Source organism: Ferranicluibacter rubi (genome assembly GCF_011603255.1).
Taxonomy (GTDB): Bacteria; Pseudomonadota; Alphaproteobacteria; order Rhizobiales; family Rhizobiaceae; genus Ferranicluibacter; species Ferranicluibacter rubi.
Window position 1 is genome coordinate 115,344 of sequence record NZ_JAANCM010000009.1, and the last position, 112,371, is coordinate 227,714.

At 60.8% G+C, this 112,371-nt stretch carries 110 protein-coding genes, 3 tRNA genes, 3 pseudogenes and 2 riboswitches (2 of these 118 running past the window's edge); of the genes and pseudogenes, 76 read left to right on the forward strand and 40 right to left on the reverse strand.

Annotation, left to right across the window (positions count from 1 at the left end):
- The 3 genes in view from G8E10_RS17270 to G8E10_RS17280 are tightly spaced (at most 5 nt apart) and all read right to left on the reverse strand, a layout consistent with a single transcriptional unit that may run on beyond the window.
- Positions 1–170, reverse strand: partial view of a hypothetical protein gene (locus G8E10_RS17270; RefSeq protein ID WP_132441875.1) — the 5' portion only. The gene continues 40 nt to the left of window position 1, outside the view; the window shows 170 of its 210 coding nt (coding positions 1–170); the start codon lies at positions 168–170; its stop codon lies beyond the left edge, outside the window.
- Positions 167–592, reverse strand: coding sequence for a putative toxin-antitoxin system toxin component, PIN family (locus tag G8E10_RS17275; RefSeq protein ID WP_167130062.1), 426 nt, complete (start codon positions 590–592; stop codon positions 167–169). Before G8E10_RS17275 ends, G8E10_RS17270 begins: the two co-directional genes overlap by 4 nt.
- Positions 593–597: 5 nt before the next feature.
- On the reverse strand, positions 598–1,275 hold the full coding sequence (locus G8E10_RS17280) for an alpha/beta hydrolase (protein WP_167130063.1): 678 nt from the start codon (positions 1,273–1,275) through the stop codon (positions 598–600).
- Between the two features lie 266 nt (positions 1,276–1,541).
- On the opposite strand from G8E10_RS17280, the gene G8E10_RS17285 reads away from it, so the two are divergent.
- The 8 genes from G8E10_RS17285 (at position 1,542) to G8E10_RS17320 (ending at position 10,764) form a co-directional block, all read left to right on the forward strand.
- Complete coding sequence (locus G8E10_RS17285) at positions 1,542–2,708, forward strand: cysteine desulfurase family protein (protein WP_167130064.1); 1,167 nt, start codon at positions 1,542–1,544, stop codon at positions 2,706–2,708.
- Positions 2,709–2,845: 137 nt separating this feature from the next.
- Positions 2,846–4,315, forward strand: coding sequence for a Fe-S cluster assembly protein SufB (sufB, locus tag G8E10_RS17290; protein ID WP_110727906.1), 1,470 nt, complete (start codon positions 2,846–2,848; stop codon positions 4,313–4,315).
- 255 nt (positions 4,316–4,570) lie between these two features.
- Complete coding sequence (sufC, locus tag G8E10_RS17295; protein WP_062593062.1) at positions 4,571–5,326, forward strand: Fe-S cluster assembly ATPase SufC; 756 nt, start codon at positions 4,571–4,573, stop codon at positions 5,324–5,326.
- Positions 5,327–5,340: 14 nt separating this feature from the next.
- A complete protein-coding gene (gene sufD / locus G8E10_RS17300; RefSeq protein WP_167130065.1) occupies positions 5,341–6,615 on the forward strand; it encodes a Fe-S cluster assembly protein SufD in 1,275 nt (424 codons plus the stop codon).
- 45 nt (positions 6,616–6,660) lie between these two features.
- A complete protein-coding gene (locus G8E10_RS17305) occupies positions 6,661–7,902 on the forward strand; it encodes a cysteine desulfurase (protein WP_167130066.1) in 1,242 nt (413 codons plus the stop codon).
- 10 nt (positions 7,903–7,912) lie between these two features.
- Positions 7,913–8,305 carry an SUF system Fe-S cluster assembly protein gene (locus G8E10_RS17310; protein ID WP_110798940.1) on the forward strand — a complete coding sequence of 131 codons (393 nt, stop codon included), beginning with the start codon at positions 7,913–7,915 and terminating at the stop codon, positions 8,303–8,305.
- A 75-nt stretch (positions 8,306–8,380) separates the two neighbouring features.
- Positions 8,381–8,773, forward strand: a complete 393-nt coding sequence (sufA, locus tag G8E10_RS17315) for a Fe-S cluster assembly scaffold SufA (protein ID WP_092933832.1) — start codon at positions 8,381–8,383, stop codon at positions 8,771–8,773.
- Positions 8,774–8,955: 182 nt separating this feature from the next.
- Entirely contained in the window at positions 8,956–10,764 is a 1,809-nt protein-coding gene (locus G8E10_RS17320) for a sensor histidine kinase (RefSeq protein WP_167130067.1), read from the forward strand.
- Between the two features lie 54 nt (positions 10,765–10,818).
- On the opposite strand, the gene gcvP is transcribed toward G8E10_RS17320, so the two are convergent.
- Genes gcvP through gcvT form a run of 3 tightly spaced genes read right to left on the reverse strand, consistent with a single transcriptional unit; the run spans position 10,819 to position 15,215 of the window.
- Positions 10,819–13,689, reverse strand: coding sequence for an aminomethyl-transferring glycine dehydrogenase (gene gcvP, locus G8E10_RS17325; protein ID WP_167130161.1), 2,871 nt, complete (start codon positions 13,687–13,689; stop codon positions 10,819–10,821).
- 11 nt (positions 13,690–13,700) lie between these two features.
- Positions 13,701–14,063, reverse strand: a complete 363-nt coding sequence (gcvH, locus tag G8E10_RS17330; RefSeq protein WP_110727898.1) for a glycine cleavage system protein GcvH — start codon at positions 14,061–14,063, stop codon at positions 13,701–13,703.
- Between the two features lie 15 nt (positions 14,064–14,078).
- Complete coding sequence (gcvT, locus tag G8E10_RS17335) at positions 14,079–15,215, reverse strand: glycine cleavage system aminomethyltransferase GcvT (RefSeq protein WP_343289820.1); 1,137 nt, start codon at positions 15,213–15,215, stop codon at positions 14,079–14,081.
- An 83-nt stretch (positions 15,216–15,298) separates the two neighbouring features.
- Positions 15,299–15,373, reverse strand: a riboswitch (glycine riboswitch).
- A 3-nt stretch (positions 15,374–15,376) separates the two neighbouring features.
- Positions 15,377–15,461: riboswitch (glycine riboswitch) on the reverse strand.
- Positions 15,462–15,781: 320 nt separating this feature from the next.
- Between gcvT and G8E10_RS17340 the strand changes: the two are divergent.
- A pseudogene (locus tag G8E10_RS17340) lies at positions 15,782–16,147 on the forward strand (copper chaperone PCu(A)C); the annotation flags it as partial.
- A gap of 9 nt (positions 16,148–16,156) precedes the next feature.
- On the opposite strand, the gene G8E10_RS17345 reads toward G8E10_RS17340, so the two are convergent.
- On the reverse strand, positions 16,157–17,275 hold the full coding sequence (locus tag G8E10_RS17345) for a mechanosensitive ion channel family protein (RefSeq protein ID WP_167130070.1): 1,119 nt from the start codon (positions 17,273–17,275) through the stop codon (positions 16,157–16,159).
- A 177-nt stretch (positions 17,276–17,452) separates the two neighbouring features.
- Here G8E10_RS17345 and G8E10_RS17350 point away from each other — a divergent pair, with 177 nt between their 5' ends.
- Together G8E10_RS17350 and G8E10_RS17355 are read left to right on the forward strand one after the other, a co-directional pair.
- Positions 17,453–18,481 (forward strand): L,D-transpeptidase family protein, encoded by a 1,029-nt coding sequence (locus G8E10_RS17350; RefSeq protein WP_110798934.1) that lies wholly within the window; start codon positions 17,453–17,455, stop codon positions 18,479–18,481.
- 250 nt (positions 18,482–18,731) lie between these two features.
- The gene (locus tag G8E10_RS17355) at positions 18,732–19,091 is read left to right on the forward strand and encodes a DUF4189 domain-containing protein (protein WP_110798933.1); all 360 of its coding nucleotides are present in this window, start codon (positions 18,732–18,734) and stop codon (positions 19,089–19,091) included.
- A 31-nt stretch (positions 19,092–19,122) separates the two neighbouring features.
- Here the strand turns inward: G8E10_RS17355 and G8E10_RS17360 are convergent, their stop codons facing one another.
- From G8E10_RS17360 to G8E10_RS17370, 3 genes are all read right to left on the reverse strand, one after another.
- Positions 19,123–19,260: a hypothetical protein gene (locus G8E10_RS17360; RefSeq protein WP_165910564.1), complete on the reverse strand. Its 138-nt coding sequence runs from the start codon at positions 19,258–19,260 to the stop codon at positions 19,123–19,125.
- Positions 19,261–19,917: 657 nt separating this feature from the next.
- On the reverse strand, positions 19,918–20,145 hold the full coding sequence (locus tag G8E10_RS17365; protein WP_167130071.1) for a hypothetical protein: 228 nt from the start codon (positions 20,143–20,145) through the stop codon (positions 19,918–19,920).
- 111 nt (positions 20,146–20,256) lie between these two features.
- Positions 20,257–20,332: transfer RNA gene (locus tag G8E10_RS17370), tRNA-Lys, on the reverse strand.
- Between the two features lie 319 nt (positions 20,333–20,651).
- Here G8E10_RS17370 and G8E10_RS17375 point away from each other — a divergent pair.
- On the forward strand, positions 20,652–21,398 hold the full coding sequence (locus G8E10_RS17375) for a cytochrome c biogenesis CcdA family protein (RefSeq protein ID WP_167130072.1): 747 nt from the start codon (positions 20,652–20,654) through the stop codon (positions 21,396–21,398).
- A gap of 29 nt (positions 21,399–21,427) precedes the next feature.
- Positions 21,428–22,417: an AEC family transporter gene (locus G8E10_RS17380; RefSeq protein ID WP_167130073.1), complete on the forward strand. Its 990-nt coding sequence runs from the start codon at positions 21,428–21,430 to the stop codon at positions 22,415–22,417.
- Here G8E10_RS17380 and G8E10_RS17385 read toward each other — a convergent pair.
- Positions 22,385–23,587, reverse strand: coding sequence for a UbiH/UbiF family hydroxylase (locus G8E10_RS17385; RefSeq protein WP_167130074.1), 1,203 nt, complete (start codon positions 23,585–23,587; stop codon positions 22,385–22,387). The two genes, G8E10_RS17380 and G8E10_RS17385, sit on opposite strands and share 33 nt — an antisense overlap.
- Positions 23,588–23,874: 287 nt before the next feature.
- On the opposite strand from G8E10_RS17385, the gene pcsA reads away from it, so the two are divergent.
- The 8 genes from pcsA (at position 23,875) to G8E10_RS17425 (ending at position 32,827) form a co-directional block, all read left to right on the forward strand.
- Positions 23,875–24,600: a phosphatidylcholine synthase gene (gene pcsA / locus G8E10_RS17390; protein WP_110727888.1), complete on the forward strand. Its 726-nt coding sequence runs from the start codon at positions 23,875–23,877 to the stop codon at positions 24,598–24,600.
- Between the two features lie 11 nt (positions 24,601–24,611).
- Complete coding sequence (locus G8E10_RS17395) at positions 24,612–25,586, forward strand: quinone oxidoreductase family protein (protein ID WP_132447304.1); 975 nt, start codon at positions 24,612–24,614, stop codon at positions 25,584–25,586.
- Between the two features lie 49 nt (positions 25,587–25,635).
- The gene (locus tag G8E10_RS17400; RefSeq protein WP_167130075.1) at positions 25,636–27,234 is read left to right on the forward strand and encodes an ATP-binding cassette domain-containing protein; all 1,599 of its coding nucleotides are present in this window, start codon (positions 25,636–25,638) and stop codon (positions 27,232–27,234) included.
- The gene (locus tag G8E10_RS17405) at positions 27,224–28,330 is read left to right on the forward strand and encodes an ABC transporter permease (RefSeq protein ID WP_167130076.1); all 1,107 of its coding nucleotides are present in this window, start codon (positions 27,224–27,226) and stop codon (positions 28,328–28,330) included. The genes G8E10_RS17400 and G8E10_RS17405 overlap by 11 nt, the downstream gene beginning before the upstream one ends.
- 1 nt (position 28,331) lies before the next feature.
- Positions 28,332–29,252: an ABC transporter permease gene (locus G8E10_RS17410; RefSeq protein WP_110734515.1), complete on the forward strand. Its 921-nt coding sequence runs from the start codon at positions 28,332–28,334 to the stop codon at positions 29,250–29,252.
- Between the two features lie 45 nt (positions 29,253–29,297).
- Entirely contained in the window at positions 29,298–30,368 is a 1,071-nt protein-coding gene (locus tag G8E10_RS17415) for a BMP family ABC transporter substrate-binding protein (protein ID WP_167130077.1), read from the forward strand.
- A 260-nt stretch (positions 30,369–30,628) separates the two neighbouring features.
- On the forward strand, positions 30,629–31,387 hold the full coding sequence (locus G8E10_RS17420; RefSeq protein ID WP_167130078.1) for a FadR/GntR family transcriptional regulator: 759 nt from the start codon (positions 30,629–30,631) through the stop codon (positions 31,385–31,387).
- 144 nt (positions 31,388–31,531) lie between these two features.
- On the forward strand, positions 31,532–32,827 hold the full coding sequence (locus G8E10_RS17425; RefSeq protein ID WP_092933794.1) for a hemolysin family protein: 1,296 nt from the start codon (positions 31,532–31,534) through the stop codon (positions 32,825–32,827).
- A 184-nt stretch (positions 32,828–33,011) separates the two neighbouring features.
- Here G8E10_RS17425 and G8E10_RS17430 read toward each other — a convergent pair whose 3' ends face one another.
- The 7 genes from G8E10_RS17430 to G8E10_RS17460 all read right to left on the reverse strand — a co-directional run bounded on the left by G8E10_RS17430 (position 33,012) and on the right by G8E10_RS17460 (position 40,588).
- The gene (locus tag G8E10_RS17430) at positions 33,012–33,158 is read right to left on the reverse strand and encodes a hypothetical protein (RefSeq protein ID WP_092933792.1); all 147 of its coding nucleotides are present in this window, start codon (positions 33,156–33,158) and stop codon (positions 33,012–33,014) included.
- 83 nt (positions 33,159–33,241) lie between these two features.
- Entirely contained in the window at positions 33,242–34,459 is a 1,218-nt protein-coding gene (locus tag G8E10_RS17435; RefSeq protein WP_167130079.1) for a molybdopterin molybdotransferase MoeA, read from the reverse strand.
- Positions 34,456–34,965, reverse strand: a complete 510-nt coding sequence (gene moaC / locus G8E10_RS17440; protein ID WP_167130080.1) for a cyclic pyranopterin monophosphate synthase MoaC — start codon at positions 34,963–34,965, stop codon at positions 34,456–34,458. Before moaC ends, G8E10_RS17435 begins: the two co-directional genes overlap by 4 nt.
- On the reverse strand, positions 34,965–35,780 hold the full coding sequence (gene trpC, locus G8E10_RS17445; protein WP_167130081.1) for an indole-3-glycerol phosphate synthase TrpC: 816 nt from the start codon (positions 35,778–35,780) through the stop codon (positions 34,965–34,967). Before trpC ends, moaC begins: the two co-directional genes overlap by 1 nt.
- Before the next feature lies 1 nt (position 35,781).
- A complete protein-coding gene (gene trpD / locus G8E10_RS17450; protein WP_167130082.1) occupies positions 35,782–36,801 on the reverse strand; it encodes an anthranilate phosphoribosyltransferase in 1,020 nt (339 codons plus the stop codon).
- 14 nt (positions 36,802–36,815) lie between these two features.
- Entirely contained in the window at positions 36,816–38,705 is a 1,890-nt protein-coding gene (locus tag G8E10_RS17455) for a peptidylprolyl isomerase (protein WP_167130083.1), read from the reverse strand.
- Between the two features lie 116 nt (positions 38,706–38,821).
- The gene (locus tag G8E10_RS17460) at positions 38,822–40,588 is read right to left on the reverse strand and encodes a hypothetical protein (RefSeq protein WP_281517634.1); all 1,767 of its coding nucleotides are present in this window, start codon (positions 40,586–40,588) and stop codon (positions 38,822–38,824) included.
- Between the two features lie 222 nt (positions 40,589–40,810).
- On the opposite strand from G8E10_RS17460, the gene glmU reads away from it, so the two are divergent.
- The 3 genes from glmU (at position 40,811) to G8E10_RS17475 (ending at position 44,974) form a co-directional block, all read left to right on the forward strand.
- On the forward strand, positions 40,811–42,190 hold the full coding sequence (glmU, locus tag G8E10_RS17465; protein ID WP_167130084.1) for a bifunctional UDP-N-acetylglucosamine diphosphorylase/glucosamine-1-phosphate N-acetyltransferase GlmU: 1,380 nt from the start codon (positions 40,811–40,813) through the stop codon (positions 42,188–42,190).
- 128 nt (positions 42,191–42,318) lie between these two features.
- Complete coding sequence (glmS, locus tag G8E10_RS17470) at positions 42,319–44,145, forward strand: glutamine--fructose-6-phosphate transaminase (isomerizing) (protein WP_167130085.1); 1,827 nt, start codon at positions 42,319–42,321, stop codon at positions 44,143–44,145.
- A gap of 118 nt (positions 44,146–44,263) precedes the next feature.
- On the forward strand, positions 44,264–44,974 hold the full coding sequence (locus G8E10_RS17475) for a DUF502 domain-containing protein (RefSeq protein WP_167130086.1): 711 nt from the start codon (positions 44,264–44,266) through the stop codon (positions 44,972–44,974).
- Between the two features lie 3 nt (positions 44,975–44,977).
- Here the strand turns inward: G8E10_RS17475 and recG are convergent, their stop codons facing one another.
- Positions 44,978–47,083, reverse strand: coding sequence for an ATP-dependent DNA helicase RecG (gene recG, locus G8E10_RS17480; protein ID WP_167130087.1), 2,106 nt, complete (start codon positions 47,081–47,083; stop codon positions 44,978–44,980).
- Positions 47,084–47,238: 155 nt separating this feature from the next.
- On the opposite strand from recG, the gene G8E10_RS17485 reads away from it, so the two are divergent.
- From G8E10_RS17485 to G8E10_RS17495, 3 genes are all read left to right on the forward strand, one after another.
- The gene (locus G8E10_RS17485; RefSeq protein ID WP_167130088.1) at positions 47,239–47,559 is read left to right on the forward strand and encodes an FAD assembly factor SdhE; all 321 of its coding nucleotides are present in this window, start codon (positions 47,239–47,241) and stop codon (positions 47,557–47,559) included.
- Positions 47,556–51,062: a transcription-repair coupling factor gene (gene mfd / locus G8E10_RS17490; protein WP_167130089.1), complete on the forward strand. Its 3,507-nt coding sequence runs from the start codon at positions 47,556–47,558 to the stop codon at positions 51,060–51,062. Before G8E10_RS17485 ends, mfd begins: the two co-directional genes overlap by 4 nt.
- Before the next feature lie 185 nt (positions 51,063–51,247).
- Positions 51,248–51,787: a hypothetical protein gene (locus G8E10_RS17495; protein WP_167130090.1), complete on the forward strand. Its 540-nt coding sequence runs from the start codon at positions 51,248–51,250 to the stop codon at positions 51,785–51,787.
- Positions 51,788–51,802: 15 nt separating this feature from the next.
- Here the strand turns inward: G8E10_RS17495 and G8E10_RS17500 are convergent, their stop codons facing one another.
- Positions 51,803–52,468 carry a DsbA family oxidoreductase gene (locus G8E10_RS17500; protein WP_167130091.1) on the reverse strand — a complete coding sequence of 222 codons (666 nt, stop codon included), beginning with the start codon at positions 52,466–52,468 and terminating at the stop codon, positions 51,803–51,805.
- A 74-nt stretch (positions 52,469–52,542) separates the two neighbouring features.
- Positions 52,543–54,342 (reverse strand): annotated as a pseudogene (locus G8E10_RS17505) (extracellular solute-binding protein); the annotation flags it as partial.
- 448 nt (positions 54,343–54,790) lie between these two features.
- Between G8E10_RS17505 and G8E10_RS17510 the strand changes: the two are divergent.
- Positions 54,791–55,420, forward strand: a complete 630-nt coding sequence (locus G8E10_RS17510; protein WP_092933764.1) for an invasion associated locus B family protein — start codon at positions 54,791–54,793, stop codon at positions 55,418–55,420.
- 87 nt (positions 55,421–55,507) lie between these two features.
- On the opposite strand, the gene hspQ is transcribed toward G8E10_RS17510, so the two are convergent.
- The 3 genes from hspQ to G8E10_RS17525 form a co-directional block, all read right to left on the reverse strand.
- A complete protein-coding gene (gene hspQ, locus G8E10_RS17515) occupies positions 55,508–55,837 on the reverse strand; it encodes a heat shock protein HspQ (RefSeq protein WP_062474500.1) in 330 nt (109 codons plus the stop codon).
- Between the two features lie 196 nt (positions 55,838–56,033).
- Positions 56,034–57,443 carry a type I glutamate--ammonia ligase gene (gene glnA, locus G8E10_RS17520; RefSeq protein WP_092983739.1) on the reverse strand — a complete coding sequence of 470 codons (1,410 nt, stop codon included), beginning with the start codon at positions 57,441–57,443 and terminating at the stop codon, positions 56,034–56,036.
- A gap of 58 nt (positions 57,444–57,501) precedes the next feature.
- Positions 57,502–57,840, reverse strand: coding sequence for a P-II family nitrogen regulator (locus G8E10_RS17525; RefSeq protein WP_092933760.1), 339 nt, complete (start codon positions 57,838–57,840; stop codon positions 57,502–57,504).
- 367 nt (positions 57,841–58,207) lie between these two features.
- On the opposite strand from G8E10_RS17525, the gene G8E10_RS17530 reads away from it, so the two are divergent.
- Complete coding sequence (locus G8E10_RS17530) at positions 58,208–59,713, forward strand: NAD(P)H-hydrate dehydratase (protein WP_281517635.1); 1,506 nt, start codon at positions 58,208–58,210, stop codon at positions 59,711–59,713.
- Positions 59,714–59,876: 163 nt separating this feature from the next.
- Here the strand turns inward: G8E10_RS17530 and G8E10_RS17535 are convergent, their stop codons facing one another.
- A complete protein-coding gene (locus tag G8E10_RS17535) occupies positions 59,877–60,674 on the reverse strand; it encodes a DUF72 domain-containing protein (RefSeq protein ID WP_167130092.1) in 798 nt (265 codons plus the stop codon).
- Between the two features lie 38 nt (positions 60,675–60,712).
- Positions 60,713–63,634 carry an excinuclease ABC subunit UvrA gene (uvrA, locus tag G8E10_RS17540; protein WP_167130093.1) on the reverse strand — a complete coding sequence of 974 codons (2,922 nt, stop codon included), beginning with the start codon at positions 63,632–63,634 and terminating at the stop codon, positions 60,713–60,715.
- Positions 63,635–63,917: 283 nt separating this feature from the next.
- Here uvrA and G8E10_RS17545 point away from each other — a divergent pair, with 283 nt between their 5' ends.
- Together G8E10_RS17545 and lexA are read left to right on the forward strand one after the other, a co-directional pair.
- Positions 63,918–64,457: a single-stranded DNA-binding protein gene (locus G8E10_RS17545; protein WP_110734541.1), complete on the forward strand. Its 540-nt coding sequence runs from the start codon at positions 63,918–63,920 to the stop codon at positions 64,455–64,457.
- Between the two features lie 274 nt (positions 64,458–64,731).
- Positions 64,732–65,448: a transcriptional repressor LexA gene (gene lexA, locus G8E10_RS17550; RefSeq protein WP_167130094.1), complete on the forward strand. Its 717-nt coding sequence runs from the start codon at positions 64,732–64,734 to the stop codon at positions 65,446–65,448.
- Between the two features lie 1,031 nt (positions 65,449–66,479).
- On the opposite strand, the gene G8E10_RS17555 is transcribed toward lexA, so the two are convergent.
- Positions 66,480–66,812: a hypothetical protein gene (locus G8E10_RS17555; RefSeq protein ID WP_110798905.1), complete on the reverse strand. Its 333-nt coding sequence runs from the start codon at positions 66,810–66,812 to the stop codon at positions 66,480–66,482.
- Between the two features lie 531 nt (positions 66,813–67,343).
- Here G8E10_RS17555 and G8E10_RS17560 point away from each other — a divergent pair.
- From G8E10_RS17560 to G8E10_RS17605, 10 genes and pseudogenes are all read left to right on the forward strand, one after another.
- A pseudogene (locus G8E10_RS17560) lies at positions 67,344–68,443 on the forward strand (IS3 family transposase).
- 445 nt (positions 68,444–68,888) lie between these two features.
- Positions 68,889–70,166, forward strand: a complete 1,278-nt coding sequence (locus G8E10_RS17565; protein WP_167130095.1) for a tyrosine-type recombinase/integrase — start codon at positions 68,889–68,891, stop codon at positions 70,164–70,166.
- Positions 70,159–70,878, forward strand: coding sequence for a hypothetical protein (locus tag G8E10_RS17570; RefSeq protein WP_167130096.1), 720 nt, complete (start codon positions 70,159–70,161; stop codon positions 70,876–70,878). The genes G8E10_RS17565 and G8E10_RS17570 overlap by 8 nt, the downstream gene beginning before the upstream one ends.
- A gap of 100 nt (positions 70,879–70,978) precedes the next feature.
- Positions 70,979–71,167: a helix-turn-helix domain-containing protein gene (locus tag G8E10_RS17575; RefSeq protein WP_132442966.1), complete on the forward strand. Its 189-nt coding sequence runs from the start codon at positions 70,979–70,981 to the stop codon at positions 71,165–71,167.
- Positions 71,168–71,203: 36 nt separating this feature from the next.
- Positions 71,204–71,983 (forward strand): phage antirepressor KilAC domain-containing protein, encoded by a 780-nt coding sequence (locus G8E10_RS17580; RefSeq protein ID WP_167130097.1) that lies wholly within the window; start codon positions 71,204–71,206, stop codon positions 71,981–71,983.
- Positions 71,980–72,816, forward strand: coding sequence for a helix-turn-helix domain-containing protein (locus G8E10_RS17585; RefSeq protein WP_167130098.1), 837 nt, complete (start codon positions 71,980–71,982; stop codon positions 72,814–72,816). The genes G8E10_RS17580 and G8E10_RS17585 overlap by 4 nt, the downstream gene beginning before the upstream one ends.
- 175 nt (positions 72,817–72,991) lie before the next feature.
- Positions 72,992–73,789, forward strand: a complete 798-nt coding sequence (locus tag G8E10_RS17590; RefSeq protein WP_167130099.1) for a hypothetical protein — start codon at positions 72,992–72,994, stop codon at positions 73,787–73,789.
- Positions 73,786–73,929: a hypothetical protein gene (locus G8E10_RS17595; protein WP_167130100.1), complete on the forward strand. Its 144-nt coding sequence runs from the start codon at positions 73,786–73,788 to the stop codon at positions 73,927–73,929. Before G8E10_RS17590 ends, G8E10_RS17595 begins: the two co-directional genes overlap by 4 nt.
- A gap of 23 nt (positions 73,930–73,952) precedes the next feature.
- Positions 73,953–74,312, forward strand: a complete 360-nt coding sequence (locus G8E10_RS17600) for a hypothetical protein (RefSeq protein ID WP_167130101.1) — start codon at positions 73,953–73,955, stop codon at positions 74,310–74,312.
- Between the two features lie 565 nt (positions 74,313–74,877).
- A complete protein-coding gene (locus G8E10_RS17605) occupies positions 74,878–75,495 on the forward strand; it encodes a hypothetical protein (protein WP_167130102.1) in 618 nt (205 codons plus the stop codon).
- 215 nt (positions 75,496–75,710) lie between these two features.
- On the opposite strand, the gene G8E10_RS17610 is transcribed toward G8E10_RS17605, so the two are convergent.
- Positions 75,711–76,421 carry a hypothetical protein gene (locus G8E10_RS17610; RefSeq protein WP_167130103.1) on the reverse strand — a complete coding sequence of 237 codons (711 nt, stop codon included), beginning with the start codon at positions 76,419–76,421 and terminating at the stop codon, positions 75,711–75,713.
- Between the two features lie 190 nt (positions 76,422–76,611).
- Between G8E10_RS17610 and G8E10_RS17615 the strand changes: the two genes are divergently transcribed.
- Entirely contained in the window at positions 76,612–76,797 is a 186-nt protein-coding gene (locus G8E10_RS17615) for a hypothetical protein (protein ID WP_167130104.1), read from the forward strand.
- Between the two features lie 47 nt (positions 76,798–76,844).
- The gene (locus G8E10_RS17620; protein WP_281517636.1) at positions 76,845–77,180 is read left to right on the forward strand and encodes an HNH endonuclease; all 336 of its coding nucleotides are present in this window, start codon (positions 76,845–76,847) and stop codon (positions 77,178–77,180) included.
- A gap of 104 nt (positions 77,181–77,284) precedes the next feature.
- Here the strand turns inward: G8E10_RS17620 and G8E10_RS17625 are convergent, their stop codons facing one another.
- Complete coding sequence (locus G8E10_RS17625; RefSeq protein ID WP_132442978.1) at positions 77,285–77,476, reverse strand: DUF2158 domain-containing protein; 192 nt, start codon at positions 77,474–77,476, stop codon at positions 77,285–77,287.
- A gap of 70 nt (positions 77,477–77,546) precedes the next feature.
- Between G8E10_RS17625 and G8E10_RS17630 the strand changes: the two genes are divergently transcribed.
- The 25 genes from G8E10_RS17630 to G8E10_RS17745 all read left to right on the forward strand — a co-directional run bounded on the left by G8E10_RS17630 (position 77,547) and on the right by G8E10_RS17745 (position 98,467).
- Positions 77,547–77,912, forward strand: coding sequence for an HNH endonuclease (locus G8E10_RS17630; protein WP_167130106.1), 366 nt, complete (start codon positions 77,547–77,549; stop codon positions 77,910–77,912).
- Positions 77,899–78,027: a hypothetical protein gene (locus G8E10_RS26040; RefSeq protein WP_281517637.1), complete on the forward strand. Its 129-nt coding sequence runs from the start codon at positions 77,899–77,901 to the stop codon at positions 78,025–78,027. Before G8E10_RS17630 ends, G8E10_RS26040 begins: the two co-directional genes overlap by 14 nt.
- A 39-nt stretch (positions 78,028–78,066) precedes the next feature.
- Positions 78,067–78,303, forward strand: a complete 237-nt coding sequence (locus tag G8E10_RS17635; RefSeq protein WP_167130107.1) for a hypothetical protein — start codon at positions 78,067–78,069, stop codon at positions 78,301–78,303.
- A 276-nt stretch (positions 78,304–78,579) separates the two neighbouring features.
- Complete coding sequence (locus tag G8E10_RS26045; protein WP_281517638.1) at positions 78,580–78,921, forward strand: helix-turn-helix domain-containing protein; 342 nt, start codon at positions 78,580–78,582, stop codon at positions 78,919–78,921.
- Positions 78,921–80,639 carry a terminase large subunit gene (locus G8E10_RS17645; protein WP_167130108.1) on the forward strand — a complete coding sequence of 573 codons (1,719 nt, stop codon included), beginning with the start codon at positions 78,921–78,923 and terminating at the stop codon, positions 80,637–80,639. The genes G8E10_RS26045 and G8E10_RS17645 overlap by 1 nt, the downstream gene beginning before the upstream one ends.
- Positions 80,639–81,958, forward strand: a complete 1,320-nt coding sequence (locus tag G8E10_RS17650) for a phage portal protein (protein WP_281517639.1) — start codon at positions 80,639–80,641, stop codon at positions 81,956–81,958. Before G8E10_RS17645 ends, G8E10_RS17650 begins: the two co-directional genes overlap by 1 nt.
- Positions 81,955–82,800, forward strand: coding sequence for a head maturation protease, ClpP-related (locus G8E10_RS17655; RefSeq protein WP_167130109.1), 846 nt, complete (start codon positions 81,955–81,957; stop codon positions 82,798–82,800). Before G8E10_RS17650 ends, G8E10_RS17655 begins: the two co-directional genes overlap by 4 nt.
- Positions 82,801–82,815: 15 nt before the next feature.
- A complete protein-coding gene (locus tag G8E10_RS17660) occupies positions 82,816–84,126 on the forward strand; it encodes a phage major capsid protein (RefSeq protein WP_167130110.1) in 1,311 nt (436 codons plus the stop codon).
- Positions 84,127–84,177: 51 nt separating this feature from the next.
- The gene (locus G8E10_RS17665; RefSeq protein WP_132442984.1) at positions 84,178–84,390 is read left to right on the forward strand and encodes a hypothetical protein; all 213 of its coding nucleotides are present in this window, start codon (positions 84,178–84,180) and stop codon (positions 84,388–84,390) included.
- A gap of 11 nt (positions 84,391–84,401) precedes the next feature.
- Positions 84,402–84,773 carry a hypothetical protein gene (locus G8E10_RS17670; RefSeq protein WP_167130111.1) on the forward strand — a complete coding sequence of 124 codons (372 nt, stop codon included), beginning with the start codon at positions 84,402–84,404 and terminating at the stop codon, positions 84,771–84,773.
- Positions 84,774–84,775: 2 nt separating this feature from the next.
- Positions 84,776–85,306 (forward strand): head-tail connector protein, encoded by a 531-nt coding sequence (locus G8E10_RS17675; RefSeq protein ID WP_167130112.1) that lies wholly within the window; start codon positions 84,776–84,778, stop codon positions 85,304–85,306.
- Positions 85,303–85,656: a head-tail adaptor protein gene (locus G8E10_RS17680; protein WP_167130113.1), complete on the forward strand. Its 354-nt coding sequence runs from the start codon at positions 85,303–85,305 to the stop codon at positions 85,654–85,656. The genes G8E10_RS17675 and G8E10_RS17680 overlap by 4 nt, the downstream gene beginning before the upstream one ends.
- Complete coding sequence (locus tag G8E10_RS17685) at positions 85,649–86,101, forward strand: HK97 gp10 family phage protein (RefSeq protein WP_167130114.1); 453 nt, start codon at positions 85,649–85,651, stop codon at positions 86,099–86,101. The genes G8E10_RS17680 and G8E10_RS17685 overlap by 8 nt, the downstream gene beginning before the upstream one ends.
- Positions 86,101–86,490, forward strand: coding sequence for a tail completion protein gp17 (gene gp17, locus G8E10_RS17690; RefSeq protein WP_281517646.1), 390 nt, complete (start codon positions 86,101–86,103; stop codon positions 86,488–86,490). Before G8E10_RS17685 ends, gp17 begins: the two co-directional genes overlap by 1 nt.
- Complete coding sequence (locus G8E10_RS17695) at positions 86,487–86,915, forward strand: phage tail tube protein (RefSeq protein ID WP_167130116.1); 429 nt, start codon at positions 86,487–86,489, stop codon at positions 86,913–86,915. Before gp17 ends, G8E10_RS17695 begins: the two co-directional genes overlap by 4 nt.
- Positions 86,915–87,262 (forward strand): hypothetical protein, encoded by a 348-nt coding sequence (locus tag G8E10_RS17700; protein ID WP_167130117.1) that lies wholly within the window; start codon positions 86,915–86,917, stop codon positions 87,260–87,262. The genes G8E10_RS17695 and G8E10_RS17700 overlap by 1 nt, the downstream gene beginning before the upstream one ends.
- A gap of 113 nt (positions 87,263–87,375) precedes the next feature.
- Positions 87,376–87,567, forward strand: coding sequence for a hypothetical protein (locus tag G8E10_RS17705; protein WP_245506988.1), 192 nt, complete (start codon positions 87,376–87,378; stop codon positions 87,565–87,567).
- A gap of 15 nt (positions 87,568–87,582) precedes the next feature.
- Positions 87,583–90,126, forward strand: coding sequence for a phage tail tape measure protein (locus G8E10_RS17710; protein WP_167130118.1), 2,544 nt, complete (start codon positions 87,583–87,585; stop codon positions 90,124–90,126).
- Complete coding sequence (locus tag G8E10_RS17715) at positions 90,123–90,812, forward strand: hypothetical protein (protein WP_167130119.1); 690 nt, start codon at positions 90,123–90,125, stop codon at positions 90,810–90,812. Before G8E10_RS17710 ends, G8E10_RS17715 begins: the two co-directional genes overlap by 4 nt.
- Positions 90,802–91,374, forward strand: a complete 573-nt coding sequence (locus G8E10_RS17720; protein ID WP_167130120.1) for a hypothetical protein — start codon at positions 90,802–90,804, stop codon at positions 91,372–91,374. The genes G8E10_RS17715 and G8E10_RS17720 overlap by 11 nt, the downstream gene beginning before the upstream one ends.
- Entirely contained in the window at positions 91,374–91,754 is a 381-nt protein-coding gene (locus G8E10_RS17725; protein WP_167130121.1) for a DUF6950 family protein, read from the forward strand. Before G8E10_RS17720 ends, G8E10_RS17725 begins: the two co-directional genes overlap by 1 nt.
- Positions 91,754–93,799 carry a phage tail protein gene (locus G8E10_RS17730; protein ID WP_167130122.1) on the forward strand — a complete coding sequence of 682 codons (2,046 nt, stop codon included), beginning with the start codon at positions 91,754–91,756 and terminating at the stop codon, positions 93,797–93,799. Before G8E10_RS17725 ends, G8E10_RS17730 begins: the two co-directional genes overlap by 1 nt.
- Positions 93,799–94,251, forward strand: coding sequence for a hypothetical protein (locus G8E10_RS17735; protein WP_167130123.1), 453 nt, complete (start codon positions 93,799–93,801; stop codon positions 94,249–94,251). Before G8E10_RS17730 ends, G8E10_RS17735 begins: the two co-directional genes overlap by 1 nt.
- A 68-nt stretch (positions 94,252–94,319) precedes the next feature.
- A complete protein-coding gene (locus G8E10_RS17740) occupies positions 94,320–96,560 on the forward strand; it encodes an SGNH/GDSL hydrolase family protein (RefSeq protein ID WP_167130124.1) in 2,241 nt (746 codons plus the stop codon).
- A gap of 35 nt (positions 96,561–96,595) precedes the next feature.
- Entirely contained in the window at positions 96,596–98,467 is a 1,872-nt protein-coding gene (locus G8E10_RS17745) for a hypothetical protein (protein WP_167130125.1), read from the forward strand.
- Between the two features lie 20 nt (positions 98,468–98,487).
- Here the strand turns inward: G8E10_RS17745 and G8E10_RS17750 are convergent, their stop codons facing one another.
- Entirely contained in the window at positions 98,488–99,483 is a 996-nt protein-coding gene (locus tag G8E10_RS17750; protein ID WP_167130126.1) for a methyltransferase domain-containing protein, read from the reverse strand.
- Between the two features lie 58 nt (positions 99,484–99,541).
- On the reverse strand, positions 99,542–100,579 hold the full coding sequence (locus G8E10_RS17755; protein WP_167130127.1) for a class I SAM-dependent methyltransferase: 1,038 nt from the start codon (positions 100,577–100,579) through the stop codon (positions 99,542–99,544).
- Between the two features lie 119 nt (positions 100,580–100,698).
- On the opposite strand from G8E10_RS17755, the gene G8E10_RS17760 reads away from it, so the two are divergent.
- The 3 genes from G8E10_RS17760 to G8E10_RS17770 all read left to right on the forward strand — a co-directional run bounded on the left by G8E10_RS17760 (position 100,699) and on the right by G8E10_RS17770 (position 102,176).
- Positions 100,699–101,349: a glycoside hydrolase family protein gene (locus G8E10_RS17760; protein ID WP_167130128.1), complete on the forward strand. Its 651-nt coding sequence runs from the start codon at positions 100,699–100,701 to the stop codon at positions 101,347–101,349.
- 81 nt (positions 101,350–101,430) lie between these two features.
- A complete protein-coding gene (locus tag G8E10_RS17765; protein WP_167130129.1) occupies positions 101,431–101,724 on the forward strand; it encodes a hypothetical protein in 294 nt (97 codons plus the stop codon).
- Positions 101,724–102,176 (forward strand): hypothetical protein, encoded by a 453-nt coding sequence (locus G8E10_RS17770; RefSeq protein WP_167130130.1) that lies wholly within the window; start codon positions 101,724–101,726, stop codon positions 102,174–102,176. Before G8E10_RS17765 ends, G8E10_RS17770 begins: the two co-directional genes overlap by 1 nt.
- Positions 102,177–102,284: 108 nt before the next feature.
- Here the strand turns inward: G8E10_RS17770 and istB are convergent, their stop codons facing one another.
- Together istB and istA are read right to left on the reverse strand one after the other, a co-directional pair.
- A complete protein-coding gene (gene istB, locus G8E10_RS17775; protein ID WP_132449888.1) occupies positions 102,285–103,166 on the reverse strand; it encodes an IS21-like element ISRel3 family helper ATPase IstB in 882 nt (293 codons plus the stop codon).
- The gene (istA, locus tag G8E10_RS17780) at positions 103,163–104,422 is read right to left on the reverse strand and encodes an IS21 family transposase (protein ID WP_167130166.1); all 1,260 of its coding nucleotides are present in this window, start codon (positions 104,420–104,422) and stop codon (positions 103,163–103,165) included. Before istA ends, istB begins: the two co-directional genes overlap by 4 nt.
- 117 nt (positions 104,423–104,539) lie before the next feature.
- Here istA and G8E10_RS17785 point away from each other — a divergent pair, with 117 nt between their 5' ends.
- Together G8E10_RS17785 and G8E10_RS17790 are read left to right on the forward strand one after the other, a co-directional pair.
- Entirely contained in the window at positions 104,540–104,824 is a 285-nt protein-coding gene (locus tag G8E10_RS17785; RefSeq protein WP_167130131.1) for a hypothetical protein, read from the forward strand.
- Between the two features lie 392 nt (positions 104,825–105,216).
- The gene (locus tag G8E10_RS17790) at positions 105,217–106,245 is read left to right on the forward strand and encodes a hypothetical protein (RefSeq protein ID WP_167130132.1); all 1,029 of its coding nucleotides are present in this window, start codon (positions 105,217–105,219) and stop codon (positions 106,243–106,245) included.
- Between the two features lie 64 nt (positions 106,246–106,309).
- On the opposite strand, the gene G8E10_RS17795 is transcribed toward G8E10_RS17790, so the two are convergent.
- The 5 genes from G8E10_RS17795 to G8E10_RS17815 form a co-directional block, all read right to left on the reverse strand.
- Positions 106,310–107,680 carry a M10 family metallopeptidase C-terminal domain-containing protein gene (locus tag G8E10_RS17795; RefSeq protein ID WP_167130133.1) on the reverse strand — a complete coding sequence of 457 codons (1,371 nt, stop codon included), beginning with the start codon at positions 107,678–107,680 and terminating at the stop codon, positions 106,310–106,312.
- Positions 107,681–108,198: 518 nt separating this feature from the next.
- The gene (locus G8E10_RS17800; RefSeq protein ID WP_167130134.1) at positions 108,199–108,825 is read right to left on the reverse strand and encodes a hypothetical protein; all 627 of its coding nucleotides are present in this window, start codon (positions 108,823–108,825) and stop codon (positions 108,199–108,201) included.
- A 120-nt stretch (positions 108,826–108,945) separates the two neighbouring features.
- Positions 108,946–109,254, reverse strand: coding sequence for a thermonuclease family protein (locus tag G8E10_RS17805; RefSeq protein ID WP_343289817.1), 309 nt, complete (start codon positions 109,252–109,254; stop codon positions 108,946–108,948).
- A gap of 122 nt (positions 109,255–109,376) precedes the next feature.
- Entirely contained in the window at positions 109,377–109,556 is a 180-nt protein-coding gene (locus G8E10_RS17810; RefSeq protein WP_167130135.1) for a hypothetical protein, read from the reverse strand.
- Positions 109,557–109,572: 16 nt separating this feature from the next.
- Positions 109,573–109,851, reverse strand: coding sequence for a hypothetical protein (locus G8E10_RS17815; protein ID WP_167130136.1), 279 nt, complete (start codon positions 109,849–109,851; stop codon positions 109,573–109,575).
- Positions 109,852–110,158: 307 nt separating this feature from the next.
- Between G8E10_RS17815 and G8E10_RS17820 the strand changes: the two genes are divergently transcribed.
- A complete protein-coding gene (locus G8E10_RS17820; RefSeq protein WP_167130137.1) occupies positions 110,159–110,344 on the forward strand; it encodes a hypothetical protein in 186 nt (61 codons plus the stop codon).
- Between the two features lie 349 nt (positions 110,345–110,693).
- On the opposite strand, the gene G8E10_RS17825 is transcribed toward G8E10_RS17820, so the two are convergent.
- Together G8E10_RS17825 and G8E10_RS17830 are read right to left on the reverse strand one after the other, a co-directional pair.
- Positions 110,694–110,767: transfer RNA gene (locus G8E10_RS17825), tRNA-Cys, on the reverse strand.
- 126 nt (positions 110,768–110,893) lie between these two features.
- Positions 110,894–110,983: transfer RNA gene (locus tag G8E10_RS17830), tRNA-Ser, on the reverse strand.
- Positions 110,984–111,186: 203 nt separating this feature from the next.
- Between G8E10_RS17830 and G8E10_RS17835 the strand changes: the two genes are divergently transcribed.
- Positions 111,187–111,456, forward strand: a complete 270-nt coding sequence (locus G8E10_RS17835) for a hypothetical protein (RefSeq protein ID WP_167130138.1) — start codon at positions 111,187–111,189, stop codon at positions 111,454–111,456.
- Between the two features lie 199 nt (positions 111,457–111,655).
- Positions 111,656–112,371, forward strand: partial view of a septal ring lytic transglycosylase RlpA family protein gene (locus G8E10_RS17840; RefSeq protein WP_132447283.1) — the 5' portion only. The gene runs 382 nt beyond the window's last position; 716 of the gene's 1,098 nt are visible here — the first part of the coding sequence; its start codon is at positions 111,656–111,658; the stop codon falls past the right edge of the window.

Genomic DNA, 112,371 nt, shown 5'->3' on the forward strand with positions numbered 1-112,371 from the left:
TGGCGTCCACGTTCGGCCTCTTGGAGGTAGAGCTTGTGGGTTTCGAATTGTTCGACCATATGCACAGCGACGTCCGACATCAATGTCTCGACGCTCACGCCGCGTTCGCCGGCAATGCGCGCAACCTTCTCTGCCGTGTCTTGGGACACCGGAATGACGATCGCGTTCATGGCATCATCCTTTGCAACAGCGACTGGGGCGTCTCGATGACGATCTCCGGGAACTTGAGATCCATGGACCGAAAGTCCCGGATATTGTTCGTCACGATCGTAGCGCCGTTTGCGGCGACAGCCAATTCGAAAACGTGATTGTCGGCTTCATCGACGAGATTCGGCCGCCAGCTGAAATAGATGTCGTGCCATCGGCATGTCGATACAAAGGCGCGCAGCAGCAGGCTGCGTTCCAGACTGTCGAGACGCGCCCTGCCAAAAATCGCCTCACGGGACAGGACGTCTCTGTACTCCAGGAAAAGCGACGCCGACAGAACCGGCGTCAATGTCTTCAAAAGGCAAAGCTCGATGATCTTCGAAGAGGCGCCGCGACCGATATAGGCACTTGTCAGCACATTCGTATCGATAACGACGTTTGCCATTGGCTTTAGCGGATGCGCTTCGCCGCAGGCTCCGGCGTCAGTTCGCCGTTCAGGCGGCGATCGAGGTAGTCTTCGCACTCGCCCATCAGCGTATCCACCTGCCCGTTGAAGAAGTGGTTGGCGCCGGGGATGATGCGGTGCGTGATCAGGATGCCCTTCTGGGTCTTCAGCTTCTCGACCAGCGTGTTGACGTCCTTTTCCGGCGCAACCTTGTCGACATCGCCGTTGATGATCAGGCCGGAGGAGGGGCAGGGTGCCAGGAACGAGAAGTCATAGGTGTTGGGCTGCGGGGCGACCGAGATGAAGCCTTCGATTTCGGGGCGGCGCATCAGAAGCTGCATGCCGATCCACGAGCCGAAAGAATAGCCTGCGACCCAGCAGCTCTTGCTGTCGGGATGCATGCTCTGCACCCAGTCGAGCGCCGAGGCGGCATCGGACAGTTCACCGGCGCCGTGATCGAACTCGCCCTGGCTGCGGCCGATGGAGCGGAAGTTGAACCGCAGTGTGGTAAAGCCGCGCTTCTGGAACATATAGAAGAGCTGGTAGACGATCTGATTGTTCATCGTCCCGCCGAACTGGGGGTGGGGGTGCAGAATGATCGCAATCGGGGCATTCTTCTGCTTGGAAGGCTGATAGCGGCCTTCCAGTCGGCCAGCGGGTCCGTTGAAAATGACTTCGGGCATTGGGTCTCCGGCGTGAGCATGGTTCCGATAAGCGGATAAGACGGCCGAGCAGTCTTGACGAAAGCACTCAGCTTTTCTAAAACCAGTTTAGAACCATTCAAAACTTGGCACGGCGTGCGTGCAGGTGTCGTCTCTTACGGCAAGCGAAGCGAAAACTTCAAGGAAAATGCGGTGCCTGCTCCGGTTTAGATGGGCCGGCAGGCGCTTTTGGCAAGAACAGATCACCTGACGCATCATGCGTGAGGGAGAGGATACGGACGGTCGATATGGCCATGGCACGGATCTACATGGACTGGAACGCAACGGCGCCGATCTCGGCCGTCGCGCGCGACGCGTTCCTGTCCGCGTTCGACCTGACGGGCAACGGTTCCTCCGTTCATGCGGAAGGCCGGCGGCTCAAGACGGTGATCGAGGCTGCGCGCCGGGACGTGGCTGGGCTCTGCGAGGCCGAGCCTGCCTGCGTCACCTTTACCAGCGGCGCGACGGAAGCGGCCAATATGGTGTTGACCCCGGATTTCCGTATGGGCCGGACACCGCTCGGCATCGGGCGGCTTTATGTTTCGGCCATCGAGCATCCCGCCGTGCGCGAGGGTGGACGCTTTCCGAAAGATCGTGTCCAGGAGTTGCCGGTGACACAGGCGGGAACGACCGATCTCGATACGCTTGATCGGGCTCTGGCAGTCCATCCGCGGGAAGAGGGCATTCCGATGGTGGCCGTCATGCTCGTCAACAACGAGACCGGTGTCATCCAGCCGATCACGCAGGTTTCCGAGCGTGTGAAGGCAGCAGGCGGTTTGCTGGTCGTGGATGCGGTTCAGGCCATCGGCCGCGTGCCGGTGTCGATCTCGGATCTGGGTGCGGATTTTCTCATTCTTGCCTCGCACAAGATCGGCGGTCCGAAAGGTGCTGGTGCGCTTGTCGCACGCGGCGAGGTGCTGATGCCCCGTCCGCTGATCCATGGCGGCGGTCAGGAAAAGGGGCATCGCTCCGGCACCGAGAATCCGGCGGCGCTTGCTGGCTTCGGAGCAGCAGCGCGTGCGGCGAAGGATGCACTTGGCGTTTACCCTTCGCAGGTAACGACTTTGCGCGACAGGCTGGAAGCCGGTATGCGGACGTCCGCGCCGGACGTCCTGATCCATGGCGCGGATACCGTGCGCGTCGGGAATACGACATTCTTCAGCCTTCCCGGGTTGAAAGCCGAGACGGGGCAGATCGCTTTCGATCTGGAAGGGGTTGCCCTGTCTGCCGGATCGGCCTGCTCTTCCGGCAAGGTGGGTCAGAGCCACGTGCTGATGGCGATGGGGCAAGATCCGTCGCTTGGGGCGCTGCGTATCTCGATCGGGCCCACGACAACGGTCGAGGAGATCGACCGCGTTATCGACATCTTTGCCCGGATCGCCGGGCGCCGCCGGTCGAATGTCGCGGCGGCCTAAAGAAAGCGTGTGAAAGCTGAGTTTCCGTGGCCGAAAAAGGGTGAAACTGCCCGCTCGGCCCATTACATAGACGGCACGACACAATCGTGCCTCACAGAGGGCCGGATCCTTGACATCCGGCAAGACGGGAGAATGACATGGCTGCCGTGCAGGAAACAATCGATCAGGTGAAGCTGATCGACGTTGACCAGTACAAGTATGGTTTCGAATCGATGATCGAGATGGACAAGGCCCCGAACGGCCTGTCCGAAGAGATCATCCGGTTCATTTCCGCCAAGAAGGATGAGCCCGACTGGATGCTCGAATGGCGTCTGGAGGCCTATCGCCGCTGGCTGACGCTGACCGAGCCGGACTGGGCGCGCGTCAACTATCCGAAGATCGATTTCAACGCGATCTCCTATTATGCCGCGCCGAAGAGCACGCCCGGCCCGACCTCCATCGACGATGTCGATCCGGAGATCCTGAAGATCTATGAGAAGCTCGGCATTCCCCTGCGCGAGCAGGAATTGCTGGCCGGCGTAAAGACCTCGAAGATCGCGGTAGATGCGGTGTTCGACTCGGTGTCGGTCGTCACGACCTTCAAGGAGGAGCTGAAGAAGGCCGGCGTGATCTTCATGTCGATCTCGGAAGCCGTCCGCGAGCATCCGGATCTGGTGAAGAAGTATCTCGGCACCGTGGTTCCGACCACGGACAACTACTATGCGACGCTGAATTCGGCGGTCTTCACCGATGGCTCGTTCGTCTTTGTCCCCAAGGGCGTTCGCTGCCCGATGGAGCTGTCCACATATTTCCGCATCAATGAAAAGGGCACCGGTCAGTTCGAACGGACGCTGATCATCGCGGAAGAGGGCGCTTACGTCTCCTATCTCGAAGGCTGCACGGCACCGCAGCGCGACGAGAACCAGCTGCATGCGGCCGTGGTCGAGCTCGTTGCGCTCGACGATGCCGAGATCAAGTATTCGACGGTCCAGAACTGGTATCCGGGCGATAAGGACGGCAAGGGCGGCATCTACAACTTCGTCACCAAGCGCGGCGATTGCCGCGGCAACCGGTCGAAGATCTCGTGGACGCAGGTCGAAACCGGCTCCGCGATCACCTGGAAGTACCCGTCCTGCATCCTGCGCGGCGACGACAGCCGCGGCGAGTTCTACTCGATCGCGGTCTCGAACGGCCACCAGCAGATCGACAGTGGCACGAAGATGATCCATCTCGGCAAGAACACGTCGAGCCGTATCATCTCCAAGGGCATCGCTGCCGGCGTGTCGCAGAATACCTATCGCGGCCAGGTCTCGGCTCACCGCAAGGCGACGAACGCGCGCAACTTCACCCAGTGCGATTCGCTCCTGATCGGCGATCGCTGCGGGGCGCATACGGTGCCCTACATCGAGGCGAAGAACTCGACGGCGCAGTTCGAGCACGAGGCGACGACCTCCAAGATCTCCGAGGACCAGCTGTTCTACTGCCTGCAGCGCGGCATCCCGGAAGAAGCGGCGATCGCGCTGATCGTCAACGGTTTCGTCAAGGAAGTCATCCAGGAACTGCCGATGGAATTTGCGGTTGAAGCGCAGAAGCTGATCGGGATTTCGCTTGAGGGGTCTGTGGGCTGATGCAGCTCTAGGACCGCTTTGCTCTCTTCGTCATCCGTGGACCGATCTGTTTGAACGTAGCGATGAAATCGACAACCTTTATCGTGCGCACGCGAACATGATGATGTGGGGCAATCATAATTGAGACGACTGCAGATCCTCGGGACAAGCCCGAGGATGACGTTCGCGAAGAGATACCGCGAGGCTGCCATCGTCTTTCAGAATCAAAAGAAGCCATTGGTCGTGATCGCCACTGGCCGCCGGAAGGAATGACCAATGCTTGAAATCAGAAACCTCCATGCCCGGATCGCCGAGGATGGCACCGAGATCATTCGCGGATTGAACCTGACCGTGAAGGCCGGGGAAGTTGCGGCCATCATGGGGCCGAATGGTTCGGGAAAATCGACGCTGTCGTACATTCTTTCGGGCCGCAAAGACTATGAGGTTACCGAAGGCGACATTCTGTACAACGGCGAGAGCATTCTTGAGCTCGACGCGTCGGAGCGTGCCGCGAAGGGCATCTTCCTCGCCTTCCAGTACCCGGTCGAAATCCCGGGCGTTGCCACCATGCAGTTCCTCAAGGTGGCAATGAACGAGCAGCGGAAGTATCGCGGCGAGGAAGAGCTGAAGACCCCGGATTTCATCCGCCGGGTCAAGGAAGCGGCCGCCGAGCTGAAGATCAACCCGGATATGCTGAAGCGGCCGCTCAATGTCGGCTTCTCCGGCGGTGAGAAGAAGCGCGCCGAGATCCTGCAGATGGCGCTGCTCGCGCCGAGCCTCTGCATTCTCGACGAAACCGATTCGGGCCTCGATATCGACGCACTGAAGATCGTGTCCGATGGCGTGAACGCTCTGCGGTCGCCGGATCGCGCCGTGATCGTCATCACGCACTACCAGCGCCTGCTGGAATATATCGTGCCGGATACGGTCCACGTCCTCTACAAGGGCCAGGTCATTAAGACCGGCGACAAGTCGCTGGCGCTGGATCTAGAAGCCAACGGCTATGCCGACATCATCGGCGCGGCGGCTTGAAGGGGCGTTTGCTCATGAACATTCAAAACACGATCACGCGAACGGCTGCCGAAACGGCGATGCTGGAAGCGTATAATCATCAGCTGAGCGACCTGCCGGGCGACGGCGCCGTTCTCTCGGCGCGCGACCTGCTGCTGTCCGACCTGAAGGATGCCGGGCTGCCGACGCGGCGGCTGGAGGCGTGGCACTATACCGATCTGCGCGCATTGCTGCGCAACGTTCCCGCCTTTGACGGGTCTGCCTTCGCGGAAGCGGTCGCACCTTTGGCTGTCGGGTCGTCCGTGCTAACGGTCCTCAATGGCCGGGCCGACATTGGCGATGCGCCGCAGGGCGTCGTCGTCAAGCGATATGGCGAGAGCCTGCTCGATGGTACGGCAGCCGGCGATCTGGTCGAACGGAATGCGGAAGACGCCATCGGCCGCATCAACGGCACCTTCGTTCGCGATGGTTTCGAGATCGAGATCCTGGAAAATACCGTTCTGGTCCAGCCGCTGGAGCTTCAGATCGTCCAGAGTGCCGGACAGAGCCACAGCCGCTTTCCCGTGACCTTCGGGGCCGGTTCCAAGGCGACCGTGATCGAGCGGCATCTGTCGGTCGATGGCAAACCAAGCCTCGTTTCGTCGGTCTCCGATCTCATCATCGAGGCGGGTGCCGAGGTGACGTGGATCTTGCTGCAGCAGCAGGGCGACGACGATACGCATCTCGGTCAGCTCAATTTCGAGCTGGGCGAAAACGCGTCCTTCAAGCTGTTCGTCATCAATGCCGGTGGCAAGCTGGTGCGTCAGGAAGTACATGGCTTGGTGACGGGCGAAGGCTCGGACTTCAAGCTGCGCGGCATCAACCTGATGGGCGGTGACACGCTGACGGATGTAACGTTTACGCTCGGCCATGACGTTGCGAACACGACCTCGACCGAGATCATCCGCAACGTGCTCTTCGACCGGGCGCGTGGCGTGTTCCAGGGACAGATCCGTGTGGCGCAGGATGCGCAGAAGACGGATGCGAAGATGGCGTGCAACACGCTGCTTCTGTCGGACGATGCGGATTTCTCCGCAAAGCCCGAACTCGAAATCTTTGCCGACGACGTGCAGTGCGGCCATGGCGCAACCGTGATCGACCTGAACCCGACGCATCTCTATTATCTCCAGGCTCGCGGCATTCCGGAAAGCCGGGCGCGTGCCATGCTGGTCAACGCCTTCGTGGACGAGATCGTCGAGGAGCTGGAGAGTGAAACGCTGATCGAGCCGCTGGAGCTCATTATCTCCGAATGGCTGGCGCGCCACGCCTGATCGTATCAGGCACGCGCTCGGACAAAGGCAGAAAGCAGAGGCACCATGGACCAGACGGTTTCCCTAGAGGCATATGACGTCGAGCGGATACGGCAGGATTTCCCGATCCTGTCGCGGACCGTTTACGGCAAGCCGCTCGTCTATCTCGACAATGGCGCCTCGGCCCAGAAGCCGCAGGCCGTCATCGACGCGATCAGCCACGCCTATGCCAATGAATATGCCAATGTCCATCGCGGCCTGCATTTCCTGTCGAATGCCGCGACGGATGCCTATGAGCTGTCGCGCGAGAAGGTGCGGCGGTTCCTGAACGCGCCGTCCGTCGACGATATCGTGTTCACCAAGTCCTCCACCGAGGCGATCAACACGGTCGCCTATGGCTGGGGCATGCCGAAGCTCGGTTCGGATGACGAGATCCTGATCTCGATCATGGAGCATCACTCCAACATCGTGCCCTGGCACTTCATCCGCGAGCGGCAGGGCGCCAAGCTCGTCTGGGCGCCGGTGGACGATCAAGGCGTGTTCCACATCGACGACTTCGTCAAATGCCTGACGCCGAAGACGAAGCTGGTGGCGATCACGCATATGTCGAATGCGCTCGGCACGATCGTTGATGTCAAGGAGATCTGCCGTATCGCGCATGAGCGCGGCATTCCAGTTCTGGTCGACGGCAGCCAGGCGGCCGTGCACATGCCGGTGGACGTTCAGGACATCGATTGCGACTGGTACGTCATGACCGGCCACAAGCTCTATGGCCCCTCGGGTATCGGCGTGCTTTACGGCAAGAAGGAGCGGCTGGCCGAGATGCGGCCCTTCATGGGCGGCGGTGAAATGATCATCGACGTCAGCGAGGACGCGATCAGCTACAACGAGCCGCCACACCGTTTCGAGGCGGGCACGCCGCCGATCGTACAGGCGATTGGGCTCGGTGTTGCGCTCGACTATATGGACGGGATCGGCCGTGACAGGATCGCGCGGCATGAGGCGGATCTCGCTGCCTATGCGGCCGAGCGGCTTCAGTCGGTCAATGCGCTCCGCGTTATAGGACAAGCACCGGGCAAGGGTGGTATCTTCTCCTTCGAGATCGAAGGGGTGCACGCCCATGACGTTTCTACGGTTATCGACCGTGCCGGCGTCGCGGTGCGGGCCGGTACGCATTGCGCCATGCCGCTTCTCAAACGGTTCGGCGTGACGTCCACCTGCCGGGCCTCGTTCGGGCTTTATAACACGCGCGCCGAAGTCGACGTGCTGGTCGTTGCGCTGGAACAGGCGCGGAAATTCTTTGCGTGAGGATACGAGCATGACCCTAGAGACCCCGGCCGACACCACAGGCGAAACGCCGGATGCCCGTGACGGCATTGTCCAGTCGGCCATCCCGCCGGAAGAACTGGCGCGGCTGTCGGACGACGTGATCTCCGCGCTGAAGACCGTGTACGACCCGGAAATCCCGGCCGACATCTACGAACTCGGGCTGATCTACAAGATCGACATCGAGGACGATCGCATGGTGAAGATCGCCATGACGCTGACGGCGCCCGGCTGCCCGGTGGCCGGCGAAATGCCGGGCTGGGTAGAGAATGCGGTCGGCACTGTCGAAGGCGTTTCGGGTGTCGAGGTGTCTATGACCTTCGACCCGCCATGGACGCCGGACCGGATGTCCGAGGAAGCGCAAGTCGCCGTCGGCTGGTATTGATCGCAGGCCAATAGGGTCTTACATTCGAATGCGAAGCACCGGGCCTTGAACCCGGTTGTTGCAAGGAGAATTTCCATGGGTTTTGCGGTCATGAGCCTGTCCGACGCTGCGGCACAGCGCGTCAACGCCATCGTCGATAACGCGGGTGGCGACACGAAGGGCATCCGGCTCTCCATCAAGAAGGGCGGATGCGCAGGCATGGAATATGCCGTCGATCTCGTGAGCGAACCCAATGCCAAGGACGACCTGATCGAGCATGCGGGCGCCCGTGTGTGGGTCGCGCCCGAGGCGGTGCTCTATCTGCTCGGCACGCGCATGGATTTCGAGGTGACCAAGATGCGGTCGGGCTTCACCTTCAACAATCCCAACCAGACATCGGCATGCGGTTGTGGCGAATCGGTCGAACTGAAGCCTGCGGATCTTGCAGCGCTCGCCGCCAAGGGTGATGCGGTGGTGCGGGTCGGCTGACGGGCAACTGCGACGATACGGCCTGGCAAACGTCGGGTTTCATCCTCATTCGTTGGCGTCGATAGCTCACCGGAGACTTTCCGTGCTGTCTGCGACTTTACTTTTGATCTCGCAGCAACCGGCCCGACATTATTCGTCCATATGATATCATCGATACGCACCGAAGTGGCAGAGGCACTGACTTGCCCAGTCTTGACCGGACGACTCTTGAGGCTCTGTATAACGACCATCCCGACGCCGTTATCGTGACGGCGCCGGGAGGCGCGATCCTTTCGGCAAATGCGGCCGCGGCCAGCCTGTTCGGGTTCGATGCGCGCCTGATGGTCGGCCGACCGTTCTCTCCGCTGCTCGACGAAGCCTTTCCGGATAGCGCGGGCAGCGCGCATGACATCTCCGTTCTTTACAAACGCGCAGACGGCACGCGCTTTACCGGGATGACACGCACAATCGCAGTTCACGACGCTGGCGATGTGCCGAGAACATCTATCCGGATCATTCGTGCCGAACATCTGCGCGACGCCACGGACGACATACCGTCGATCCGCACTGTGGATACGGCCCTCGACGTGATCGCAGAGGGCATTGCGATCTACGACGAGGACGAACGGCTGATCCTCTGCAACAAGGCCTATCGCCAGCTCTTCGGCCCTGTCGGAGAGCGGCTGCAGATCGGCATGTCGGTGGCCGATTTCGCGCTGCAACTGCTGTCGGAAGAGGGGATGGAGCTGGGATCGGCCGAGGCCGAAGCCTGGATTCGGCGTCAGGTTGATTTGTTCCGCAGAGCGGACGGCATGCCGGAGATCTTCCCTTACAACAACGGGCGGTGGCTGAGGGCTGAGAATACGCTGACCGCCGACGGCAATACCGTTGCCATCCGGGTCGATGTGACCGACCTGAAGCAAGTCGAACAGGAGCTGGATCGGCAGCGGCAGGACTATGCGACGCTGGTCGAAACCATACCCGACTTCATCACCCGCATATCGCCCGACCTCGTCTACACCTTCGTCAACCAGCGTTTCGCCGCCTGTATCGGCTTGTCCGCGGACGCCATTATCGGCCGAAGCTGCCTTGATTTCGTCGTCGAGGACGATCCGCTGGTGGATATTTTCCGCGGCCTGACGCCGGAGGAGCCGGCCACGGCGCAGGAGCAGTGCCGCGTGTCCGCGAATGGCGTGGAGATCTGGATGCTGTGGTCGAACCTCGCGGTCTTCGACGGTCGGCGCCTTGTCGAATATGTCACGGTGGGGCGCGATATCACCGAGATGAAGCGGCAGCAGATGCGCATTGCCGAGCAGCGTTCGGAGCTGCAGCGGAAGAACGAGGCGCTGGGGCAATTCACCAGCAGCGTCTCGCACGACCTGAAGGCACCGATGCGGCAGATTTCCATGTTTGCGGAGATGATCGCCGACGACATCGCGACGGACAAACTGGAAGACGTGCCGGTTTACGCAACGCAGTTGCGGAGCAAATCGCGACGCCTGATGCAACTGGTCGATAGCCTGCTCGACTATGCGCGGATCGCGGATCGAATCGCGAGCCCGCAGCGCGTGGGCTTGCGCGACGTGGTTGAGGATGCGCTCGGCAATCTCCAGAACGATATCGCCGAGAGTGGCGCGCAGATTACGGTCGAGGCGCTTCCCGACGTGATCGGGGATTCGGAGCTCCTGAAGCGCCTCTTCCAGAACGTCATCGGCAACGCCATCAAGTACCGGCGGACAGGTGTGGTACCGGAACTGACGATTACGGGATGGCGGGACGGGCGGATCGCGCAGATCGCATTTCCAGACAATGGCGTCGGTATCGATCCGCAACATGCAGACAGGATCTTCGACATCTTCCAGCGGCTGCACCGGGATGAAAGCATCTTCCCAGGTACCGGCGTCGGCCTGTCGCTCGCCAGGCGCATTGCGGAGAGCCATGGCGGCACGATCGTGCTCGACCCGGAGTACCGGAACGGCGCGCGCTTTGTCGTCAGTCTTCCGGCTGCCTGACGAGACGTTCGATGTGAAAAGGCCCGCTTGACGAGAGCGGGCCTTCCTTCATGCTTACTCCGCGGCTTCGGCGTAATCCTCGAGCGGCGGGCAGGTGCAGACGAGGTTTCGGTCGCCGTAGACGTTATCGACGCGGTTGACCGGCGACCAGTATTTGTCGACGCGGAAGGCGCCGGGCGGGAAGCAGGCCTGTTCGCGGGAGTAGGGGCGGTCCCAGTCACCCACGAGGTCTTCTACCGTGTGCGGGGCGTTCTTCAGCGGGTTGTTGGTCCGGTCGAGACGGCCTTCCTCGACGGCGCGGGCTTCCTCGCGGATGGCCAGCATCGCATCGCAGAAGCGATCGATCTCGGCTTTGGTTTCCGACTCGGTCGGCTCGACCATCAAAGTGCCGGCAACGGGCCAGCTCATGGTCGGGGCGTGGAAGCCGCAGTCGATCAGGCGCTTGGCGACATCGTCGACAGTGACGCCGGCGCTTTCGGCCAGCGGGCGCGTGTCGATGATGCACTCATGCGCAACCCGGCCCTTTTCCGACTTGTAGAGCACGTCATACGCGCCCTTGAGGCGGGCGGCGATGTAGTTGGCGTTCAGGATGGCGACCTTGGTCGCTTGCGTCAGGCCTTCGCCACCCATCATCAGGCAGTAGCTCCACGAGATCGGCAGGATCGAGGCCGAGCCGAAGGGAGCAGCCGAGACCGCACCTGTGCCTGCACTGTCGGGATTGGACGGATCGCGTGGCAGATAGGGTGCGAGGTGCGCCTTGACGCCGATCGGTCCCATGCCCGGACCGCCGCCGCCATGCGGGATGCAGAAGGTCTTGTGCAGGTTGAGATGGCTGACGTCGGAGCCGATATCGCCCGGGCGGGAGAGGCCCACCATGGCGTTCATGTTGGCGCCGTCGAGATAGACCTGACCGCCATGTTTGTGGACGATCTCGCAGACCTCGCGCACGCTTTCCTCGAACACGCCATGCGTCGAGGGATAGGTGATCATGCAGCAGGCGAGCGTATCGGCGTACTGCTGTGCTTTTGCACGGAAATCTTCCATGTCGATGTCGCCATTGGCGCTGACCTTGACCACGACGACCTTCATGCCGACCATCTGGGCGGATGCCGGATTGGTGCCATGGGCCGATGTCGGGATGAGGCAGATGTCGCGGTGGCCCTCATTGTTGGCGAGGTGATAGGCGCGGATCGTCAGGAGGCCGGCATATTCGCCCTGCGCGCCGGAGTTCGGCTGCATCGAAATCGCGTCGTAGCCGGTGACGGCGCAGAGCTTTTCGGAGAGGTCGTCGATCATCGCCTTGTAGCCGAGCGCCTGATCGGCGGGAACGAAGGGGTGGATCTCGGCGAATTCCGGCCAGGTGATCGGCAGCATTTCCGCCGTTGCGTTCAGCTTCATCGTGCAGGAGCCGAGCGGGATCATCGCCCGATCGAGCGCGAGGTCGCGATCCGAGAGCCGGCGGATGTAGCGGGTCATCTCGCTTTCCGCACGGTTCATGTGGAAGATCGGGTGGGTGAGGTAGGCGCTGCGGCGAAGGAGCGCCGAGGGCAGGCGGTAGTCCGGCTCGAACTGTGCCACCTTGAAATCGCCGCCGAAGGCGCGCCAGACGGATTCGAGCGTGATCGGCCGCGAGCGCTCGTCAAGGCTGATGCCGATGCGGGTCTCGCCGATCTTGCGCAGGTTGACGCCTTCCGCCACCGCCGCCTTCATGATGACGGACTGCAGCTTGCCGACCTCGACGGTCACCGTGTCGAAGAAGGTTTCCGGCTCGACGGCGTAACCGAGAGCTTCCAGCCCCTTGGCAAGCCGAACGGTCTTCTGGTGAATGCTCTGCGCAATGGCCTTGATGCCTTCCGGCCCATGGAACACGGCATACATCGACGCCATGACGGCCAGCAGCACCTGGGCTGTGCAGATGTTCGACGTTGCCTTTTCACGGCGAATATGCTGCTCGCGGGTCTGGAGCGACAGGCGATAGGCGCGATTGCCGCGGCTATCGACCGAGACGCCGACAAGGCGGCCGGGCATGGAGCGCTTATGCGCGTCCTTGACGGCCATGTAGGCCGCATGGGGGCCGCCATAGCCGACGGGAACGCCGAAGCGCTGTGTCGAGCCGATGGCGATATCGGCGCCCATTTCGCCGGGCGACTTCAACAGCGCCAGCGCCATGGGATCGGCTGCAATCACGGCGATCGCACCGGTCTGGTGCAGACGCGAGATCAGCCCCGAGAAGTCGCTGACATGGCCGTATGTGCCGGGATACTGGAAGATCGCGCCGAAGACGTCGGCCGACTGCATGTCCGTAAACGGATTGCCGACGAGGATCGTCCAGCCGAGCGGTTCGGCGCGCGTCTTCAAAAGTGCGATCGTTTGCGGATGGCAGTTCTCGTCCACGAAGAAGATCTTCTGCTTGGACTTGGAGACGCGCTCCGCCATGGCCATGGCCTCGGCCGCAGCCGTGGCTTCATCCAGCAGCGAGGAGTTGGCGACGTCGAGGCCGGTGAGGTCGCAGACCATGGTCTGGTAATTCAGCAGCGCCTCAAGGCGTCCTTGGCTGATTTCCGGCTGGTAGGGCGTGTAGGCCGTGTACCAGGCAGGATTTTCCAGGATGTTGCGCTGGACGACCGGCGGCGTGATGGTGCCGTAGTAGCCTTGCCCGATTAGCGAGACCAGCGGCTTGTTCATGTTCGCCGTTTCGCGCAGCGTATCGAGCGCTTCGCGTTCGGTGAGCGCCGCACCCCAGGCGAGCGGCGTCTTCTGGCGGATGGATGCCGGAACGGTGTCGTCGATCAGCGCGTCGAGCGAGGGATAGCCGATCACCTTCAGCATCGCGGTCATTTCGGACGGCGAGGGACCGATATGGCGGCGGTTGGCGAAGTCGTAGGGCTGATAATCCGTGAAGGTGAAATCGGCCGGCGTTGTCACAGGCGTCGTCATCAGGCGATCAGCTCCTTGTAGGCGTCCTCATCCAGCAGCGCATTGGCAGCGGAGGGGTCGGAGAGTTTCAGCTTGAAGAACCAGCCGGCGCCCTGCGGGTCGCCATTGACGAGCGCGGGGTCCTCAACGATGGCCGGGTTGGTTTCGACAATCTCGCCGTCCAGCGGACAATAGACGTCGGAGGCAGCCTTGACGGATTCGACGGTTGCGGCGCTCTCGCCCTTGGTGAGGGCCGTGCCGGTTTCGGGCAGTTCCACGAAAACGAGGTCGCCGAGCTGGTCGGCAGCGTGCTTGGTGATGCCGACAGTCGCGACGTCGCCGTCGATCTGCAGCCACTCATGTTCGTCGGTGAATTTCAGCATGGGATCGGCTCCTGATCAGCGCTTGTAGGTGGGGGTGATGAAGGGAAGAGCGGAAACGGTCATCGGCAGATACTTGCCGCGCAGTTCCGCGAAAACAGTGGTGCCGGGCGTCGCGAGAGGGGTATCGACATAGCCCATGGCGACGGGATGGCCGACGCTGGGCCCGAAGCTGCCGGAGGTGACCTTGCCGACTTCGGTGGTGCCGGTCGCGTCGGAATAGAGCGTCGCGCCGCCGCGCACCGGCGCCTTGCCGTCCGGCTTCAGGCCGACGCGGCGGATCGCCGTGCCGTTCGTTTGCGCGTCCAGAATGGCGCCGGCGCCCGGAAAGCCACCGCTGCGAGCGCCGCCCGTACGGCGGGATTTCTGGATGGCCCATTCGAGTGCCGCCTCGATGGGGCAGGTCGTCGTGTCGATGTCGTTGCCGTAGAGACACAGGCCGGCTTCGAGACGCAGCGAGTCGCGGGCGCCGAGACCGATCGGCAGAACATCGGGATGATCGAGCAGGCGACGGGCGATATCCTCGGCCTTATCGGCGGGAATGGAGATCTCGAAACCGTCCTCGCCGGTGTAGCCGGAGCGGGAGATGATGCAGGGCACGTCGTGGATCAGCGCCTCGGCGACATCCATGAAGCGCATGGCGGCGACATCGGCCCAGAGCTCGGCCAGAACGCCTTCCGCGCGCGGGCCTTGCAGCGCCAGCAGCGCCCGGTCTTTGAGCAGCGTCAGTTCGAAGCGATCGCCCAGATGCGCCTTCAGATGCGCGAAATCGGCGTGCTTGCAGGCAGCGTTGACCACGATGAGGAACCGGCCGGGCAGGCGCGCAATCATCAGGTCGTCGAGGATGCCGCCGGTCTCATCGGTGAAGAGGGCGTAGCGCTGGCGGCCTTCGGCAATGCCGAGCACATCGACGGGCACGAGGCTTTCCAGAGCCAGCGCCGCGTCTTCCAGCGTGCCGGATGCGGCGCGCAGCTCGACCTGGCCCATATGGGACACGTCGAACAGACCGGCGGCGTCGCGGGTATGCAAATGCTCCTTTAGGACGCCAGCGGGATACTGAACCGGCATGTCGTAGCCGGCGAAGGGCACCATGCGGGCGCCGAGGGAGAGATGCAGGGCGTGTAACGGCGTCTGCTTCAGCGGGGCGTCGTTCAAGGCTGTGTGATCGTCCAAATCCGGTCTCCAGGTTGGCGCCATGCGCCGGCTCGTGTCAACGCGCACGGAGTCGTGACGTCGAATGAGCCCCCTCTGTTCCTGTGCCTGAGATTGTTATCCCTTCGGCGAGCGAAATGCTTCTCTCCAGAGTCCTGCCGGCATCCTGATGGTTCGTGGGCCTGAGAGTTTCCGGGGCGGTTGCTCCTTCGGCACCAGCTCGAAGCTGGATTCTCCCAACAAGATCGGGTTCAGATAAGAAGGATAGGGCATCCTTGGCAAGCGGAAAATGTCGCAACGACCAAGATTTTCGTCGTCGCTGGCATGGTGCGGAAAGCGCGCCGACGTGCGGACATGCCCGTTTCCGGCTTTGCTTTATGCCGGGCTCGCGATAGCAATGTGGCCGCACCCTTTACTCTCGCGCGGACGCGCCTGGAGACGACGACATGCCTTCGGTCAAGACCATCCTCGTTGCCGCCCTGTCGATGGCATTGCCTATGACGCTTGCCGCCATGCCAGCCGTATCGGCCAAAACCGCCAACAGCGGTGGACAGGTCGTTGCGGGCGCGCTGACACTCTCCGGCGGCACGGCCAAGCCGATGCCGCCCGGGGCGAAGGTCGGGGGCGGGGGGCTGACGATCGTCAATGCGGGGCCAACCGACGACAGGCTCGTTGCGGTCGAGAGCCCTGCGGCCGGTCGAGTCGAACTGCATGAGATGACGATGGACAACGATGTGATGCGCATGCGCAAGCTCGACGGCATTCCTGTGCCGGCGGGGCAAACGGTGACGCTCGCCGGCGGTGGGCTGCATCTGATGTTCATGGATGTTGCAAAGCCATTTCGCCAGGGCGACACAATCCCGCTGACGCTGACCTTCGAAACCGCGGGGAAGATTGCCTATGAACTCCCGGTGGGCACGCTCGCCGGACAGTAATTTGCCGTCTCAGGCCTGTGCGCGCATGGGTGTGGTGACGGCGATATTACCGACGGCATCCGCGGTCTTGAGTTCCGCGCGCAGGTGCGGAAGGGCGGTGGGATAGGTCTGCGCGATGAAGCCGATGATCTTCTCGCGCATCTCGCAACGCAGGTCGAAGGCGCGTGCGGCATTGGATGCCGAGCAGAGGATGCGGATCTCCACCGTCTCAGGTTTCAGGTCCGTCACCGCGATATTGATGACCTGCCCATCCCAGAGCGGGGACGCCGCGGCGATCTTCTCGGCTTCCTTCCGCACGGCATCGACGGGTACGCTGTAGTCGAGATAGACCATCACGGTGCCGATCAGAGCGGCGGTTTCGCGGGTCCAGTTCTGGAACGGCTTTTCGATGAAGTAGCTGAGTGGCAGCACGAGACGGCGCCAGTCCCAGATCTTGACGACGACATAGGTCGCGGTGATCTCCTCCACATTCCCCCATTCGCCTTCGATCAGCAGCGCATCGTCCAGACGGATGGGCTGGGTGATGGCAAGCTGAATACCTGCGAAGAGGTTCTTGAGCACCGGCTGTAGCGCCAGACCGAGCACGATGCCCGCAACGCCCGCAGAGGCGAGAAGGCTGACGCCATATTGCTGCACGGCCGGAAATGTCATCAGGCAGGCGGCAACGCCGAAGATGATGATAACGAGGCCGGCGATGCGTTCCATGATCCGCGACTGCGTGACGTGCTTGCGTGCGAGGAGATTGTCTTCCGCATCGAGCTTGAAGCGTCGCAAATAAACCGTCGTCCAGATGTGCAGCGTCACCTTGCCTATCCAGGCGAAGACGAGGATGAAACCGAGCAGCAGGATATGATGCAGGGTCTCAGCCTGACTAGCCGTCAACGGCGCGATGGAGACGCCGAAGGAAAGGGCGACCATGATGGCCACCAGCCGGGTCGGGCGCTCCGAGCGTGCCACCAGCGACCGCCAGAACAGATCGTACTTCGCGGCAATCCGCGTCGCGATCTCGAACAGGATCCTGTGGACGAAGATACCGATGCCGAACAGCAGCGCAAGAAGGATGACGCTGACAGCCCACGCGGGCACCCAGCGCAGGGATTGGTCCAGCCATGTGATCATATCGCTCATGCGAAGAGGTTAGGGTGCGTTGCAGCATTGTGTAGGCCCGACGTCGGCTTTTCTGGCGCGCTTGCCGTTGCAAGCGGGGTTCAGGAAAGATTAACCATGTAAGGCGAGTGTGTTAGCGGTGCGCTTCACGCGCCGCTGCGACACAACTTCGTCGCGATTGTGATCGATAGAGGCCGCATGCCAGCATTTCCTCGCCTGAAAGCCCTTCGCAAGGCCTGCGTCCAGACTGTCGCTATCGCCGCGCTCGGCATGGCGCTCAGCGGCTGCATGGCGCTCGACATGACGGAAGCGCCGCCGAAGCTGTCGTCGAAGATGGTGGCGGAGATGACGCGCAAGGGCATGAAGGCGGAGAGCCCGGTGCTCGTGCGCATCTTCAAGCAGGAAAGCGAACTGGAGATCTGGAAGGTCGATCGCAGCGGCAAATACGCTCTGTTGAAAACCTATCCGATCTGCCGATGGTCGGGCGATCTCGGGCCGAAGCGGAAGTCGGGCGACCGGCATGCGCCAGAGGGCTTCTACCATGTCACCAAGGGCATGCTCAATCCGAACTCCCAGTTCTACGTGTCGTTCAACCTCGGTTATCCCAACCGGCTGGAAAGCGCGCTCGGCTACACGGGCGAGGCGCTGATGGTGCATGGCGCCTGCTCGTCGTCGGGCTGCTATGCGATGACCGACCAGGGTGTGGGCGAAATCTACGCGATTGTCGCGCGGGCGCTTGAGGGGGGGCAGCCGAGCTTTCAGGTACAGGCCTATCCGTTCCGCATGACCGCCCAGAATATGGCGGCCCATCGCGGCGATCCTGATCTTGCCTTTTGGCGCATCCTGAAAGAGGGCTACGATGCCTTCGATATCACCCGCCGACAGCCGAAAGTGTCTGCCTGCGGTGGGCGCTACGTGTTCGACAAGACGTTCCTGAACGGCGAACCGACGGACCCTCTTGCGCCGTGCCCGGAGGCCGCGCCCGGCATCGAGCCGCAGGCGCTTGCCAAGATCGCAGAAGAGAGCCGCGCGATCGACGCTCTCATCGGCGGACCCGCGCCGATTGCTGCTTCCATGAGCGCTTATGTCGATGGCGGCATGCATCCGGTTTTCCGCACACTCCTGAAACAAACGGGCGCCAAGGGCATGGCGGCGAAGGTGTCCGGTACGAAGTACCCGATCAGCCGGCCGGACGCAGCTCTCGCCGATCCGTTCGCCGGGAAATAGGGTAACAGCCGGCGCTGGCGCGCCGACCGTCTTGGCGTCATTGGATGCGCCCGCGACGGGCCGTGAAGATCAGAGCGATTCGCCGTCGTTCACCATGCGCATTAGCTATGCTCGATATTAAAAAGCTGGCGATGATCGCACCTATATTGTCGAGTCTCATTACCTCCTGTAGCAATCTTTCCCGTGTCCCTCGCCATTCCGGCAGGGACGCCCGATGACAATCGGGACATTCGATCTCGGGGGAGATTTCATGAAGACCTTTATTCGTATTGCCTTTGCAACAACCATTCTTCTTGCCGGCCCTGTTAGCTCGGCCTTCGCCTTCGGCGCGATCGCCGTCAACGACGAACAGGGCATGGCGGCCGACGAAGCCGGCTATGGAATGGGTTGGGGAAGCTCCCGCAAGGAAGCCGAACGCAACGCCGTTCAGGAGTGCAAGTCGGCCGGAAACGATGACTGCAAGGTTGCCGTATGGTTCGAACAGTGCGGCGCCTATGCCGGCGATCGCGTCAATTACGGCATCGGCTATGGCTCGACCCAGAAGGCGGCCGAGACGATGGCGACGAAGGATTGCCCGAACTGCAAGATCGTCGTTTCGGATTGCCAGTAGGCCAAACCCAACTCTCGCGTTGTCTCAGAGCCTAAAGGCGCTGAATGGACTCGATGTTCGCCCGGGGCGCCGCGGTGCCCCGGTGCGGAACGAGGACGATGGTCAGGACCGTCGCGACGAGCGATGCTATCAGTATGACGCCGAGGGGCAGGGAAGTGGGTCTCATCATGGCAGCGTCCGCTTGGTCGACTGAAGGCGATCGCGCGGCGCAGGGCATCGCAGGATTCGCTCCAAAACATTGATCTCATACACGCTTCTGGACCGGTGAGCCGGGCGCTTGCGCAGTGATCTCATTGTGCCGGGAGAAACTGTCCGCAAGCTGTCCACCGAACGGGGCAGGCGCGCTAAGGCCCTGCGGAAATCACGAAGTGTTGCGCCCGGAATGCTTGCGTGACGTCTGTTCGATCTTACATCGGTGCAAATGAAGGATGGTGCGCCATGTATAAGTTCATGATGAAGGAATTGATCGTCGTTATAGCGGCGCTGTGCGCCATATCAGGCTTGACGTTCGCCATGCTCGCCGTGTCGGTATAACAACGGGCGTCTTGATGCCGTGCGGTAAAGTCCGCGTCGTTAGAGAACAAATATCCCGATGACCATTGCGATGGGGACGGGGACACCCACCAGCCAAACGAGAAGCTCGCGAATCATAAAGGTACTGTAGTCGTCGTGATCGACGCCTCTTCGCGGCCGTTGTTTCCTGGCTTCCATCACCGCTATCTCCTGTTTCAGCCCGCTTACTGCCGCTTCAACCAGGAACACACGTTTTCGTTCCGCGTCAGATAACGCGATATGAGATGGCCCGTTCCTCAGGACTTGTGATCGTTTAGGTTTTCAATGAGGGAGAGCGTCCCCCAGGGATCGCCGTCTCCGTTACGGAAACCGGATCGCTGGCTGGAAATGTGTCTTTGAGCCCATCCTCCAATGCGTCCTTGCCCTCGTCTGAAGCCTTTTCCTGCCGCACGGATTGAACCGCAGGTGATTCTTCGTCTTCGGTAGGTCGGAAATCACCATTCTCGCCGCCCGTCATCGGCACCTTGTTAAATTCGATCATACCTTCGTCTCCCGTTTATTTAGGTTTTTCGGAAACGACGTCTGTGACAGAATGTTCCTTGCAGGGAACCCTGGCGGGTATGATGTAGAGCTGGCTGTCCGATGGGGAGAGTGGTGAGCGCGCAGGGATTCGAACCCTGGACCTACAGATTAAAAGTCCGTTGCTCTACCAACTGAGCTACGCGCTCCCGCGCCGGTCACCTGGGCGGCCGGCGAAAGTTGGCGGAGATATGCATAGGCGCGCGGTTGCGGTCAACCCATAAATCCATGGATCCCCGATTTCGCGGCGACGGGCAGCCCATGGCGCGGGATGCCGGGAGGACCTGAATGCCTTCAGGACGTGCGCAAGCAGCATGGGGTTCAATGGCGGGTTCGTCCTCGACGGGCGTCACGTCTCCTGCATGCGGCGTCTGGCACCATTGCTGGCGACGCGCTCGCGCGGTAACACCGTTACCAGCCGTGTGGTGCTGTCCTGCGCGACCGCGCGTCGTCTCTGAGGAACTGGTTTTGTCGATAGCCGATATCTCGATCTGGACCGCCGTGCTCGCGGGGGCGTTGTCGTTCCTGTCGCCCTGCGTGCTGCCCTTGGTGCCGCCCTATCTCTGTTACATGGCGGGCGTTTCCGTGGATCAGTTCCGGGGGACGAACGGCGCGGCGGCGGTTGCGACGCGGCGGGCGGTTCTGCCGTCGGCGCTTCTGTTCACGCTCGGCTTTTCCACCGTCTTCATCGGGCTTGGCATCGGCGCCTCGTCGGTCGGTCTTCTTCTGCGGCAGCATATGGACCTCCTGTCGCGAATCGGCGGCATCGTGGTCATCATCATGGGGCTGCATTTCCTCGGCGTGCTGCGCATCGGCCTGCTCGGGCGCGAGGCGCGCTTCCAAGGTGGGGGGAAGCCGGCGACGCTGTCGGGTGCCTATATCATGGGCCTTGCCTTCGGCTTCGGCTGGACGCCCTGCATCGGTCCCGTGCTGGGCACCATCCTCGGCGTCGCGGCAGCGCGCGATACGGTATCCGAGGGCGCTGTCCTCCTCGCGGTCTATTCCCTCGGTCTTGCCATCCCCTTCTGGATCGCAGCCGCCTTCTCCGGGGCGTTCATGGGGTTCCTGTCGCGCTTCCGCCGCCATCTCGGGCTCGTGGAAAAGATCATGGGCGGCCTGCTCGTCGTGGCGGGTCTCGCCTTCCTGTTCGGTCTCGTCAGCACGGTTTCCATCTGGTTCCAGCAGACCTTTCCGGTTCTGATGCAGATCGGTTGAACAGACGGGCTCCCCTCCAGGATCGCGACATGACCGACATCTTCAGCCTTGTGGCACCGTTCTTCGGTCTCATTCTTCTCGGTTATGGAGCGGCGCATCTGTTCGGCCGACGAGACAGAGCGGGTTCGGCGAGGCCCGGCCTCGAAGGCATGGGCTGGCTTAACGTCTATATTCTCTATCTCGCGCTGCCGTCGCTGTTCTTCACCCTCATTTCCCGCACGCCGATACACGAACTGACCCGGTTCGATTTCATACTCGCCGATGTCGCCGCCACCTATTCCGTCTTCACCCTCATCTTCGTGGCGGCCCTTTGGTTTCGCCGCGCGCCTCTGGCGGAAGCGACGGTGCAGGGGCTGGCGGCCGCTTATGGCAATATCGGCTATATGGGGCCGGGGCTCGCCCTGCTTGCGCTCGGGGAACGTGCGGCCGTACCGGTCGCGCTGATCTTTTCTGTCGAGAACGTCGCGCATTTCATCACGGCGCCTGCTCTGATGGCGGTTGCGGGAAGCGAGAAGCAGAATCCGGCGAGGCTCGCTCTTTCCGTCCTGCGCAAGATCCTGCTGCATCCCTTCATTCTCGCAACGACGATCGGGGTCGCCGCGGCGGCGTTGCAGGTGCAGCCACCGCTCGCGATCCGCCGGCTGATCGAGGCGCTGGCACCCACGGCCGCGCCCTGTGCGCTGTTTGCGATGGGCGTGACGCTCGGGCTTCGGCCGCTGAGGCGGGCACCGGTGGAGCTGACCTATATCGTTCCGGCCAAGCTGCTGCTGCACCCGGCCGTCATGTACCTCGTGCTGAGCGCCGCCGGGAATTTCGAGCCGATCTGGGTGCAGGCCGCCGTGCTGCTCGCGGCGCTGCCGACGGCGACGAACGTATTCGTGATCGCCGAGCAATACGGCGTCTGGCAGGAACGGGCCTCCGCGACCATCCTCATCACGACGGCGCTGTCCATGCTGAGCGTCACGGGCCTTCTCTACCTGATCGGATCAGGCGGAGTGCCGGCCGATCTTTTCCCGTAAATCCCCCAGTATGGACCGGATCGCGCTGCCCGGCCGCAGGCCTTCCTGCATGACGAGGCTGCGCAGGGCGCCGGCCGATGACAGCGCCTGCAGCCCACCGGCCCGCAGCATCTGCACCGGCAGAAAGCCGGTGAGCAAAGAGCGGTTAAGCAGGTCCACGCTGACCGTCCGGCTGAGAATATCGGCGCGCCTGCGCCGATCGTAGCGGTCGCCGAGATCCGCCGGTATGGCCGGCAGTTCGGCGAGCATGGCGACCAGCGTCATGACGTCGCGCAGGCTGAGGTTCAGGCCCTGTGCGCCGATAGGCGGGAAGGCATGGGCAGCCTCGCCCACGAGAATCACGCGGCCCTTGCCGAAGCGTGTGGCGGCCATGCCGGAGAGCGGGAATGCCTGGGGTTCGGTATCGACCGTGACCTTGCCGAGCATGGACTGCATCCGTTGCTCCACCGCGCTCGACAGTGCGGCCGTCTCCCGCGTCAACATTTCCGCTGCCGCATCGGGCGTCATCACCCAGACGAGGCTGGAGCGGTTGCCGGGAAGCGGAACTTGCGTGAACGGACCCTGACGCGTGTGAAACTCGGTCGAGATGTTTTCATGCGGGCGCTCATGGGCGAAGTTCAGCACGACCGCCGTCTGCGGATAGCTCCAGTTGCGCGTCTCGATGCGGCGCGCCTCGCGAACGAGCGAGCGCCTTCCGTCCGCGCCGATCACCAGCGACGCCGTCAGCGAACGGCCGTCGGCCAGCTTTAGGGTGCACCCTGTTGTGTTCTCCTCGAGACTTTCCAGTCTCGCGTCGATGCGGGTGATGGATGGTGCGCTCTCGATCCTGTGGTTCAGCACATCGAGGAACGGTGCGTTGGGCAGATTGTAGCCGAAGGCGTCGAGGCCGATTTCAGCCGCCCGGAAGGTGACGACCGGCGCGCGCAGAAGGCGATCCGTACCGTCGATGATGCGCAGCGTGGCCAGCGGCGCGCCGAGTGCGCTGACCTCTTCCCCGAGGTCGAGCTTCCTCAGAAAGCCGATCGCCTCGTCCATCAAGGCCGTCGTGCGACGGTCATGCGGGGCGGTCGGCGCGATGAGCGCGACCGTGCGGCCATCGCGGGACAGGGCGAGGGCGGCGAGGGCGCCTGCGAGGCCGGCGCCGATGACGGCGATATCGGTGTGATCCATGATTCGGTTCTCTTCCTTCGCCTTGGGCCGTCCGAGCCCATATCTAGCGCCGACCGCGTCTTTTTGGAATGGTCGCCGTTGCCGCACGTGGTGCGTAAGTCCACAGCGGATTACGTACAGAGTAGGGCAATCGCTTGTTTTTGCTGGCAGGGCAGGGCAAACGATGCATATTACGGACATGCCGGCAGCGACATTGTCGCGGCGGAGGAGGCGGTGCGGCATGACCTGGCAATATACGGGTCGCTCACCGAGTTTACGCGAAGCGTCAGCACAGGATGCGTCTGCCGATGAAGTTCTTCAATTACAAGCCGGTTCCCTACGCCGAGATCCGGGCTTTCTCGGTCCATGTTCTCACGGCTTCCGGATCGTTTCTCGCGTTCCTCGGCGTCGTCGCCGCGGCGGAACATCGCTTCGTCGACATGTTCTGGTGGTTGGGTCTCGCGCTGGCGGTGGATGGCATCGACGGGCCGATCGCCCGTAAGGTCCGCGTCAAGGAAGTGCTGCCCAACTGGTCGGGCGATACGCTCGACAATGTCATCGACTACGTGACCTATGTGCTGCTGCCGGCCTTTGCGCTCTACCAGAGCGGCATGATCGGCGAGCCCTGGTCGTTCGTCGCAGCGGGCGCCATCGTTATGTCGAGCGCCATCTATTATGCCGATATGGGCATGAAGACCGACGAGTATTTCTTCTCCGGTTTTCCGGTTGTCTGGAACATGGTGGTGTTCACGCTCTTCGTCGTGCAGGCAAGCGAGCTTGCGGCGTCCATTGTCGTCTTCGTCTCGGTGTTCCTCACGTTCATGCCGATCAGCTTTCTCCATCCGGTGCGCGTGCGGCGGTTGCGGCCGCTCAATCTGGCGGTCTTCACCGCCTGGTCGGTGCTCAGCGCCTACGCGCTGCTGATGCATTTCGAGACCCCTGCCTGGGTGGTCTGGGGCGTCGTCGGCACGGGCGTCTATCTCTACGTCATCGGGTTCATTCTGCAGATCTTCCCCAATCTCGGACGCGAATAAAGGAACAGGCCATGGCAAGAGCAATCATGATCCGGGAGCTGGGTGGCCCCGACGTCCTGAAGATCGAGGGCGTGACCGTTCCGCCGCCGTCGCGCGGCGAGGTGCAGATCCGCCAGGAGGCGATCGGCGTCAACTTCATCGACGTCTATTTCCGGACCGGCCTCTACAAGGCGGCGAGCCTGCCCTTCATTCCGGGCAAGGAAGGTGCCGGCATCGTGACTGCGGTCGGCGATGGCGTGACATTGTTCTCTGCCGGCGACAGGGTCGCCTATGCCGGCGCGGATGGGGCCTATGCCAGCGAGCGCAACATCGACGAGCAGCAGCTGATCAAGGTGCCCGACGATATTCCGCTGGAAACGGCCGCTGCGATGATGCTGAAGGGCATGACCGCGCAATACCTGCTCAACCAGACCTTTGCCGTCGGCCCCGACACGGTTCTGCTGTTTCATGCGGCTGCCGGCGGCGTCGGGCAGATTGCGGGGCAGTGGGCCAAGGCGCTGGGCGCGACGGTGATCGGCACGGCGGGATCGCCCGAGAAGATCGCGATGGCGCTGGAGCATGGCTACGACCACGTCATCGACTACCGGTCGGAGGATTTCGTCGCGCGGGTAAAGGACATCACCAAGGGCAAGGGCGTCGACGTGGTGTACGATTCCGTCGGCAAGGATACGTATCCCGCCTCGCTCGACTGCCTGAAGCCGCGCGGCCTGTGGGTCAGCTTCGGCAACTCGTCCGGGGCCGTTGAAGCCTTCAATATCGGCGTGCTGTCCCAGAAGGGATCGCTGTTCGCCACGCGTCCGACGCTTTACACATACACCTCGACACGGCCGGAGCTTGAGGCGTGTGCGAACGCGTTGTTTGATGTTGTGCGGAGCAATAAAGTGCGTATCAATATCAACCAGACCTATGCGCTTGATAATGCAAGCCAGGCGCATGCGGATCTGGAAGCTAGGAAGACGAGCGGAACAACTTTGCTGATTCCCTGAGAAGCCGAAACGGCGCCCGGGCATCTGCGGCTTGAAAGAGGGGGATGGCGTGGCGGTTGAAGGACCCAGCGCTGACAGCACCCTGCTGTCGGTCAGCAAGCTGACGAAGACTTTCGGAACTTTTGCAGCCTGCAACGGGATCGATATTGATATACGGCCGGGCGAGATCCATGCGCTTCTCGGTGAGAACGGCGCGGGCAAATCCACCCTCGTGAAGATGCTCTTCGGCGTCCTCGGCCCAACGAGCGGGCAGATAAACTGGCGCGGCCAGCCGGTGCGCATTGCGAGCCCCGGCGCCGCACGGCGCCTCGGCATCGGCATGGTCTTCCAGCATTTCTCCCTGTTCGAGGCATTGACGGTCGCGGAGAACATCGCGCTCTCGATGGATCCGGGCATTTCGCTCAACAAGATCTCGGAAGAAGCCGCCGCCTTGTCGGTGAGCTATGGCCTGCCGCTCGATCCGAAGGCGCATGTTGCGGACCTTTCCGTGGGCGAACGCCAGCGGATCGAGATCGTGCGCGCGCTGCTGCAGAACCCGCAGCTCATCATTCTCGACGAACCGACCTCCGTGCTCACACCGCAGGAGGCCGACCGGCTGTTCGAAACGCTGGCGAAGCTGAAAGCCGAGGGACGTTCGGTTCTCTATATCAGCCACAGGCTGGAAGAGGTGCAGCGCATCTGCGACCGGGCGACCGTGCTGCGCCACGGCAAGGTGACCGGCGCCTGCGACCCGCGGCAGGAAACGCCCGCGTCTCTCGCCCGCATGATGGTGGGCAGCGATGTCGCGCATGTCAGCGCTGTCGGCTCGTCCGTGAAGGGCAAGGTTCAGCTCGAGGCACGGCACCTGAAGGCCGCGGCCCGTACGCCGTTCGCCGTGTCGCTGAAGGACATCTGTCTGAAGGTGCATGCCGGCGAAGTGCTGGCGATCGCCGGCGTTGCCGGCAACGGACAGGGCGAACTGTTCGATGCGCTCTCCGGGGAGTATCCGACGGCCGACAACGACGCCGTCTTCATCCGCGAGAAACCGGTCGGCCGACAGGGCATCAACCAGCGGCGTGCGCTGGGTGCGGGCTTCGTGCCGGAGGAGCGTCACGGACATGCCGCCGTCTCCGCCCTGCCGCTGTCGGACAATCTGGTGCTGGCGCGCTACTATTCGGACCGCAAAGCCTTCATCGGCGGCGGTGCGCTCGGTCTCATCCGTAACGGTGCCGTGAAGCGGGCCGCAAAGCGGATTTCCGAGGCCATGGACGTGCGCAAGAGCGGGGAGGATCCACCGGCGGGCTCGTTGTCGGGCGGCAACCTGCAGAAATTCATCGTCGGACGCGAGCTCGACCGACAGCCCTCTGTGCTGATCGTCAACCAACCGACCTGGGGTGTGGACGCGGGTGCCGCGAGCCGTATCCGCCAGGCGCTGGTGGATCTCGCTAAGGCCGGCTCCGCCGTGCTGATCATCAGCCAGGATCTCGACGAGATCTTCGAGGTGGCAACCGAGATCGCCGTTATCAACGACGGCAAGCTTTCCGAAATTTATCCTGCCGCCGCCCTGTCGCGTGAAAAGATCGGGCTTCTGATGGGCGGCATGCAGGGGACGACGGCGTCCGAGGCGGCCGCTGCCGCGACTGTGAAAGAGACGGCCCATGCGCATTGAGCTTGAAAAGCGGCCGAAGGTCTCTCTTCTCTATGCTTTCCTGTCCCCCGTCATCGCGCTCTGCCTGACCATCGTGGCCGGCGCGATCATGTTCGTGTTCCTCGGCAAGGACCCCGGACTGGCGCTCTACAGCTTCTTCATCGAGCCGCTGACGGAAGTCTGGTCGCTGCACGAACTGGCGATCAAGGCGGCGCCGCTGATCCTGATCGCTGTCGGTCTCTCCATCTGCTACCGGTCGAACAACTGGAATATCGGCGCGGAAGGCCAGTTCATCATGGGCGCGGTGACGGGCTCCATCGTTCCGGTCGTCTTCCACGAATGGCATTCGGCCCTCGTCCTGCCGCTGATGCTCGTCATGGGCATGATCGGCGGCGCGCTCTATGCCGGCATTCCGGCCTTCCTGAAGGCGCGGATGAACACGAACGAGATCCTGACGAGCCTGATGCTCGTCTATGTTGCCCAGCTTTTCCTCGATTGGCTGGTGCGGGGCCCATGGCGCGATCCGGGCGGGTTCAACTTCCCGGTGACGCGTGCATTCGCGCCCGAAGCGATCCTGCCGGAGATGCTGGCCTCGGGCCGCGCCAATTACGGATTCGCCTTCGCGATCCTCGCCGCGCTCGCCATCTGGTTCATGATGCGCTTCACGCTCAAGGGCTTCGAGATTACGGTGCTTGGCCAATCCGAGCGGGCAGGGCGGTTCGCCGGCTTCTCCTCACGGCGGATGATCTGGTTTTCCATGCTGCTGTCGGGCGCTTTTGCCGGGCTTGCCGGCATCTCGGAGGTTTCCGGCGCCATCGGCAAGCTGCAGCCGGTGATTTCGCCCGGCTATGGCTTCACCGCGATTATTGTTGCCTTCCTCGGCCGGTTGAACCCGCTTGCGATCATCGTCGCCGGTCTCGTTCTCGGCCTCACCTATCTCGGTGGCGAGGCGGCGCAGATCTCGCTCGGGCTGTCCGACAAGGTCGTGCGGGTGTTCCAGGGCCTGCTGCTCTTCTTCGTGCTCTCCTGCGACACGCTGATCCAGTATCGCATCCGCATCGTCTGGCGCCGGGTGACTGGCCAAGTGACTGGCCAAGTGACGGAAGGAGCGCACTGACATGGGTATCATCGAAGCCATTCTGCTGACGGTCATCACAGCAGCGACACCGCTGGTCATCGCCGCCGCCGGCGAACTGGTGACCGAGCGGTCCGGCGTGCTCAACCTCGGCGTCGAGGGCATGATGATCATCGGCGCCGTCTGCGCCTTCGCCGCGACGCAGGCGACCGGCTCGCCCTATATCGGCATCCTCGCGGGTATTCTGTCCGGCACGCTGTTCTCGCTGCTCTTCGGCTTCCTGACGCTGACGCTGGTGGCAAATCAGGTTGCGACCGGGCTGGCGCTGACTATTCTCGGCCTCGGGCTTTCGGGGCAGATCGGCGAGCCCTATGCGGGACAGTCGGGTATCAAGCTGCCGCAGATCGTTTTTCCCGTCCTCAGCGACATCCCGGTCATCGGCCGGCTGCTGTTCCAGCAGGACCTGATCTTCTACCTGTCGATCGCGCTCATTGCCGGCATCCACTGGTTCCTATTCCGCAGTCGCGCCGGGCTGAAGCTGCGCTCGGTCGGCGACAGCCATACCTCGGCCCATGCGTTGGGGATCAACGTCATCCGCACGCGATACCTCGCCGTTATGTTCGGCGGCGCCTGTGCCGGTCTCGCGGGCGCGCAACTGTCGCTGGTCTACACGCCGCAATGGGTGGAGAACATGTCGGCCGGGCGCGGCTGGATCGCGCTCGCGCTGGTGGTCTTTGCTTCCTGGCGGCCATGGCGCATCGTTGCGGGCGGTTATCTCTTCGGCGCCGTGTCGATCAGCCAGCTTTATGCACAGGGGAACGGCTTCAATGTGCCGTCGCAGCTTCTGTCAGCGCTGCCGTACCTTGCAACGATCGTCGTCCTCGTGCTCATCTCGCAGAACCGCCGGATGACGATGATCAACACGCCGGCCTCACTCGGCAAACCCTTCGTGCCGGATCGCTGATCCGATCGGCCAAAGACATCTATTCGACAACATGAGAGGTCCAAAATGAAGAAACTTATCCTCGCTCTCGTCGCCACGACGGCGGCCATCGGCTTTGCCGCTTCGGCAAGCGCCCAGGAAAAGGCCAAGATCTGCTTCGTCTATGTCGGCTCCAAATCGGACGGCGGCTGGACGCAGGCGCACGACATCGGTCGTCAGGAGCTGGAAAAGACGCTCGGCGACAAGATCGAGACGCAGTTCCTCGAAAACGTGCCGGAAGGTCCGGATGCCGAACGCGCCATCGAACGCCTGTCGCGCTCGGGTTGCGGCCTGATCTACACGACATCGTTCGGCTTCATGGACGCGACGGTGAAGGTTGCCGCCAAGTTCCCGAAGGTGATGTACGAGCACGCAACCGGCTACAAGACCGCGCCGAACGTCGCGACCTATAACAGCCGCTTCTACGAAGGCCGCTATATCCAGGGTCAGATCGCTGCCAAGATTTCCGAGAAAGGCGTGGCCGGCTACATCGCCTCCTTCCCGATTCCGGAAGTCGTCATGGGCATCGACGCGTTCCTGATCGGCGCGCGCTCGATCAACCCGGACTTCAAGATCAAGGTCGTATGGGCGAACACCTGGTTCGACCCGGGCAAGGAAGCCGATGCGGCCAAGGCGCTGATCGACCAGGGCGTCGACGTGCTGACGCAGCACACCGACACCACAGCGCCGATGCAGGTTGCGGCAGAACGCGGCATCAAGGCTTTCGGCCAGGCCTCGGACATGATCGCCGCCGGCCCGAAGACCCAGCTGACCGCGATCAAGGACACCTGGGGCGCCTATTACATCAAGCGCACGCAGGCCTTCCTCGATGGCAAGTGGGCAACGACGTCCAGCTGGGATGGCCTGAAGGACGGCATCCTGACCATGGCGCCCTACACCAACATGCCTGACGACGTGAAGGCGATGGCGGAGGCGACGCAGGCGAAGATCGAGTCGGGCGAACTGAAGCCTTTCACCGGCCCGCTGAAGAAGCAGGACGGCAGCGTCTGGCTGAAGGAAGGCGAGACCGCAGAAGATGGCGTTCTGCTTGGCCTCAACTTCTACGTCGATGGCGTGGACGACAAGCTGCCGCAATAAACCGTTGTGATCGGGTCGCCGCGCGGCCCTGTCTCTTCAACGCGCTCCCGCAGGGCCGTCCAAGCGGCCCTGCTGTTTAAGCGATACATTGACAAGCGCGGTCCTTTTCCATCATGCTTCCAAATTCCATTTCGTTCAGAAATGAAATGAAAATTCCATCTCTCCCTCCAAGACACGCATATTGTCATATGATATGATTTTTCTGTCGTCCGGGAGGAATGTGGCGACAGAACGCGTAGTGAGTCCGACGAGGGGGAAGCATGAAGAAGGGTCCGCTGGAGACGCTGATCACAGGCGTCGATACGCGCACGAGCCATTCGCAGGTCGTGGATGTCCTCGGCCGCGCCATCATTTCCGGTGAGTTTCCCGTCGGCACCATTTTGCCGGGCGACCAGGAGCTGGCGATGCGCTTCAAGGTGTCCCGCACCGTGCTGCGCGAGGCCATGAAGACATTGGCGGCCAAGGGCTTGATCGTGCCGCGTGCGCGGATCGGAACGCGGGTGACCGCCCGTAACCAGTGGAACCTGTTCGACAGCGACATCCTGACCTGGCACTTCCATAACGGTATCGACGAGGACTTCCTGACGCATATCAGCGAGGTCCGCATGGCCTTCGAGCCGCATGCCGCGGCACTGGCCGCCATCCATGCGACCGAAGTGGAGATCAGCCATATGATGCGGCTCGCCGTCGCCATGGGCGATCCCGCGCATACGCCCGAATCGCTGGCCGTGGCGGATCTGCGCTTTCACCTCGCCGTGGCCGAGGCGTCGGCCAATCCTTTCATGCGCAGCGTCGGCAGCCTTATAGAGGCGGCGCTGGTCGGCATTTTCAAGCTCAGCTCGCCCGCAGCCGACCGTGAGGGCATCGAGGACGTCTCGCGCAATCATATTCGCATCGTGGAGCAGATCAGCCGGCGCGACGAGGCGGGGGCCCGCGCGGCGATGGAAGTGGTCATCCGGGTCGGCCGCGCACGTGTTCGTGTGGCCATGGACGACACACCCGAGACGGTCGCTGGCTGACAAACGTCGGTCTGTAACGGCAAGAATGGTGAAACTTGCCGTATCCCGCCTTGCTGCATTGCGCGGTTCCGCCTATTTCATGAAAACGATGATATCGCGCGCTGTGAAACCTGCACGGCGCGGAGCATCGGTTTTCGAGGATCCATGTCCGAACTGCTCGTCATTTTCGTTCTTCTTCTGATCAATGCCTTCTTTGCCATGTCGGAAATGGCTCTCGTCTCCGTCAGCCGGCCGATGCTGCGGCAAATGGCCCGGCAGGGAAATGTCCGTGCGGAGATGGCGCTGAACCTTGCGGAAGATCCGGGCAAGTTCCTCTCGACCGTGCAGGTCGGCATCACGCTCGTGGGTACGCTGGCCGGCGCCTATGGTGGCGCAACGATCGCCGACAAGCTGGCGCCGGTCCTCAACGATATCAGCTGGATCAACCCTTATGGCAGTACCGTCTCGGTCGCCTTGGTGGTTACGCTTATCACCTATCTCTCGGTGGTTATCGGCGAGCTCATTCCCAAACAGCTGGCACTGCGCAATTCCGAAGGCATCGCCATGTTCGTGGCGCGGCCGATGTCGATCCTGTCCAAGGTCGTCTCGCCGGTCGTCTACCTGTTCGAAGGGTCCGCCAAGGTTTTCATGCATGTCTTCGGCGTGACCAGCAACAAGGATGCGGTGACGGAAGAGGAAGTGCAGGCGATCATGGCCGAGGGCGTCGAGAGCGGCGCCATCGAGAAATCCGAGCATGAAATGCTGCGCCGCATCATTCGGCTCGGCGATCGCAACGTCAAATCCATCATGACGCACCGGACCGAGGTGAGCTTCATCGACGCGAACGATACGCTGGAAGCGGTGCGCGCAAAGATTGAGCAGACCTCGCATTCGCGGTACCCCGTCATGGACACGTCTACGGGAGAGATTCTCGGTGCCGTGCTCGTGAAAGAGGTGCTGAACGTCAGCGACCGTGGGGCTTTTGACATCCGCGTCTTCGTGAAGGAACTGCACGCGCTGCCGGAAACGGCATCGTGCCTCAAGGCGCTGGAGGCGTTCAAGTCTTCGCGCATCAACATGGCGATGATCGTCGACGAGTATGGCAGCATCGAAGGCATCATCACGATCGCCGATATTCTCGAAGCGATCGTCGGCGTTCTCCCGTCGAACTACGACGATATCGAACACGCCCTGATCCGCCTGCGCGAAGACGGGTCCTATCTGGTCGACGGCCGCACGCCGATCGACGAAATCCACCTGACCATCGGCATCGACGAAATCGATTCGGATGGCAGCTACGAGACCATCGCCGGCTTTCTCGTGCAGGAACTGCGCAAGTCGCCCGAAGAGGGCGATGTGGCCGAGGCCTTCGGATACAGGTTCGAAGTGGTGGATATGGACAGCCGCCGGATCGACAAGATCCTGGTGTCGAAACTCGACGTGGCATCCACGGAGCGGTGAGACGGGGCTTGCCGGACTGCAGCAGGTTCGAGACAAACAAAAAGGCCGGGGATTACCCGACCTTTCGTTCTCAGAGTTTCTGTAACCTGCTAGTTCATCCGTAGTCAGATCACCTGACCCTGAGTATCTGCTGGAATGGTTAATAAAGGGTTAACGCGTCCGTTTTGCGTCACCCTTCGGATTTTCAATTTTCCTCAACCGAAATACCGTTTTCGCCGATCTTCAGTTCAACGCCCTGCGGTTCTTTCTCGCGGTCGTAGATGTAGACGCCCATGACGATGACCAGGACAACCAATGCGCCCAACAGCGCGTAAAGTCCGTTTCGGTTCATGCTGATATCCCCTTCGTTACCGATACTTACCGATAAATGAGATAGGGCGGGCTGCGGATTTGTGAAGATCCCGGACCGGAGGTCTAGACCTCGCGGAGGAGGAGAACGGTGCAGGCCGATCCTGCTTCGAGCGCCGGTGCACCGGGCGATCTGACCATCAAAGCATCCGACTGCGCGAATGTCTGCATCATCGAGGAATCCTGCCGCTCGAAGGCTATCGCCGACAGGCTGCCATCTGCCAGACGCTCGAGCTTTGCGCGGATATAGTCCTGCCGCTTGTCGTTGGCGGCAAGCGGCCCGGCTGTGGTGGCGGCCGCGAGGCGGTTGCGGGCCTTCAGATGACCGAGGGTGCGGACGAGGGGCTCGAGGAAGAGGAGACCGCAGACGAGGCTCGACACCGGGTTGCCGGGAAGGCCGAGCACCTGCATGTCGCCGAGACGGCCGACCATCAGCGGTTTGCCGGGGCGCATGGCGATGCGCCAGAAATCGAGCTCCATGCCAGCACCGACAAGGGTCGATTGGACGAGATCATGATCGCCGACGGAGGCACCGCCGAGCGTGACGAGGATATCGGCGCCTGCTTCTTGTGCGGCCGCCAATCGTTCCTCGATGCTCGACCTGCTGTCGGGAGCGATGCCGAGGTCGATGATCTCCGCGCCATTCTCCCGGGCGATGGCGGCGATGCCGAGCGTGTTGGAGGCGATGATCTGGTCGGGCCCGAGGGTGCTCCCGGGCGGCAGAAGTTCGTCTCCGGTTGCGAGAATAGCGACACGGACGCGCCTGAAGACGTCGAGACTGCCGTGGTTCATGCCGGCGGCCACCGTCAGGCGGCCTGAATCAAGCTGGTCTCCGGCGTGGAGGACGACATCGCCTTCGTGAAAATCCTGGCCGCGCGGCCGGATATGGCGGCCTTTGGCGGGTACGAACCGGGTCTGGACACGATGGCCGTCGAGCCGTTCGGCATCTTCCTGGATCAGCACCGTATCAGCGCCCTCCGGCACGGGAGCACCGGTGAAGATGCGCACTGCCTGTCCCGGGAGCACCGTCCCCGTGAAGCGGCTGCCGGCCGCGGATTCGCCAATGACGGTCACGATGGCGCCGATCTCGGCAATATCCTCGGCACGCAGCGCATAGCCGTCCATGGCGGACGAGTCGAAGGGCGGATGGGTGAGGCGGGATACGAGATCTCTCGCGAGGACGCGGCCCTGAGCGTCACCGATAGCGACCACCTCCGTCTCCGTCACGGGGCGCGCGGCGGCCAGCATGCGTGCCAGCGCGTCTTCGACGGGAAGCAGGCTCATGAGGATTCGGTCTCGCGGATATGCGTTTCGCGCACATAGTCGCCGGAGCGTCCGCCTGACTTTTTCAGAAGGCGGATGCCGCCGATTTCCATCTCGCGATCGACGGCCTTCGCCATGTCGTAGATCGTGAGGCACGCCACGCTTGCGGCCGTCAGCGCTTCCATCTCGACGCCTGTGCGGCCGCTGAGTTTTGCCAGCGTCTCGACGCGCAGGCCGGGCAGGCTCTCGTCGGGCACGATATCGACGGAGACCTTGGTCAGCATCAGCGGATGGCAGAGCGGGATGAGGTTGGCCGTCTGCTTGGCCGCCATGATGCCGGCGAGGCGGGCGGTTCCGATGACGTCGCCCTTTTTCGCGTCGCCCGCGAGGATGATGCGCAGCGTTTCCGGCTGCATGCGGACATAGCCCTCGGCAACGGCGATCCGAACCGTCTCGCTCTTGTCGCCGACATCCACCATGCTGGCTTCGCCGGTTTCGCCGAGATGGGTCAGCGGCGTGCCCGACATCACTCGGCTGCCTGCGTGGTGGCGGACTCGGAAAGCAGGAACCGGGTGGCGGTCGCCACATCCTCCTGCCGCATCAGGCTTTCGCCGACGAGGAAAGTGCCGATGCCTGCGGCTTTCATGCGGGCGCAGTCGGCCGGCGTGAAGATGCCGCTTTCGCCGACGAGATGCCGGTCGTCCGGCACCATGGGAGCGAGACGTTCGGACACAGCGAGATCGACCGCGAAGGTCTTCAGGTTGCGGTTGTTGATACCGAGCAGGGGAGACGAAAGGCGGAGCGCGCGCTCCATTTCCGGTTCGTCATGCACTTCGACCAGCACGTCCATGCCAAGGTCGAAGGCGCAATCCTCGAGCCGGTGTGCGTCGTCGTCGGTGAGCGACGCCATGATGAGCAGGATACAATCGGCACCCCAGGCACGCGCTTCGTGCACCTGATAAGTTTCGAACATGAAATCCTTGCGCAAAGCCGGTAGGGCGCAGGCAGCGCGGGCGGCCGTCAGAAATTCCGGCGCGCCCTGGAAGCTCGGCCCATCCGTCAGCACCGAAAGGCAGGCCGCACCGCCGAGTTCATAGGCCTTGGCGAGTGCCGGCGGATCGAAGTCCGGCCGGATCAGGCCCTTGCTGGGGGAGGCCTTCTTGATCTCGGCGATGAGGCCGTATCTGCCCGCCGCACGTTTGGCTTCCAATGCCTTCAGGAATCCGCGCGGGGCCTCCTGTCCGGCGCTCATGGCCTTGAGGTCGTCGAGCGAGACGCTTGCCTTTGCCGCTGCGATTTCCTCGCGCTTGTAAAGTTCGATGCGGTGCAGGATGTCGCTCATATCAGGCCTCCTCTGCATTCGATACGCGCACGAGTGCCTCCAGCGCGGCGCGGGCAGCGCCGGTTTCCAGCGCCTCGCGCGCCATTGCCATGCCATCCGTCAACGAGCCTGCACGGCCGGAGATGACGAGTGCGGCGGCGGCGTTGGCAAGCGAGATGTCGCGGTAGGGCGTGACGTCACCTGCAAGGACGCCGCTCAGTGCCTTCGCATTGTGCGCGCCGTCGCCGCCCTTGAGGGCTGCGAGATCGACGGTCGGCAGGCCGAAGTCTGCAGGGGTCAGGTCGAAGGTGCGAATCGTTCCGTTCTCGATGGCGGCAACGTGTGTCGTGCCGGTTGTGGTGATCTCGTCGAGGCCTTCGCCGTGGACGACCCAGACGCTGGCGGAGCCGAGGTCGCGTAGGACTTCGGCCACGGGCACCACCCATTGCGGCGAGAATACGCCGACCAGCTGGCGGCTGACGCCCGCAGGGTTGGAAAGCGGGCCAAGCAGGTTGAAGATGGTGCGTGTGCCGAGCTCGACCCGTGTGGGGCCGACATGGCGCATGGCTGAATGGTGCTGCTGGGCGAACATGAAGCCGACGCCGGCCTCGCGAATGCAGCGGGCGATGGCGTCCGGCCCGATATCCAGCTTGACGCCGAGGCAGGAGAGCGCATCCGCCGTGCCCGACTTGGAACTCAGCGCGCGGTTGCCATGCTTGGCAACGGGAACGCCGGCGCCGGCGACGATCAGGGAGGCGAGCGTGGAAATGTTGTAGGTGCCGGCGCCGTCCCCGCCGGTCCCCACGATGTCGATGGCGTCGGCAGGCGCGTCCACGGTCAGCATGCGGGCGCGCATGGCGCCGACAGCACCGACGATCTCATCGACCGTCTCGCCGCGCACGCGGAGCGCCATCAGGAAGCCGCCGATCTGCGAGGGCGTGGCCGCGCCCGACATGATGATTTCGAAGGCGGCCCGTGCGTCGTCCCGGTCGAGAGACTGACCGAGCGCCGCCTTGGCGATGAAAGGTTTGAGGTCCGCCATACGATCCCGTCCGCCTACTGCTGCGCCAGCGCCGTTTCGGCCACCTGCTGGTTGATCGAAACGCCGTAGCGGGTCTGCAATTCGGTGACCATCTGGTCGAGAATATCGTCGCCGCTTGCCTGGGCGATGGCATCGACCTGACGGCTGTCCTGATCCAGCGCATCGCCGGCTGCATTTTCCACGGCGGTGACCTTCAGCAGGATCTGGCCTTCGCCATCCGTGCCGGCTGCGTTCGTCACGAGGCCGTTCGGGCCGCTGAAGGCAGCGGTGACGGCGGCAGGCGAGAGCGCGGCATCCTGCGCGGTTCGGCGCAGGCCCATCTTGGTCTCCACGGCAATGCCGAGTTCCGCCGCGATGGTTTGCAGGGTCTCGCCCTTTTCGACGCGCGCTTTCAGGTCTGCGGCACGCTTGGCCAGTTCGGCGCGCTGCTGCTCGGCCGTCCAGTCGGCAACGACCTTTTCGCGCGATTCGTCGAGCGTGCGATCGCGGGCCGGCATGACGTCCTCGACCTCGAACCAGACATAACCGTCACGGCCGAGATTGATCGGCAGGGTGTCGCTGCCCGGGTCGGCCTTGAAGACCTCGGCCAGCAGTTCCTGCGGCTGCGGCAGATCGGCGATCCTCTCGCCCTGCGCGTCGTTACCGCGCGCATCGACGGCGGGAATGGAGACGGCCTTCAGGTTGCTTTCCGTCGCCGCATCCTGAAGCGTCGCGCCGGAAATACGCGCATCCTCGAACTTGTCGTGGATCGCCGTGATCTCGTTGCTCGCATTGGCAAGGGCGACCTCCTGGCGGAGTTCTTCCTTCACCTCATCGAAGGTCCGGGTGGTTGCGGGGCGGATGTTGGTGACGCGCAGAACGACCGGGCCGAAAGCGCCATCGATAACGGGCGTGGTGCCGCCGTCAGCCGCCACGGCGAAGGTAGCATCGCCGAGCTTTGCGTCCGGCACGCGCTCGCGGGTGAAGTCGCCGAGAAGGACGTCGCCGGAGGTCTTGCCCTGCTCGGAAACGAGTGCATCGAAAGTGGTGCCGGCAGCGAGTTTTGCCGCGGCGGCATCGGCGTCCATACGGCTGGCAAAGGTGAGCTGCTCGACCGTCCGCGTTTCCGGCGTGCTGAAGGTTGCCTTGCGCTTCTCGTAGTCGGCGCGCAGCTCGTCCTCGGTGACAGCGGCCGGATTGGCGATGTCGGTCGGCTCGAGCTTCACATAGGAGATCTTGCGGAATTCGGGGGCGCGATACTCGGCCTTGTGTTCCTCGAACCAGGGCGCGAGCACGTCGTCGGCCGGTGCCTTGATCGGATCGACATTGGCATTCGAGAGAAGCAGGTAATCGAGCGAGCGCGTCTCGTTCTGGTAGGTCTTCAGCGCGTCCGTCAGGACCGTCGGCGCCTTGAAGCCATCCGACAGAGCCTCGACGATCTGCGAGCGGACAGCGACCTGGCTGCGATTCGTGATGTAATCGACCTCACGCAGGCCGGCATTGCGCAGCACGCTGGAGAAGACGGTGCGATCGAACTGTCCGTTGACAGCGCGGAAAGCGGGGTCCTGGCTGATCAGGGTCGCGAGGCGATCCTGCGACAGGCCGAGGTTCATGTCGCTCGACAACTGGTCGAGCGTCGCGCCCGCCACGAGCTGCGAATAGACCTGCGCCTCGACGCCGAAGGCGCGGGCCTGATCGCGCGACAGGCGGGTGCCGAACTGGCGGGAAAGCTGGGCCAGCTGCCGCTCGTAGGCGAGCCGGAAGTCCGCGGGAGACACCTTGACGTCGCCCACCGTCACGACAGCCGTGGAGGCACTCGGCGCGATGGACGACGACACGCCCCAGACTGCGAACGAGGCGACGAGAACGATCAACAGGCCTTTGACGACCCAGGTCTGGGCGCCTCTCCTCAGCATTTCCAACATAAGACTGCGCACCTCAACCGACAAAACACGCGTTCGCCCCGTGGCAAACCGTGTCGTTCCTTACTGCATAAATTTCGAAATCGGAATCAATTTAAGGAGAAATTGCAAAGGCCGTCTTATGGCCGCTGCGATCCGTCGGACGTGGGCAGCAGGCCATTGCGGATGAAGGCGTCGTAGCAGGGCGTGAGAGACACCCTGACATGGCCGGGCAGAAGGGCTGGCGCATAGAGAGCGAGCAGCGCGGTCTGCGTCGGCGTGGCGGGGCAGGTCGGCATCAGTGCGAGATCGACTGTCCGGATGGCGTCGTTCTCCGCGTCGCCCGGAGGCGGGACGGCCCGCGTCGGATCGGCGCCGATGGCGATGTTCCGTGGTGCCTGTCGATCCATCAACCAAGGGAAAGGATTGACGAAGTCGATGGACATGATGGTTTCGAATCGGATGCCATGACGGGCTTCATAAGCGCGGACGGCGGAAATGGCGCGATCGGCGTTATGAAGCCAGGCCCATTGGAAGTCGAAGTCGCTGAAAAGAAGGATGGAGAAGGGTTCGCCGGCAACCGCCAGCGCATCGAAGGCTTTCCGGTTCTCGACGAACATGGCTTCCATCAACCGTGCCCGCTCCGCAAAGCTCGGCCGGATGGCAAAGGCGCCCATCGTCTTCAGGTTCTGGTGATCGAGGCGCACCGTTCCCAGCATGCCCACCCAGGCGCGGCTGGCCTTCTGGACGACCGCGACCGCCGGGGGGATGACGACCGCGAGAGCGAGCACCGCGACGATACCGGAGCGCACCGTGTTGCCGTGACGGCGGTAATGATCGAGGCCGGTGGCGAGCAGCAGCGGGTAGAGAAATATCAGAGCCTGGCTGCCGGTATTCTGGCTTTCGAAGAACAGGCCGGCGAGAAGAAAGACGGAAATCCAGACGAAGGGAAAATCGAGGATTGCCGAAACCGTCTTCGGCGACGGTGCGGACGCCGCGTTGCGCAACCGCTGGCGGACAAGATCGAGATCGGTGAGGACAAGTGCGAGGCAGAGCCCGGCTGTCGCCAGCGACACGCCGATATTCATCGAGGCAGCCTTCAGGAGGCGCGGCAGGAGCGTTTCATCGTTGAGCAGGAGGAGGGCGAGGATATCACCGATATAGGCCGACACCACGCCGGTCGCCAACTCCAGGCCGACGAGGATCGCAGTGAAGATGCTTGCCGCGATCACGGAGCGCTTCAGGCTCAGCCGTCCGGCGGCAAGCGCCATCCCGCACATCAGTGCGCCGGCGACGACACCGGTGATCTTGATGAAGAAGAGCGCCAGCATGCTGGCCGCGACGCCGCCGCAGAGCTTTCGACAGTCCTTCATGAAGACCAGGGCCGCAGCGAGGACATAGAGGAGCTGGCAGACTTGGCGGTTGTAGATGCCGAAGCCTTCGGAGCCTGGATAGGGATAGAAGTTGCCGATGTTGAAGGGCAGCAGCGAATAGAGGAGGAATGGCGCGAGAAGCGCGAAGGCGAGGGCGGTCGAGCGGCGCTGGACGTCGATCAGGACCACCGCCATCAGGGGGACGGTGACGACGAGGAGCGACCATGCCGACAGGAAGAGCGGATGTCCGTTCGGGAAAAGCCAGATCGCACCGGCAAAGAGGTAATAGCCGAGAGCACCGACAGGCGCGAAGAAATCGATGGAAGGGATCTGCCCGCCTGCGATCCGATTCGTTGCATCCAGGTAGATGTAGAGATCCCACATCATCGCACCCATCGGCTGATGGAGGGTGGTGAGAAGCGCCAAGGGCAACGCGAGCAGGACGGCGGCAAGTGCGAGGACCGGCGCAGACTGCTTCAGCCGGAAATAGCGTCCTTCCGGCGCTGCGCGTAGGTCATTCGCGACGGATGCCATGGAACGCCTCAAAGCGGCTGAGTTTTCGAACGGACTTGCTTATCGCATCGTGATCTTTTCATTGCGTTAACGTCGGGTCCAGGGGGCTCCTGTGGAGCGGCTTCGTGACCCAGGACCGCCACCGTGCTCCTCTTGAAATCTGCTTCGCAAATCCATGCCTTTTGCTCTATGAGGCTGAGGCAACGTCTGGCGGCCCGGCTGGACGAGACCGGGAGAAACGCCATGAGCACCACCATTACAGACGCCCGTACTTGCCTCGCCGTGGTCCTCGCCGCGGGCGAGAGCACGCGGATGAAGTCCTCTCTGTCGAAGGTGCTGCATCCCGTCGCGGGCCGGGCAATGATTGCCCATGTGATGGAGTCGCTTGCCGGGGCCGGCATTCAAGCGGCCGCTCTCGTGGTGGGTCGCGATGCCGATGCGGTGGCCGCCGCCGCGCGTCGCGACGATCTGGCCCTGACGACGCATCTGCAGACCGAGCGGCTGGGCACCGGGCATGCCGTGCTCGCAGCGCGCGAGGCGATCTTGAAGGGCTATGACGATGTGATCGTCGTTTTCGGGGATACGCCGCTCATCACCGCCGAGCCTTTGAAGGCAGCGCGCGCGCGGCTTGCGGCCGGGGACGATGTCGTGGTCATCGGCTTTCACACGGCCCGCCCGACAGGCTACGGCCGGCTGATCATCGAGAACGACACGCTGCTGGCGATCCGCGAGGAGAAGGACGCCTCTGAGGCCGAGCGGGCGATCACCTATTGCAATGGCGGGCTGATGGCCATGAACGGCGCGCGGGCGCTCGAATTTCTCGACGCGATCGGGAATGCCAACGCCAAGGGCGAATATTACCTGACGGATGTGGTGGAAGTGGCGCGGGCTGCCGGCGCCCGCACGATCGCCATCGAAGCGCCCGAGACCGAGCTGATGGGCTGCAACAACCGGGCGGAACTGGCAGCCATCGAAGCTGCCTGGCAGACGCGGCGGCGCCATGCGCTGATGGTCTCCGGCGTCTCGATGATCGCGCCTGAGACCGTGTTTCTCTCATACGACACGCAGCTCGCGCAGGACGTGTTGGTCGAGCCGAATGTTGTCTTCGGCCCCGGTGTGACCGTGGAGCGCGACGCCGTCATCCATGCGTTTTCACATCTGGAAGGCGCGCATGTTTCGGCCGGTGCCACCGTCGGCCCCTATGCACGGCTTCGGCCGGGTGCGTATCTTGGGGTGAATGCCAAGGTCGGCAATTTCTGCGAGGTCAAGAAGGCCGAAATCGGCGAAGGCGCCAAGATCAACCATCTGACCTATATCGGCGACGCATTCGTGGGCGCGGGCACCAATATCGGCGCGGGCACGATCACCTGCAATTACGACGGTGTGAACAAGCATGTCACACGCATCGGCGCGCAGGCCTTCATCGGCTCGAACTCTTCGCTGGTCGCACCCATCACCATCGGTGACGGGGCGCTGGTTGCGTCCGGCAGCGTCATTACCGACGATGTGCCGGCCGATGCAGCCGCGTTCGGACGTGCCCGACAGACGGTGAAGCCTGGACGCGCGAAGCTGTTGCGCGAGCGGTACTTGGCCGAGAAGGCCGCCAAGAGCGGAAAGGCCTGACCCGGTCAGCCGCGCCCGGCGGCGTTACCGGCTGATACCGAAAGTGACGGTAGGCCGGTTGCTCCCGGCGCAAAAAACAGTAGTGAGCTTGAGGCTCAAGGTCTGGGCTCGAAATATCGGAGAAGTTCATGTGCGGCATCGTCGGCATCGTCGGGGCACGGCCCGTTTCGGAGAGGCTGGTCGATGCCCTCAAGCGGCTCGAATATCGCGGCTATGATTCGGCCGGTGTTGCGACGATCCATGACGGCCAGCTCGACCGTCGGCGCGCCGAAGGCAAGTTGTTCAACCTGGAAACGAAGCTCGCCGGCGATCCGCTTCCCGGCCTGATCGGCATCGCGCACACGCGCTGGGCGACGCATGGCGCACCGACGGAAAACAACGCCCATCCGCATTTCACCGATGGCGTCGCCGTCGTGCACAACGGGATCATCGAGAATTTCTCCGAGATCAAGGACGCTCTGATCGCGGAAGGCGCGACCTTCTCGACGCAGACGGACACAGAGGTCGTCGCGCAGCTGCTCGCCAAGCTTCGGCGGGACGGGCTGGACGGTAGACAAGCCATGCAGGCGATGCTGCGGTCCGTTACCGGTGCCTACGCGCTGGCGGTCCTGTTTGCCGATACGCCGGGTACGATTCTCGCAGCCCGTTCCGGCCCGCCGCTTGCGGTCGGCTATGGCGCGCAAGAGATGTTTCTCGGCTCGGATGCGATCGCGCTTGCACCCTTCACCAACGAGATCACCTATCTCAACGATGGCGACTGGGCCGTGCTGACGGCGGGTGGCGTCGAAATCCTCGACCATGACGGCAACTCTGTGACGCGGCCGCGGCAGGTGTCGATCGCCGCCGCCTACATGGTGGACAAGGGCAACCACCGGCACTTCATGGAAAAAGAGATCTACGAGCAGCCGGAGGTCATCTCGCACGCGCTTGGCCACTATGTCGATTTCACGGAGAACCGCGTCAGCGCTGCCGCCTCGGCCATCGATTTCGCCCGGATACCGAGCCTTGCCATCTCGGCCTGCGGCACGGCCTATCTCGCTGGTTTGATCGGCAAATACTGGTTCGAGCGCTATGCGCGGCTGCCGGTGGAGATTGATGTCGCCTCCGAGTTCCGCTATCGCGATATTCCCCTGTCGCCCGATGCGGCGGCTCTGTTCATCTCCCAATCCGGTGAGACGGCGGATACGCTGGCGTCGCTGCGCTACTGCAAGGATCTCGGTTTGACGATCGGCGCGGTCGTCAACGCAAGTGAATCGACCATCGCGCGCTCGTCGGATGCCGTCTTCCCGATTCTCGCCGGTCCGGAAATCGGCGTCGCCTCCACCAAGGCCTTTACCTGCCAGCTGGCCGTGCTGGCAGCGCTTGCCGTCGGCGCCGGGCGCGCGCGGGGCACCATTTCCATTGAGGAAGAGCGCGTTCTCGTGCGGCATCTTGCCGAAATGCCGCGGATCATGGCGAGCGTGCTGAACGCCATCCAGCCGAAGATGGAAAGCCTTGCGCGCGAGCTCTCCAAGTGCCGGGACGTTCTCTATCTCGGCCGTGGCACCAGCTTTCCGCTCGCCATGGAGGGCGCGTTGAAGCTGAAGGAGATTTCCTACATCCACGCCGAGGGCTATGCCGCCGGCGAACTGAAGCATGGGCCGATCGCGCTGATCGACGAGAACATGCCGGTCATCGTGATCGCGCCGCACGACCGGTTCTTCGAGAAGACGATCTCGAACATGCAGGAGGTCGCGGCCCGCGGCGGTCGGATCATCTTCATCACCGACGAGCGGGGCGCGGCCGCTTCCAAGTTGGAGACCATGAGCACGATCGTGCTGCCGAACGTGGACGAGCTGATCGCGCCGATGATCTTCTCGTTGCCGATCCAGCTTCTGGCCTACCACACCGCCGTGTTCATGGGCACGGACGTGGACCAGCCGCGAAATCTCGCAAAGTCCGTCACGGTCGAATAGCGGCTTTGGCGCGCAGCCGCAGCATGCTTGGTTGCAGTGCGGCTTTTGCCATTGTCCGCCCGACGGCAACGCCATATCATTCGTTTGCGGCCGCGAACCGAGTGCCGATGGAATCAGCATGACCGAAGCTCCGACGCGCATCTCCCTTGCCACCCGTCTGCGAAACAACTTTCTCGCGGGGCTGGTGATCTGCGCGCCGATCGCCATCACGCTCTGGCTGACCTGGAGCTTCGTGCGCTGGGCCGACAGCTGGGTGAAACCCTATATTCCCGCCCGCTACAACCCGGACAGCTATCTGAATTTCGCGGTGCCGGGTTTCGGCCTTCTGATCGCGCTGATCGTCATCACCATCATCGGCTTTCTCGGCAAAAACCTCATCGGGCGATCCGTCGTCAATCTGGGTGAACAGGTGCTGAACCGCACGCCGCTGGTGCGCGGTCTCTACAAGAGCCTGAAGCAGATCTTCGAGACGGTGTTGAAGGAGCAGGGCACGCCCTTCAACAAAGCGGCGCTGATCGAGTATCCAAGTGTTGGGCTCTGGTCGCTGGTGTTCATTGCCACGGATGCCAAGGGCGAGATCGCCTCGAAATTTGATGCGATGGGCCGCGACATGGTGGCCTGCTTCATGCCACCGACACCGGTGCCGACGGCGGGGTTCCTCGTCTTCGTCCAGCGCGAGAAGATCGTACCGCTCGACATGAGCGCCGAGGATGCCGCCAAGATCGTCATCTCGGTCGGGCTGGTCACGCCGCCCGAAGGCGGACCGGTGGCGACGACGCGCAAGGGCCGCAAGGCTGCCGAGCCCATGCCGGTCGTCATCGAATCCTGACGGTCATCCGGCTCGCAGGAAGCGGATCGCTTCGTCGCGCCGATGAAGATAGAGCAGTGTTCTCAAGGCTTCGCCGCGCGGCGTCGTGAGATCGGGATCGCGCTCGATCACATAGGCTGCATCCTTGCGTGCAATCTCCAGAAGATCGGCATGGGCCTCCAGGCTCGCGATGCGGAAGCCCGGCGTGCCGGACTGCCGGGTGCCCAGCAGCTCGCCTTCTCCCCGCAGCTTCAGATCCTCCTCGGCAATCACGAAGCCGTCTTCCGTGTCCCGCAGGATGGACAGGCGGGCGTGGGCCGTCTGGCTGAGCGGCCCCTTGTAGAGCAGGATGCAGCTTGACGCCTGATCGCCACGGCCGACGCGGCCGCGCAACTGGTGGAGCTGGGCGAGGCCGAATCGCTCGGCATGTTCGATGACCATGATCGTCGCATCCGGCACGTCCACGCCGACTTCCACGACGGTGGTGGCGACGAGAAGACGCGTTTCGCCATTCTTGAAGGCGAGCATGGCGGCGTCCTTATCCGGGCCGGCCATTCGCCCGTGAATGAGGCCGGCGACGGGGCCCAGACGGGCGACGAGGATCTGGAAGCGCTCGTCGGCGGACATGAGGTCGGAGAGTTCCGACTCTTCCACCAGCGGGCAGATCCAGTAGATCTTCTTGCCTTCCTCGATCGCCCCGCGCAGCCGCTCGACGATGTCGTCCAGCCGCTCCGTCGGCAGCGTCACCGTCTGGATCGGCTTTCGGCCGGCGGGCTTCTCCGTGAGCTTGGAGACGTCCATATCACCGAAAGCGGCGAGCACGAGGGTGCGCGGGATCGGCGTTGCGGTCATCACCAGCATGTGCGGCGACACGCCCTTGGCGGTCAGCCGGAGGCGCTGGTGGACGCCGAAGCGATGCTGCTCATCCACCACGGCCAGCAACAGGCGATGGTAGGAGACCGTGTCCTGGAAAAGCGCGTGGGTGCCAATGACGATATCCGTTTCGCCCGAGGCCAGACGCTCGAGCATAGCGTCGCGCTCTCGGCTTTTCGTGCGACCGGTTAGCACGTCGATCTTCACGCCTGCGGGGCCGGCGAGCCGGCTGAGCGTCGTAAAATGCTGACGGGCAAGAATTTCCGTTGGCGCCATGAGCGCGGCTTGGCCGCCGGCCTCGACGGCAGCCAGCATCGCCATCAGCGCGACGGCCGTCTTGCCCGAGCCGACGTCACCCTGGAGAAGCCGAAGCATGCGCTCCTCGCGCGCCATGTCGGCGAGGATGTCGGCGACCGCCGCGGTCTGGCTTCCGGTCAGGGAGAAGGGCAAGGCGGAGATGACGGGGCCGCTCAGCGCGCCCGTCGCCTTGACCGGGGTTCCCGGCAGGATGCGCAGGCGCTGGCGGACGAGCGAGAGGGACAGCTGCCCGGCCAGGAACTCGTCATAGGCAAGCCGCCGACGTGCCGGTGCGCGCGGATCGATATCCGTGGCGTCGCGCGGCTCGTGCAGGGCGATGAAGGCATCGCGGACGGTGAGGAAATCCTGTTTCTCCAGAAGCGCCTCGTCCAGCCATTCCTGGAAGTTCGGTATCCGCGTCAGCGCCGCCTCGATCGTGCGACGCAGTGTCTTTGGCGAAAGGCCGGCCGTCAGACCGTAGACCGGCTCGACGAGGGCCATGGTCTCCGCATCCTCCTCGCGAACCATCAGGTCGGGATGCACCATCGACGCGCGGCCGTTGAACCAGTCGACTTTTCCCGAGACGATGACGATGTCGTCGATCGGCAGCTGCTTCTCCAGCCAGTTGCCCTTGACCTTGAAGAAGGTCAGCGCCAGCTCGCCGGTGTCGTCCTGCAGGAAGACCCGGTAGGGCATGGAGGAGCGGCCGGGCGGTGGCGGCTGGTGGCGGTCGATCCGGCCCTTGATGGTGACGATGGCGCCGGCAAGCGCGTTCATCACGCCCGGCTGGTGGCGGCGGTCCACGATGGAGTGCGGCGCGTGGAAGAGGAGGTCCACCACGCGGCAGTCCTCGATGCTCTCTCGACCGAACAGCCGGGCGAGAAACTCGCCGACTTTGGGGCCGACGCCGGGCAGCGTATCGAGCGAGGCAAAAAGCGGGTCGAGAAGGGCAGGGCGCATCGGGGAACTTCACTTGACGAAACGGACTTTGGCAAGGCTGACAAGTCGGTGTGCAGCGTTTATAGGAGCGGCGGGACCGTGGCAGCAAGGCTCAATTTCGGCTCGTCCCGAACGACGGTCACGGCACCGGTCATACGCCGCAAGAGGGACAGTCCATGACAGGCATCACCCGCACCAGTGCCGATCTCGATCTGCGCCGCCGCAAGATCCTCTTCCGGGCGTGGCATCGGGGCTTGCGCGAGATGGATCTCGTCTTTGGGCAATTTGCGGACAACGAGCTTGCCGACCTGCCGGATGCCGATCTCGACGAGCTCGAACGCATCATGAATGAGGAAGACAACGATCTGGTGAAGTGGATCCTGGGCGAACGCGATCTGCCCGATCATTTCCGCACGCCGCTCTTCGCACGCATTTCCGCCTACCGTCCGGATTTCGAACCGCAGTCGGGACCGGCGACCACAGGACCTTCTGAATGATTGCCGGATTTGACAAGAAGAAGATCGCGGGCGTCGCGCGCGAGATCACAATCGGGCCCGTGCCGGCCGGCGTCGAGCCGCTGCTGCTGGCCGAGATCGCGCGTGCGGAAGGCCCCGTTGCCTACATCCTGTCCGACGGACAGCGGCTTGCCGATATCGAACAGATGCTCGGCTTTGCCGCACCCGATATTCCCGTGCTCACGCTGCCGGGCTGGGACTGTCTGCCATACGACCGCGTTTCCCCGAGCGCCGATGTTTCCGCCCGGCGGCTGTCGGCGCTGAGCGCACTGATTGCGCATGCCCGCAAGCCGCATCCGGCCATCGTGCTGGTGACCGTCAATGCGGCGCTGCAGAAGATGGCGCCGAAGGACGTGATCGAGGGCCTCGCCTTCTCCGCCCGGCCGGGCGCGAACATCCGCATGGACGACGTGGCGGCCCTTCTGTCGCGCAATGGGTTCGAGCGCGTGGCGACGGTGCGCGAGGTCGGCGAATTTGCCGTGCGCGGGGGCATTCTCGATGTCTTCGTTCCCGGCAGCGCGGAGCCCGTGCGGCTGGACTTCTTCGGTGACACGCTGGAGACCATCCGGTCCTTCGACCCCGCAAGCCAGCGCACGACGGGGCAGGCGCGGTCGCTCGACCTCAATCCGATGAGCGAGGTTTCTCTGACGCCGGAAACGATCAGCCATTTCCGGACGCGCTATCTGGCGCTGTTCGGCGCGACGACGCGGGACGATGCGCTGTATCAAGCCGTCTCCGAAGGCCGGCGCTATGCCGGCATGGAGCACTGGCTGCCGCTGTTCTACGACACGCTCGACAGCGTGTTCGACTATCTCCCGGGCTTCCGGATCGTCACGGACCATGTGGTGCGGGAGGCTGCGGCCGAGCGCTCGAAGCTCGTCCACGATTATTATGATGCGCGACGTGAGTCGGGAGCGACGGGCAAAAACCAGGCATCGCAGGGCACGCCCTACAAGCCGGTGCCGCCGGAGCAGCTTTATCTGACGGCGGACCAGTTTTCCGCAGCCCTTGCCAGCGGGAACGCCATTCGCCTGTCGCCGTTCTCCGAGCCGGAAGGCGAGGGCCGCAAGGTCGTGACCATAGACGCGCGCCTCGGTGTGCGCTGGGCGAAGAATGCCAACGAGAGTGCGCCGGAGGGCGAGCGCGTCAACGTTTTCGACCAGGCCGTCAAATACATTGCCGACAAGCGCGCCAAGGGTGCCAAGGTGCTCGTCACCGGCTGGTCCGAAGGATCGCTCGACCGGCTGCTTCAGGTACTGGCGGAGCATGGGCTCGGCAATATCAAGCCGGTCGCGTCCTTCGGCGAGGTCGGCAAACTCAAAGCCGGCGAAGCTGCCGCTGCCGTCCTCAGCCTCGAGAGCGGTTTCGAGAGCGGCGATCTCGTCGTCATCGGCGAGCAGGATATTCTCGGCGACCGGATGGTGCGCCGCTCCAAGCGCCGCAAGCGCGGGGCCGACTTCATCGCCGAAGTGGCGGGGCTCGACGAGGGCTCGATCGTCGTTCACGCCGAGCACGGCATCGGGCGGTTCGTCGGGCTTCGCACCATCGAGGCCGCCGGCGCGCCGCATGCGTGTCTGGAACTCGTCTATGCCGACGATGCCAAGCTCTATCTGCCGGTCGAAAACATCGACCTCCTCTCCCGCTACGGTTCGGAAGGCAGCGATGCCATTCTCGACAAGCTGGGCGGTGTCGCGTGGCAGGCGCGCAAGGCCAAGCTGAAGAAGCGGCTGCTGGACATGGCCGGTGGCCTCATCCGCATCGCGGCCGAGCGACTGACGCGGCGCGCACCTGTGCTGACGACGCCGGAAGGGATCTACGACGAATTTGCCGCGCGCTTCCCCTATGACGAGACCGAGGACCAGATGACCTCGATCGAGGCCGTGCGGGACGATCTCGGCGCCGGCCGGCCGATGGACCGGCTGGTGTGCGGCGATGTCGGCTTTGGCAAAACCGAGGTTGCGCTGCGCGCCGCGTTCATCGCGGCGATGAACGGCGTTCAGGTCGCGGTCGTCGTTCCCACGACGCTTCTTGCCCGCCAGCACTTCAAGTCGTTTACGGAGCGATTCCGCGGCCTGCCGATCCGGCTGGCGCAGGCCTCGCGCCTCGTCGGTTCCAAGGAGCTGGCGCTGACGAAAAAGGAGGTTGCCGACGGCAAGACCGATATCGTTGTCGGCACCCACGCCTTGCTCGGCAGCGCCATCAACTTTGCCAATCTCGGCCTTCTGATCATCGATGAGGAGCAGCATTTCGGCGTGAAGCACAAGGAGCGGCTGAAGGAGCTGAAGTCGGACGTTCACGTGCTGACGCTTTCGGCGACGCCGATCCCGCGGACGCTGCAGCTTGCCCTCACCGGCGTGCGGGAGTTGTCCTTGATCACGACACCGCCCGTCGACCGCATGGCCGTGCGCACGTTCATCTCGCCGTTCGACGCGCTGGTGATCCGCGAGACGTTGATGCGCGAGCACTATCGCGGCGGACAGAGCTTCTATGTCTGCCCGCGGCTTGCCGATCTTGACGACGTTCATGCCTTTCTGCAGTCCGACGTGCCGGAACTCAAGGTCGCCATCGCCCACGGGCAGATGCCGGCGACCGAACTCGAGGACATCATGAACGCCTTCTACGAAGGGCGGTACGATGTGCTTCTGTCGACCACGATTGTGGAGTCCGGGCTCGACGTGCCCCGCGCCAACACGCTGATCGTCCACCGGGCGGATATGTTCGGGCTGGCGCAGCTTTATCAGCTGCGCGGCCGCGTCGGCCGGTCGAAGGTGCGGGCGTTCGCGCTGTTCACGCTGCCGGTCAACAAGACGCTGACGGGACCTGCCGAACGGCGACTCAAGGTGCTGCAATCGCTCGACACGCTCGGCGCGGGCTTCCAGCTCGCGAGCCACGACCTCGACATTCGCGGCGCCGGGAACCTGCTCGGCGACGAACAGTCCGGTCATATCAAGGAGGTCGGTTTCGAGCTCTACCAGCAGATGCTGGAAGAAGCGGTTGCGGAACTGAAGGGCGATGACGAAGTGACCGACAGCGGCTGGTCGCCGCAGATCTCGGTCGGCACGCCGGTGATGATCCCGGATGAGTACGTGCCGGACCTGCATCTCCGTCTGATGCTCTACCGCCGACTCGGCGAAATCACCGAGCTTGCCGATATCGACGCCTTCGGCGCCGAGCTCATCGACCGTTTCGGGCCGTTGCCGATCGAGGTTCAGCACCTGCTGAAGATCGTCTACGTCAAGTCGCTCTGCCGGACAGCCAATGTTGAGAAGCTGGATGCAGGGCCGAAGGGTGTCGTCGTCCACTTCCGCAATCGCGATTTCCCGAATCCGGCGGGCCTTGTCGGCTACATCGCCAAGCAGGGAACGCTCGCCAAGGTGCGACAGGACCAAAGCATCTTCTTCCAACGGGATTATCCGACGCCGGAGAAGCGGCTTGCCGGTGCTGCCATGCTGATGACGCAACTCGCAGCGATCGCGAAGGGATGATCCCAACTCCGTGAGAAATATCTGATGTACAGGATTGACACGCTATTGGTGTCGCGCAACATTGTCGCTCGTTAAGCGGGAGAACGGCAATGGATGAATGGCTTGTGCTTGCAAAGACAATCGTGCCGGGCCTTGAGAAGGCGTTGGCGGCGGATCGGTCCGGAACGCTCGCGGCGGATGTCGTCGTGGCTCTGAAGGCTGTGCCGGGCGTGATGATACCGGCAGACGCCGCTGTCATCCTCGACGGCGATCCTGCGCTGAAGGAGCGTATCGTGACACAGATATCGTCGTTGACCGAAAAGAGCAGTGGGATAGCGACCGCTCCGGTGAGCCCGGTCCCGCCGGCTGTTCCTGACGAGATTGCGGAAAAGCTGCGTCGTCTGGACGAGGAGTTCGACAAGCTGGAGCGGGCGCGCTGGTTCTACCTCGAATTGCAGGCGCGAAATGCCAAGCATGTCTGGGTGAACCCGGCTCTCTCCATCGGCATCACCGGCGGATTTATCCTCCTCGTCTACATCGTGGCCTTTTGGAAAGTCGAACCAGAAAACTCAGCCGTCTTCAACATCATCCTCGGTGCGTTCGCCACAGCATTCGCGACTGTCATCAGCTTCCATTTCGGATCGTCCATCGGCTCGAAAGACAAGGATCAGGACAAGCGCAGAGAGGCAATGGAGCAGGCGTCCGCCGTGGATGCTGCGGCGATCGCACGTATCGCGGTGACCTAAGTCAGGCAGAATCTGTCAGTTGATATTCGCCTGGTTCTTCATCTGGGCGATGTCGCGGAGCGCGTTGGTGAGCGCCTCGACGGATTGCGCACCCATCACAGCATATTTGCTGTCTATGATGAAGCAGGGAACGCCGGTGACGCCCATGTCTCGTGCCATGTCGATCTCCGTCTTGACGTCGGCGGTGTCGGCGTCGGAGGCAAGCAGAGTGGTGACGACGGCGCGGTCGAGGCCGCCGGCTTGGGCGATGTCGATCAGGGTCTCCCGGTCGCCGACGTTGCGACCTTCCTCGAAGTTGGCGCGGAACAGGCCCGTCACGACGTTTGCCTGAATATCTGCGCCTTCCGCCTGGGCCCAGCGGATGAGCCTGTGCGCGTCGAGTGTGTTCGGCGAGATCTTCACGGCGTCGAAGTTGAAGGCCACGCCATCGGCGTGCCCCAGTGCCGTAAGGGTTTTGTGCGCCCGGGCAACGGCGGCGTCTCCACCGAGCTTTGCGGCCAAGTGTGCCTTGTGATCGACGCCTTCCGGCGGCAGGTCGGGATTAAGCTGGTAGGGGCGCCAGCTGACCGTGACGAGGATCTCGCTGGCCAGCTCGGCGATGGCCTTGTCCAGCCGCGCCTTGCCGAGATAGCACCAGGGGCAGACGACGTCCGAGACGACGTCGATGGTGACGTGTTCCATGGTTGTTACTTCCCTTTCTGGCTTTGCTGGCCTTGCGGTACCGCAGGCGGCTGTGGCGCCGGTGAAGCGCCTGTCTGTGCATCGGCATCCCACCAGGTCGGCAGGCTGTAGCCGTAGAGCGGAACGGTGTTCGGCCGACCGATGCGCTTGTGGCGGCCGACCCACTGCGAGGCCACGTGATAGAGCGGCACCGCGTAGAAGTTGGAGACGAGCATCCTGTCATGGGCGCGAACGGCGGCGGTAAAATCTTCCTGCGAGCGCGCCTGCAGAATGTTGTTGATCAGCGTGTCGATATCCTTGTCGGCAACGCCGGCAAAATTTTCGCTGCCCTGCCGGTCGCGCGATTGCGATGACCACCGGCCAAGCTGCTCGATGCCGGGCGAGAGGGAGGACGGGAAGGACTTGACGATGATGTCGTAGTCGAAGGACTGGCTGCGTTGCTGGTACTGCGAATCATCGACAGTACGCACGCCTGCGCGAATGCCGAGCGCTGCCAGGAAGCGCTGGTAGGCCAGCGCCATCTTCTCCTGACCCTCGTTCTGGGTCATGATCTCGAATGCGAGCTGCTGCCCGTCGGCGTTCTTCATCTGACCGTCGCGGATCGTATAGCCGGCTTCGCGCAGCAGCGTCACCGCTTCGCGCAACACGTTGCGATCCCGCCCGGAGGCGTCGGTAACGGGCAGGCGATAGGTTCCATCCAGCACGCCGGGGAGGATGCGGTTGCGGATATCGCCGAGGAGGCCCAATTCGCGATCGTCGGCCGGCTGGCCGAGGTAGGAGAGGCCGGAATTCTGCCAGTAGCTCTGCGTGCGCGTGTAGGCGCTGTCATAGAGGTTCTTGTTGACCCATTCGAAATCGAAGACGAGAGCAAGACCCTGCCGCAGTTTCGGGTTGTCGAACATCGCCCGACGGGTATTGAAGACGAAGCCGAGCATGCCCGAGGGGGTCTTCGGCGAGAACGTATCCTTGATGACCTCGCCGGATTGTACCGCCGGAAAATTATAGCTGCGCGCCCAGCGGTTGGGGCTACCTTCCGGGTAGATGTCGATCTCGCCCTTCTTGAAGGCTTCGAACAGCGAATTGTCCTGCAGGAAATATTCGACGGAAACGCGGTCGTAATTGTCCTGGCCGATCTTGGACGGCAGGTCCTTTGCCCAATAGGTCGGGTCGCGCTCATAAACGATCCGCTCGCCCGGCGTGACAGAGGCGACCTTGTAGGGGCCGGACCCGATCAGGAATTTCAACGTCGTCTGGTCGAAGGTCTCGACCGGCGTCGCGTGCTTCGGCAGAATCGGCGTCATCGCGATGAGGAGCGGGAATTCGCGGTCGCTCTTCTCATTGAAGGTGAAGCGAACACTGCGGTCGCCGACCTTTTCCATCTTGGCAACCTTGTCGAGCCTTGACGCGAAGGGCACCCGGCCCTTGTCGCGGAAGATTTCGAAGGTGAAGATGACATCCTCCGGCGTCACCGGTTGGCCATCGGACCAGCGCGCCTTTGGGTTGAGATTGAACTGGATGAAGGTCCGGTCTTCATCCCATTCCACCGTTTCCGCCAAGAGCCCGTAGAGCGAGAACGCCTCGTCGCGCGAGCGCGTCATGAGCGAATCATAGATGAGGTTGCCGTATTCCGGATCGAGCATGCCGCGCGCCGTCGTGCGCATGCTTTTCAGGATGAAGGGATTAAGGTTGTCGAACGAACCCACGACTCCATAGGAGATGTGGCCGCCCTTCTTCACCTGCGGATCGACATAGGGAAAGTTCTTGAAGTCGGCGGGCAGGGCCGGCGTTCCGTGCATGGCAATGCCGTGAACGGGCTCGGCGATAGCCGCGCCGGCGGCCGACAGGGACGTGAACAGGGCGAGGCCCAGAAACAATGCGCGCACACGGTTCTCCGATGCGGACGGGCCCGGCAAGAGTTCGAGCGGATCCAGAAACGATTCCTGTCGACCCTATCATGTCGAGCCGATTTTTGAACCTTGCCGTCCGCAAAATGGCGGTCGCATGATGTTGCCGTCGTGAAATGTCATGCCTGAAGCCGCTATTTTCAGTCGGCATGACTGGATTAGGCAGGCGTGACGCTGTAGGAGAGGGAACCGCCACTTGACGGGTCATGTAAATGCCTCAATTGACCAACAGAGGAGCGGGAGGCCGAGCACTCGACATTGGGATGAGCGGATTGCTTGGGTGGTTCTCGGGATCGTACATGGTCCTGTGCAGAACGATCGCAACCGATCCTGTAGTGAACGTGATGTTGCGCGTCTCTTTCAAGGAGCGCTGCACCCGAGCCGCAGAAACGATGGAATTCAGGAGACGGATATCGTTATGACCTTCAAGCCCACACTTACCAAGAAAGTCGCCATTTCGGCTTTCGCCGGCGCCGTAGCGGCCGCTGCAATGCCGTCGGCCTCTTTCGCGCAGCAGGCATCCCAGCGCCCGCCGCAGGGCTGGTTCAAAGTCTGCACCAAGCAGGAAGACAACGACGTCTGCATCGTGCAGAACCTGCTTTCCGCCAATAACGGCCAGCTCATCACCGCGGCCGGCCTCATCAGCGTTCAGGGCAAGGTCAACCGGAAGATCCTTCAGGTCTCCGTTCCCTCCGCGCGCCTGCTGCCGCCCGGCGTCCAGGTCCAGATCGACGGCGGCAAGCCGATCAAGCTCGACTACGCCATCTGCATGCCCGACAAGTGCGTGGCCGAAGCGCCTCTGTCGGACGCCGTCATCGCCAGCCTGAAGAAGGGCAGCGAAGTGGTCTTCACGTCGATCAACTTCCAGCGCGCACCGAACCCCATCAAGATGTCTCTCGAAGGCTTCACCGGCGTTTTCGATGGTGAGCCGATCGAGCAGTCGAAGCTTCAGGAACGCCAGCGCCTGCTGCAGGAAGAAATGCAGAAGAAGGCGGAAGACGCCCGCAAGAAGCTTGAAGAAGCTCAGAAGGCTGCCAAGCAGAACTGATCAGGGCGATCGCCCAAGAGAAAGCCCGGATCTCGTGATCCGGGCTTTTTGCATTTCAGATCCAGGCACGACGGACATGCCGGCTGATCAGTGCGTGACGACGGCCTTCGGCTTGTACTGGCCGATGGTCTCCGGATCGAAGAACGTCTCGACCTGGGAGTGGCGAACCGGTGTTCCCGTCTCGTCGGACATCAGGTTCTGCTCGGAGACATAGGCGACATATTCGCTCTCGTCGTTTTCTGCCAGAAGGTGGTAGAAGGGCTGATCGCGATCGGGCCGGACTTCGGCCGGAATGGCATTCCACCACTCTTCCGTGTTCGCATACTCCGCATCGACATCGAAGATCACGCCGCGGAACGGGAAGAGCCGGTGGCGAACCACTTGTCCGATCTGGAACTTTGCATCTCTCTGTTTCATCATGACCGTATTCCTTTCCTTCAATATGTGGGAGGAAACGGCGCGAGATCAAGGGACGGACGGAGACCGCGCAGGGGTTATGCCCTGAAAAACACATTGCCTTCTCAGGAGGCAATGCTCTTCACAATGATGAACGTTGGGCAATGAAAAAGGCCGGCGCTGGTGGCGCCGGCCTTTTTCTTTTCTTCGCGGCAGCTCAGGCCGAATAGTACATGTCGAACTCGACCGGATGCGGCGTCATGTCGTAGCGCATGACTTCGGCCATCTTCAGCTCGATATAGGCATCGATCTGGTCGTCGTCGAACACGCCGCCAGCGGTCAGGAACTTGCGGTCTCGATCGAGATTTTCGAGCGCTTCCCGCAGCGAACCGCAAACCGTCGGAATCTTCTTCAACTCCTTGGCGGGCAGGTCGTAGAGGTCCTTGTCCATCGCCTTGCCGGGATGGATCTTGTTACGGATACCATCGAGACCGGCCATCAGCATGGAGGCAAACGCCAGATAGGGGTTTGCCAGCGGATCGGGGAAACGGACTTCCACGCGCTTGGACTTGGCACCCGAGCCGAACGGGATGCGGCAGGACGCCGAACGGTTACGGGCGGAATAGGCCAGCAGAACCGGCGCCTCGTAGCCCGGGACCAGACGCTTGTAGGAGTTGGTCGTCGGGTTGGTGAAGGCGTTGATCGCCTTGGCGTGGCGAATGATGCCGCCGATGTAGAACAGGCAATTTTCCGAAAGGCCTGCATATTCGTCGCCGGCGAAGGTCGGCTTGCCGTCCTTCCAGATCGACTGGTGCACGTGCATGCCCGAGCCGTTGTCGCCGAAGATCGGCTTCGGCATGAAGGTCGCCGTCTTGCCGTAGGCGTTGGCCACCTGATGCACGACGTATTTGTAGATCTGGATTTGGTCGGCGCTGCGCACCAGCGTGTCGAACTTGACGCCAAGTTCGTGCTGGGCGGCCGCCACTTCGTGGTGCTGCTTCTCGACCGTCACACCCATCTCGGAGAGGACTGTGAGCATTTCAGACCGCATGTCCTGGCAGCTGTCGATCGGCGGGACGGGGAAATAGCCCCCCTTGACGCGCGGACGGTGGCCGAGGTTGCCGGTGTCGTAAGCCGTGTCGTCGTTCGACGGCAGTTCCGACGAATCGAGCTTGAAGCCCGTGTTGTAAGGATCAGCCTTGTAGCGCACGTCGTCGAAGATGAAGAATTCCGGCTCGGGGCCGACGAAGACGGTGTCGCCGATTCCGGACGACTTCAGGTAGGCTTCCGCTTTCTTCGCCGTGCCGCGCGGGTCGCGATTGTAGGCTTCGCCCGAGATCGGGTCGAGAATGTCGCAGACCACGACCATTGTCGACTGTGCGAAGAACGGGTCCATATGCACCGTGGCCGCATCCGGCATCAGCACCATGTCGGACTCGTTGATCGCCTTCCAGCCGCCGATGGACGAGCCATCGAACATCACGCCATCGACGAACATGTCTTCATCGACGCAGGACACATCCATGGTCACGTGCTGAAGCTTGCCCTTGGGATCGGTGAACCGAAGATCAACGAACTTGACGTCGTTTTCCTTGATCTGTTTGAGGATGTCGCTCGCAGTCGTCATATCGGAGATGTCCTTCCCTGACGGTTATGGGCCGCCGCGCGAATGCGGCGGCATGAAATCAGATGGCGTCGACGCCGGTTTCGCCCGTGCGGATTCGGATGACCTCTTCCACATTCGACACGAAGATCTTGCCGTCACCGATCCGCCCGGTCTGGGCGGCGTTGCGTATCGCCTCGATGACCGCATCGGCGTTCTCGTCCGCGAGAACCACCTCGACCTTCACCTTCGGCAAAAAGTCCACGACGTATTCCGCGCCGCGGTATAGTTCGGTATGGCCCTTCTGCCGTCCGAAACCCTTGGCTTCCGTCACCGTAATGCCCTGGAGCCCGACTTCCTGAAGGGCCTCCTTCACTTCATCCAGCTTGAATGGCTTGATGATCGCTTCGACCTTTTTCATGAGAAAATGTCTCTCCGCTTCTCCCGTTGGAACAGGGGAATCCCCGCTCGCCCCACCATATGCATTTAGCATGCCATGTCTTCAAAATCTCAACGCATTTGCCCGGAGGATGCGTGGATCGGACGTTGTTCTCATCAATCCGATCCATCATTGCAGGAGAATGCCTATTTCTTGTGAAATGCGAGCGGTTTACGGCAATTTGATGCAATGCGGAAGGAATTTGGACAATTTTAGCATGATATTTGAGCGCCAAATATATGCAGATGCTCAGTTATTGGTCAATACGCATTCCCGTGAGACGCTTGATTTCTGACCTTGGCCTCTGCACTGTAAGACGAGGATCACGTATTTGCACGAGGGTGGCAAGATGGGCGTCGAGACAGATATGGCCGGCTGGATCCTGACGCCGGCGGCCATGGTGAAGGTGGATCGCGATGCCGCCGTTTCCGGCATCTCCTCCTTCGGGCTGATGCGCGCTGCGGGCCATGCCGTCGCAGCCTCGGCGCTGCGTCATTATCCCGAGGCGACCCGCTTCGTCTGCCTCTGTGGCCTCGGCAACAATGGCGGCGATGCGCTGATCGCTGCAGCGGCGCTTGCCGGTAGTGGAGCACGCGTTGCGGTCTACCTCATGGGCGATCCGGCGCGCTTCACGGGAGATGCCGCCCGCGCATTCGCGGCGGTCTCCATCCCCCACCAACCGCTCGACACCTATGTTCCCACGATCGGTGACGTCGTCATCGACGGTCTGTTCGGTGCCGGGCTTTCGCGCGCGGTTTCCAGCGATGTCGCGGCCCTGATGAGGACGGTCACGGATCTGACTCTGCCTGTCATCGCGATCGATCTGCCGTCGGGGGTCGACGGCAGATCCGGGCAGGTGCTTGGGGAAAGTTTTCAGGCGGCGCAGACGGTGACGTTCATGACGCGCAAGCCTGGGCATCTCCTGCTGCCGGGTCGGACCTTGTGCGGGGTGCTGCAGGTCATCAACATCGGTATTCCCGCCCGCATCGTGACGTCACACCGGGCATCTCTCGTCGAGAACACGGCCGCGCTCTGGCACAAGGCCGTTCAGGTGCTCGATCCTGCCGCCCATAAATACCGCCGCGGGCATCTCATCGTCTTTTCCGGCGCAGCGCCGAGCAGTGGCGCAGCCCGCATGAGTGCGACCGCCGGGCTTTCCGCCGGTGCCGGCCTGGTCACCATGGTGGCGCCGACGGAGGCCTTGCCAACCCTTGCCGCGCATCTGACAGCAATCATGCTGAGGCCGGTCGATACCGATGAGATGCTGTCTGACCTCGTCAAGGACACACGCCTGAACGCCTTCGTGCTCGGCCCCGGATTTGGCGCACCAGACCGTGCCCGGCGTTACGTTGCAGCCTTATCCGATCGCTCGCTGGTCCTCGACGCGGACGGCATCACGGCCTTTCGCGATGATCCGCAATTCCTGTTCGCTGCATTCCGCGGCCCGGTTCGCCTCGTCCTGACGCCGCATGATGGAGAATTTTCCCGGCTCTTTCCGGATCTCGCCGCGGACACTGCCCTTTCCAAGATCGACCGCGCGACCATAGCGGCCGAGCGGAGCAATGCGGTCATTATCCTCAAGGGCTCGGACACCGTCATCTCGGAACCGAACGGGCGTGTCGCGATCAACGCCAATGCCCCGCCATGGCTTGCGACGGCCGGCTCCGGCGATGTGCTTGCGGGAATCGTCGGTGCCCATCTCGCGCAGGGCATGCCACCCTTCGAGGCAGCGACGAGCGCCGTCTGGCGCCACGGAGTGGCGGGGAATAAGGCCGGAGAGGGTATGACGGCCGAAAATCTGCTGCGTGCCATCCGGCCGTTGCCGCGAATGCCTTCGAGTCTAGCGCGTCCATGATGATGCGCCGAGGATAGGCGCGCACTTCACACATGCCTGTATCGTGGGCCCTGCAGACGGCCACATCTCATAAACATTATAACTCTAGCAAATCCGTGACTTCCAAGATCATCTTAACGTAATAGATGATAGTTAGATCAATATCTCCGTGGGTTTGCACTCGCTATTCGAACCGCTTCTGAAGCGCTATCGCGCCATTCGGGACATTGACCTTCCCCTCATGAATGAAAAAGGCGAAGACGTCGCGAGGCTGTTTCGGCAGCAGATCAGCCAGCAAGGGAAGCCCGTCAGCCACGCCTCCTGATCTCCAGGCATCGAGGTGTGCTTCCCACTCTGCCAAGCGCTTCTCGTCATAACAGGTTTCAACATCATCGCTGCCAGTCTGCAAACGGGCGTAGACGAAGTCGGCCGTCACGTCGGCGATCAGCGGATATTCGGCGTGATCCGCACAGACGATGGCAACGTTATGCCGACGGGCCATCTCGACGAACTCCGAGACCTGGAAGGAGCTGTGGCGAACCTCCACGGCATGGCGCAGCACCAAGCCATCCTGCGTTTCCGGAAGCAGGCTTAGAAACGCCTCGAAATCCACCGCATCGAATTTTTTCGTCGGCATGAACTGCCAGAGGATCGGTCCGAGCTTGGCACCCAACTCCGACAGCCCTTGGCTCAGAAACCGCGTGATCGACTCCCCGGCCTCCGCCAGCACCTTCTTATTCGTGGCATAACGGCTTGCCTTCAGCGTGAACACGAAATCGTCCGGAACCTCCGATGCCCATTTCGCGAATGTCTCTGGCTTCTGCGAGCCGTAATACGTCCCGTTCACTTCGATAACCTTCAGCGCCTTGCCGGCAAACTCGAGCTGCCGCTTCTTCGCAAGGCCCTCTGGGTAGAAGGTTCCCTCCCAAGGGTCGAACGTCCAGCCGCCGATGCCGACGCGAATCGTACCCGCCTTACCCATGCCGCCCGTTCCTTTCACTCGTTCTTCGCAAGCCCGCGTTATTCCGCAGCCACGGCCTTGCGGACCGGGCGGCGCTCAAGCAGTTCCTTCAGGAAGTGGCCAGTGTGCGAACGCTTCTCCCGGACAATCTGCTCCGGCGTCCCCTCGGCCACGACCTGACCGCCGCCATCCCCGCCTTCCGGACCAAAGTCGAGGATCCAGTCCGCCGTTTTGATGACCTCCAGATTGTGCTCGATCACGACGACGGAATTGCCCTGGTTGACGAGTTCGTGCAGTAATTCCAGCAGTTTCGCCACATCGTGGAAATGCAGGCCGGTGGTCGGCTCATCCAGAATATACAGCGTCCGTCCGGTCGATCGCTTGGAGAGTTCCTTGGCCAGCTTCACGCGTTGCGCTTCGCCGCCCGACAGGGTGTTCGCCTGCTGCCCGACCTTGATATAGCCGAGCCCGACCTCGTTGAGCGTCACCAGCTTGTCGCGCACGGCGGGGACCGCCGCGAAGAACTCGACGCCTTCCTCGACGGTCATGTCCAGCACGTCGGCGATCGACTTGCCCTTGAAGGTGACGTCAAGGGTTTCGCGATTGTAGCGTTTGCCGTGGCAAACGTCGCAGGTCACATAGACGTCCGGCAGGAAGTGCATCTCGATCTTGATGACGCCATCGCCCTGGCACGCCTCGCAACGCCCGCCCTTCACATTGAAGGAGAATCGCCCCGGCTGATAGCCGCGGGCCTTCGCCTCCGGCAGGCTGGAAAACCAGTCGCGGATGGGGGTGAACGCGCCGGTATAGGTGGCGGGGTTCGAGCGCGGCGTGCGGCCGATCGGCGACTGGTCGATGTCGATGACCTTGTCGATATGTTCGAATCCGTCGATCCGGTCGTGATCGGCCGGGATCTCGCGCGCGCCCATCACGCGACGGGCCGCCGCCTTGTAGAGCGTTTCGATGAGGAAGGTGGACTTGCCGCCGCCGGAAACGCCGGTGACCGCCGTAAAGACGCCGAGCGGAATAGACGCCGTGACGTTCTTCAGGTTGTTGCCGCGCGCGCCGACGACCGTCAGCTCCTTCTTTTTCTTCGGCTTCCGCCGCTCCGCCGGCACCAAGACCGAGAGATCGCCCGAAAGATACTTGCCGGTCAGAGACGTCGGATGATCGATGATCTCCTGCGGCGTGCCGGAGGCCACGACCTGTCCGCCATGGATGCCGGCCGCGGGACCGATATCGACGACATAATCCGCCGTAAGGATCGCGTCCTCGTCATGCTCTACCACGATAACCGTGTTGCCGATATCGCGCAGGTGCCGCAGCGTATCGAGCAGGCGGGCATTATCGCGCTGATGCAGTCCGATCGACGGCTCGTCCAGCACATAGAGCACGCCTGTCAGGCCGGAACCGATCTGCGAGGCGAGCCGGATGCGCTGGCTCTCGCCACCCGACAGCGTACCGGAATTTCGCGAGAGGCTGAGATAATCCAGCCCGACATCGTTCAGGAATCGCAGCCGATCACGGATCTCCTTCAGGATACGGACGGCGATCTCGTTTTGCTTGTCCGTCAGACGCGCAGGCAGATCCTCGAACCAGTCGCGTGCGACACGGATCGACATGTTCGTGACCTCGCCGATATGAAGGCGATCAATCTTGACCGCCAATGCTTCGGGCTTCAGCCGGAAGCCCTTGCAGGCGGGGCAGGGGGCCGCAGACATGTAGCGCTCGATTTCCTCACGCGCCCAAGCCGACTCGGTTTCCTTCCAGCGCCGCTCGAGGTTTGGAACGATGCCCTCGAATGTCTTCGTGGTGTTGTAGGAGCGCGCGCCGTCCGCATACTGGAAGACGATCTTGTCGTCCGTGCCGCGCAGGATCGCCTTCTTCGCAGCGTCAGAGAGTTCAGCCCAAGTGTTGCTCAGCTTGAACCCAAAGGTTTTGCCGAGCGCTTCCAGAGTTTGATTGTAATAGGGGGACGACGATTTGGCCCAAGGCGCGATCGCCCCGTTCTTCAGCGTCCGATCATGCTCCGGCACGATCAACGCCTCATCAATCTTCTGCTGGCTGCCGAGACCATCGCAGGTCGGGCAGGCCCCAAAGGGGTTGTTGAACGAAAACAGGCGGGGTTCGATCTCCGAAATCGTAAAGCCGGAGACGGGGCAGGCGAACTTTTCCGAAAACAGCACGCGCTCATGCGTCTCGTTCAGCGACTTGTTGGCCGAACCGCCGGCGGATGTCTCCTTCTCCGGTAGCGGCTTGTCAGCAAATTCCGCAATCGCCAAGCCATCCGCAAGCCGCAACGAGGTTTCCAGACTGTCCGCAAGCCTTGCCGCGATATCGCCTCGCACCACCAACCTATCGACGACCACGTCGATGTCATGCTTGTACTTCTTATCGAGCGCGGGAACATCGGCGATCTCGTAGAACTGACCGTCTACCTTTACACGCTGAAAGCCCTTCTTCATGAGCTCCGCGAGTTCCTTCTTGTACTCTCCTTTTCGCCCCCGGATCATCGGCGCGAGAATGTACAGGCGAGCACCTTCTTCCATCGCAAGAACCCGATCGACCATTTGGCTGACAGTCTGGCTTTCGATCGGCAGACCTGTCGCCGGCGAATAGGGCACGCCGACGCGCGCGAACAGAAGGCGCATATAGTCGTAGATCTCGGTGACCGTTCCCACGGTCGAGCGCGGATTCTTCGACGTCGTCTTCTGTTCGATGGAAATAGCAGGCGATAGGCCCTCGATCAGATCGACGTCGGGCTTCTGCATCATCTCAAGGAACTGACGCGCATAGGCCGAAAGGCTCTCGACATAGCGCCGCTGCCCTTCGGCATAGATGGTATCGAATGCCAGCGACGACTTTCCCGACCCGGACAACCCCGTCATCACGATCAGCTTGTTGCGCGGGAGGTCGAGATCGACGCCCTTCAGATTGTGCTCCCGCGCACCGCGGATCGAAATGGTCTTGAATTCGCTCATGGTCGGACGCTCTGCATGGGGACGAAGCCCTTACTTAAGATCATTACTTCATATGTCGAGGCGCGTTTTCGGGAAACCACTATTCCTTCGTCACAGTGATCCGGTCTGCGGCCCGTGACGGCCTCGCTTGACAGGATCATACCCAAGACATAGAACAAATAAAGAACAAATTTGCAAACTGTTGTGGATTGCTGGCGGCCGAGGGCGAAATGCCGCGCTCAACAGCGTAGGCTCGCGGCACGATGCGGATCGTTGAGCCGCTTTCAGGAGACAGGACAAAGAGATGGCTGGTAGCGTAAACAAGGTGATCCTCATCGGCAACGTCGGGGCGGACCCCGAGATTCGGCGGACGCAGGATGGCAAGCCGATCGCAAACCTGCGCATCGCGACCTCCGAAAGCTGGCGCGACCGAAACTCCGGTGAGCGGCGCGAGAAAACGGAGTGGCACACCGTCGTGGTCTTTAACGAAGGCCTGTGCAAGGTCGTAGAGCAATATGTGAAGAAGGGCGCCAAGCTCTATCTCGAGGGAGCGCTGCAGACCCGCAAGTGGCAGGACAAGGACGGAAACGACCGTTACTCCACGGAGGTGGTGCTTCAGGGCTTTAACTCGACGCTGACCATGCTCGACGGTCGCGATGGTGGAGGCAGCGGTGGCGGTGGCGGAAGCCGTGGCAGCTCGGAATATGGTGGCGGAAGCGGTGGGTCAAATTACGGCGACGATTACGATCGCCCGGCCCAGTCCTCGGGCGCCCGATCGGGCGGTAGCACCGGCGGATCAAGCGGCGGCTTCTCTCGCGACCTGGATGACGATATCCCGTTTTGATTCGCGCAAACCTGCTGCAGGTTGATGCATAAATTCGACGTCTCTTTTGCGCCGTCATGGGTAAGTTCATGGCGGCGTTGCTGTTGTGAAGCTGAGAGAGGCTGTGCGTTGACAACAAATCTCGTTTTTAAGGGAATGCAGAAAGCAACGCTTCGGACGAGCGCCCCTTGTTGATCATTCTGGATGTGGCTTAACCAGAATGCCACTTGCAGAACACATGAGGAACATATAACACTGTTCTTGCTTTGTTTCGTGATTCTGGAGTCGATTGATCATGCTGACCCGCAAGCAACAGGAACTGTTGATTTTCATTCATGAGCGCATGAAGGAATCGGGTATTCCCCCCTCATTCGACGAAATGAAGGATGCACTGGAGCTCGCGTCCAAATCCGGCATTCACCGGCTGATCACGGCTCTTGAGGAGCGCGGGTTCATCCGGCGCCTACCCAACCGGGCACGGGCGCTTGAGGTCATCAAGCTGCCGGAGGCGTATCTGGCCGCTGTCCCGCCGAAGCGCGGTTTTTCGCCGAGCGTGATTCAAGGAAGCCGGGGAAGCTCTGCACCTGAAAACGCGCCGAAGACGACGGCTGGGGTGGGCGACGATAATAGCGTGTCGGTTCCGGTGATGGGGCGCATCGCCGCAGGCGTTCCGATTTCCGCCATCCAGAACAATACCCACGATATCTCCGTTCCCGCCTTTATGATCGGCAATGGCGAGCACTACGCCTTGGAAGTCCGGGGCGACTCGATGATCGAAGCCGGTATTCTGGACGGTGATACCGTGATCATCCGCAATGCCAACAGTGCCAGCCCCGGCGAGATCGTCGTGGCTCTCGTGGATGACGAAGAAGCAACCCTCAAGCGCTTCCGCCGCAAGGGTGCCTCCGTTGCCCTCGAAGCAGCCAATCCAGCCTATGAGACACGAATTTTTGGCCCGGAACGCGTGAAGGTCCAAGGAAAGCTCGTCGGGTTGATTCGCCGTTATCAGTGAAGGGAAGGGCTTTGCTATTGTGAGGTTGATGAGATCTTGTCGTCATCAGGTTCCAGCACATTGAGCCTTTTCAGCATGCTTTTTGAGGTTTACGTTTTAGACGGTCCTAGTTGACTACTGTACCGGCGAGGACAGACGGAAATCGCAACCTTCACGTTCTGCAGAGATGCGATTTTGAGGGTCGAGCCATCCACCTCCTTGTCAGTCCGACCTTGAGTCGGAGCTTGGCTGTTTAACGTCTATGAGATGAGTAGACACTTTTGAGCGCACGGACGTCAGGTCGGCGGATGCCGCATCCAGTAGGGGATGACGAAGGGGTAGCCGCTGAAATCTCGTGGCGTGAGATGTAGGCAAGCGTCGTCAGCCGTTAAGTTACCGGTCGGCCAGAAATTTGCGCCATCTGTCGTTCTATTCGTAAAGCGATCAAGCGGAACACGTTCAGTTCTGAGGCCTGCTGCTTTAACGATACCTCCAAGTGAAAGTCTATGGAACCGCATGGGCAGGTCGGCGTTTACCGGGCGAACACAGCGGAGGTGAACATGCCCGGAACATCGAAAAGCTTTCGGGCTGTCTTCTTTGACCGCAATGAAGCTGACTTTGTGGGAAGCACGATGTTGTGAGTATACAGAACCCGGCGAAGTTCAGGATTTAGCAAACGACTTTTTGTAGCACACACAGAGACCATGGCGCTTTCCAGGCTGGGTGAAGAGGCAGTACGTAAAAGCAATCAAATCGCTGTCTAGCCGAATTACGATCGTGTTGGCGATTTCAGTTCATTTTTTTGGTTTTGCTCACAGCATCATTTACAAAAAAAACGCGCATTTTCATGCGCTAAGGGATTCATCATGAGAATGATCTTTGTCGGGATGCTTGCATCCGTCCTCAGTATACTTGTGATCAAATATGCAAACAATGATCTGGGGAACAGTGTCCCATTGACGACTGTCGGAGCAGCTAGCTCGCTATGATACCCGGGCATCTCGGCCAGCTGCTCCGATATATTTAGAGACTTTATCCGAAGATCAGGCTCATCATTCGTGGATCGTGTAAGATCCCATTTCGCACAAATTTTGCTTGTCTTCCGTCGTTGCGAGATCTGAACCCTCTTCGAATTCGAAACGCATGTCATAATTACAAACGTCTCGACCATCTGCAATCGTAAGCTCGATCGTCTCGCCGGGATTGAGGACCTGTTCGCCGAACACGTCTCCCTCCCAATCACTGACACCGACAGGTGACGTGTAGAAGCGCGTGAGAACGGATTTCGTGCCGTTCTTCAGTGTGAACACCAGATCCTCGGCCTGTGCTGCCCCGGACACAAAAATGGCGCTGATGATAATCGCGCCTGTCGTAATGATTTTCATTGTTCCCCCCGTAAATCTAATATGTCGCCAATGGGTTGACGATAAAGGGATATTACCGAGTCTCTTGTCGTATTCAACTGGATTGTGGACGTTTGATAAACAGACGAATGCGGTTTCAGACGCGCTGCAAATTCTGAATGCGCGTTCTCACCATCGTTTACCCAGCAGCTCGGCTGTCATCCTTGCACGGCAAAGAGATTTGAAGATTGTGCGGTGGATTCGTGCGGAAATCTGCGGCGCTCCACTGGCTGCCAGCGCTCGCCTACATTCGGAGAATGTAAACTGGACGGCCGCCGTGATCTCGTGGCAACGACGTGACGTCAATCTGTCGCCCGACCCCGTTCTTGAATTAACGGCAGTCGCGTCCGAGCCCCTTTTGCCAGAACAAAAACCTTACGTCCACCGTGCGTGTCGTTGAGGGCCCCATTTAGGCATTGTTCAGATGGAAGACTTTGAGGGATGGCGGATGACCTGAGCCCCTGAACTTCCGCTAGATTTTGGTAGAGTCCGTCACAATGAGGAGACGGACGAATGAAGCGTTCACGGTTCACGGAAGAACAGATCATCGGGATATTGAAGGAGCAGGAGGCGGGCGCGAAGACAGTCGATGTCTGCCGCAAGCACGGCATCTCGGACGCAACCTTCTACAAATATAAGGCAAAGTATGGCGGCATGGACGTGTCGGATGCCCGCAAACTGAAGGCGCTTGAGGACGAGAACGCCAGGCTGAAGAAGCTGCTCGCCGAGGCCGTGCTGGACAATGCGATCCTGAAGGATGTCGCTGCAAAAAATGGTGACGCCCGATGTGAAGCGGGATGCGGTGGCTCACGTCTGTGCGCAGCACGGGGTGAGCCAGCGTCGGGCGTGCGAGGTTCTGTCGGTGGATCGGTCGAGCATGCGATATCGCAGCGTGCGGCCTGACGATGCATCCATCCGCGAGGCCATGACGAAGCTGGCGTCCGAACGGCGGCGCTTCGGTTATCGCCGTATCCACGTCATGCTGCGACCGGCAGGGGATCGTCATGAACCTGAAGAAGCTTCGGCGTCTCTACCGGGAGGAGAAGCTGACGGTGCGCAAGCGTGGCGGCCGAAAGCGGGCCTTGGGCACGAGACGTCCTCTGGCTTTGCCGTCGCGTCCGGGCGAGCGCTGGAGCCTGGACTTCGTCAGCGATGCCTTCACCGACGGTCGCCGCTTTCGGGTCCTGGCCGTCGTCGACGACTTCACCCGAGAATGCCTATGCCTGGTTGCCGATACATCCCTGTCAGGCGCAAGGCTTGCCCGTGAACTGGACAGTCTCATCGCCAGATGCGGAAAACCGAGGACGATTGTCTCGGACAACGGGACGGGGATGACCAGCATGGCCATCCTCAAATGGTGCCAGGAGACCAAGGCGGAATGGCATTACCTCGCCCCCGGCAAGCCGATGCAAAACGGCTTCGTCGAAAGCTTCAACGGCAGCTTCCGCGATGAGTGCCTGAACGAGACGCTGTTCTCGTCGCTCACTCAGGCCCGCGCCGCAATCACTGCATGGAAGGAGGATTACAACAGAAACAGACCGCACTCGTCGCTGGGCAACATCACCCCCAACGAGTTCGCAATGAAAATAGCTATGGAAAAACACGCCGCATGAGGCCAGATTAAAAACCCAAAACTCTCCCGAAAACTGGAGGGAAAGTGGGTCTCAGGTCACGGAGTATGCCCCTATTCGCCGAGCGAACACCGCGTATATTCGAACGTCCGCCTGCATTGAGGCAGGCCGGAGAGCGTCCACATCATGAAGAGGGGATATAGCTATCTAGGTTCTAAGATGGCTTTGTTTTCAGAACCTTCTGGTTCCTGCAGGATATGAGGAGGGAGCAGAAAGTAAATGGATCGCCACACCAAATTTAGTGTGGCAGAACATTAGAGGCCCAAACTGCCACACCACAGAAATAGATGAGGGGTTTCTATGCCTTGAAATGGCGTTGGAGGCCTCGCCCGGAATTGAACCGGGGTGCAAGGATTTGCAGGCTAAATCCTTTGCATCCACGGGAATTCGGGACTCGCCATTTCACCTTGTTAAATAACACTTTCGATTGACGAATATTCTTTACACCTTTATCAAAATTCCATCGAAAAAGTGGTCCCGGGACTCGCTCGGGCGTATTTGGTGGGTGCAAAGAATGGGGACTCAGCGCTTAACGGCCGAGGTTGTTAAATCACTTCCGTCGGATGGGAAGGATCGCCTTTACTTCGACGACCTTGTTCAAGGATTCGGCGTGCGCGTGACATCCACGGGCAGCCGGTTGTTCATCGCACAGCGCCGGATTGGCGGTAAGCCAATCCGGGTGTCCATCGGCAGATTTCCTGAGATGTCCGTCTTGAAGGCTCGCGAAGAAGCGAGGGCCATCCTTAACACCATGGGGCAGGGGGTCGACCCGAGAAAGGTTCAGGTTGCTCCCGTTATATCGGAGTTGAGTTTCGCCGATGCCACTGACAAATGGCTGAATGAACACGTCCGGCTCAAGCTGAAGGATTTGACGGTTCGTGACTATGAAAAAATAGCCGACGAATTGAAAACGCGGTTCATCGATAGGACCCTCGCTTCGATATCGAAAGACGACGCGCGCAAACTTCACGCCGACAAGTCAGCCACGGCGCGTCGGGCAAACTACTATTTGGCCGTCCTGTCAGCAATCTGCAACTACAGCGACAACCTGTTCGTGACCAAAGGCGTGAAGCGATTCCGCGAAAACCGGCACGAACGGATTATGACGACCGACGAAATGGAGCGAGCGTTTGGCGCCCTGCACCAAGTTGAAGCGGACAAGACTGTTTCCGTTTTTGCATGTGCTGCCATCAGGTTTGCGATCCTCACAGGCGCGCGCCCTGCGGAAATCAAAGCGATCGAATGGAAGCACCTCGACCATGAAAGAAAGCGTGTCGTGTTGGAGGATTCGAAGGCGAACCGCCAGCGCATAATCTACACGAACGAGGCAGCCTGGACGGTCCTCAACTCGGTGCCTCATTTCGGAAAGTTCGTGTTTGCCGGCGAGAAAAAGAACACAGCCTATTCGCGTCTCACGAATGCTTGGACGAAAGTTCGGAAGGTCGCCAAGTTGCCTGACGTGCGGCTCTATGATTGCCGACATTCCTTCGCGTCGCAGGCTGCGATGGCGGGGCACAACCTTCCGATGATCGGTGCTTTGCTGGGGCATACCGTTGCGGCGACGACGCAACGCTACGTGCATCTCGTTGGCGATCCAGCGAGCCAGGCATCGGAGGATGTAGGCAAACGCATGGCCGCGGCAATGGCAGGAGCATCAGCGGCGAAAGGTGCGACTCCCATGAAATCGAGGAAGAGAAGTGGTTGAGCACATCCTTGACGCCGACTACTCAACGCAGCTGCTTGAGACGGTCCTGAAGCACTTTCCGGCTATCGGACGCAAGCGCGCGGAAGACCTCGCGGAGTCTGCGGACTACGATATCCGACAGTGCATTGCGCGCCTTGGGTCGAGGGATCTTCGCCGTCGGCGCGGCGCCGTGGTTGTCGAAAACGTTCACACGGCGAGAAGTCCGGCTGCAAACCTGAAACGGCGCTTGGAGGCAGTCCGCTCCAGATCGCAGTGGAGATATCTGAAGGCGCGCGCGGAAAGTACAGACGTTATCGAAGATTTTCGGCGAGACGCGATCGAGCAGCTCGGCGTCTTCGAACAGGCTTGCAATTTGAGTCATTTGACGATGCTCGCCGCCGCGGTATTCGACGGGCAGGACGGGTGGGCACTCGAGGAGAGAATCCTCGAGCGTGCGAAGGAGTCGGCGGCGCTGGGGCGCCGCCAGAGGCATTCATGGGAAGACGACGCGCTCGTTGAGATTGTATGCCTATGGTCCTCATGCAGCGGCCGGCGCCCGCCGATGATCGGTCCGGGAAGAAAGACGCCCATCGATCGGAAAGGTGAGATGACCGCATTCGTCCAGGACGCGCTCGCCTGCTACGCAGGTCGCGGCGTTGATCACATATTTCCTGGCGCCTCGACCAACAGCTGGCGGCGCGTCGTGCTGAAGTACCGCGAACAATTTCTCTGATTGTCAGAAATGGCCAATTTCTGGATAGGATTTTCTCGGCATAATTCTGCATTTTCTCTTCATTCGCGGAACAATCGCGAAGTTATGGAGGGAACTAGAAATGACCGACGATCTATTCGACGAAGACGAGGCCGCGAAAATTCTCCGCCAAAAGCCCCGAACGCTGACCGTATGGCGCTCAACCGGCAAGGGGCCGCGATTTCTAAAACTTGGCCGCCGGGTCTTCTATCGCAAAGAGTGGCTGACGGACTTTCTTGCGACATGCGAAGTCGATCCTAGCGCACGCTAGGACACCCATCACCCCCCGAAAATTTGGAGTTCTGACATGACGGAAAATCATGACGGCGAAGCTGCGCCAAATACAGCGCTGACACTTGAAGATATCGGCGGCGAACTTCGGATCGAAGACACCATTCTAGGCAAAAGGCTTGGTTTTTCCGAGCCGAAGAAAATTCGTCCGTTGATCAAACGGCATGCCGCCGCCCTGGAGAAGTTCGGGGCCCGGCTTACGGTGAGCCGGGTCGTCAACGGCGGTGCGGCGGAGGTGAGTTACCTGAACCGCCAGCAGGCAATTTTCATCACGGCAAAATCCGGTACGGAGGTTGCGACGCAAGCCACGATCGAGATCGTCAAGCGTTTCGACGAGCTTGAGCAAAATAGTCGCCAGAATGCGCCTCAGTTTGCCGTACCACGGACCCTTGCGGATGCGCTTCGCCTCGCGCTTGAACAAACGGAGAAGGTCGAGCGCCAAGCCGCGCAAATTGATGCGATGAAAACCGACATCCAAGTTCTCGAGCGAATCCAAAAAGCCGACGATCTGTATGGGATCCGGCAAGCAGCCCAGATCCTTCAGGTTGAAGAGAAAAAGTTCACAGCGTGGCTGGTCGCGAATAGGTGGTGCTTTCGGCATCCCGGCAGCGCCGTTCTCATGGCCTTCGCGGACAAGCGACGGGCGCCGAGACAGTTCGCTGTTCACAAGCTCGAAACGTTTGAAAAGCGCGACGGAAGCCAAGGATCACGGGAGACCCTGAAATTCACGACCGCCGGCATTTCAAGGCTTGCTGCCGAATTCAACGTCGCAGACATGTTCGGAGGCGTGCAATGACATCTCAAAGAAAAGCCGACCAGAGCGCCAACTCTGACCGGCCCAATAGCAAGTCTCACAATTCACTTAGAATAGTCCGCAATACCCAAGATGGCAAGCAATCGCTCGCGAAAACGCCATGGCTCTGGCAGGAGGCAATGATGTCCGCCGACCTGCCGGCATCGGCCTTCCGAGTCGCCCTTGCCATCTTGAAGTTCATCAATCGTGAAAGTGGCCGATGCTTCCCGAGCTTCGAAACCATCGCTGCCGCGACTACGCTATCCGTGGCTGGCGTTCGTAAGGGTGTCGCCGCGCTCCGCAAGGCGGGCTTCCTAGTGACAACGAAATCGGGTTTCAACCGATCACTCGACTACCAAATCCAGCTTCCAACCGCTGAAATGGACGCCGGTGAAACGTCCCAAACAGGGCGCACGAACCGTCCCAAACAGGACGGTCGAAGGGTCCCATTTGGGACGGTCGAACCGCCCCATTTGGGACCGATAACCTTCGAAGTAACCTCTGAAGAGGAACCTCGGAAAGTAACCATCGGGGACAGCGCATTTAGCCCGGCCCCCAACGCTTCGCGGCCTTCGGCTCCTTCGAATGATAAATCATTCTCAGGGGGGCCTGCCGTATCAGGCGCCGGCGAAGGGAGAGAATTTTTCGCTATCGAAGGAAGGGCGGAAGACGACGAAGCGCTGAGACTAGAAATCGCAGCCGTCATCTGCGGCGATCTCGACGTCAATAAATGGGCGGCCGACAATATTCCCGATCGCCGGAAAATGCTTGTCGTCCTGAATTCAGCCAAGGCCGGCGTTCTACGATCTCAAGACCTATGGGAGGCGGTGAAATGAGCCAGGATTTAGATGATCTTCCTCTTTTCGCCTGGGCAAGCTCAAGGCCGATTGCGACGGTTACTGATCTCCGCGTTGTGCTGATCAGGAATGCCATAGCTGGCAGATGGGACATACGGACGTATCCGCAGCCGGGCACGGTTCTACCCATGGCACGGACGGGGAGGAAGGCATCATGATCTCTTCACACGCCGTCGAGCGTATCGCGAAGCTCATGCCTCTGTTGGCGTCGGACAAGGAGGGCGAAGTCATTAACGCCGCACGAGCCATGGTGAAAGCGCTACGGCGCGAGAACCGCGACCTGCACGATGTCGTTCGCCTGATCGCGTCACCGCAAACGACCATTGACCCCTTTGGCGAGGCCTCCTCAGCCTGGTCCGACATTCTGAGGAAAGCAGCTGAGGCAGAAGAGCGCGCCGCGAGGGGGCGTGCCGAGGCAGACGAGAAGCGCAAGCGCGCCGAGGAGACGAGATGGGCTGCCTACTTTGAGGAACAGCGTCGAGAAGCCGAGGCGCGTCTAACTGCAGCGATCGCGGAATTCGGGCCCGAAGAGGCCGCTTTCGCGGAGACACCCGAAGAAACCCGCTTGGCAACGGGCCCTGTTGCCTTTCCGGCCACGGTGATCGAGCAGGTTGCGGAATGGCAATTCTGGCAAGACCTCGCAACGAGGCGGCGGCGCTACGATGACAGTTTCGAGGACTCAGAGATTGTTTCGGACCGTGTCGACGGGCTCGAGCAGTGCATCACGAGCACGCCGGCGCGGACATGGGCGGATCTCGACGCCCGTCTTCATTGGCTGAAGAACGCCCTCGCCACCGGACAGCGAACGACATGGGTCGAAGATGACATCGCCCAGTACGAACTCTTAGCCCGCGACTTGACACGTCTCCGCAGAACGCCGCGGTCGGCCGCAAAACGCCGCCGGGAGGCTTGCGCAACTCAGAGCGATTTTTTCGAAAGGACTTCACAATGAAAGACGATTATCAGAACACCGAAAAGAAAGCCGAGCTTGCCGCCGCGCGCGCCGCGCTTCGCTCGACGGTCACGCGTGTCGCAGAACTTGCGGCGCAGATCGAGGCGCGCGGCATCGCGGCTCGGGAGGATGCACAATGACGGGCCGCATCCGACAGCATGTCGTGCTCGACGTCATCGAAGTCGAGGCGTCCTCACAGTTCGAAATCCGTGACAACCGCGGGCGCCGGCATGCCGGGCCTTTCGAGACCCGGGAGGCGGCGGCCGCTGCGATGAAGCGGATCGACGGAAAGCCGCCGCGGCGGAAGTACGACGGAACGCCCTCCGCTGCCCGGCTCGCCAAACAGGCTGACGCAGCGCCGGGCTGGATCCGCGACGCCTCGATCGCGCATTTCGATCCTCATGCCGATCGGGAGTATCGGGAAAGCCGTCTTGGCACGTTCGGCCCAGCCTCGGAGGTCCGGAAGATAGATCCGGCAACTTGGCTGGCGGAGCAAGAAAAAGAAAAAAATCCGCAGCGGTGATTCGGTCACCCTCGAAAATCCCTTTAAAATAAGGAAAAAATGACCCTGCTTGACGGGGTCATTTTTTCCTGAATCTATGGCGTCTTCCCCACGGTAAGGCGCTGTTTTTCATGCAGGAAACTGAAGATCACCCGAAAGCGCCTGCCCGACCGCGTTCGGCGAACGGCATAAACATTCACCGGTTTTGCGAAGGACATGGCATCAAAGTGCGACCCTACGCTGAGTCGAGGATCCCTCGTCCGGCCAAGACCATTTACGGTGGTCGCCAAGTGGGACGACTGATCCGGAAGAATGAACCAGCTGTCGCTCTTGCTCTGCGATGCATCCTGGCGTCCGATCCAACCTGCCTCGATGACGGAACGATCTGGGCTGTTTTTCTCGTCGTTGATGCTCACGGTTTGACGCAAGGAAAGGCGCAGGACGCGATCTGCGCCTTTCGGGCTCTTGATTTGGCCGCAACGCGGAGGCGCGCTCAGAGGCTCGCTGTGGGGCGAGGCGGTGGCATGACAGCAATGACGGCGGTGTTCGCTGCCCTGATCGCGGATCGGATAGTCGGAGAGGCTGCATGAAAATTACCGAAACACAGGCTCTAATTCTCGATCAGATCATCGAAGCATTTCGCACGGACGCTGCATTGCCGGTTCGGGTCGGACCGAAGGCTTTCGGTACCGCCATGCCCGACCCTGTCGAGAGTCGGCAAGATGTCTTTGTGACGATGCGTGAGGACCTTGCGGAAACCGGCGGCCGCCGTACTCGCTATGAGAATCAAGCCAGAAACCGCGAGATCGAGCGCCGGGCGCTGTGTAGCCGCTCACGCATTTCCGCGATGGAGCAGGCATTCGGTTGGCTAACTGACTTCATCGACGACGAGGAAAGCAGGAAAATCCTCCTCGCTTACTCCGACTGCAAAGCCCGAGGATGGGTCTGGGAGCGGTACATCTCGAACAGAAACCGTAAAAATCCGCAGAAAACAGCGTGGGTTAAACGAACTCTCCAGAGAAAGATCTGCAATTGCCTCCAAATGCTTGAGGACCAAATTCCCATGAATACCATTTTCTTGAGTCCAAACAGGGATTTACTCCTGTCCCGGATTGAGGAAAAAGGGAGTGGCAAATCGATAAATTCGGAACGGTTTGCGTGGATGGCCTCCGATGGAAAACCCACCTTACGGCGGACGGCTTAACCGGACCATCCCGGAATACCAGGGCAAGCCACCCGGCGCCCGGCATGAGAGAAGCCAAGCGGCGCCGAGGCGGACGCTTGGTGGGGTGGCCAGTCCGGTGAAACGCCGGACACAAGTTACCAGCGCCGTCCCCCGTCGAACACCGAATGCGCTGCTGATCCCGCATACCCGAAATGGAGCCAGGCTTTGCGGCCCGGTCTCCTCTCACAAGCTGGTCAGATCTGGAACGTAGAGCTCATTTCCTGCGCGATAGCTTTACTTTTCGCCAAAGCTTCTCGGGCAAAGGTTATAGCGGAAACGCCGTGTTTTTCGAAGGTGAAGTCAACCCAGACGACAATGTTCTCAGTCAAGACGCTGTTTGGCATAACACGTTGAGTTCGAGGGTCGATCGGAACCCCCATTATGGAGACGCCCCCGCCAAACGTTACACCCGGGCCATATGACACGCTGCCGCCTCCCGGTCTCGAGACAGTAACCTGCCTTTCCTCTCGCCGGGTTTGAGGAGCGAGGTCGATGTGCTTCCCCTCATTGCTCAAATTGTTGAGAATCTCCAACCATCGATTGTCGGAGTTGATGAATGGCTGCAGGGACAGAAGATAACCCGCAAGGCCCGCATGCTTGTCCTTGACCGACTTCCAACGCCAGCGCCCCATGATGGAACTAAACGCATGTTCGTCTGTCGCAACGGGGAAATAGATCGCCGCGGCTTCCCTGTCTTCTGGCGACAAGCTCGGCGAAACATGGAGCTCAAAATATCGACGCGCGCTTCTGTCTAAACCGCTACGAAGCTTCTCAAATAGGTCGTGACACAACTGCTTGGTACGAGCGCTCACCTCTTTTTTCTTGAGAGCGTGCCGGTAATCGCCTTCCAATTCAGCAAGTATCTCCTCGGCTCGTTGGAACACCACAGCAATATTTTCGTGCATTCTAGGATCTCCTGTCCCCATCCCATTAGTTTCGTAATAAAGCGCACGCGACGTTCGCATTCGGTCGATAAACAATCAAAGAAAATCATATGGCGCGTCCAATGCAAGACATTTGCATGCGCCTCCTCAATCAGAAAGCCGGCGCTGCCGACCATGAACAACCTATTGTTCTCCTAATGAAGGAACAGCAATGACTGCTACCAGCCAGAACATCGTCAAGGAAACGCTGACCCGCGCCGTCGAGAGCCTCGACCGTGAGGTTGAGCGCCACGAGAACCACGCCAACTACCTGCGCGAGGAACTCGACAAGGCCGAGACGGCAGCCAAGCAGGCCCGCGACGATGCGGCCGAGATCCGCAAGACGCTGGACGCGTAACGCCGATGTCTGCCGGCCGCCCATCCTCAAGAGAGCGCGGCTATACGATGAAGTGGGAGAAGGCCCGAGCCGTCTTCCTCGCTCAGCCCGGCAACCAGATCTGCCGGCGCTGTCAGGCACACGGCCTATTGAACGCCGGTAACCTCCGTCCCAACGGATCCTTGCAGACAAACCCGAAGCGTATGCATCTGGTCGTCGATCACATCGTCCCGCACAAGCAGGACCAGAAACTGTCCTGGGATCATGCTAACTGGCAGCCCCTCTGCCCTGACCACCATGACATCACCAAGCAGCAGAAAGAGCACGGCAAGGTGCGCAGCGGCACCGGGCTGGATGGTCGTCCGCTTGATCCTGCTCACCCGTGGAACCAAAGACCAGCATGAGCAAGTCCGCTGACCGCATGAACCCCACGCGTAGGGGACCGAATGCGCTGCTGATCCCGCATACCTGACATGGAGCCGGGCTTTGCGGCCCGGTCTCTGTATCGTTAGTCAGTAAGCTTCAGTGACGTTAATGCGAACACGCCGCTTTCTTTCTTCCATGGCGCCTTGTCCTGGACGAACCAATCACACCACGCATGGAGTTCACCACCACTCGCCCGACGGTCGATGGTTGAAACGGTCATTTTGGGTCCACCTGATTTTAGAACAACAACGTCGCCTACTTTGATCTGATCCATGAATTTCTCCCGAGATTAGCCGGTACACGTTCAGACGAACGACCAGCACTACAAGGTTGCTTAAAGTCCCATGGAACGCAAGCTAAAGCTGTCGCAGTTGCGCCCGACGATCGGCCGTCTGCCTCCTCTGTTCGGCCCGGTGCCGGGAGACGAGAAGGAACGCAACCGCTTCCGCTCTCAGTCCGAGCCATGGCGCAAGCTCTACACATCGGCGCGATGGAAGCGCCTACGGATCGCGACCTTCAGGCGCGCTCTCTTCACCTGCCAGATGTGCGGTAAGATCGAGGGCAACACGTCCCTGCTGATCTGCGACCACGTCAAGCCGCACAAGGGTGACGAGGATCTGTTCTTCGACCCCGACAATCTCCAGACTCTGTGCGTGCCATGCCACGACGGCCCGAAGAAGAGACAGGAGCGAGCAGATGTCGGACGCTGACCTGAAGACTGCCGAGTTTCACCCTGACCGTGGCATGTACCTTGTTCGCATCCAGCGCGGCAGCCAAGCATGGTGGAAATGGTTCGGCGATAAGAAGAGCGCCGAGGCGTTCTAAGAGCCGACAGAACAGGAGCGGGCGGAGCCCGGACAGTAGATGGCCAAGCCTAGCCCTGACACGACGCCTCTTGTCTTCCGCCAGCGCCAAGACGGCAGCATGCGCGCCTACTTCAACGGCGTTCCCATCCCTGGCGTTACCGACCTCACGATCAACCAGAGGAGCGAAGACCGATACGCCCGGGCAACGATCGAAGTCATCGGTCTCGGCTTCCGTGTGGAGCTTGAGCCTGACGACGCGCCGCATCGGGTGATCGAAGAGGTCGTCGCCGAGTAGAAAAGTTATTCGGGGTTTCCCTCTCTGTAGGTCGGAAAAATCCGGATTTTCACCCTCGAAAGGCGGTCATATCAGTCCCGCCTCACATGCCGATGACCTTATGTAAGTCAAGCCTCATGGGGAGGGGGGTTAAAAAGTCGGAAAAGGCCCTCAAGCCCGCACCCGCGTCCCCCTCATGTACGCAATTTTTTTTCAAACCGGTGATTTTCTACCATGGCAGGAAACAAAAACTCCGGCAGGAGGGCCTATGCGCCGACCGATGAGGAGCGCGAGAAAGTGCGCGTTCTCAAGGCCGGGGGCATGTCGAACGAGGCAATTGCCGAAGCGATCGGCATTTCCGAGCCGACGCTGTCAAAGCATTTTCTTTCCGACCTCGAAGTTGGCGCTGCGAAGGTGAGGGCGGACATTCTGATGGCCCGTTATCGCTCGGCGCTGGGCGGCAATGTCTCGGCTCAGAACAAGATGCTGGAAACGGCCGGCGCCGCTCAGGCACGTGACAAGCGCGCCCCAGCAGCGCCCAAGCTGGGCAAAAAGGAACAGCAGGCTCTGGCGGCAAAGAACGTCGGCAGCAAGTTTTCACCGCCGGCACCGCCTAAGCTTGTCGTGAGCAACACCTGATGGCTTGGACGACGGCCTGCCCGGATTGGGAAGACAGGATCCTGTCGCGCCGATCGCTGGTGCCGTGCGACCCGCTCTTTCCAGAAGAGGCCGACGCCGCGCTGGAAGTGTTCAAGTCGCTGCGCATCGTCGACGTGGCCGGCCAGCCAACGTTCGGAGAGGCCTGTGACGAGTGGGTATTCGATTTCGCTCGCGCGATCTTCGGAGCCTACGATCACACGACGGCGAAGCGGCATATCCGCGAGTTCTTCATGCTGATCTCGAAGAAGAACGGCAAATCGACGATCGCCGCGGCCATCATGCTCACGGCGCTGATTAGAAACTGGCGCCACTCGGCAGAGCTGCTGATTCTGGCGCCGACGCTTGAGATCGCGAACAACGCGTTCAAGCCAGCGAGCGACATGGTGAAGGCAGACACAGAGCTGCAGGATCTCCTGCATGTTCAAGAGAACTTTCGCCAGATCACGAACCGCCTCACCGGTGCCGTGCTCAAAGTAGTGGCCGCCGACAACAACATCGTGGGCGGCAAGAAGGCGGCTTTTGTACTCGTGGATGAGCTTTGGCTGTTCGGCAAGATGGCAAATGCCGACGGCATGCTCAGCGAGGCCACAGGTGGCCTTGTGGCGCGTCCGGAGGGTTTCGTCATCTATCTGTCCACACAGTCCGACGAGCCGCCAGCGGGCGTCTTCAAGGCAAAGCTCGACTACTTCCGAAACGTGCGGGACGGGCTCATTGTCGACAAGAAAAGCTTGGGAGTGATCTACGAATTTCCGCAGGCGATGATCAAAAGTGAAGGCTACCTGGATCCGGCCAACTTCTGGATCACGAATCCGAACATGGGCCGCTCTGTCAGCCTCGAGTGGATCGCGGACAAGTTCAAGGAGAAGCAGGAGGCAGGGCCGGGACCGTTCCGCACCTTCCTTGCGAAGCACGGCAATGTCGAGATTGGCATGAACCTGCGCAACGACAACTGGCCGGGCGCGAAATACTGGCTGGATGCTGCCGACGAGTCGATCACGCTGGAATCGCTCCTGGATCGATCGGAAGTAGTGACCGTCGGCATCGATGGCGGTGGTTTGGACGACCTTTGCGGCTTGGCTGTTCTCGGCCGTTGCAAGACGACACGTGACTGGCTTCTGTGGAGCAAGGCCTGGGCTCACAACGATGTTCTCGAGCTGCGCAAGGACATCGCGCCGCGCCTGATGGACTTCACCAAGAACCGCAGCGGCACCTATTCGGACATGACGATCTGCGAAGAGCCGACCCAAGACCTCATGGAGGTCGCGGACATCTGCGTGCAGGTCCGCGACGCCGGATTACTTCCGGAAAAGGGCGGCATCGGCGTCGATCGCATGGGCCTGCCGGGCATTCTCGAAGAGCTGCTGTCTCGCGGCTTTGATGTGGATGTCAACGGCGGAACGATCACCGGCATCCCTCAAGGCGGCCATTTGAACCCTGCTATTCTCGGCTCCGAGAGGCGCCTGAAGGACGGCACAATGTGGCACGCCGGGCAGCCGATCATGGCTTGGTGCGTCGGCAACGCAAAGGTCGAGATGAAAACGAACGCGCGCTCGATCACGAAGCAGCTATCGGGGTCCGGCAAGATCGATCCGCTGATGGCCATGTTCAACGCGGTGATGCTGATGAGCCGGAACCCGGAGGCGAAAGCTTTGGACCTCAAAGAATTTCTCGCCAAACCGATCATGGTCGGTGTCTGATGTCGAAACGCAGCAACGCACGTCGCCGGGGCAACAATCCCGCCAACATGACCAATCAGCAGGACCTGGAGAAACAGCGCCGCCTGACGCTCCAGGACGGAAAGGCGTGGGCGGGGGCATTCGGTACGTCCAACCATGCTGGCAAGAGCGTGAACCTGAACACGGCTCTGCAGCTATCGACGGTTTGGGCGTGCATTCGCCTCACGGCGCAGGCTGTTTCGTGCCTCCCGCTTTCCGTCTTTGAAAAGCAGGCCAACGACGACCGCGTGAAGGTCGGCAACGACGAGAATATCGCTGAAGTCATCTGCGACAGTCCGAACCAAGACCAGACGCCTCTCGAGTTTTGGGAGACGAAGGTTGCCTGGATGTTGGCGACCGGGAACGCTTATTCCGAGAAGGTAGAATCCACCCGCCGACTGTTGGCCCTGCAGCCGATCGGCAGCCACGATTGCCACCCCGTGCGGCGCAATGACGGCGAGCTGGTCTACAGGGTGCACGACCGCGGCAAGACAGAGGATCTTCCAAGAGAGAAGATTTTCCATCTGAAGGGCTTCGGGTTCGGCGGCGACGTTGGCCTTTCCCCGATCCGGTTCGGCGCTCAGACGTTCGGCTCGGCTATCGCCATCGAGGAGGCGTCGGGCCGACTGTTCGGTGCCGGTCTACAGGCAAGCGGCGTGATTTCCGCTACCCAGCGCCTCGACAAGGGACAGCGTGAAGGCATCCAGGAGATCATGGAGACCTTCGTGGGGTCGTCCAACGCTGGCAAGCTCATGGTCTTGGAGGCCGGGCTTGAATACCACCGTCTGGCGCTGTCCCCGGTGGACGCTCAGATGCTCGAAAACCACCGTTTCAGCATCGAAGAAATGTGCCGCTGGTTCGGGGTGCCGCCGATCATCATCGGACACGCTGCACAGGGCCAAACGATGTGGGGGTCGGGTGTTGAGCAGATCCTGCTGGCATGGCTCACGCTCGGCATTGATCCAATCTGCGACCGCATCGAAGCGCGAATCCAGAAGCAGCTTATCCGGCCGACCGGCAATCGTCGGCGCTATGCCGAGTTCAATCGCGAGGCGCTGCTCCAGATGGACAGCACCGCAAAGGCGGCCTTCCTGTCAACGATGACGCAGAACGGTCTGATGACCCGCAACGAGGGCCGCGCCAAGCTCAACCTGCCTCGCATGGATGGCGGTGACGTGCTGACGGCCCAGACGAACCTTGCGCCGCTCGACAAGCTCGGCGCTTCGACAGACGGCAACTCCGCTCGCGCTGCCTTGCGCGCCTGGCTCTCCGATCAGCAAGATGAAAGGACGTCCAAATGACGATCCGTGACCTCCCTGCGGCCCGCGTCACGGTTCGGCCGGGCCTTCGCTCCGAACTTCAGCCGTCGGCGCTCGACCGGTGGAACGCTGATGTCCACGCAGCCGCCAAGGAAGAGCCGGTCGATACGATTTCGATCCTTGAGCCGATCGGCGCCGACTGGTTTGGAGACGGCGTGACCGCGAAGCGCGTGTCCGGCGCTCTCCGAGCCATCGGCAAAAAGGACGTCGTCGTGACGATCAACTCGCCGGGCGGTGACTATTTCGAGGGTCTGGCGATCTACAACATGCTGCGGGATCATCCCGCCAGGGTGACGGTCAAGATCCTCGGCATCGCAGCCTCTGCGGCATCGGTGATCGCTATGGCTGGCGACGAGATCCAGATCGCGAGGGCTGGCTTCGTGATGATCCACAACACATGGGTCGTTGCCGGCGGCGATCGCAATGCGCTGCGCGACGTGGCCGACTGGCTGGAGCCGTTCGACGCGGCCGCAACGGACATCTATGCAGCCCGGACCGGCATCGATCCGAAAGAGATCGCCAAGATGCTCGACAAGGAGACGTGGCTCGGTGGGTCCGATGCTATCGCCAAGGGCTTCGTTGATACGCTCCTGCCGATCGACGAGATCGATACGAAAGCTCAAAACACCAGTCAGCGCCGGCCCGAGGCTGCAGCGCACAAGCTGGACACTCTTCTCGCCCGACTGAACGTGCCGCGATCCGAGCGGCGCGAACTCATCCAGGCGGTGAAAGGCGGTACGCGTGACGCTACCGCATCCGGCATGCACGACGCTGCCGTCATGTCGGAGGTCTCAGACCTCCTCGAAAGCCTCAAATCCATCTAGGTCAAGGAGACCATCATGAATAAGCATATGATGCCGCGCGTTTCGCTCGCGGCCCTTCTCGCTGCGCGCCCTCTCGCCGTCATCGGCGCTGTCCGTAACGATATCGACGCTGGCAAGCTCGAACAGCTCCTGAAGGACGTCAAGTCCGAAGTCGGCCGTGTGGGCGACGAGGTCAAGCGGACCGCCGAAGACGCGCTGAAGCAGTCCAAGGACGCTGGCAAGACCTCCGACGAGGTCAAGGCGAAGGCCGACGAACTGCTGACGATGCAGGCCAAGCTGAACGACGCCCAGAACAAGCTGGAAGGCAAGATCGAAGCGCTCGAAACGCGCAACACGGACCTTGAGCAGAAGCTCGCCAACAATCGTCGCGGCGGCGGTGGCGGCGACGACGTCAAGTCGTTCGGTCAGCAGGTTGCCGGCTCCGACAAGCTGAAGCAGTTCGTCGCACAGGGCGCCAAGGGCACGATCAAGATCGATGTCCAGAACGCGATTACCACGGCGGGCGGCTCGGCCGGCACCCTCATCGTACCGGCACGCGACACGGAGGTCGTCGAGATCCCGCGACGGCAGATGACGATCCTGAACCTGCTGAACTCGGTGCCGATCACGGTCAATTCCGTGGAGTACGCTCGTATGGTCCAGCGCATCAACGCCGCGGCCGCCGTTGCTGAAGGGGATCTCAAGCCCGAGTCCAACTACGTCTGGGAACTCGACGATGCGCCGGTTCGCACCATCGCTCACTGGGTTCCGGTGTCGCGCCAGGCCATGGACGACATTCCCCAGCTGCAGGGCGAAATCGACGGCGAGCTGCGCTACGGCCTGGAGCTCGTGAAGGAAAACGAGATCCTGAAGGGCGATGGCACGGGTCAGCACCTGCACGGTCTCGTGCCGCAGGCGACCGACTACAATCCGGCGTTCGCGCCGGCCGACGAGACCGACATCGACACGCTGCGCCTCGCACTCTTGCAGGCATCGCTTGCCGAGTACCCGGCCGACGGCATCGTTCTGCATCCCACCCGCTGGGCGAAGATCGAGCTGACCAAGGACGGCCAGCTCCGCTACATCTTCGCCAACGTCGTGCAGATGGCAGGTCCGCAGCTCTGGGGCCGCCCGGTCATCGCAACGCAGGCCATGGCCGAGCCGGAGTTCCTGACCGGCGCCTTCCGCGTGGCGGCCAAGGTCTACAAGCGCATGGATGTCGAGGTACTGATTTCCAGCGAAGACCGCGACAACTTCGTCAAGAACATGCTGACCGTCCGCGCGGAAGAACGTCTGGCCCTCGCGGTCAAGCGTCCGGCCGCCCTCGTCACTGGCGAGTTCCAGTAATCGACACGGGGCGGTGACCAGTTCGCCGCCCCGCCAACCGGAGACGACAGCATGAAGTATTTCAAGGCATCCCGATCGTTCTACGGCTCCCTCGGCAGCGTGCGCCGCAACGATAAGATCCTGCTCACCGACCCCCGCCTCGCCGACAAGGACAAGGTCGTCAAGGAACTCGTCAAGAGCGGTCTCCTCGTGCCTGCCAGCAGCGACGGCGAGCCAGCATCTCCCGCAACTCCCCGGGCAGCCAAGACCAAGCCCCAGGCATAAGGATTACGACCATGAAACGTCTGAAAATGACAGTGAAGACGGCCGCGGACGGTACCGCGACTGCGTTCTCTCCGCGCGCAACCGGCAAGCTGCACAGCATCCACTACGTCGAGGACGGTGCCACTGCTTTCGCCGACGGCGTCGATTTCACCGTGACGGCCGAGACCACGGGCGAAACCATCTGGAGCGAGCAGAACATCAACGCCTCGGCAGCTCGGTATCCGCGCGCGCCGACGCAGTCTGCTGCTGGCGCAGCCGCTCTCTATGCGGCTGGCGGCACGGCTGTGCAGGACAAGATTGGTCTCGCAAATGACCGCATCAAGATCGTCGTGGCGCAGGGCGGCAACGCCAAGGTCGGCCACTTCATTGCGCTGATCGACTGATCATGACGGTACGCGTCATCGAACCTCCTGCCGCGCTGGTAACGCTGGAGGAAGTGAAAACCTTCCTCCGCATCTCCGATCCTGATGCAGACAGCGTTATCGCGTCGCTCATCGTTGCGGCTCAGGCTGAGTTCGATGGGCCGACCGGCTGGGTCGGCAGGTGCTTCGGTGAGCAGAAGTTGGAGTGGTCGACCGGGGCGTTGGGTGACGAGGTTCACGTACCGTATCCGGAACTGATGTCTGTCTCATTGATCCAATGTTATCGCGACGGCGAATGGCAGGCTGTCGCTGACACAACCTACGAAATGGATGATGCTGGCTTCATTCGCCCGATTGAAGGAGCCGCATGGCCCCCGATGACGGCAGCCCGTGTCCTCTACGTCGCCGGGATGGTTGCTGGAGATCCGCGTCGAGAGCAGATCAAGACTGCGATCTTCTTCCACGTCAAAATCCATTTCGATGACGGAGATCATAGCGACCGGTTGCGCGATGTCATCGCGACACTGCTTGCTCCTCTGAGGGTATTCTCATGACCGTGAACGTGTCGCAGCTTGATCGGAAAATCACGCTTCAGAGGGCTGGTATGGCAGCCAACGCGTTCAACGAAGAGATCGGCACTTGGCAGGATCTTTCCACGGTATGGGCTCGCCGGCGAGACGCGTCTGATAGCCAGAAAATCGAGTTGCTGGCTGCGGGCCAAGTCGGCTCGTTTCGAGTCAGTCGTTTCACAGTTCGCTCCTCCATTCTTACCCGGTCCATCACTCCGGTCGATCGCATCCTCCATGATGGAGTGGTCTGGCAGATCAACGGCGTGAAGGAGCTGGACGAGGGGCGTCATCGCTTCATCGAAATCACAGCCTCCCGGGATGCTGACAATGGCTAAGGTCACGATCAAGATCGAAGGGCTGAAGGAACTGGATCGGGCGCTGGGTCAGTTGCCGAAATCCACCGGCAAAGCCGTTCTGCGCAAGGTTTTGAAGGATGCAGGCGAGCCGGTCGCGCAAGCCGCTCGCGCGAACGCGCCGAAGCTTACGCTCCATCTGACAGAAACGACGGATGTCGGCACGAAGCTGACCCGGCGCCAGGCCTCACTGCATAAGAAGCAGGCGAAAGATGATCGCGCCTTCTCGGAAGTCTTTATCGGCACGAGCGATCCCGCCGGCATGCAGGATGAGTTCGGCAATGAGCACCAGGCGGCCGAACCTTGGTTGCGTCCAGCATGGGACGGAAAGAAAGACGCCACGCTCGATCACATTAAGAACGCGCTTTGGGGTGAGATCGAGCGAGCCGCAGAACGACTGGCGCGCAGGGCCGGCAGGAGGCGTTGATGGAGGAGGCCCTTATCGCGCTGCTCCTATCGGATGCAGACCTGATTGAGATCGTTGACGGCAAGGTTCGTCCTGGCCGCGCAAGCCAGACTGATCTTGCGCCGTTCGTCGTCGTGCAGGTGATCGACAAGAACCGCTCCTACACGATGAAAGGCCATTCGGGCCTCGTCCGGAGCCGTGTACAGATCGACGCGTATGCGGACACCTATGCTCAGGCGAAAGAGGTCTCTCGCATCATCGAGGCGCGCCTCAACGGTTACAAAGATACGGCCTTCAAGGCGGTCTTTCTGGAAGACCATCGAGACTTACCCGCAGCGGACGCGGGCACGGTGACGACGAAGTTCCGCTCATCCCTCGACATCACAGTTCACTATGGAGAACCGCAATGACCGAAGCCATTCTCGGCTACGACACCGGATATGAGATCTGGGACAGCACGCTGTCCGTGCCGGCCTATATTCCTGTCGCCGAAGTCACGATGGTAACACCCGGTTCGGCGACTGCCGACAGGGTGGAAGCCACGCACATGAAGAGCCCCGGCCGTCGTCGGGAATACATTGCCGGTCTGATCGACAGCGGCGAAGCTTCGATCGAGATCAACTGGGTTCCGGGCAGCGCAACCGATGAACTGATCCGTCGTGTTTTCGAGTCCGGCGAGACGGTCCTTCACCGGATCACCTTCCCCAACAAGGCGCGCGTCGCGTTCGAGGCCCAGATCACGGGCTACGAAAAAGACGTCCCGGTCGACGATCGCATGACGGCAACGATCACCGTTTCGGTCTCCGGCGCGGAAACGTGGGATGAGGCTGCCTGATGGCCAATCAAGAACGCGGTGAGGTCGCCTTCCATGCGCTCGGCAAGTCTTGGACGATGAAAATCGGCACGGGCGCTATGTGTGAAATGGAGGATGCCCTGGGCAAGGGCATCTCCGAAATCAGTCAGGAGCTGTCAGGCAAATCCGTAAAGCTGTCGCTTCTCCGGACGATCTTCTGGGCTTCTCTGCAGCGCCACCATGCCGGCACGACACTGCAGGAGTGCGAGGACATCATAGACGAGATCGGCGTGGCTGAAGCTGGCCCGCTCATCGGCAAGGCCTTTCAGGCTGCTTTCCCCAAGAAAGAGCCGGGCACGCGCCCTCGGAAGGCGGCGGCAGCAGCTTAAGCTGGCCGTCGCGGGTATCCGAATGGGTCGCAATCGGTCAACCCTACGAGCTGTTCTGGCAGCTCACGCTTCGCGAAATCAGCGTCATTCTCGCGGGCGAACAAGAGCGCCAGATGCGCGAGCGCAACGAGCGGATGAGCCTCGCCTGGCACATCGCCAAGCTCGATCGTGTGAGGAAAATGCCCGCCTTGAAGGACATGCTGACCGTGAAGAAAACGCGCGTGAAGCAGACGCCTGAAGAGATCGAGGCCGTCACTCGATCATGGCTGAGCAGCCGCGCCACGCGGAAGCGGAAAACCGCGTAAGACAGGACAGATAATATGCCAAGTGCCGTCATTGGGGCGCTGAGGGTTAACCTCGGCATCGATACTGCTGAGTTCTGGGATGGCCTTGGAAAGGCGCAGCGCGCGTTGGGCAAGGTCGGAAACTCCCTGAAGTCGGCCGGCAAGGATCTGTCGACCTATGTATCTGCGCCTCTCGCAGCGATGGGTGCTTTGACGCTGAAGACGGCCGGCGACTTCGAGGCGTCCATGAACCGGGTGCAGGCCGCAACCAACGCGTCGACATCCGAGTTTGCCGCGATGCAGAAGATGGCGCTGGATCTCGGTGCGAACACGTCGAAGTCGGCATCCGAGTCCGCGGACATGATGGAGATGCTGGCCAAGAATGGCTTGACGGCCACGCAGATCCTTGACGGCGCTGCGGCGGCTTCCATCAAATTGTCCGAGGCCACTGGTGGCGACCTGTCCACATCGGCAGACGTCGCAACCAACGTCATGGCGCAGTTCAAGATCGAGGCGAAAGACCTTGGTCGCGTCGTGGACGGCATCACGAATGTGACGCTTGCCTCGCAGTTCGGGTTCAACGATTACAAGGATGCGATCGCGCAGGCCGGCGGTGTCGCAGGCGCGCTTGGCGTGAGCTTCGAGGATTTCAACGCGGCGATCGCGGGCACATCATCTGTGTTCAACAGCGGCTCGGATGCGGGAACCTCGTTCAAGACCTTCCTCACGACGCTATCCCCGAAGAGCAAGGCCGCCGCAAATGCCATGAAGGAACTCGGTCTTGAGTTCTTCAATGCCGATGGCTCCATGAAATCCATGGCGGCCGTTGCGGAAGAGCTGAAAACCAGTTTGTCCGGCCTGAGTGACGAGGCAAAGACCGATGCCGTGACGACGATATTCGGCTCCGATGCCATGCGAACGGCGCTGGCGCTTGCCGACCAGGGCGCGGCAGGTATCGACAAGCTCGCCGTCGCGATCGAGCGCAAGGGATCGGCCGACGCTCAGGCTGCGGCCCGGATGAAAGGCTTCAACGGTGAACTGGAGAAGCTTGGCGGCGCGCTCGAAACGCTGGCCATCAACATTGCCAACAGCGGATTGCTGGCTTTCGTTACGAGCCTCATCTCCAAGCTTGCAGACTTCGTCTCCAGTCTTTCGGAAACAAACCCTCAACTGCTCAACTGGGGCGTGGTCGTTGCCAGCGTCGCGGCGGCTCTCGGGCCGCTTCTGATCACTCTTGGGTTCGTCGCGACAGGCATTGCGGCTGTCGGCGCGCCTGTCGCCGCAGCGATTGCGGCTTTTGCAGCGCTGGCGGCCGGAGGTGTAGCGCTCTACCAGAACTGGGAACAGATCAAGACGTCGTTCCCGGCGACGGCCGCCATCGTCGAAGGTGCGATCTCGGTCATTCAGACAACGGTCGTCGGGTTGGCGACGCAGCTTGGCCTGGTCGGGCAGTACCTTAGCCAGCTGCTGACAGGAGATCTGACAGGGGCATCGGAAACCGTACGGCTGGCTTTCGAAAACCTCGGAACGATGTTCACCAACATCGCGAACGTCGTGTTTCCGGGCGCGCTCGATGCGATCAAGGCCAAGATCGCAGAGCTTGTTTCAAGCCTGAGCAGTTTTGCCGGATCTATGCTGACGACGTTTCAGGCGATCCCTGAGCAGATGAGGGATATCGGAGAGCGGATCGTCGCCGTGTTCGCCGCTCTGCCTGGTAGGATGCTGGAGATCGGCGGGCAGATCATTGCCGGCCTTGCGGACGGTATCGCTGCTGGTGCAAGCCGTGTGGTCGATGCAGCGTCCAACGTCGCGACGCAAGCCTATAACAAGATCACTGGCATCTTCGATATCCATTCCCCCTCTCGGGTGATGCACGAGGTCGGCACTTTCGTCACGCAGGGCCTCGCGAACGGCATCGTGGCGGGGACACCGACCGCCAAGGCGGCGGCCAGTCGGGCGGCGGTTGAAGTTTCTGCTGCTCTCGGGGCGGTCGGAAAGAACAAGGTCAGCCCCATGTCCGGGGTGAAGGATGCCGCTTCTGGAGCAACAAAAGAGCTTTCCGCGATGCAGCAGGCCGGCGAGGATCTTGCCAGCACCCTCGGCAATGCCTTCTCAGGATTGATAGACGGATCGAAAAGCCTGAAAGACTCCGTGAAAGACGTGCTCTCTGAACTCGGCAAGGCAGCGTTTAACGATGGCCTGAAAGCCTTGATGGGCGCAATCTTCGGCACGGGTACGGCGGCAGGCGGGACCGATGGCGGCGGCGGTGGCCTGGGCTCATTCCTCGGTAACGCTTTCAAGAAGCTGGTTGGCTTCAAGGATGGCGGCGAATTCAACGTCGGTGGGACCGGTGGCATCGACAGCCAGCTCGTCGCCTTCAAAGCCTCGCCGAACGAGCGCGTCTCGATCACCAAGCCCGGACAAGAGCGCAATACCGGCGGCGACAGCTATCGCGGTGGCGACATCGTCATTCAAGGCGATGCCTCGGAAAACACGGTTCGCCTCATCCGCGGGGCTCTTCAGCAGTATGACAAGATGGCGATGACGCGGCAGGCTGACAGTTGGCGGAATGAGACATGATTGTATGGTCCTCTCTGCTGATCCCTGCGGAGGTCATGTTCCGCATCAAACCCATGTTGACCATGGGCCCGGTGAGCTTCTCCGGAAAGCGCCAGAAGATCGGGACGGACGCGGGCTATTGGACCGCGACCATGTCTGGCTTCCCGGTTCTCTCGCCTGACAGGATCTTGGAATGGCGCGGGATCATCGGCGCTCTTCAGGGTGGCCTTGAGGATCTTCTCATCGGGCCGTTCGATGAGTTCCAGGCTCCGACGCTTGGAGGATTGCCGCCGATCATCGGCGGGATACCCCACTCGGACGGGTCTCTGTTCTCGGACGGGTCCGGCTACAGCCAATCAACGATCCTAGTTTCGTCGTCGGGCGATCTTGATCTTCGGCGTACATCCGCTCGCTTCCTCATCGAGCGCGCCGGCCCGATTAAACGCGGAATGTACTTCACGGTCCGCTCCGGCGGTCGGCCGTCCATGCATATGATAACGAAGCCGCCGGAGAAGTCCGGGGGCTTCGTGGATGTCGAGTTTCTGCCGCCGCTGCGGTTCGATCTTCCGAACGGCTCCGAGGTCGACTTTGCGGACCCGAAGATGCTGATGAACCTCTCCAGCCCTGAAAGCGGGGACCTTCCGCTTGATATGGGGCGATGGTCTCGCCCATCGATCGAATTGGAGGAAAGCTGGAATGGACTTTAACCAGACCATTGAAGCCCAGCTTTCCGGTCGCGTTGTCAGGAAATCAAGGCTCGTAGAGCTGATGTTTGCTTCTGGCCCTATGGGGCTATGGAACGGCTTCGGCACCTTAAAAACGAAGGACGGAAAGCTCTGGTTGGGGTTCGGCGGCGCTGGACGAATTAGCGGCGTTGCTCAATCCATCAAGGGTAGTGCTCCCGAATTGAAGCTTACCCTTTCAGGCGTCGATAAGACATTTGCTGCCAAGGCTAAGGGCGAAGCAGCGGAGTATTATGACCGTGCCGCGATCGTCTATGACCAGTTCTTTGACGAGGAGTGGCAATGCCTCGATCTGCCGTACGCGACGTACTTCGGCCTTATGCGAAAGCTGACATCGTCCCGCACGGCTGATGAGGGCGGTTTTGTTCGAACCGTCTCGATCTCATCAGAGACGCCTTTCGCGGGCAAGAAGCGAGCCCGGTTCTCGTACATGACCGATCGCGACCAGCAGCTCCGCCACCCCGGCGACCTCTTCGCGTCGGACGTGGCCGGTATCGAACGCCCTTACACGTTCCCGGATTTCTGATGCTCGAAACATTCCTGGCTGAAGCCTCCAGATCCCCGCTGATCTGGAGCGTGAACGACTGTGCGATGATGTTGGCGAACTGGTGGCAGGTTCGGCACGGCGTTGATCCTGCCGCTCATCTGCGCGGCACCTATTCGACAGAGAGCGAGTGCCTGAGCGTCGTCGAGCGCGCTGGCGGCATCATTGCCCTCGTAGAGCAGATTGCCGCCGGCGTCGGTGCCAAGCGGCTTCAATACCCGGTGGCCGGTGATATCGGCGTGATCGAGGTTCATGGTCACCAGTTCGCGGCGATCATGGGGCCGACAGGTCGCTGGATGGTGAAAGCTGAACGTGGCATGGCCGGCCATCGGTGCGGCTTCCTGAAGGCCTGGAGCGTCTGATGCCAGCAGCAATCGTTGGATGGATTGCCGCCGCAGGCATTGGTGGGTTGGTGACGGCCACGGGCGCACTGACGACCCTGGGCTCGATCCTGGCCGGCGGCATCGGTCTCGGGCTCACCTATGCCGCCAATGCCTTGTTCGGCGCAAAGCCATCAACCATCAAGCCGCAGGATGGCAAAGGCACGCTGCGTCAGTCGGTCGTGCCTCGAAGGAAACACTACGGGCGCGTCCGCACGGGCGGTTCGTACGTCCTGTTCCGGACCAAGAAGGGAAATCTCTTTCAGGTCATCTACATCGGTGAAGGTCGCAGCGACGGCTTCGAAGAACATTACATCGACGGCCGGCCGGTGACCCCTGACCCTGATGGGTGGATTCGCGACAAACAATATGAGGGCGCCGTTCGGATCGTGAACCGCCTCGGCTTGCCCGTCGAGACGGCCTACAACGAACTGATCTCGGTCTATCCGGAAGTCTGGACGGCGGCGCATCGAGGCGATGGTTGCGTTTCCACCTTCATGCATGCGCGCGGCGTCAAGCAGGAGAAATTCAGCGCGGTCTACCCGAACCGCATCCCGGCTTATGAGAGCGTTCGGCGGGACGGTATCGTGCTTGACCCGCGCACCGGCGCGATGGGGTGGACCTCCAACCTCTACCTGATCTTCCGGGACTGGCTCATCAACAATGATGGCGCCGGCATCTCGGCCGCTTACATCGACGATGCAGATTTCGCCGCGGCCGCAACGCTCGGAGACGAGATCCTGCCGACCAATGGCGGGGGCACCGTGCGTCGATATCACGGGCAGCTTTCCTACACGCTGGAAACCGAGCCGGTCGACATCATCGATCGCCTGGAGACAGCGACGGACAGCCGGCTGATCCTGAAGGCGAACGGGAAGATCGGCATCCAGCCGGGAAAGTGGGTCGAGCCGACCGTCTTCATCGCAGACGGCCACCTGATCGACTATGAGCTTGCGGACTCCAGCGGCCCGCTGCGGGAAGCCAATGAGGTGACGGTGAAGTACACCAATCCTCTCGCTGCCTATTCGGAGGCGACGACGGACCCTTGGCGTGATGAGGACGATATCAGCCAGACCGGCCGTGTTCGAGCTGTCCCGATCGAAGCCTACGAGATCCAGAACCATCATCACGGGCGGCGGATCGCCAAGCTGAAATTCTGCCGTGCGTCAGCAAGATGGCGTGGGACGGTTATCACCGACCTCTATGGCCTGAAGGCGCGCAACGAGCGCTTCATCCGCATTCAAGTGCTCGATCTCGGTATTGATTTCGAGGCCTTCGAAGTCGAGACATATGAGGAAGACGACGACACCATGACCATCAAGATGACGGTCGCAAGTCGGACGGCAGATATGTACCAGCTGACCAGCGCAGAAGAGGGAACGCCGCCGATCGTGCCGCCGACCTTCGAGGACGATGCGTTCGAAAAGCCGGCAAGCCTGCTGGTCGTTGGCGGTCAGCGCGTCGTGTCAGGGCAGGGCAAGGTCGCCGTTCTCACGGCTACGTGGGCGGCCTATCCGGATCGCGATGATCTTAAGGCGGAAGCGCAGATCTCGCCGGCAGATCAGGATAAGTGGACACCGGTTTCCGTGGATGACAACCAGCTGCGCGCAGAAGCAATCGGTCTCGCTGATGGCCAGAGCTATGATTTCCGGGTGCATTGGGTGAAGGCAGGCGGCACACCGTCCGATTGGGCGATCGTCGAGAACATTCCGGCGATTGCTGACCCGGACCGCTCGGCGACGCCGCTACAGCTCAAGGCGGTTCTTGCCGGAACGGTCGTGACGGTGAGTGCCCGAGCGGCGAACGACAACTCGGCCTACCTCATGTTCAAGCGCGGCACGGCAACTCAGACCTTTGCCCAGGCAACCGACATTTCCGGCAACCTTCGCGTGACGGCAAACCAAGTGATCGAGTTTGCCGACACCCCGGGTGTCGGGACATGGCGCTATTGGTGCACTTCAAAGAACCCGTCCGGGTTGCTGGCCAACACGCCGGCAGGCCCAACGGCAAACGTAGTGGTGACGTGATGCCCGTAACCGATTATCGCGATGCGCTTGGTTCTGCCGCTGATGCAAAAGCCATGGCGGTTGAAGCTGAAAAGAATGCTGCCGATGCGAAAGCTGCGGCTAAGGCCGCTCAAGACCTGGCTTCTGCCGTCGACAAATCAATGAAGGCGGCAGACCTCGTCTGGGAATATTACGTCACCGTCAACCAGGCTCTCACCGTTGCGCTGTCGCCGTCCACGCAGCGCCTTACGGCCGCGGCCGCCAAGGCTGAGCTTGGCGACCTCGTGCAGGTCCACCCCATGGGGCGCGCGACAATCGGTGGCGTGACGCTCGGTAGCCTGGTGCTGCAGTCAACCGGCTTCGTGTCATCCAAGGGTGTCGTCGACGTAAGCTATGCGCTGCCCACCTTGGCCGTCGCCGGACAACTTTCAATGCCCATCCGCCTTCGCGGCTTCCGTCCTCCGGCGGCCTGACCGACCGAACAATCTGAACCTATTGCACCCTGCCTCTGGCGGGTCGCTTTCGCATGGAGAACCTCCGTATGGGCCAAATCACCGATTTCGCAAGGGCGGTCTACGCGGACGGCCCGGGCACCAAGCCAACCGAGCCGTACAAGCCGGATGTTCGCACGCTGTTCGGTCTTATCGATACGCAGCTCATCAGCATGCTCAACGGCATCGTCATCGGCAATGCGATTGCTTACGCTACGCGCGCCAGCCTGTTTGCAGACCTTGCGCGGCCGTCCGGCACGCTGGGTGTCGTCTATGCCGACCCGAACCCTGCTTACATCGGCGTCTATACGAAGGTCGGCGCATCGGGGACCGGCAGCTGGTCACTCACAGGCATCACGCTTCCCGGCGGCATAGCGGCAGACGTCGCCAACGTCATTGCAGGCCTCGCTGCGGAGATCACGGCGCGACAGAACGCTGACCGTATCATCGATACGAAGGTCACCGACTTCTCCCGCCAGTCCGGAAAGCGCTATCGCCAGATCGGCGGCACGCGCCGGAAATACCTGTTCGCCGGCGATAATTTCGGGCCGGGGTCGAGCACCAAAGTCATGTCGATCGGCATCCCGATAGAGGTCGATTGCCAGACGGTCGGCGCCTTTGCGTTCTGGATCGTCGGCGCCAACGGTATCACCAAGATCCGGACGCGGCTGACGAAGCGCCAACGCTCTGGCAATCCGAATTACTTCGTCGCACCCGGCGGTGTAGCCGGCGATGTCGTGGTGCAGAACTGGACGGACTTCGATGTTCGCGACTGCATTGCGGACCCGCTACTCTATACGAAGTTTCAGCAGGCGATTATCCCGGTCTCCGGCAACGGCCCGATCGTCGCGGCGACTGATCTGCTCTTCGTCGACGTCATGGCGCTTGATGCGAACAACCAGTCAATTCCGTTCGGTGCCGCACGTGGTCGAACCTACGTCAACGATACGGTCGACCCGCCTTGGAAACGTGGCGTGTTCGCGGCCGATATCGCAGGCCCTTACTTCCTCGGTGGCGACGGCACGGAACTGATTGCCTGCGCGCTCTATGAGGCGGTCATCGTTCCCGGCTCTGCGGGTGGGCATACCGGAGTGGATGCCGAGTACCGGCCCATCCTCAACGGACCCCTGGATCTCAACCAGTCGGATGCATTCGACGCCGCTGCATGGCGCATCACATTCCCGCAGTTTTCGATCGACACGCAGCCTGAGCCGATCGCGTCAGACTTCGGGACTGCGCAGGCGGTCGGCAACGTGGCGCGCGTTCCTGTCAATTTCTTCCGCTATGACATCTTCGGCGTGGACCCGTCCACAGGTGGGCTCGCCTACGGCCCCGGCCTCCAGCGGCAGGGTGATCCGAACGGTTACATCTCAGTCATGGCCGAGCAGACGCGCAACGTCCCTTTGTTCAATATCCTTGTGAAGCCGAGCGGCGTCGAGCTGATTGAAGTCTGGAAGTTCAAGGACTTCGTCATGCGAGGCGAAGAGGCGCAGCACCTTGCGCACCTTGAGTACAATCGCCGTTGCCTTGCGACGTTCCTGCGCAAGCTCAATAGCGGCGCGGCGATCCGTTATGCCTGGTATGGCGACAGCATCGGAGCCGTGTCCAAGACCACGGCGCCGAACACGCCCGTCAATTATTACGCTCCGAACGGCTCTAACCGGGATGTCGTCGATTACTTCGAGACCGCGCAGGAGGATACTCGCGCCACTTATGCGCGCTTTGATGGCGATGGCGGTGCGGGTGCACATGTTCATCTGGGCATGAACTGGCACATCATGGCCTTTCTCAAGGCGCGCTATGGGTCGGTCTTCGATCCGCGAAACTGGTGCATCTCGGGGACGACGTCCGACAACAACGTCATTTCTGGCGATGTGCCGAACGGGACCTATCCTGCTCGCCTTAACGCGCTGATCGCTGACGATCCGGACTTGGCCGTCTGGCAGTTCGGCATGAACGAGATCCCGTCCGATAGGGTTTACAATAATTACCTCGTCGGCATTTCCGCGCTGCGAAGCGCCGGCATCGATGTGCTCGGCATCACTTGCCCACGACCCAACCGCCTCAACGGCACGACGCTGCTGGAATGGCAGTGGCAAACGCAGCAGCAGATCCAGGCCTTCCGCCGCCTTGGCGTCGCCTACATCGACCTCAGCCGCATCTCCGGACCCGGCCGGGAAGGCGCCATCGGGATCTCTGCCGACACCATGTGCGAGGCGACCATGCGCGGTCACCCTGGCGCTTACGAGTTCCGGAAGTTCGGCGACTACGCCTCGCTGACCTTCGCCTGACCTTCCACAACATCACAGAACGATAGGAGGCACTTTTGCACCCCTCGAACATTTACGCGACCAAAGAAGCTTTGAAGGAATGGGCCGCTCAGAGTTTTTCAAGCGACGATACCGGAGGCATTAGCCTCATTCCCCACATCGAAAGCTTCAGCGCAAACACGCGGCTGGCGATCACCGTTGTGCGCTTCGGGCGTGTGCTAACCACGCTATACGCTTACGCCGCTATCGCTGCCCGAAACGCCGACACCGGCCGCGAAGTCAATGTCGGTTCCGTCGTCTATGGCGAGACGAATGGGCCGCTTGCGTTCTGGTCGGGCAGCGCGTGGACGGTCGATGCATTCGTTGTAAGCCCGGCCTTGCGCGGGGCTCTGTCTTCCATCGCGTCTTCGCTGGTCATTCTCGATGGGGTGCCGATCCCGGGGCCGCAGGGCACGACAGAGTTTTCGGATCTGGAGGGGCTGCCGTCAACGCTGGAGGGGTATGGCATTACCGATGGCGCGACCTCTGCGCAGATCGACGCGATCGCAAAGCGCGCTGTGTTCGTTACAGATCATGGCGCTGTTCCGGACTGCACCGGGCAGGGCGTCGGGACCGACGTGGGCCCTGCCCTGAAGGCGGCGTGGGACCATGCGATCTCCACGATTGGTGACGGTGCCTGCATCGTGCTTCCGCAGGGACGTTATCGGCAATCTACGCCTGTCGTCCTTGACGGGCAGGGGCGGCATAATGTCAGTCTGGTCTGCGAGGGAACCATCACGCCGGATAATGTCGCAATGACCGTGATCGCGGTTCGCAACATGATCGGGTTCCGGATGAAGGCGTCCTTCTTGAAGGGCGGGCGGTGGAACTCCGGGGCTTCTTCGTACGGCTACTATGTCGATTACTCGACGACGGCCGATGTCGTGAGCGGCGGCGGGCAGGAAGCCGTCCTCGTCCAGGGCGTTTTCGATTGCACTGTCGATCTTTCGGCGTTTGGTTATGCCGGCCGGCTTATCAACGTCGGCTCGCGCATCGACCCGTCCCATCCACAGACGGGCGCCATGAAGGGATGCCTGACGACAAACCGCGATCATGACTTCTCAAAGCCGAGTGTCGCCCAGTCGCTGTGGTCCGATACGAGCGTGATCGGGCAGGGGAACTGGGGGCATCTCGATCGTCTCACCTGCGATTTCGATGTCTGGGGCCCGGTCTGGAGAAACTGGAACGACATCTCCGTGAGTGAGATCGATGCCGGTTTCCACTATACCGGTCCGAAATTCGAAGGGTGTGAGGTATGCGAATTCGATAATTTCTACGTCGGCACGATCTCCGCTCCCATAGCGGGGGCCGCTCACGTCAGTATTCTACCCTCAACGGAACGAAACTCCTCGCAATTCCGCTCTACCAAAATGAGATTTCTTGATCACGGAGACGGCCTAAAAATCAAGAATGCTACCAGCGTAAAAATTGGGAGGCTGGATGGTGGTGGTGTTGGCGCCTTAACAATGATCGACATCGACAACAGCCAGGTCGTTCATATTGACAGCGCAAGCCTGAACGCAGGAGAGCGGGCTCTAAGGGTTACTGGTGGGGGATCGGACCAGATATACATCGGGTTGAACGGTAGAGGCACAGTCACCGACAACCATGTACATGTCGCGGCCAACGTTGGTGGTCTTGTCGTTCTCAATAACCTTAACCTTAATCAGGCGGCGGCTGGTAAATCCTTGGTGAAGGTTGATGGGCCAGCATTGGTATTTATCGAAATGCCGCTGCTTTACTCCACCGATGGCAATATCACTGATTTGGCTGCCGGCAACAAAGTTCACATCAGGAACGGCGCTGTACTGGGTGCGGCCGGTTTGAGTAAGTCAGCCGCACCACGCACCATTTTGGGCACGGTTGGAAATGATGGAGGTTACATCTGAAGCGGCCAGAGTTTTATTGGCTACTTGTGAAGGCGCACGTAAAATTCGTCTGAAGGCGTCTGTAGTGCGCCTTCGTAAATCTCGTACTCACCATATCCGATCTGACTGCGTGCCCACTCAGCTATCTCCTGAAAGCTTTCCGGGGTGAAAGTATGCATGTGCGTGTCTACTCTGTCGGCCCATCTTTTCATGGCTCTGGCCCTGAGCGCCTCGCCTGTGAACATCTCAACAATTCGAGAGCCCTCAAAATAATGCTCAAGGTCTCTCTCACGTGACGGCATATAAAAATCGGCCAGATGGTGGTCTAGAGATGTGATCTTGCGGTTCTTATCGAAAGTCCTGTTTCTGTCTGGAACCACTAAAATAATGGTGCCGCCCAGCTTAAGGCAGTCAAAAGCCTTCTTCAGTGCGCGCAAAGGGCTACGCACGTGTTCGATTACGTGGGAGGCGATTATGAAATCTACCGAAGATTCCTCAATTGTAGCCATCTCGTCCATGCTGTCTTGAAAGTCGATATCAACGAACTTTGTGGGGTCGCTCCGGCCTCTCATAGAGGTCGACTTTTCTGCAAATTCGGCGGGAGAGAATATGTCGGCATAGCGCATTCTGCACAAAGCGGGGACCTCCATTGGGCGAGGCCCCGCCCCAAACTCTAAGCCGACCCCTTGTAGATCTCTGCAGAGATATTGCCTGAATTGGCTAAATGTCATTTCGGCAAGCGCGGCAGGGAAGCTCTTAGTCGGCAATTGCGGCCCGAAACGCGATGAAGAAATAACATCGGCACTCACTTTCTGTGGCGGGCCAAAGTGCTGATGAGCGATCAGTACGTCTTCATTCGGCACCCATCGGGCGCGACCGTCATACAAACAGAAAATGTCATTACCGCATTGTACTAATGCTGGCCCGAAGACTGGGCGCGTGGCGCGGGTACTGTGATCAAACGTCTCCCCTTCTTTTCCGACACGTTTCTGTAACGCAAACGCCCGTTCATGCGGATATGGATTGTTCGGGTTCATCTGCTCTCACTCCTGCCGCTGACAGCACTGTCGGGAACTACAGTTCATTCATACCAACTTAAGCAGATGATTTTTTGCTCATTAGGTAGACATCCTGATTCCCCTGATTGGCCCCTGGGGAATGCGAAACGATCTCCCACTTGTCGAGCAAGTTACGCTTGACCCAGTCAACGCTGAAGTAGGCGTTCCCGTAGCCGGCTGCACTGAGCCCTTCCGGGGAAGCGTCGACATAGGTTTCTTCGAATACGAAATCGCTGTTCATGAACCCTTCGAGGATAGCCAAAACCCGCCTCGGGTAATTCTGGGTATCATTGAAATACCGGACGGATGTGTGCCCGCTTGCCGTGAACAGAAGCCAGCCTGAGGCTTTCGTCACGCGGTGGATTTCATCGAACCAAGCGAGCGCCTCTGATTGGCCCAGATGCGACCAAATGGATATGGCAGTCACGCCATTGAACTCTTCAGGGGGGTATGCGAGCGGCGGCGTTGTTTGTGAGTGAGAGAACGTGCCGCGGACGTTTTCGCGGCACCACTCGATCGATGACTTGATGGGGTCTGCGCCGTGCAAATCGGAGGTGGGGCTGTATGCCGCCAATGCCCGGATGAGCGACCCGGAAGAGCAACCAAAATCTAGGTATCTGCCTGCCGGCTCGATATCCAGTCCTAGAAGCTTCAGCGTGGAAACGACCAGATCGGCGTTATAAAGGTCGCCGATATAATGGCTGCCCCTTTGCATCCGATGAATATGGTCAGGCGGGTTATGGAGAGACGTCCGCAGCTTCTCTATCAATTCCGGGAACTCGTGACTTGCGACTGCCAACTGCGCATGCGCGCTGTCATCATAGCCTAGGTCTGAGACGCGCGTCCGCACGGTCTGTAGCTCTGTGTCTGATAGCCTCGTTAATATCTGGCTCGTTGCTACTGGCTCAAGACGAGGGATTGCCGGCGGGAGAGCCAGATTGGCGGCGATCAAGCCGTTGATAAGTTCACGGCATTCAATCGTGCCATCGACTGGTCTGTACGGCGACTTGGGAGAGGGCAGCCATACGTGTGGATCAAATGCAATTTCATGCGGATATGGATTGTTCGGGTTCATCTGCTCTCACTCCTGCCGCTGACAGCAAGATAGCCTAGCGCTCAAGCCGCGCCAACCGGATCTCGTCACCACGCGCTAACCAAACACGGCGCAGGGATTTTTAAGCAAAGGACATCGTTATGAAGACCACCTTGGATATCCAGTCCGAGCTGAAACGCCGTGGCTATTACAAAGGCAAGCTGGACGGAAAGGACAACCCTGATCTGGACTATGCGATCCGGCAATTCCAGTCGGCCAACGGGCTGGTGCGGGATGGCGATGTCGGGGATAAGACGCTGGCGAAGCTCTTCCCGGTCAAGAGCGTGCCTCAGGTTCGTCGGATGGTGACCAGCGCTGCCGGCCGGGCTGCCATCACGCAGCGCGAGGGCAACGTGCTGACGGCCTACCGTGACAGCGTCGGCATCCTGACTATCGGCGTAGGCCACACGACGGCAGCCGGAGCCCCGACCGTGACGCCGGGCATGAAGATCACCGCAGCGCAATCCGACGAAATCTTGTCGCGCGATCTGGCGACGTTCGAGAAGGCAGTGCTCGATGCCGTGAAGGTGCCGCTCGCGCAGAACGAGTTCGACGCCCTGGTCTCGCTGGCTTTCAACATCGGCGGCAAGGCGTTCTCCGACTCCACCCTCGTCAAGAAAGTGAACGCGGAAGACAGGGCAGGGGCGGCTGATCAGTTCGGCGTTTGGGTTAAGGCGGGCGGCAAGACGCTGCAAGGCCTCGTCACGCGCCGTCAGGCAGAGCGCAGGCAGTTCCTCGGGGGTGCCGCATGACACGCGCTGATATCGTCATCCTCGCCTCTCTCACCGGGCTCGCCTTCGCGGCCCTCGCAACCTTCATCTGGAGCTGAGCCCATGCCCGACAACGCTTCCACCTTCCGCGAGCGCGCGGGCGTCTATGCCTCGCTCATGATTATCATTGCCTACATCGCCATCGGCTTCCTGCAAACTGCGCTGACCTTCTACAGCGGGCAGGAGTTCGCAGTTGATCCCGGCTGGGCATCCGCCATGAACGCGCTTGCCGGCGGCGCCATCGGCTTCCTTGTAGGGAAGCAGACGACCAACCAGTCGGGCACAACCACAATCACCCCGGCGAATGGCGTTGTGACGACAACGGTCACTACCGACCCGCTAGACGGGAGAGCCTGATGCCCGAGAGCTACACCGGCCCGGGCATCTGGATCCGCATCCAGCACCGTTTCGGCCCCCGGATGATGGAATGGTTCCTTGCGGCGCATACTGCGCTCTGGGGAGCCGTGCTTCTTTATTCCGATGGCCTCTTAGTCCAGCCGTCATGGGCGGGCTTCCGTGCCATCTTCGGTGACGCCGCGCTTCTCGGGTGGGTGATGGTTGGCCTAGGCGTGCTGCGCGTTGGCGGGTTGATCGTCAATGGCGCAAGGAAGAACGTCACTCCCACCATTCGCCAGCTCTCCGCGGCGATCGGCTTCTTCATCTGGTGCGGCATCACATATGGCTACTGGTCCTCAGGCGTCATTTCGACGTGGCTCGCTATCTACCCGCTGTTCGCCCTTGGCGAGCTGGTGAACATCAATCGTGCCGCGCATGACCAAGGGGAAGCCAGGAATGGAAAATCTCGATAAGCTTCCCCTGCCGCTGCTCATTGCATTCGGCTTGGGGCTGGCTGTCATCTTCGGGGTTGTCAATGCCGCGTGAATTTTCCCCAGAAGTGCCGAAGTAAAATTCCCCATTTATGCCGACGTGGATGCCAGGGAGAATTGGGGATTTTTCGGCGGGCGCCCGCGTGGCTTTTGAGGTGGAGCGAATGCGGGCGGAGCAATGAGGGCTTTGGAGCGAACATGTTCCGGCATCAATTCGGCATGCTGGCGCAATCGGTAGCTCGATCCCTCGATTTGCACGACGACGGCGTGATGCAGCAGTCTGTCGAGAAGCGCGGTGGCGACAACTGGATCGCCGAAGACATCGCCCCATTCAGCGAAGCCGCGGTTTGATGTCAGGATCATCGCACCTCGTTCATATCGGGCGTTGACGAGTTGGAAGAACAGATTGCCGCCGCCCTGGACGACCGGTAAATATCCGATCTCGTCAACGATGAGCAGGCTTGGCCTGCAGAAGAAGCGAATGCGCTCCTGAAGCCGACCCTCACGTTCGGAACGGGCCAGCGCACCGATGAGGTCGGCAAGGTTCGTGAAGTAGACGCTCTTTCCAGCTTTGACGGCTTCGACGCCGAGCGCCGTGGCAAGATGACTTTTGCCGGTTCCAGGTGGGCCGAGGAAATGCACGGCCTCGTGTCGATCGACGAAGCCAAGCTGGGCCAGGGTGAAGATGCGATCTCGGTCGAGGGAAGGTTGGAAGGTGAAGTCGAAACCGGCAAGGGTTTTGATCGTCGCCAACCTCCCCATTCTTAAGGCGGTCTTGATGCGGCTGTTCTCGCGCAGGGTCAGTTCCTCGGACAGCAGGATATCGATAGCCTCGAGGGCAGATAGCTCACCGTGCTCGAGGCGGCGAACGACATGGTCGAGTGCTTCCAGTGCGCGCGGCATCTTCAGACCGACGAGATCATGGCGAATACGGTCGATCATGGATGGAATGGCATCGAGGGTCGCGCTCATGGGCGGCTCTCCCGTGCCAGGACTTTGCCGACGGCGTCATAGAAGGCGAGCGACCGCTGCAGCACGGTGTCGCCGGCAGGCTTGACGACAAGGGATTCGTCTCCTGTCCTTGGCCTGTGTTGCGGCGTCATCGATCGTCGATGATCGGGATGGACTCGGCGCTGTTTGCGGCCCTCCAGCACAGGATGAGCGGCGATCAATGTGCCGTTTTCGAAGATGCGGACCTCGTCGGCGAGAGAGTGGACCTCAACCATGCGACTGCGTGTGGCATCCGGAACGCTGTAGGTGTTGCCGCCAACGCTGACCATGCCTTCCCGTGATACGCGTCGCTCTAGCTTCAGAACGGATTTGAACGGTGCCAGGGGTAGCGGCCGCAGATACGGCCGCTCCTCGGCGAAGGCCTCGTTGACGACACGCTGGGTCGTCGCGTGCTTCCTTGGATTGGCAACGGTGTCGAGCCAATGCCGGAGCTGGGCGTTCATGTCGTCGAGATTGCGGAACGAACGAGCGAGGAAGAAGTCTTCGCGGATATACCGAAACGGCCGCTCGACCTTGCCTTTTGTCTTGGCTCGGTAGGCCTTGCACGCCTTAGGATGGTATCCATAATGGCGGGCCAGGTCGATGAGAGCACGGTTGTAGATGATGCCCTCCGTCTGACCTTCGCCGATAACGGCAGTCTTCATCCGGTCGTAGAGCACCTCCCGCGGCGCACCACCAATCGCCTCGAAAGCGGCGATGTGGCAACGCAGGACCGTCGGCAGGTTCTGATGCATGACGAAGCGTGCCCAGATGAGGCGGCTGTGACCCAACACCATCGAGAACAACCAGACGATCCTTGGCGTCATTGGCTCGTCGGTGAAAACGACATGGAACTGGGCGAAATCGACTTGGGCCTGTTCGCCTGGCGACGTCTCGAAGCGAACTTCGAAACCTGGATTTGCCGGAGGTCGCACGTCACGAAGAAAGTCCGTGACGGCGGTGTAACCGCCGGCATAACCTCGATCCCGGAGTTCTCGGAGCAACCGACTGCCAGTGAGGCCGGGATAGGTCTTCACGCGCTCCCGCAGGTATGAAGCAAACGGATCGATAACCGTCGCGCGAGGCTTTCTCGGTCCATAAGCCGGGACTTCGAGGCCCCGCTCTATGTATTTGCGCACCGTCTTGCGATCGATGCCGGTTTCTCTGGAAATAGCTGACACTGTCAGGCCCTGCTGATGCAGATCCAAGATCATGATCGTCTCCCTCAGCTTGATCACCAATATCCCCCTTCCGACCATCGGAAGGAGTATTGACGATGACGCGCCGCTGGTCTTCCGGGGCGCGCCCCGGAAGACCAGCGGCCGCAGCACCTGGGGAAGATTCAAACGGCACTATTGGGGAGTATTGCTCCGGTACTGACAGGGGTTCGGCATCTCGGCCTGCTATCAGGTGAGCGCGCGACCCCGTCCAGCAGTTCGTCCACCGCACAGGTGGCTGCCGTCATCGTTGATCCGACCGCGCTCAACAAGGCGACCGCAGCTCTCGAGGCGCTCAACTTTACGCTGGTCTCGATGAACTCCGTCGCCAAGGACTCGGTACGGACTAATGCAGGCCTTGCGGAGGAGATGGACCGGATCCGCGAAGAGCTTCGTATACATCGCGAGATCAGCCGGCGCTAGACGCTGGGCAGGGCGACCCTATCTCCGTTGCAATGAACTCCTACCAAAGCCAGTTTTGCACCATCCTCTACGACGACTATGCTAAACTGCCCCACCAGCCTGACCAACATCAGAGTGCCCAATCTCTCATTCTACAGAGGATCTACCGCCGCTCAACGAGAAGGTCGTCGTTCTCCGGCCAACCTCGCCAGACTAATCATCGACGCTACTCGCCGTGCAGCGGCAGCTGCGGCTGATGGCTGGCAGTGGGAGACGGACTGGTTCCTTGACGGCCGGGTGATTGACCGTGAGACGGTGAAGGGCTGGAAGCCCTGGTATCAGTTGCGCGACACGAGTTCAGTAGGTCTCGTTCCTGCCTAGATCAGGTTGTCTCTTTCAAAAGGATTGCGCTGTTGTCTCTTAGAATTTCCACGAGGGCGCTTCGCATTGCCTTCGCCTGCTCGCTCACATTGCTGTCCTCTGCAGCGTCTGCAGAACAGCTTTTCAACGTCGAGCGAACACTCCCTCCGTCCGGCTCTGACGGAGTAGAGCTGATCGCAGACCCAAAATTCGAAGCGGGCTTTTCTGCGACACCCGCTTGCAACAGCCCTGAGGCCGGCGCTTGCGCTGAGAATACGCGCTACGATCTGAAGTCTCCAGCATATCCGGAAATGGCCGACGTCAAGCCTGTGTGGGAGCTGAGGCAATGGGGGAGCCGCAGCAGCTTCACAGCGGACCCGCAGAAATTCGGCGACGGGTACGGCTGGGCCAACCTCGAAAAGCGTCTTGTCCTCCACCCCGGCGGATTGGTCGAGATGGCCGTGAACGGCGATAGCGAATTCGCAGGGAAGTATGGCGACACAAGCAGGTCCGCGCCAAGCTTGATCGCAGGTCAGACAATCTCAGCCCCTGGCACCTACAGCCGAGATACTGGCTCGATCAAGGACATGAAGAAGCTGATCTTCAATATGGAGTTCAAGCTTCCATACGACGACGAGAATAAGAAGGCAGGATACGATGCCAACCGGCACGCCATCCTCTTCCCTGTCAACATCACGATCCAGAACCTGAACAACAAGAGCAAGGGCTACGGTCAGTATGTCTGGCTGCAGGTCGGCTTCTATGATGACCGGCAGGCGAAGCCAGTGGAGAAGATGGATCAAGCGCTCGTCGATCCGGGCACAAAGATGCTTATTTACTTCGTCCCGGCCGATCGAATGACGACGGGGAACGCCCACAGCGGTGAATGGATAAAGTTCAACGGCGACATCCTTCCCTCTGCCAAACGTTCCGTTGAAATGGGGTTCGAGAGAGGCATTCTCACGTCCGGAGATATTGCGGATTACAAGATCGGCGGATTCAATCTGGGATACGAGCTCACCGGGCTGAATATCACGACGATGGAGTTCAGAGACCTCAGCTTACGGATGTTCAAGGATTAGGGTGGCGCGCTCGCCGCGGCCCGTCCACTTCGCCACGATCAGCGGCGCCCCGCTCCCATCCGCCCTAGAGCAGAAAGAAGCCCGAGATAACGGGCGTCGCTTGGTCCAGGTGGATTGAGAAGTCGCTTTTCCCATCACCATTCACGTCGGCATAGATGTAGGTGTTGAAAGCCTGCTTCTCGTAGCGCAGCTCACCCGCTTTACCGCTGAAGTCCTTCGTCCCGATAAATGAGAAGGCCTGATTTCCGGCGGCCTTGGTATTCGCATCGATGTCCGACAGGCTTATCTTGTCGCCGCTCTTCACATCAAAATCCGAAATCGTATCTCTGCCCACAGCTGATGGCGTAGATTGGGAAATCGATCTGTAGATGAAGACGTCCTTGCCGGTGCCGCCCGACAGGAAATCGGCTCCAGCGCCGCCATAAAGCCTATCGTTTCCATTGCCGCCAAACAGCTTGTCGTTGCCAGCGTCACCGATCAAAGTGTCATCCCCAGAGTTGCCGACGAGGCGATCATTTCCTGCAAAGCCTTGGATGTTGTCGACGCCAGCAGCGCCACGAAGAGTGTCCGCGTTCGCTGTTCCTTTTTGGATATCGACTGCGTCGAGCACATCAACCTGAAACGAAGTCGCGATGCTGTTGTCTGCAGGGTCCGTTGCGGTAATCGTGATATGGTGTGTGGACAGCGTTTCGAAATCGAGAGCTTGTGTCGTGACGACCCTGTCGCCGTCTATCCGAAACGCGCGGTTGTCGGAAAGCGAGTACGTTAGAGCTCTCCCTTCCGGATCAACCGCTGTCAGGACGCCCACGACAGTACCGGCCGGCAGGTTTTCTGAGACCTGACGATTGCTGATTTGAATATTGCCAGGTGCTGTGTCCGTCACAAGGGCAGATGCATCAATGGTTCGATCGGCGAACTGCAGAACCTCTATACCTTGAAGACGGTCTTTTCCGTCACCGCCAGCGCGTGTGTCGTACACCCTGATCGAGTTCGTATCCTGCTTGAACACGTAGTCGGAAAAGTTGCCGGAAAAGATGGCCTTGTCGATGCCACGCTCGCCATAAAGAAAGTCATCGCCCTGCATGCCGTTGAAGATGTCGGCGCCAGCAGTACCACGGAGCTCTTCTTGATTAGCTGTTCCTATAAAGGTGTCCACAGTGTCGTTGATATGAATGGTATAGATCGAGCCTTCGCCCCTGATCGAAAATTCTGCTGTCGTGATGCGTAAAACGAAGTCTGCATCGCGGAAATCAAGGGTTCGGGTGGTAACTAAGTCATTGCCACGGAACTCGAAAAAATCCCGCATCTCCGTATAGTTCGGCCAGCCACCCCAATAAAAAGAATCATCAACGACTTTGTATGTGCCTTCGGCATCCGGAAAAGTTGCGACCACAGTTCCAGCTGGCGTATGATCTTCAACTGTAAAATCGGACATCTCGACCTCATCGATAGAACTGCAATTTTCAGTAGAAACATTACCGGTTGATGGACAATATGTCTATACAGTCTGTATTTAGGGCATTCTAAACAAGGACTTGGCTTGAGAGAGTTGAGATGCTCTATTGTGCGACAGCCGACCGCTCCGCCTCCACACTTCGCAAGTTGGACCGCATAAAGCCGCCGGCATCGAGTTCCGCAGGCGATTGCCAGCTCCGAGCCGCAGGACACTGTTCTGCAGGCCGCCCTGCGCGCTCTCCCATCTCAGGCTGCGGCAAACACTGCACCCGGATTACTCGACGTGCTTCAAGCAGCCGGCCGGCGGAAAGCGATCGGCAACGCGACAAAATTCCACCGCGACGCCAAGATATGGCCATGTCGCGTGCCATGTGTAGCTTGGTCTCGGGCCTATCAATGGTGTGTCCCGGACGATCAATGCCTTAGCTGTCCGAAGCGACATAGAGTGATACGCCGGATTGAAAGCCCCCAGCTTCTCGAAGCTTCCCAGGCTGAGTATCAGCTAATTAGGTCATCAACTGTTGCGAATACTCCTGGCTGAGCACCATCATTCGTTGTGATGACGATGTCGTAATAGCCAGAGGCGCCCTCGAATTGCTCGTTGAGGCTTTTTGTCCCGGGCCATCGCTTAGTATTCTGCTTCAGTGCGCCTGACGCACCTCTTGTCTCCAGCGGCTTCATTATCGCAAGAGACCGTAAAGCCTCGCCTTGAGCCTGGACACGTAGACCGTTGGCAGGTGAGGTCACGCGCAAACTGAACCGAAATGTCGCGCTTCCATCTGCATTGACCGTTTTCTCTGGAGTGCCGATACACTCAATTTCCGGGCTATTGATGCTTACTCTGTTGTCGTAGATCGGAGCAATCGTCCCGTTATTGTCCCGGCCAATATTGACGCTCTGGTCCGTTACGGTTTCTTTCTTGGTCAATCCCGCTTCCTCCTTCTTTTGTCTTTCTCCGTCACAATAAACTAGCAGACCTCCAATCACTAATATGACGCAGAGCGTAATGAGCGCCCCAGAATTGTATTTCTCGCCAATTTTATCCCATAGTGCTGCGACAGTAGACACGCCTAACGTTGCGGCGGCACATAGCCCTTGCCCGATTTTTTTCAAATTATGCGACATTACATCCCTCCGCAGGGCGTGGATCATATTGCCGACGAATTGTCAGGTCGATAGACAATGAGCACACTTGTGGCAGCGGCGTCGGAAAGACTGATCGGACTGTTTTGTCCTGCCGAGCGGTCAGCGATCAACCCCGCACCATGTATTCCCAACGTTCGGCCATGGCTGGGCAAGCCCCTCGGAGATAAGCACCGCCTCGGCGTCGCGACCGTCGCTTAGTAGTATGCGCACCAGCGATCGCCGATCCGAGGTGCGGTCCTTGTCACCGCTGTCCTTGATCCGGAAGCCTCCTGTCATTAGCGACGACAAGCGTTCAGTCGCCGCGCGAGCCTTGGCCGTTTCTGCTTGGCAGGCACCACGCATCTCCGGTGCGTCGATGTCGAGAAGGCGCATTTTTACCCCCTTCTGCCAAATCGTGTCGCCATCCACGATGCAGGTCACCTTCCGCTACGCACGCTTTCCGCCCTTGCAAAGCTCGATGGCGTGAGCGGGCGAGGGCGCTATGACCGCAATGGATGGAAACAGCAGAGCGAACCCCAATGCCACGCGCTTCAATAGCTCATCCTCCGCTCGCCGGCTTCATCCCGCGGCACATGCTCGAAGCACCACCAATCCGTCGCGCCGCGGCCTCTGTCATAGCCGAATGAACCCCATTTCTTGCAGCCGGGCTTGATGCAGTTGTGCACCGACATTTGCTGCGGCCCGCTGCGGGTCGTCGTCTCATCGCTCATTGTTTCGTCCTTCACGTCAGTCTCGCGGCATCGTGCCGAGCAGCAGCACGTTGCCTGCCTTGTTGCGACAGACCTGGCATGTCAGCCGGGCGCCGATCGCACAGAGGGGGAGCGCCGAACCGTGGGCGCGGGCGATGGCGTATCGATCGACGCGCGAGATCCGCCCGCAACCGCCACAGCGCGCCGCAAGTTGATACCACTGCTGCAACTGGCCGAGCGTGGTCCAGTCGTCGGGCGGCACCTCTTCGTAACGGTCCCCCCGGAAGCTGAGATTTTTCTCTCCTGCGTGTGTCATGGCCGGCAGGGCGCTACAGGCACGTCAGGGGCGCATCCAGCACTCGGAGGCTGGAAACCTTGACGAAAGAGCGCACGTAGTCGCGCGCAGCCGGCGAGAGCGTCGGGTGCTGGAGCATGACGAAGAGATCCGATGTTTGAATTTATCGAAAGGGTCAGTTGCCGCTTTCGTTCTACAAATGTTCTCATCAACGAAGAGAGTCAAGCGCCAAACTTGCTCATAATTCCGCAGATGCTTCTCTTCTGACTGCATGGAACTGGACTGGCATGCCGTGGTATCATTCCACAGCTACCGTTGGGAGTTCTCCATGATCGCACGGAAGAAAAGCTCACGTGAGCTCGCAGCACGAGCTCTATGTCGCCTGGACGGAGTTCCGGAAGATACGAAGTTTGAAGGCGCCCCTATGTGGAAGAGCTTTCTCCCGCAGGTCGATGCCGTGCTTGAGGCGATCCTCCCGCCGGAAGAATTTGATCGCCTTCGCCAGCTAGAGTGAACCACCTGAGGCCACGGCGCCCGTTGAGCGAACCGCGAATCTCGTTTCCGCTTTTTTGTAAACGGCGTCTCGGACGGGCTGAGTGGCAGCAGCGGCGGCAAGCTTACAGAGGGCGGTCGCGTTCAAATCGAACACGATGTTCGGCTTGTCAGCATATCCCGAACCTGGATCAGGCGTCGCGGGCGGCTATCGCCTCACAAGTTGTCGCAGGGCAGTGCGCTGAGAAAGCTCGTTCAGAATTTCTTCAGCCTGAAAACTGAAGTCCGAGTCCCTAACGAGTCACCAGACGAAGGTTGGTGACTGTCTGATCAAGCGCGGAAATAAGAGCTAAGTGCTTGTGACGATTGATTGGAGGCCTCGCCCGGAATTGAACCGGGGTGCAAGGATTTGCAGTCCTCTGCGTCACCACTCCGCCACGAGGCCTCATCGGGTCGAATAAACGAACCGTGGCCAGCGTTTAGAATCATCCTAGAAAAAGCGCAAGAGGTTCGGTCCGATTTCGGCACTTTTATTGGATCCGACCCGTTTTACAATTGAAGTTTCCCGCGCTGGCGGAAGAGGTGGGATTCGAACCCACGGTACGGTCTCCCGCACGCCGGTTTTCAAGACCGGTTCCTTAAACCACTCGGACACTCTTCCTGAGGCTTTTCGCCTTGCGAGGGTTTGGTTGAATTAGCGGTTGGAGGGCTGGTCGTCAACTCGGGGTTTACGTCGAGGTTCAGCATTGGCCTCAGGGGAGTCGCTGCACGATCGACCCAGACGCCGTTGGGGTTAAGGTTTGGAACAAAGGCAGATTGGCGGTGTTCCAAGAGCAGCTAACCCGCGGTAACGGAGATCGAGCGATGCGGAAGGTTTATATGTGTGCGGCTCTTGGCCTTGGCATTGCCGTTTCTCCACCGGCTGTTGCCGCCCTTGGCGATCCGGCGTCTTATTCGAGTAAGGGTATCGTTGTGGCTGGCCTCGACTATTCGACGCCAACGGGGAGCATTGCCAACGACAAGACGGCTGACATCTGTGTTCCGCCGGAGGAGCAGTACATTCCTTCATTCGTGCGGGATATGCGGGGCCGCATCGTCGGCGTAAATTATACCATCATCGAATATGTCTGCTGAGATCGGCTGACGTGACGGTCGGTTGAGCGTAACCAAGCATTAACCATAAAAACGAATTCCATGACGCGTGCGGACCCTGCGTTCGCATTTATGCCACGTTGCTGTCATTTTTGACGACTGTATCCTTTTGGTACGGTCGGCGCGCCTGCGAGGGGCTCAGGTGTTCCGGTTTCGTCAGACAAGCGGCAATGTGGGACAGATGACTTTCAGACAATACGCACGTTTCCTCGCGAGAGGCGCAGGTTTTGTGGCAGTTCCGGCGATCTGCCTGGCGCTGACGTCCTGTGGAACCACGGCGCAGGTCGAGGCTCCGAAGAAGCGGAGCAAAGAGTATTTTCCGGAGTCGGTCTATGGCGTCAAGGCGAGCCCCCGCGTCGCCGACGGCAAGAACATTCCGAAGGGTGGCGGTCGTTATCAGGTCGGAAAGCCCTACAAAGTCAAGGACAAGTGGTACACTCCGAAGGAGGATTTCGGCTATAACAAGGTCGGCGTTTCCTCCTGGTACGGATCTGCATTCCACGGTCGTCTGACCGCCAATGGTGAAGTCTACGATACGGCGCATCTTTCGGCGGCCCATCCCACCTTTCCGCTTCCCAGTTATGCCCGCGTCACGAATGTCGAGAACGGTTCTTCGGTCATCGTTCGCGTGAATGATCGCGGCCCATACGAGTACGGGCGCATCATCGACGTCTCCTCAAAGACAGCCGATCTTCTCGACATCAAGCGCAAGGGCAGTGCGCAGGTGCGGGTTCAGTATGTGGGCCGTGCGCCGCTCGAAGGCAACGACATGCCCTATCTGATGGCGTCCTATGCGGCCAAGGGTAGCCGCGTACCGGGTATCGCTCCGGAAGGGCAGATCGCGTCCGGCGTCATGGTCGCTTCGAACGAACCTCTGTCGCGACAGATGAAGAACCT

Bases quoted from the DNA above. Each gene is read 5' to 3' on its own strand.
- G8E10_RS17420 (WP_167130078.1), top strand. From the start codon at position 30,629: ATGAAGAAGGGTCCGCTGGAGACGCTGATCACAGGCGTCGATACGCGC.
- G8E10_RS17475 (WP_167130086.1), top strand. From the start codon at position 44,264: ATGACCGAAGCTCCGACGCGCATCTCCCTTGCCACCCGTCTGCGAAAC.
- lexA (WP_167130094.1), top strand. From the start codon at position 64,732: ATGCTGACCCGCAAGCAACAGGAACTGTTGATTTTCATTCATGAGCGC.
- G8E10_RS17755 (WP_167130127.1), bottom strand. From the start codon at position 100,579: ATGAACCCGAACAATCCATATCCGCATGAAATTGCATTTGATCCACAC.
- G8E10_RS17630 (WP_167130106.1), top strand. From the start codon at position 77,547: ATGGAACGCAAGCTAAAGCTGTCGCAGTTGCGCCCGACGATCGGCCGT.
- G8E10_RS17835 (WP_167130138.1), top strand. From the start codon at position 111,187: ATGCGGAAGGTTTATATGTGTGCGGCTCTTGGCCTTGGCATTGCCGTT.
- recG (WP_167130087.1), bottom strand. From the start codon at position 47,083: ATGCGCCCTGCCCTTCTCGACCCGCTTTTTGCCTCGCTCGATACGCTG.
- G8E10_RS17590 (WP_167130099.1), top strand. From the start codon at position 72,992: ATGATCTCTTCACACGCCGTCGAGCGTATCGCGAAGCTCATGCCTCTG.
- G8E10_RS17380 (WP_167130073.1), top strand. From the start codon at position 21,428: ATGACCGACATCTTCAGCCTTGTGGCACCGTTCTTCGGTCTCATTCTT.
- G8E10_RS17275 (WP_167130062.1), bottom strand. From the start codon at position 592: ATGGCAAACGTCGTTATCGATACGAATGTGCTGACAAGTGCCTATATC.
- G8E10_RS17460 (WP_281517634.1), bottom strand. From the start codon at position 40,588: ATGGCATCCGTCGCGAATGACCTACGCGCAGCGCCGGAAGGACGCTAT.
- G8E10_RS17795 (WP_167130133.1), bottom strand. From the start codon at position 107,680: ATGTCCGATTTTACAGTTGAAGATCATACGCCAGCTGGAACTGTGGTC.
- G8E10_RS17670 (WP_167130111.1), top strand. From the start codon at position 84,402: ATGAAACGTCTGAAAATGACAGTGAAGACGGCCGCGGACGGTACCGCG.
- G8E10_RS17820 (WP_167130137.1), top strand. From the start codon at position 110,159: ATGATCGCACGGAAGAAAAGCTCACGTGAGCTCGCAGCACGAGCTCTA.
- glmS (WP_167130085.1), top strand. From the start codon at position 42,319: ATGTGCGGCATCGTCGGCATCGTCGGGGCACGGCCCGTTTCGGAGAGG.
- G8E10_RS17530 (WP_281517635.1), top strand. From the start codon at position 58,208: ATGGGCGTCGAGACAGATATGGCCGGCTGGATCCTGACGCCGGCGGCC.
- G8E10_RS17620 (WP_281517636.1), top strand. From the start codon at position 76,845: ATGAAGTGGGAGAAGGCCCGAGCCGTCTTCCTCGCTCAGCCCGGCAAC.
- G8E10_RS17815 (WP_167130136.1), bottom strand. From the start codon at position 109,851: ATGACACACGCAGGAGAGAAAAATCTCAGCTTCCGGGGGGACCGTTAC.
- G8E10_RS17720 (WP_167130120.1), top strand. From the start codon at position 90,802: ATGGACTTTAACCAGACCATTGAAGCCCAGCTTTCCGGTCGCGTTGTC.
- G8E10_RS17765 (WP_167130129.1), top strand. From the start codon at position 101,431: ATGCCCGACAACGCTTCCACCTTCCGCGAGCGCGCGGGCGTCTATGCC.
- G8E10_RS17740 (WP_167130124.1), top strand. From the start codon at position 94,320: ATGGGCCAAATCACCGATTTCGCAAGGGCGGTCTACGCGGACGGCCCG.
- G8E10_RS17525 (WP_092933760.1), bottom strand. From the start codon at position 57,840: ATGAAAAAGGTCGAAGCGATCATCAAGCCATTCAAGCTGGATGAAGTG.
- G8E10_RS17650 (WP_281517639.1), top strand. From the start codon at position 80,639: ATGTCGAAACGCAGCAACGCACGTCGCCGGGGCAACAATCCCGCCAAC.
- istB (WP_132449888.1), bottom strand. From the start codon at position 103,166: ATGAGCGCGACCCTCGATGCCATTCCATCCATGATCGACCGTATTCGC.
- G8E10_RS17405 (WP_167130076.1), top strand. From the start codon at position 27,224: ATGCGCATTGAGCTTGAAAAGCGGCCGAAGGTCTCTCTTCTCTATGCT.
- G8E10_RS17585 (WP_167130098.1), top strand. From the start codon at position 71,980: ATGACATCTCAAAGAAAAGCCGACCAGAGCGCCAACTCTGACCGGCCC.
- G8E10_RS17695 (WP_167130116.1), top strand. From the start codon at position 86,487: ATGACCGAAGCCATTCTCGGCTACGACACCGGATATGAGATCTGGGAC.
- G8E10_RS17615 (WP_167130104.1), top strand. From the start codon at position 76,612: ATGACTGCTACCAGCCAGAACATCGTCAAGGAAACGCTGACCCGCGCC.
- G8E10_RS17660 (WP_167130110.1), top strand. From the start codon at position 82,816: ATGAATAAGCATATGATGCCGCGCGTTTCGCTCGCGGCCCTTCTCGCT.
- sufA (WP_092933832.1), top strand. From the start codon at position 8,381: ATGGGTTTTGCGGTCATGAGCCTGTCCGACGCTGCGGCACAGCGCGTC.
- G8E10_RS17710 (WP_167130118.1), top strand. From the start codon at position 87,583: ATGCCAAGTGCCGTCATTGGGGCGCTGAGGGTTAACCTCGGCATCGAT.
- G8E10_RS17665 (WP_132442984.1), top strand. From the start codon at position 84,178: ATGAAGTATTTCAAGGCATCCCGATCGTTCTACGGCTCCCTCGGCAGC.
- G8E10_RS17500 (WP_167130091.1), bottom strand. From the start codon at position 52,468: ATGGAACACGTCACCATCGACGTCGTCTCGGACGTCGTCTGCCCCTGG.
- trpD (WP_167130082.1), bottom strand. From the start codon at position 36,801: ATGGCGGACCTCAAACCTTTCATCGCCAAGGCGGCGCTCGGTCAGTCT.
- G8E10_RS17810 (WP_167130135.1), bottom strand. From the start codon at position 109,556: ATGAGCGATGAGACGACGACCCGCAGCGGGCCGCAGCAAATGTCGGTG.
- G8E10_RS17800 (WP_167130134.1), bottom strand. From the start codon at position 108,825: ATGTCGCATAATTTGAAAAAAATCGGGCAAGGGCTATGTGCCGCCGCA.
- G8E10_RS17610 (WP_167130103.1), bottom strand. From the start codon at position 76,421: ATGCACGAAAATATTGCTGTGGTGTTCCAACGAGCCGAGGAGATACTT.
- G8E10_RS17395 (WP_132447304.1), top strand. From the start codon at position 24,612: ATGGCAAGAGCAATCATGATCCGGGAGCTGGGTGGCCCCGACGTCCTG.
- G8E10_RS17305 (WP_167130066.1), top strand. From the start codon at position 6,661: ATGGACCAGACGGTTTCCCTAGAGGCATATGACGTCGAGCGGATACGG.
- G8E10_RS17535 (WP_167130092.1), bottom strand. From the start codon at position 60,674: ATGGGTAAGGCGGGTACGATTCGCGTCGGCATCGGCGGCTGGACGTTC.
- G8E10_RS17605 (WP_167130102.1), top strand. From the start codon at position 74,878: ATGAAAATTACCGAAACACAGGCTCTAATTCTCGATCAGATCATCGAA.
- mfd (WP_167130089.1), top strand. From the start codon at position 47,556: ATGATTGCCGGATTTGACAAGAAGAAGATCGCGGGCGTCGCGCGCGAG.
- G8E10_RS17625 (WP_132442978.1), bottom strand. From the start codon at position 77,476: ATGGATCAGATCAAAGTAGGCGACGTTGTTGTTCTAAAATCAGGTGGA.
- G8E10_RS17705 (WP_245506988.1), top strand. From the start codon at position 87,376: ATGCGCGAGCGCAACGAGCGGATGAGCCTCGCCTGGCACATCGCCAAG.
- G8E10_RS17415 (WP_167130077.1), top strand. From the start codon at position 29,298: ATGAAGAAACTTATCCTCGCTCTCGTCGCCACGACGGCGGCCATCGGC.
- glnA (WP_092983739.1), bottom strand. From the start codon at position 57,443: ATGACGACTGCGAGCGACATCCTCAAACAGATCAAGGAAAACGACGTC.
- G8E10_RS17545 (WP_110734541.1), top strand. From the start codon at position 63,918: ATGGCTGGTAGCGTAAACAAGGTGATCCTCATCGGCAACGTCGGGGCG.
- G8E10_RS17510 (WP_092933764.1), top strand. From the start codon at position 54,791: ATGACCTTCAAGCCCACACTTACCAAGAAAGTCGCCATTTCGGCTTTC.
- G8E10_RS17385 (WP_167130074.1), bottom strand. From the start codon at position 23,587: ATGGATCACACCGATATCGCCGTCATCGGCGCCGGCCTCGCAGGCGCC.
- G8E10_RS17680 (WP_167130113.1), top strand. From the start codon at position 85,303: ATGACCGTGAACGTGTCGCAGCTTGATCGGAAAATCACGCTTCAGAGG.
- sufD (WP_167130065.1), top strand. From the start codon at position 5,341: ATGAACATTCAAAACACGATCACGCGAACGGCTGCCGAAACGGCGATG.
- G8E10_RS17345 (WP_167130070.1), bottom strand. From the start codon at position 17,275: ATGAGCGATATGATCACATGGCTGGACCAATCCCTGCGCTGGGTGCCC.
- pcsA (WP_110727888.1), top strand. From the start codon at position 23,875: ATGAAGTTCTTCAATTACAAGCCGGTTCCCTACGCCGAGATCCGGGCT.
- G8E10_RS17430 (WP_092933792.1), bottom strand. From the start codon at position 33,158: ATGAACCGAAACGGACTTTACGCGCTGTTGGGCGCATTGGTTGTCCTG.
- G8E10_RS26040 (WP_281517637.1), top strand. From the start codon at position 77,899: ATGTCGGACGCTGACCTGAAGACTGCCGAGTTTCACCCTGACCGTGGC.
- G8E10_RS17715 (WP_167130119.1), top strand. From the start codon at position 90,123: ATGATTGTATGGTCCTCTCTGCTGATCCCTGCGGAGGTCATGTTCCGC.
- G8E10_RS17365 (WP_167130071.1), bottom strand. From the start codon at position 20,145: ATGATCGAATTTAACAAGGTGCCGATGACGGGCGGCGAGAATGGTGAT.
- G8E10_RS17280 (WP_167130063.1), bottom strand. From the start codon at position 1,275: ATGCCCGAAGTCATTTTCAACGGACCCGCTGGCCGACTGGAAGGCCGC.
- G8E10_RS17760 (WP_167130128.1), top strand. From the start codon at position 100,699: ATGAAGACCACCTTGGATATCCAGTCCGAGCTGAAACGCCGTGGCTAT.
- G8E10_RS17685 (WP_167130114.1), top strand. From the start codon at position 85,649: ATGGCTAAGGTCACGATCAAGATCGAAGGGCTGAAGGAACTGGATCGG.
- G8E10_RS17310 (WP_110798940.1), top strand. From the start codon at position 7,913: ATGACCCTAGAGACCCCGGCCGACACCACAGGCGAAACGCCGGATGCC.
- G8E10_RS17635 (WP_167130107.1), top strand. From the start codon at position 78,067: ATGGCCAAGCCTAGCCCTGACACGACGCCTCTTGTCTTCCGCCAGCGC.
- G8E10_RS17750 (WP_167130126.1), bottom strand. From the start codon at position 99,483: ATGAACCCGAACAATCCATATCCGCATGAACGGGCGTTTGCGTTACAG.
- G8E10_RS17655 (WP_167130109.1), top strand. From the start codon at position 81,955: ATGACGATCCGTGACCTCCCTGCGGCCCGCGTCACGGTTCGGCCGGGC.
- G8E10_RS17700 (WP_167130117.1), top strand. From the start codon at position 86,915: ATGGCCAATCAAGAACGCGGTGAGGTCGCCTTCCATGCGCTCGGCAAG.
- G8E10_RS17485 (WP_167130088.1), top strand. From the start codon at position 47,239: ATGACAGGCATCACCCGCACCAGTGCCGATCTCGATCTGCGCCGCCGC.
- G8E10_RS17730 (WP_167130122.1), top strand. From the start codon at position 91,754: ATGCCAGCAGCAATCGTTGGATGGATTGCCGCCGCAGGCATTGGTGGG.
- G8E10_RS17360 (WP_165910564.1), bottom strand. From the start codon at position 19,260: ATGATGAGACCCACTTCCCTGCCCCTCGGCGTCATACTGATAGCATCG.
- G8E10_RS17735 (WP_167130123.1), top strand. From the start codon at position 93,799: ATGCCCGTAACCGATTATCGCGATGCGCTTGGTTCTGCCGCTGATGCA.
- G8E10_RS17285 (WP_167130064.1), top strand. From the start codon at position 1,542: ATGGCCATGGCACGGATCTACATGGACTGGAACGCAACGGCGCCGATC.
- G8E10_RS17575 (WP_132442966.1), top strand. From the start codon at position 70,979: ATGACCGACGATCTATTCGACGAAGACGAGGCCGCGAAAATTCTCCGC.
- G8E10_RS17595 (WP_167130100.1), top strand. From the start codon at position 73,786: ATGAAAGACGATTATCAGAACACCGAAAAGAAAGCCGAGCTTGCCGCC.
- sufB (WP_110727906.1), top strand. From the start codon at position 2,846: ATGGCTGCCGTGCAGGAAACAATCGATCAGGTGAAGCTGATCGACGTT.
- hspQ (WP_062474500.1), bottom strand. From the start codon at position 55,837: ATGAAACAGAGAGATGCAAAGTTCCAGATCGGACAAGTGGTTCGCCAC.
- G8E10_RS17555 (WP_110798905.1), bottom strand. From the start codon at position 66,812: ATGAAAATCATTACGACAGGCGCGATTATCATCAGCGCCATTTTTGTG.
- G8E10_RS17435 (WP_167130079.1), bottom strand. From the start codon at position 34,459: ATGAGCCTGCTTCCCGTCGAAGACGCGCTGGCACGCATGCTGGCCGCC.
- G8E10_RS17350 (WP_110798934.1), top strand. From the start codon at position 17,453: ATGCCAGCATTTCCTCGCCTGAAAGCCCTTCGCAAGGCCTGCGTCCAG.
- G8E10_RS17410 (WP_110734515.1), top strand. From the start codon at position 28,332: ATGGGTATCATCGAAGCCATTCTGCTGACGGTCATCACAGCAGCGACA.
- uvrA (WP_167130093.1), bottom strand. From the start codon at position 63,634: ATGAGCGAATTCAAGACCATTTCGATCCGCGGTGCGCGGGAGCACAAT.
- trpC (WP_167130081.1), bottom strand. From the start codon at position 35,780: ATGAGCGACATCCTGCACCGCATCGAACTTTACAAGCGCGAGGAAATC.
- moaC (WP_167130080.1), bottom strand. From the start codon at position 34,965: ATGTCGGGCACGCCGCTGACCCATCTCGGCGAAACCGGCGAAGCCAGC.
- G8E10_RS17455 (WP_167130083.1), bottom strand. From the start codon at position 38,705: ATGTTGGAAATGCTGAGGAGAGGCGCCCAGACCTGGGTCGTCAAAGGC.
- glmU (WP_167130084.1), top strand. From the start codon at position 40,811: ATGAGCACCACCATTACAGACGCCCGTACTTGCCTCGCCGTGGTCCTC.
- G8E10_RS17580 (WP_167130097.1), top strand. From the start codon at position 71,204: ATGACGGAAAATCATGACGGCGAAGCTGCGCCAAATACAGCGCTGACA.
- G8E10_RS17355 (WP_110798933.1), top strand. From the start codon at position 18,732: ATGAAGACCTTTATTCGTATTGCCTTTGCAACAACCATTCTTCTTGCC.
- G8E10_RS17425 (WP_092933794.1), top strand. From the start codon at position 31,532: ATGTCCGAACTGCTCGTCATTTTCGTTCTTCTTCTGATCAATGCCTTC.
- G8E10_RS17645 (WP_167130108.1), top strand. From the start codon at position 78,921: ATGGCTTGGACGACGGCCTGCCCGGATTGGGAAGACAGGATCCTGTCG.
- G8E10_RS17675 (WP_167130112.1), top strand. From the start codon at position 84,776: ATGACGGTACGCGTCATCGAACCTCCTGCCGCGCTGGTAACGCTGGAG.
- gp17 (WP_281517646.1), top strand. From the start codon at position 86,101: ATGGAGGAGGCCCTTATCGCGCTGCTCCTATCGGATGCAGACCTGATT.
- G8E10_RS17770 (WP_167130130.1), top strand. From the start codon at position 101,724: ATGCCCGAGAGCTACACCGGCCCGGGCATCTGGATCCGCATCCAGCAC.
- sufC (WP_062593062.1), top strand. From the start codon at position 4,571: ATGCTTGAAATCAGAAACCTCCATGCCCGGATCGCCGAGGATGGCACC.
- gcvH (WP_110727898.1), bottom strand. From the start codon at position 14,063: ATGCTGAAATTCACCGACGAACATGAGTGGCTGCAGATCGACGGCGAC.
- G8E10_RS17725 (WP_167130121.1), top strand. From the start codon at position 91,374: ATGCTCGAAACATTCCTGGCTGAAGCCTCCAGATCCCCGCTGATCTGG.